The 115,343-nt window shown below is 64.8% G+C and carries 97 protein-coding genes (1 of these 97 cut by a window edge); 54 read left to right on the forward strand and 43 right to left on the reverse strand.

Features of this window, described 5'->3' with window-relative positions; all coding sequences use genetic code 11:
* Positions 1–37 precede the first annotated feature (37 nt).
* Together GJ700_RS18070 and GJ700_RS18075 are read left to right on the forward strand one after the other, a co-directional pair.
* The gene (locus GJ700_RS18070) at positions 38–910 is read left to right on the forward strand and encodes a c-type cytochrome (RefSeq protein ID WP_154376388.1); all 873 of its coding nucleotides are present in this window, start codon (positions 38–40) and stop codon (positions 908–910) included.
* Positions 911–967: 57 nt separating this feature from the next.
* Positions 968–2,071 carry an AI-2E family transporter gene (locus GJ700_RS18075; protein ID WP_154376390.1) on the forward strand — a complete coding sequence of 368 codons (1,104 nt, stop codon included), beginning with the start codon at positions 968–970 and terminating at the stop codon, positions 2,069–2,071.
* A gap of 11 nt (positions 2,072–2,082) precedes the next feature.
* Here GJ700_RS18075 and msbA read toward each other — a convergent pair whose 3' ends face one another.
* On the reverse strand, positions 2,083–3,918 hold the full coding sequence (gene msbA, locus GJ700_RS18080) for a lipid A export permease/ATP-binding protein MsbA (protein WP_371868022.1): 1,836 nt from the start codon (positions 3,916–3,918) through the stop codon (positions 2,083–2,085).
* Positions 3,919–4,044: 126 nt separating this feature from the next.
* Between msbA and GJ700_RS18085 the strand changes: the two genes are divergently transcribed.
* The 3 genes from GJ700_RS18085 to GJ700_RS18095 all read left to right on the forward strand — a co-directional run bounded on the left by GJ700_RS18085 (position 4,045) and on the right by GJ700_RS18095 (position 6,482).
* Positions 4,045–4,857, forward strand: coding sequence for a substrate-binding periplasmic protein (locus GJ700_RS18085; RefSeq protein WP_195763929.1), 813 nt, complete (start codon positions 4,045–4,047; stop codon positions 4,855–4,857).
* Positions 4,858–4,873: 16 nt separating this feature from the next.
* A complete protein-coding gene (locus tag GJ700_RS18090; RefSeq protein WP_154376393.1) occupies positions 4,874–5,752 on the forward strand; it encodes a DMT family transporter in 879 nt (292 codons plus the stop codon).
* Positions 5,753–5,837: 85 nt separating this feature from the next.
* Complete coding sequence (locus tag GJ700_RS18095) at positions 5,838–6,482, forward strand: hypothetical protein (protein ID WP_154376395.1); 645 nt, start codon at positions 5,838–5,840, stop codon at positions 6,480–6,482.
* Between the two features lie 14 nt (positions 6,483–6,496).
* Here GJ700_RS18095 and GJ700_RS18100 read toward each other — a convergent pair whose 3' ends face one another.
* On the reverse strand, positions 6,497–8,431 hold the full coding sequence (locus GJ700_RS18100) for a phage tail sheath family protein (protein WP_154376397.1): 1,935 nt from the start codon (positions 8,429–8,431) through the stop codon (positions 6,497–6,499).
* Positions 8,432–8,719: 288 nt separating this feature from the next.
* On the opposite strand from GJ700_RS18100, the gene GJ700_RS18105 reads away from it, so the two are divergent.
* The 3 genes from GJ700_RS18105 (at position 8,720) to GJ700_RS18115 (ending at position 15,443) form a co-directional block, all read left to right on the forward strand.
* On the forward strand, positions 8,720–9,643 hold the full coding sequence (locus GJ700_RS18105) for an ABC transporter substrate-binding protein (protein ID WP_154376399.1): 924 nt from the start codon (positions 8,720–8,722) through the stop codon (positions 9,641–9,643).
* Between the two features lie 167 nt (positions 9,644–9,810).
* On the forward strand, positions 9,811–10,974 hold the full coding sequence (locus GJ700_RS18110) for an ABC transporter substrate-binding protein (RefSeq protein ID WP_229507084.1): 1,164 nt from the start codon (positions 9,811–9,813) through the stop codon (positions 10,972–10,974).
* 11 nt (positions 10,975–10,985) lie between these two features.
* A complete protein-coding gene (locus GJ700_RS18115; RefSeq protein ID WP_154376403.1) occupies positions 10,986–15,443 on the forward strand; it encodes an EAL domain-containing protein in 4,458 nt (1,485 codons plus the stop codon).
* A 66-nt stretch (positions 15,444–15,509) separates the two neighbouring features.
* On the opposite strand, the gene GJ700_RS18120 is transcribed toward GJ700_RS18115, so the two are convergent.
* A complete protein-coding gene (locus GJ700_RS18120) occupies positions 15,510–16,877 on the reverse strand; it encodes an FAD/NAD(P)-binding protein (protein ID WP_154376405.1) in 1,368 nt (455 codons plus the stop codon).
* Between the two features lie 127 nt (positions 16,878–17,004).
* Between GJ700_RS18120 and cysC the strand changes: the two genes are divergently transcribed.
* The 16 genes from cysC to GJ700_RS18200 all read left to right on the forward strand — a co-directional run bounded on the left by cysC (position 17,005) and on the right by GJ700_RS18200 (position 35,858).
* Positions 17,005–17,622: an adenylyl-sulfate kinase gene (gene cysC, locus GJ700_RS18125; protein ID WP_154376407.1), complete on the forward strand. Its 618-nt coding sequence runs from the start codon at positions 17,005–17,007 to the stop codon at positions 17,620–17,622.
* Positions 17,619–18,416 carry a 3'(2'),5'-bisphosphate nucleotidase CysQ gene (gene cysQ / locus GJ700_RS18130; protein WP_154376409.1) on the forward strand — a complete coding sequence of 266 codons (798 nt, stop codon included), beginning with the start codon at positions 17,619–17,621 and terminating at the stop codon, positions 18,414–18,416. The genes cysC and cysQ overlap by 4 nt, the downstream gene beginning before the upstream one ends.
* A 403-nt stretch (positions 18,417–18,819) precedes the next feature.
* The gene (locus tag GJ700_RS18135; protein WP_229507085.1) at positions 18,820–20,610 is read left to right on the forward strand and encodes a thiamine pyrophosphate-binding protein; all 1,791 of its coding nucleotides are present in this window, start codon (positions 18,820–18,822) and stop codon (positions 20,608–20,610) included.
* Positions 20,611–20,613: 3 nt separating this feature from the next.
* Positions 20,614–21,417: a citrate/2-methylcitrate synthase gene (locus tag GJ700_RS18140; RefSeq protein WP_154376411.1), complete on the forward strand. Its 804-nt coding sequence runs from the start codon at positions 20,614–20,616 to the stop codon at positions 21,415–21,417.
* On the forward strand, positions 21,414–22,217 hold the full coding sequence (locus tag GJ700_RS18145) for a citrate synthase family protein (protein WP_154376412.1): 804 nt from the start codon (positions 21,414–21,416) through the stop codon (positions 22,215–22,217). Before GJ700_RS18140 ends, GJ700_RS18145 begins: the two co-directional genes overlap by 4 nt.
* Positions 22,218–22,266: 49 nt before the next feature.
* Complete coding sequence (locus tag GJ700_RS18150) at positions 22,267–23,538, forward strand: sulfotransferase family protein (protein WP_195763930.1); 1,272 nt, start codon at positions 22,267–22,269, stop codon at positions 23,536–23,538.
* Between the two features lie 137 nt (positions 23,539–23,675).
* Positions 23,676–25,772: a TonB-dependent receptor plug domain-containing protein gene (locus GJ700_RS18155; RefSeq protein ID WP_195763931.1), complete on the forward strand. Its 2,097-nt coding sequence runs from the start codon at positions 23,676–23,678 to the stop codon at positions 25,770–25,772.
* 10 nt (positions 25,773–25,782) lie between these two features.
* Complete coding sequence (locus GJ700_RS18160; RefSeq protein ID WP_154376418.1) at positions 25,783–26,541, forward strand: SDR family oxidoreductase; 759 nt, start codon at positions 25,783–25,785, stop codon at positions 26,539–26,541.
* Positions 26,542–26,669: 128 nt separating this feature from the next.
* Entirely contained in the window at positions 26,670–28,772 is a 2,103-nt protein-coding gene (locus tag GJ700_RS18165; protein WP_154376420.1) for a TonB-dependent receptor plug domain-containing protein, read from the forward strand.
* Between the two features lie 107 nt (positions 28,773–28,879).
* Positions 28,880–29,716 (forward strand): SGNH/GDSL hydrolase family protein, encoded by an 837-nt coding sequence (locus GJ700_RS18170; RefSeq protein WP_154376422.1) that lies wholly within the window; start codon positions 28,880–28,882, stop codon positions 29,714–29,716.
* 157 nt (positions 29,717–29,873) lie between these two features.
* Complete coding sequence (locus GJ700_RS18175) at positions 29,874–30,737, forward strand: STAS domain-containing protein (protein WP_154376424.1); 864 nt, start codon at positions 29,874–29,876, stop codon at positions 30,735–30,737.
* 5 nt (positions 30,738–30,742) lie between these two features.
* On the forward strand, positions 30,743–31,099 hold the full coding sequence (locus GJ700_RS18180; protein ID WP_154376426.1) for an STAS domain-containing protein: 357 nt from the start codon (positions 30,743–30,745) through the stop codon (positions 31,097–31,099).
* Positions 31,096–31,512, forward strand: coding sequence for an anti-sigma regulatory factor (locus tag GJ700_RS18185; RefSeq protein WP_154376428.1), 417 nt, complete (start codon positions 31,096–31,098; stop codon positions 31,510–31,512). The genes GJ700_RS18180 and GJ700_RS18185 overlap by 4 nt, the downstream gene beginning before the upstream one ends.
* A 4-nt stretch (positions 31,513–31,516) precedes the next feature.
* Positions 31,517–32,551 (forward strand): ATP-binding SpoIIE family protein phosphatase, encoded by a 1,035-nt coding sequence (locus GJ700_RS18190; RefSeq protein ID WP_154376430.1) that lies wholly within the window; start codon positions 31,517–31,519, stop codon positions 32,549–32,551.
* Positions 32,548–34,341: an ATP-binding protein gene (locus GJ700_RS18195; protein WP_371868024.1), complete on the forward strand. Its 1,794-nt coding sequence runs from the start codon at positions 32,548–32,550 to the stop codon at positions 34,339–34,341. Before GJ700_RS18190 ends, GJ700_RS18195 begins: the two co-directional genes overlap by 4 nt.
* Positions 34,338–35,858, forward strand: coding sequence for an ATP-binding response regulator (locus GJ700_RS18200; RefSeq protein ID WP_154376432.1), 1,521 nt, complete (start codon positions 34,338–34,340; stop codon positions 35,856–35,858). The genes GJ700_RS18195 and GJ700_RS18200 overlap by 4 nt, the downstream gene beginning before the upstream one ends.
* A gap of 1 nt (position 35,859) precedes the next feature.
* On the opposite strand, the gene GJ700_RS18205 is transcribed toward GJ700_RS18200, so the two are convergent.
* The gene (locus GJ700_RS18205; RefSeq protein WP_154376434.1) at positions 35,860–36,696 is read right to left on the reverse strand and encodes an arylamine N-acetyltransferase family protein; all 837 of its coding nucleotides are present in this window, start codon (positions 36,694–36,696) and stop codon (positions 35,860–35,862) included.
* 86 nt (positions 36,697–36,782) lie between these two features.
* Entirely contained in the window at positions 36,783–37,232 is a 450-nt protein-coding gene (locus tag GJ700_RS18210; RefSeq protein WP_154376436.1) for an Hsp20/alpha crystallin family protein, read from the reverse strand.
* A gap of 188 nt (positions 37,233–37,420) precedes the next feature.
* Between GJ700_RS18210 and GJ700_RS18215 the strand changes: the two genes are divergently transcribed.
* Positions 37,421–38,221 carry a substrate-binding periplasmic protein gene (locus GJ700_RS18215; protein WP_154376438.1) on the forward strand — a complete coding sequence of 267 codons (801 nt, stop codon included), beginning with the start codon at positions 37,421–37,423 and terminating at the stop codon, positions 38,219–38,221.
* A gap of 10 nt (positions 38,222–38,231) precedes the next feature.
* On the opposite strand, the gene GJ700_RS18220 is transcribed toward GJ700_RS18215, so the two are convergent.
* From GJ700_RS18220 to cyoA, 7 genes are read right to left on the reverse strand one after another with little or no spacing between them, the layout of a single operon-like run.
* On the reverse strand, positions 38,232–38,774 hold the full coding sequence (locus GJ700_RS18220; protein ID WP_154376440.1) for a response regulator transcription factor: 543 nt from the start codon (positions 38,772–38,774) through the stop codon (positions 38,232–38,234).
* Positions 38,764–40,119 carry an ATP-binding protein gene (locus GJ700_RS18225; protein ID WP_154376442.1) on the reverse strand — a complete coding sequence of 452 codons (1,356 nt, stop codon included), beginning with the start codon at positions 40,117–40,119 and terminating at the stop codon, positions 38,764–38,766. The genes GJ700_RS18220 and GJ700_RS18225 overlap by 11 nt, the downstream gene beginning before the upstream one ends.
* 44 nt (positions 40,120–40,163) lie before the next feature.
* Positions 40,164–41,021, reverse strand: a complete 858-nt coding sequence (locus tag GJ700_RS18230) for an SURF1 family protein (RefSeq protein ID WP_154376444.1) — start codon at positions 41,019–41,021, stop codon at positions 40,164–40,166.
* Positions 41,022–41,034: 13 nt separating this feature from the next.
* A complete protein-coding gene (gene cyoD / locus GJ700_RS18235; RefSeq protein ID WP_154376446.1) occupies positions 41,035–41,442 on the reverse strand; it encodes a cytochrome o ubiquinol oxidase subunit IV in 408 nt (135 codons plus the stop codon).
* Positions 41,442–42,047, reverse strand: a complete 606-nt coding sequence (gene cyoC / locus GJ700_RS18240; protein WP_229507087.1) for a cytochrome o ubiquinol oxidase subunit III — start codon at positions 42,045–42,047, stop codon at positions 41,442–41,444. The genes cyoD and cyoC overlap by 1 nt, the downstream gene beginning before the upstream one ends.
* Positions 42,048–42,064: 17 nt before the next feature.
* Complete coding sequence (gene cyoB, locus GJ700_RS18245) at positions 42,065–44,071, reverse strand: cytochrome o ubiquinol oxidase subunit I (RefSeq protein ID WP_154376449.1); 2,007 nt, start codon at positions 44,069–44,071, stop codon at positions 42,065–42,067.
* Positions 44,071–45,051, reverse strand: a complete 981-nt coding sequence (gene cyoA / locus GJ700_RS18250) for a ubiquinol oxidase subunit II (protein WP_154376451.1) — start codon at positions 45,049–45,051, stop codon at positions 44,071–44,073. Before cyoA ends, cyoB begins: the two co-directional genes overlap by 1 nt.
* Positions 45,052–45,196: 145 nt before the next feature.
* Between cyoA and GJ700_RS18255 the strand changes: the two genes are divergently transcribed.
* Entirely contained in the window at positions 45,197–46,540 is a 1,344-nt protein-coding gene (locus tag GJ700_RS18255; protein WP_154376453.1) for an MFS transporter, read from the forward strand.
* Positions 46,541–46,602: 62 nt separating this feature from the next.
* On the opposite strand, the gene GJ700_RS18260 is transcribed toward GJ700_RS18255, so the two are convergent.
* The gene (locus GJ700_RS18260) at positions 46,603–47,571 is read right to left on the reverse strand and encodes an IS1595 family transposase (protein WP_154376455.1); all 969 of its coding nucleotides are present in this window, start codon (positions 47,569–47,571) and stop codon (positions 46,603–46,605) included.
* Between the two features lie 110 nt (positions 47,572–47,681).
* Complete coding sequence (locus GJ700_RS18265) at positions 47,682–48,518, reverse strand: type 1 glutamine amidotransferase domain-containing protein (protein WP_154376457.1); 837 nt, start codon at positions 48,516–48,518, stop codon at positions 47,682–47,684.
* Between the two features lie 102 nt (positions 48,519–48,620).
* Between GJ700_RS18265 and GJ700_RS18270 the strand changes: the two genes are divergently transcribed.
* The 5 genes from GJ700_RS18270 (at position 48,621) to GJ700_RS18290 (ending at position 55,929) form a co-directional block, all read left to right on the forward strand.
* Positions 48,621–49,517: a LysR family transcriptional regulator gene (locus GJ700_RS18270; RefSeq protein ID WP_154376459.1), complete on the forward strand. Its 897-nt coding sequence runs from the start codon at positions 48,621–48,623 to the stop codon at positions 49,515–49,517.
* Between the two features lie 114 nt (positions 49,518–49,631).
* Positions 49,632–54,284, forward strand: a complete 4,653-nt coding sequence (locus tag GJ700_RS18275) for a hybrid sensor histidine kinase/response regulator (protein ID WP_229507088.1) — start codon at positions 49,632–49,634, stop codon at positions 54,282–54,284.
* A 53-nt stretch (positions 54,285–54,337) separates the two neighbouring features.
* Entirely contained in the window at positions 54,338–54,592 is a 255-nt protein-coding gene (locus GJ700_RS18280) for an NHLP-related RiPP peptide (RefSeq protein WP_154376461.1), read from the forward strand.
* Positions 54,593–54,685: 93 nt separating this feature from the next.
* Positions 54,686–55,498, forward strand: a complete 813-nt coding sequence (locus tag GJ700_RS18285) for an isocitrate lyase/PEP mutase family protein (protein ID WP_154376463.1) — start codon at positions 54,686–54,688, stop codon at positions 55,496–55,498.
* Between the two features lie 56 nt (positions 55,499–55,554).
* On the forward strand, positions 55,555–55,929 hold the full coding sequence (locus GJ700_RS18290) for a hypothetical protein (protein ID WP_154376465.1): 375 nt from the start codon (positions 55,555–55,557) through the stop codon (positions 55,927–55,929).
* Between the two features lie 4 nt (positions 55,930–55,933).
* On the opposite strand, the gene GJ700_RS18295 is transcribed toward GJ700_RS18290, so the two are convergent.
* The 3 genes from GJ700_RS18295 to GJ700_RS18305 are packed head-to-tail and all read right to left on the reverse strand — an operon-like array spanning position 55,934 to position 61,079.
* On the reverse strand, positions 55,934–59,536 hold the full coding sequence (locus GJ700_RS18295; protein WP_154376467.1) for a CHASE domain-containing protein: 3,603 nt from the start codon (positions 59,534–59,536) through the stop codon (positions 55,934–55,936).
* Between the two features lie 5 nt (positions 59,537–59,541).
* Entirely contained in the window at positions 59,542–60,477 is a 936-nt protein-coding gene (locus GJ700_RS18300; RefSeq protein ID WP_154376469.1) for a GGDEF domain-containing response regulator, read from the reverse strand.
* On the reverse strand, positions 60,474–61,079 hold the full coding sequence (locus GJ700_RS18305) for an Hpt domain-containing protein (protein ID WP_154376471.1): 606 nt from the start codon (positions 61,077–61,079) through the stop codon (positions 60,474–60,476). The genes GJ700_RS18300 and GJ700_RS18305 overlap by 4 nt, the downstream gene beginning before the upstream one ends.
* 210 nt (positions 61,080–61,289) lie before the next feature.
* Here GJ700_RS18305 and GJ700_RS18310 point away from each other — a divergent pair, with 210 nt between their 5' ends.
* From GJ700_RS18310 to GJ700_RS18335, 6 genes are all read left to right on the forward strand, one after another.
* Entirely contained in the window at positions 61,290–61,664 is a 375-nt protein-coding gene (locus GJ700_RS18310) for a CidA/LrgA family protein (RefSeq protein WP_154376473.1), read from the forward strand.
* Positions 61,657–62,400, forward strand: a complete 744-nt coding sequence (locus GJ700_RS18315) for an LrgB family protein (protein WP_154376741.1) — start codon at positions 61,657–61,659, stop codon at positions 62,398–62,400. The genes GJ700_RS18310 and GJ700_RS18315 overlap by 8 nt, the downstream gene beginning before the upstream one ends.
* Before the next feature lie 93 nt (positions 62,401–62,493).
* Positions 62,494–65,379, forward strand: coding sequence for an insulinase family protein (locus GJ700_RS18320; RefSeq protein WP_154376475.1), 2,886 nt, complete (start codon positions 62,494–62,496; stop codon positions 65,377–65,379).
* Positions 65,380–65,468: 89 nt separating this feature from the next.
* Positions 65,469–65,858: a hypothetical protein gene (locus GJ700_RS18325; RefSeq protein WP_154376477.1), complete on the forward strand. Its 390-nt coding sequence runs from the start codon at positions 65,469–65,471 to the stop codon at positions 65,856–65,858.
* 11 nt (positions 65,859–65,869) lie between these two features.
* Positions 65,870–66,133 (forward strand): DUF5985 family protein, encoded by a 264-nt coding sequence (locus GJ700_RS18330; protein ID WP_154376479.1) that lies wholly within the window; start codon positions 65,870–65,872, stop codon positions 66,131–66,133.
* Positions 66,133–66,405, forward strand: coding sequence for a DUF5985 family protein (locus GJ700_RS18335; RefSeq protein WP_229507089.1), 273 nt, complete (start codon positions 66,133–66,135; stop codon positions 66,403–66,405). The genes GJ700_RS18330 and GJ700_RS18335 overlap by 1 nt, the downstream gene beginning before the upstream one ends.
* 17 nt (positions 66,406–66,422) lie before the next feature.
* Here GJ700_RS18335 and pcaF read toward each other — a convergent pair whose 3' ends face one another.
* From pcaF to GJ700_RS18350, 3 genes are all read right to left on the reverse strand, one after another.
* A complete protein-coding gene (gene pcaF / locus GJ700_RS18340; protein WP_154376481.1) occupies positions 66,423–67,625 on the reverse strand; it encodes a 3-oxoadipyl-CoA thiolase in 1,203 nt (400 codons plus the stop codon).
* 105 nt (positions 67,626–67,730) lie between these two features.
* On the reverse strand, positions 67,731–68,381 hold the full coding sequence (locus GJ700_RS18345; RefSeq protein ID WP_154376483.1) for a CoA transferase subunit B: 651 nt from the start codon (positions 68,379–68,381) through the stop codon (positions 67,731–67,733).
* Entirely contained in the window at positions 68,378–69,058 is a 681-nt protein-coding gene (locus GJ700_RS18350; protein ID WP_154376485.1) for a 3-oxoacid CoA-transferase subunit A, read from the reverse strand. The genes GJ700_RS18345 and GJ700_RS18350 overlap by 4 nt, the downstream gene beginning before the upstream one ends.
* 132 nt (positions 69,059–69,190) lie before the next feature.
* On the opposite strand from GJ700_RS18350, the gene GJ700_RS18355 reads away from it, so the two are divergent.
* Positions 69,191–70,021, forward strand: a complete 831-nt coding sequence (locus GJ700_RS18355) for an IclR family transcriptional regulator domain-containing protein (RefSeq protein WP_154376487.1) — start codon at positions 69,191–69,193, stop codon at positions 70,019–70,021.
* 11 nt (positions 70,022–70,032) lie between these two features.
* On the opposite strand, the gene xth is transcribed toward GJ700_RS18355, so the two are convergent.
* Together xth and GJ700_RS18365 are read right to left on the reverse strand one after the other, a co-directional pair.
* Positions 70,033–70,821 carry an exodeoxyribonuclease III gene (xth, locus tag GJ700_RS18360; RefSeq protein WP_154376489.1) on the reverse strand — a complete coding sequence of 263 codons (789 nt, stop codon included), beginning with the start codon at positions 70,819–70,821 and terminating at the stop codon, positions 70,033–70,035.
* A 58-nt stretch (positions 70,822–70,879) separates the two neighbouring features.
* Entirely contained in the window at positions 70,880–71,020 is a 141-nt protein-coding gene (locus tag GJ700_RS18365; protein WP_154376491.1) for a hypothetical protein, read from the reverse strand.
* A gap of 194 nt (positions 71,021–71,214) precedes the next feature.
* Between GJ700_RS18365 and GJ700_RS18370 the strand changes: the two genes are divergently transcribed.
* The 4 genes from GJ700_RS18370 (at position 71,215) to GJ700_RS18385 (ending at position 74,754) form a co-directional block, all read left to right on the forward strand.
* Positions 71,215–71,583: a hypothetical protein gene (locus tag GJ700_RS18370; RefSeq protein ID WP_154376493.1), complete on the forward strand. Its 369-nt coding sequence runs from the start codon at positions 71,215–71,217 to the stop codon at positions 71,581–71,583.
* A 69-nt stretch (positions 71,584–71,652) separates the two neighbouring features.
* Positions 71,653–71,997, forward strand: a complete 345-nt coding sequence (locus GJ700_RS18375; RefSeq protein WP_154376495.1) for a hypothetical protein — start codon at positions 71,653–71,655, stop codon at positions 71,995–71,997.
* Position 71,998: 1 nt separating this feature from the next.
* Entirely contained in the window at positions 71,999–73,351 is a 1,353-nt protein-coding gene (locus tag GJ700_RS18380) for a TolC family protein (RefSeq protein ID WP_154376497.1), read from the forward strand.
* Positions 73,348–74,754 (forward strand): multicopper oxidase family protein, encoded by a 1,407-nt coding sequence (locus tag GJ700_RS18385; protein ID WP_154376499.1) that lies wholly within the window; start codon positions 73,348–73,350, stop codon positions 74,752–74,754. The genes GJ700_RS18380 and GJ700_RS18385 overlap by 4 nt, the downstream gene beginning before the upstream one ends.
* Positions 74,755–74,888: 134 nt before the next feature.
* On the opposite strand, the gene GJ700_RS18390 is transcribed toward GJ700_RS18385, so the two are convergent.
* The gene (locus GJ700_RS18390) at positions 74,889–76,055 is read right to left on the reverse strand and encodes a 4-hydroxybenzoate 3-monooxygenase (protein WP_154376501.1); all 1,167 of its coding nucleotides are present in this window, start codon (positions 76,053–76,055) and stop codon (positions 74,889–74,891) included.
* Positions 76,056–76,199: 144 nt separating this feature from the next.
* Here GJ700_RS18390 and GJ700_RS18395 point away from each other — a divergent pair, with 144 nt between their 5' ends.
* Together GJ700_RS18395 and GJ700_RS18400 are read left to right on the forward strand one after the other, a co-directional pair.
* Positions 76,200–77,108 carry a helix-turn-helix domain-containing protein gene (locus GJ700_RS18395; RefSeq protein ID WP_154376503.1) on the forward strand — a complete coding sequence of 303 codons (909 nt, stop codon included), beginning with the start codon at positions 76,200–76,202 and terminating at the stop codon, positions 77,106–77,108.
* A 156-nt stretch (positions 77,109–77,264) separates the two neighbouring features.
* On the forward strand, positions 77,265–77,750 hold the full coding sequence (locus GJ700_RS18400) for a MarR family winged helix-turn-helix transcriptional regulator (protein WP_154376506.1): 486 nt from the start codon (positions 77,265–77,267) through the stop codon (positions 77,748–77,750).
* A 9-nt stretch (positions 77,751–77,759) separates the two neighbouring features.
* On the opposite strand, the gene GJ700_RS18405 is transcribed toward GJ700_RS18400, so the two are convergent.
* Both GJ700_RS18405 and GJ700_RS18410 read right to left on the reverse strand, forming a co-directional pair.
* Complete coding sequence (locus tag GJ700_RS18405; protein WP_154376508.1) at positions 77,760–78,668, reverse strand: delta(1)-pyrroline-2-carboxylate reductase family protein; 909 nt, start codon at positions 78,666–78,668, stop codon at positions 77,760–77,762.
* Positions 78,655–79,455 carry an AraC family transcriptional regulator gene (locus GJ700_RS18410; RefSeq protein ID WP_154376510.1) on the reverse strand — a complete coding sequence of 267 codons (801 nt, stop codon included), beginning with the start codon at positions 79,453–79,455 and terminating at the stop codon, positions 78,655–78,657. Before GJ700_RS18410 ends, GJ700_RS18405 begins: the two co-directional genes overlap by 14 nt.
* Before the next feature lie 109 nt (positions 79,456–79,564).
* On the opposite strand from GJ700_RS18410, the gene GJ700_RS18415 reads away from it, so the two are divergent.
* Both GJ700_RS18415 and GJ700_RS18420 read left to right on the forward strand, forming a co-directional pair.
* On the forward strand, positions 79,565–80,503 hold the full coding sequence (locus tag GJ700_RS18415; RefSeq protein ID WP_371868025.1) for a DMT family transporter: 939 nt from the start codon (positions 79,565–79,567) through the stop codon (positions 80,501–80,503).
* 67 nt (positions 80,504–80,570) lie between these two features.
* Positions 80,571–81,302, forward strand: a complete 732-nt coding sequence (locus GJ700_RS18420; RefSeq protein ID WP_154376512.1) for a hypothetical protein — start codon at positions 80,571–80,573, stop codon at positions 81,300–81,302.
* Between the two features lie 21 nt (positions 81,303–81,323).
* Here GJ700_RS18420 and GJ700_RS18425 read toward each other — a convergent pair whose 3' ends face one another.
* The 3 genes from GJ700_RS18425 to GJ700_RS18435 all read right to left on the reverse strand — a co-directional run bounded on the left by GJ700_RS18425 (position 81,324) and on the right by GJ700_RS18435 (position 85,537).
* Complete coding sequence (locus tag GJ700_RS18425; protein ID WP_154376514.1) at positions 81,324–82,778, reverse strand: SEL1-like repeat protein; 1,455 nt, start codon at positions 82,776–82,778, stop codon at positions 81,324–81,326.
* A 284-nt stretch (positions 82,779–83,062) separates the two neighbouring features.
* Positions 83,063–84,112 carry a LacI family DNA-binding transcriptional regulator gene (locus GJ700_RS18430; RefSeq protein WP_154376516.1) on the reverse strand — a complete coding sequence of 350 codons (1,050 nt, stop codon included), beginning with the start codon at positions 84,110–84,112 and terminating at the stop codon, positions 83,063–83,065.
* A 54-nt stretch (positions 84,113–84,166) separates the two neighbouring features.
* Positions 84,167–85,537 carry an MFS transporter gene (locus tag GJ700_RS18435; protein WP_154376518.1) on the reverse strand — a complete coding sequence of 457 codons (1,371 nt, stop codon included), beginning with the start codon at positions 85,535–85,537 and terminating at the stop codon, positions 84,167–84,169.
* Positions 85,538–85,810: 273 nt separating this feature from the next.
* Between GJ700_RS18435 and gudD the strand changes: the two genes are divergently transcribed.
* Positions 85,811–87,142, forward strand: coding sequence for a glucarate dehydratase (gene gudD / locus GJ700_RS18440; RefSeq protein WP_154376520.1), 1,332 nt, complete (start codon positions 85,811–85,813; stop codon positions 87,140–87,142).
* 6 nt (positions 87,143–87,148) lie between these two features.
* On the opposite strand, the gene GJ700_RS18445 is transcribed toward gudD, so the two are convergent.
* The 6 genes from GJ700_RS18445 to GJ700_RS18470 form a co-directional block, all read right to left on the reverse strand.
* Positions 87,149–87,361, reverse strand: coding sequence for a hypothetical protein (locus GJ700_RS18445; protein WP_154376522.1), 213 nt, complete (start codon positions 87,359–87,361; stop codon positions 87,149–87,151).
* A gap of 129 nt (positions 87,362–87,490) precedes the next feature.
* Positions 87,491–89,449 (reverse strand): diguanylate cyclase domain-containing protein, encoded by a 1,959-nt coding sequence (locus GJ700_RS18450; RefSeq protein ID WP_154376524.1) that lies wholly within the window; start codon positions 89,447–89,449, stop codon positions 87,491–87,493.
* Positions 89,450–89,620: 171 nt separating this feature from the next.
* A complete protein-coding gene (locus GJ700_RS18455) occupies positions 89,621–90,256 on the reverse strand; it encodes a response regulator (RefSeq protein ID WP_154376526.1) in 636 nt (211 codons plus the stop codon).
* Complete coding sequence (locus GJ700_RS18460; protein ID WP_154376747.1) at positions 90,253–91,323, reverse strand: hybrid sensor histidine kinase/response regulator; 1,071 nt, start codon at positions 91,321–91,323, stop codon at positions 90,253–90,255. The genes GJ700_RS18455 and GJ700_RS18460 overlap by 4 nt, the downstream gene beginning before the upstream one ends.
* 5 nt (positions 91,324–91,328) lie before the next feature.
* On the reverse strand, positions 91,329–91,742 hold the full coding sequence (locus GJ700_RS18465; RefSeq protein ID WP_154376528.1) for a response regulator: 414 nt from the start codon (positions 91,740–91,742) through the stop codon (positions 91,329–91,331).
* Positions 91,726–93,237: a sensor histidine kinase gene (locus tag GJ700_RS18470; RefSeq protein WP_229507090.1), complete on the reverse strand. Its 1,512-nt coding sequence runs from the start codon at positions 93,235–93,237 to the stop codon at positions 91,726–91,728. Before GJ700_RS18470 ends, GJ700_RS18465 begins: the two co-directional genes overlap by 17 nt.
* Positions 93,238–93,424: 187 nt before the next feature.
* Between GJ700_RS18470 and GJ700_RS18475 the strand changes: the two genes are divergently transcribed.
* A complete protein-coding gene (locus tag GJ700_RS18475; protein ID WP_195763932.1) occupies positions 93,425–96,421 on the forward strand; it encodes an EAL domain-containing protein in 2,997 nt (998 codons plus the stop codon).
* 33 nt (positions 96,422–96,454) lie between these two features.
* Here GJ700_RS18475 and GJ700_RS18480 read toward each other — a convergent pair whose 3' ends face one another.
* From GJ700_RS18480 to chrA, 4 genes are all read right to left on the reverse strand, one after another.
* Positions 96,455–97,138, reverse strand: a complete 684-nt coding sequence (locus GJ700_RS18480) for a helix-turn-helix domain-containing protein (RefSeq protein ID WP_154376532.1) — start codon at positions 97,136–97,138, stop codon at positions 96,455–96,457.
* Between the two features lie 191 nt (positions 97,139–97,329).
* Positions 97,330–98,130 (reverse strand): fumarate/nitrate reduction transcriptional regulator Fnr, encoded by an 801-nt coding sequence (fnr, locus tag GJ700_RS18485; protein ID WP_154376534.1) that lies wholly within the window; start codon positions 98,128–98,130, stop codon positions 97,330–97,332.
* A gap of 116 nt (positions 98,131–98,246) precedes the next feature.
* The gene (locus GJ700_RS18490) at positions 98,247–99,602 is read right to left on the reverse strand and encodes an MBL fold metallo-hydrolase RNA specificity domain-containing protein (RefSeq protein WP_154376536.1); all 1,356 of its coding nucleotides are present in this window, start codon (positions 99,600–99,602) and stop codon (positions 98,247–98,249) included.
* Positions 99,603–99,702: 100 nt separating this feature from the next.
* Complete coding sequence (gene chrA / locus GJ700_RS18495; protein ID WP_229507091.1) at positions 99,703–101,043, reverse strand: chromate efflux transporter; 1,341 nt, start codon at positions 101,041–101,043, stop codon at positions 99,703–99,705.
* Positions 101,044–101,363: 320 nt separating this feature from the next.
* Between chrA and GJ700_RS18500 the strand changes: the two genes are divergently transcribed.
* Complete coding sequence (locus tag GJ700_RS18500; protein ID WP_154376540.1) at positions 101,364–101,624, forward strand: hypothetical protein; 261 nt, start codon at positions 101,364–101,366, stop codon at positions 101,622–101,624.
* Positions 101,625–101,692: 68 nt separating this feature from the next.
* On the opposite strand, the gene GJ700_RS35900 is transcribed toward GJ700_RS18500, so the two are convergent.
* Together GJ700_RS35900 and GJ700_RS18510 are read right to left on the reverse strand one after the other, a co-directional pair.
* Complete coding sequence (locus GJ700_RS35900) at positions 101,693–102,796, reverse strand: DUF4214 domain-containing protein (protein WP_154376542.1); 1,104 nt, start codon at positions 102,794–102,796, stop codon at positions 101,693–101,695.
* A gap of 104 nt (positions 102,797–102,900) precedes the next feature.
* Entirely contained in the window at positions 102,901–104,484 is a 1,584-nt protein-coding gene (locus GJ700_RS18510; RefSeq protein WP_154376544.1) for an FAD-dependent oxidoreductase, read from the reverse strand.
* Positions 104,485–104,603: 119 nt separating this feature from the next.
* Between GJ700_RS18510 and GJ700_RS18515 the strand changes: the two genes are divergently transcribed.
* From GJ700_RS18515 to GJ700_RS18535, 5 genes are all read left to right on the forward strand, one after another.
* Positions 104,604–104,966: a cupin domain-containing protein gene (locus GJ700_RS18515; RefSeq protein WP_154376546.1), complete on the forward strand. Its 363-nt coding sequence runs from the start codon at positions 104,604–104,606 to the stop codon at positions 104,964–104,966.
* 144 nt (positions 104,967–105,110) lie between these two features.
* Complete coding sequence (locus GJ700_RS18520) at positions 105,111–105,998, forward strand: flagellin N-terminal helical domain-containing protein (protein WP_154376548.1); 888 nt, start codon at positions 105,111–105,113, stop codon at positions 105,996–105,998.
* Positions 105,999–106,154: 156 nt separating this feature from the next.
* Positions 106,155–107,129 carry a tripartite tricarboxylate transporter substrate binding protein BugD gene (locus GJ700_RS18525; protein WP_154376550.1) on the forward strand — a complete coding sequence of 325 codons (975 nt, stop codon included), beginning with the start codon at positions 106,155–106,157 and terminating at the stop codon, positions 107,127–107,129.
* A gap of 101 nt (positions 107,130–107,230) precedes the next feature.
* Complete coding sequence (locus tag GJ700_RS18530) at positions 107,231–107,692, forward strand: tripartite tricarboxylate transporter TctB family protein (RefSeq protein ID WP_371868026.1); 462 nt, start codon at positions 107,231–107,233, stop codon at positions 107,690–107,692.
* Position 107,693: 1 nt separating this feature from the next.
* Positions 107,694–109,199, forward strand: coding sequence for a tripartite tricarboxylate transporter permease (locus GJ700_RS18535; protein WP_154376552.1), 1,506 nt, complete (start codon positions 107,694–107,696; stop codon positions 109,197–109,199).
* Between the two features lie 134 nt (positions 109,200–109,333).
* On the opposite strand, the gene GJ700_RS18540 is transcribed toward GJ700_RS18535, so the two are convergent.
* The 3 genes from GJ700_RS18540 to GJ700_RS18550 all read right to left on the reverse strand — a co-directional run.
* The gene (locus GJ700_RS18540) at positions 109,334–111,340 is read right to left on the reverse strand and encodes a TonB-dependent receptor plug domain-containing protein (RefSeq protein ID WP_195763933.1); all 2,007 of its coding nucleotides are present in this window, start codon (positions 111,338–111,340) and stop codon (positions 109,334–109,336) included.
* A gap of 150 nt (positions 111,341–111,490) precedes the next feature.
* A complete protein-coding gene (locus tag GJ700_RS18545) occupies positions 111,491–112,750 on the reverse strand; it encodes a cyanophycinase (protein ID WP_371868027.1) in 1,260 nt (419 codons plus the stop codon).
* A gap of 10 nt (positions 112,751–112,760) precedes the next feature.
* Positions 112,761–115,343, reverse strand: the 3' portion of a protein-coding gene (locus GJ700_RS18550) for a TonB-dependent receptor (RefSeq protein WP_154376558.1). Its footprint extends 198 nt past the window's final position; only the last 2,583 of its 2,781 coding nucleotides appear in the window; its start codon lies beyond the right edge, outside the window — the gene reads right to left on this strand; it ends in the stop codon at positions 112,761–112,763.

Here is a 115,343-nt window from a genome sequence, read left to right on the forward strand (position 1 = left end):
ACAATGAATTCAAACTGGACAATTTTTCAATAGCGCGATGGCTGCATTCCCCCACCGGACTACCCTGCGCGGCGCCGCGATCGCCGCGGTGGCGCTGGGACTGGCCGCCGCCGCTGCCGGCGGCGCCATCGTCGGCTTCGGCCTGTATGACGTGGCGTCGACGGACCAGCACTTCCAGCCGACCCACAGCTTGCTGGAATACACGATGCGGGCATCCGTGCGCCGGCAGGCCGCAGGTATCCGGCCGCCCGCGCTGGACCACGTGCGCGCGCAACGGGGCGCCACCGTCTATGCCGCGCACTGTACCGCCTGCCACGGCGGCCCGGGCGTCGCCCCGCAACCATTTGCGCTGGGCATGCAACCGGTGCCCGGGGCGCTGATCGATGCCGCTCGGAACTGGCAATCGGCCGAGCTGTACTGGATAACCCGCCATGGCATCAAGATGAGCGGCATGCCCGCGTGGCAATACCGGCTCGACGAGTCCGCGTTATGGGACGTGGTGGCGTTCCTGCAGCGCCTGCCGCTGATGTCGCCTGCCGATTACGAGGAAGCATTGGCCGGGGCCGACGCGGCGCGCCGCGCCGCCAGCGACGCCGTCAATATGCCGGCGCCAACCGCCGATGCATCCCTGCCCGACGCGCACCGGGGCAAGCTGGCGCTGACCCAATACGGCTGTCACGCCTGCCACCTGATTCCCGGCATCACGGGCAGCCGCGTGCACATCGGCCCGCCGCTGGCGGGCCTTGCCAGCCGGACGCTCATCGCCGGCAAGTTGCGCAATACGCCGGACAACCTGGCGCGCTGGATCCGCACGCCGCAACTGTTCGATCCCCGCACCGCCATGCCCGCCATGGGCGTGACGGAGCGCGATGCGCGCGACATGGCCGCTTACCTGGGCCGCCTGGACTGAAGCAGAGGTCCCGGCTGAGCGTGCGTCGCGTCCGGCAAAATTGCGCAATCATGCGGGATGGACCAGCGAACCGACGATTCCAACGAAGGACAATCCGATGCGCCGCCGCGCAAGGATCGGGGCTTCCTGCACCGCGTGGTGCTGGTGGACGGTCTGGCCGCCCTGTTCCTGCTGACACTGGCGGGCCTGTGGTTCGCGTCGGACGCCCTGCTGCTGATCTTCGCCTGCATGCTGTTTGCCATCCTGCTGCACGCGTTGAGCAGTGCGCTGCAGCGCCGCCTGCATTTGCGCTCGCACATGGCGGCGCTGGTCATCGTGGTGACGCTGATGGCGGCGGTGCTGGGCGTCGGCGGCTGGCTGATGGCGCCGCAACTGTCCGAACAGGCCAGCCACCTGGCGCAGGTGGTGCCGACGTCGCTGGACCAGGTGCGCGCCGCGCTGGCGCGCTATCCCCGCCTGAAAACCCTGCTGGCGGAATTGCCTTCCAATGCGCAGATCAGCAAACAATTGGCGGCCATGGCGCCAAACGCGGGCCTGTTCTTTTCCGGGGTGCTGGGCGCGCTGGGCAACACACTGATCATCATGTTTGCCGGCGTCTACTTCGCCGCCCGTCCCCGCCTGTACATCAACGGCATCATCAGGCTGGTCCCGATCCGGCGCCGGCCCCGCGCACGCGCGGTGCTGGACGAACTGGGGACCACGCTGGCGAAATGGCTGATGGGGAAAGCGTGCTCGATGCTGGCGGCCGGCATCATGACGGCCGTCGGGCTGTCGCTGCTGGGGATTCCACTGGCGCTGATCCTCGGTATCATTGCCGGCCTGCTGGACTTTATCCCTTACCTCGGCCCGTTGATGGCGGGCGTGCCGGCGCTGCTGATCGCATTTTCCGCCAGTCCGGAACAGGCGCTGTACGTGGCGCTGCTGTTTGGCGGCATCCAGCTGGTGCAGGGCTACATGATGGAACCGATGATCGACCAGCACACGGTGTCGCTGCCGCCGGCGCTGACCATCGCCATGCAAGTGCTGTTCGGCGCGGTGTTCGGCATGGCGGGCGTGGCGCTGGCCACGCCGCTGACGGCGGTGCTGCTGGTGCTGGTGACGATGCTGTACGTGCAGGACATCCTGGGCGACGACGCCAGGCCGCCGGCGCAACAAAAATAGCTACGAAATAACTACGCCGTGACTTGCTTCTGCGTCTGGTACAGGCGCGCATAATGGCCGCCTTTGGCCAGCAGCGCGTCGTGCGAGCCCGATTCGGCAATGCGCCCCGACTCCATGACGACGATGCGGTCGGCCTTTTCAATGGTCGACAGGCGGTGCGCGATGACCACCGTGGTGCGGCCCCGCATCAGCACTTCCAGCGCGGCCTGCACCTGGCGCTCGGATTCCGTATCGAGCGCGCTGGTGGCTTCGTCGAAGATCAGGATCGGCGCGTCCTTGTACAGCGCGCGCGCAATGGCCAGGCGCTGGCGCTGGCCGCCCGACAGGCGCAGGCCGTTTTCCCCCACTTGCGTCGCGTAGCCTTGCGGCTGCTTCATGATGAAGTCGTGCGCATAGGCTGCGCGGGCCGCCGCCTCGATCCGCGCCGGATCCGGATTCGCATCGCCATAAGCGATGTTGGCCGACAGCGTATCGTTGAACAGCACCACGTCCTGGCTGACCAGCGCGATCTGCGCACGCAGGTCCGTCAATTTATAGTCGCGCAAATCGTGGCCGTCGAGCAGAATGCGGCCGTCACCCACGTCATAAAAGCGCGGCAGCAGGGCCGCCAAGGTGGTCTTGCCGCTGCCGGAGCCGCCCACCAGCGCCACGGTTTCACCGGCGGCGATATCGAGCGACACGTCGCGCAGCGCCGGCGCCGCGTCCGGGTCGTTGGCGTTATAGCGGAAACTGACCGCCTGCACGGCGATGCGGCCTTGTGCCCGTGGCAGCGGCAGTGTGCCTTCGTCGACTTCAGCCGGGGCATCGATCAGTCCATACACGGATTTCGCCGCGGCCAGGCCCCGTTGCAGCGGCTCGTTCAGCTTGGTCAGGTTTTTGATCGGCGACTGCATCGCCATCAGCGCCACCATGAACGCGACAAAGGCGCCCGGGCTCAGCGCGCCGGCCTGCGCCCGCAGCAGCGCAAAATAAATCACGGCCGACAGTGTGATCCCCACCAGCATCATGATGATGCCGGAGTTCAGCGCCGCCGTCGCCGAATGCTTCACGGCCAGCTGGCGGTTATGCTTGACGACCTGGTGGAAGCGCTGGTGTTCGAAGCGCTGGCCGCCAAAAACCTTGACGACGCGCTGGCCGCCGATGCTTTCATCGAGCACGCGCGTCAATTCGCCCATCGACGCCTGCGTGTCTTCGGCCAGCCGCCGCATGCGGCGGCCCGCCACCGTCACGACCGCCGCCACCAGCGGCAGTAAACCCATGCAAAAGCTCGCCAGTTGCCAGTCGGTGGTAAACAGCACGATCAGGTAGCCGATGGTCAGCACGGAATCGCGCACGAACACGTTGAACACCGACAGGCCGGCCTGCGCCACCTGGGTCGCATCGTACGCCACGCGCGACAGCGTGGTGCCGGTCGACGCCTGGTCGAAATACCGGTTCGGCAGGCGCAGGATGCGGGCAAACATGCTTTCGCGCAGGTTGGCCTGGACCCGGTTGCTGAGCCACGATGCGCCATAGTCGCCGGAAAAACTCGATACCATGCGCAGGCACGCCAGCGCCATGATCACCAGCGGAATGCTCCACAGCGCGGCCTGCGCCGGATCGCCCGGCAGCAAGCGGTCCATCCAGCCCTGCACGGTGGCCAGCAGCCCCGTTGCGGGACCGTCGGCGGCGCCGCCCAGCGCCGACGTCGTGCCGGGGCGCAGCGCATCGACCACGTTTTTCAACTGGCGGATCAGCATCACATCGGTGGCGGAGGCCACGCCGATCGCCGTCAGCGTGGCAATCATGGCGCCGAGGTAAGGACGGAATTCGCGCAGCAGGCGGAAATAGAGTTGGCGGGTTTGCACTGTGAATCTTGTTCAGAACGAAAGTGTGCATTGTACCCGCCTTCCCCGTGGCAGCACATGGGCAGGCGGGGATTGACCTTGCGCAAAAGGCATGTTTTACTTGGGCGAACCTTTCCTGGAGGCAGTTTGCGCCACCCGCTCCGCTTGTTCCGCCATTCCCACCCTCGCGCCCTGCTGGCCACCGCTGTGCTGGCGTTGGCATGCCAGTCCGCCATGGCGGCCGATACCCTGGTCTTCGCCTTTGAAGAATTGTTGCCATGGAAGACACGCACCCAGGGCGGTTATGGCGGCGCGTATACGGAAATCGTCCGTGAACTGGCGCGGCGCGCGGAGATGACGCTGGAATTCCGCAACTGCCCGCTGAAGCGCTGCCTGTACATGCTGGAACAGGGCCACGCCGACGTGGCCATCGGCTTGCGCGACACGCCGGAGCGGCGCCGCTACCTGAATTTCCTGAAAACGCCCTACCGCGAACACAGTTCCGACAAGGTGTTTTATATCCTGCGCGACCAGAGCCCGGACATCCGCAGCTATGAAGACCTGGCCAAATTGCGTATCGGCGTCACGTCCGGCGCCACGTATTTCGATCCGTTCGACCGCGACACGGCGCTGGCCAAGGAAGACGTCCCGCAGACGGAATCGAATTTCCGCAAGCTGGCGCTGGGGCGGCTCGACGCCGTGGTGGTGCCGGAAGACCAGGGCGAGGCCCACGTGGCCCGCCTGGCCTTGCGCAACAAGGTGACCAAGGCGGCCTATCGCGTGCCGGATCCCAGCCCCCGCTCTGTCGCCGTGTCGAAAAAGTCCGTCGACGCCGCCACCCTGGACAAGCTCGAACGGGCCATGGAGGGCATGGTGCGCGACGGCACGCTGGCCGCCCTGATCAAGCGCCACTATTATGAGGCGCTGAACGTCCCGCTCGATTCCGTGCGTATCCGCTGAGCAGGCGGCCCCGCTGATGGATACCACGCTGTCGCGCGCCAGCGCCCTGTTCCGCCTGCACCTGGCCGCCATCCTGTTCGGCAGCACGGCGCTGTTTGGCGAAGCCGTGCAGACCGGGCCCGTCGCCATCGTCTTCGGCCGCACCGTATTTGCCGTGCTGGCGCTGTCGGCGGTGGCCGCATGGGGACGGCGCGCGCCGTGGCGGGGACTGGCGCCGCGCGGCATCGTGGCGCTGTGCGTGCCGGGCGTGATGCTGGCGCTGCACTGGTTCACCTTCTTCCAGGCCGTGCAAGATGGCGGCGTGGCGCTGGCCACGCTGGGTTTTGCATCCTTTCCCGTGTTTGTCGCGCTGCTGGAAGCGGTGATCCTGCGCGCCCGGCCGCCGGCGCGCGACATGCTGGTGCTGTTGCTGGTCACGGCCGGCATGGCGCTGATCACGCCGCGCTTTTCGCTGGCGGACGCGGGTACGGCGGGCCTGCTGTGGGGCATCCTGTCCGGCGCGATTTATGCGGGCATCGCCGTGTTCAACCGCTACCGCGCCCCCGCCGCCACCAGTGCGCAATCGTGCTGGTGGCAATGCCTGGCCGCGTGCGTGGCGATTTCTCCGTTCAGCACGGGCGCGATGGCGGGACTGGCGCTGCGCGACTGGCTGCTGCTGGCGCTGCTGGGCGCGGTGTGCACGGGCCTGGCGTACACGATATTCCTGCAAGCGCTGGACGCCGTGAAAGCGCAAACCGTGGCGGTCGTCATCAGCATGGAACCCGTGTATGCCATCGCGCTGGCGTGGGTTGCCTTCGGCGCCATCCCCGCTCCGTCCGTGGTGCTGGGGGGCGCGCTGATCATCGGCGCGGTCTTGCTGGCCAGCCTGCAACCGGCCCGGCAACATGGCGCTTAACCTGCATACCGGCGCGCCTGTCCACGCTTGTCAGCAAATGTAACAACTTTCCATGTTGACAATTGTCAGTGCTACACTGAATCTCGTGAAAACCGAACCGTACCGCAGCCGGTCGCTCGCACCCGGCCTCGTTATTTCGCTGCTGATCCATGCAGGATTGGTGGTGCTGCTGGTCAACCAGAAGGCCACGCCACCGCATGCCCAACCCGCGCGCTGGCTGACGGTCAGCCTGCTGCCCACGCCCGTCCCCAAGGTCGCACCTGAACCGGTCCCGCAGCCGGTCGCGTCCCGGGTGCGTCCGCCCGAACAGCCGGCGCGCAGCGCAGCGATCGCCAAAGCCGCGCCGACGCGGCGCCGGCCGCACAAGCCTGACGAGCAGCGCGAAAGCACGGCCATCACGATGATTCCCGCCGCGCCGCGTGCACCGGCCGATCCGCCCGATCCGTTTGCCGCGCCGGGCAAGCCGGAAGGGACGTTCGACACCACGGCCGCGCTGAAATCCGCCCGCAAGCTGGCCGTGGCCAAGGCCGGCAAGGATGATCCCGCCGTGGCGCAACTGCGCGACAAGCCCATCAACGAGCTGGCCAGTGAAAATGAACTGGGTAAAGACATCAAGCGGGGCGCCCGCCCCGGCTGTTTGATGTCCAATGCCGGCCTCGGCATCCTGGCGCCGCTGGCCATCGCGGCCCAGGTGCTGACCGATAAAAAAGACCACGGCTGCAAGTGGTGACCGGCCCGGGGCTGTCAGCGCTCCAGCACCAGCGCCCCGTCGTCATGGCGGTGCAGGCACAGCACGACGAATTCCCGTGGCTCCGCCGGCGCCACGCCGATTTCCATCCGCAGTTCACCGCGCTCAGGCCCTGCCGGTTCCCGCTTGACGCGGACAAAATACGATTCCGCCGGGGTCGCGCCGGCGCAGGCGCCGGCCCGGAACAACCGTAACAGCAGGTTGTCGACTGCCTGCTGCGCTCCCTGCCACAACGACGGCTCCCCGGATTCGGCCACGGCCCACCGGGTTTCGCGCTGCAGCGTCCGCTCCAGCATCAGCATCAGCCGGCGCGCCGACAACTGCCGCCACGCGCGGTCCCGCGACAACGTGCGGGCCGACACCAGTTCGACGCCGTCCGGTCCCCGCACGAAACAGTTCAGCCCCAGCGGCTGGAAGGCGTCGGCGCGGCCGGCCGGCTGCGGCTCCGCCAGCCGGACAACGGCGCGCGCCACGGCCGGGCCTGCCCGGACACCTTCGGCGATGTCGTCGCGGGCGATGATGCCGGCCGCCACCGCCGATGGCGGCAGCGGCCGCACTTGCCCGGTCGGTTGGGCGCCCTGCAACTGGCGCGACGGCACCAGCCACGGGTGGTAAGCGGCGCCCCAGCTGCTGCAAAACTGCGCACGCCAGCGCGAGGCTTGCGCCTGCGACAGGCCGGGCGGCACATCGAGCAAGGCGATCATGGCGCGGCCCGATTCGCAGGCATCGAGCACTTTCTGCTGCAACGCCGCGATCGCGGTCAGGTCGGCGAAATCGCGCGGATCGAGGATCAGCTTGCGCAGCGCGGAAGGGGCGGCGCCGGCGCCACCTTCGATACCGGCATCGTCGCCGGCCCACTGGGCCGGCACATACAGGTCCGGCACCACCACGTGTGTCACTTCCGGGCAAGCCCCCAGCGCGGCCAGACCGGACCAGGGCGCGCCCGCATCAAAGAAATCTTCATGCTGCACATCGGCATAGCGGTCGCGCCCGCCGCTGAATGGCGCCGAGACGCCATGCACCGTTTCCACTGCGGCGCGGGCCGGCCACAATTCCTGCCCGGCCCACGACGGGTCGGGCCACAGCAGCCGTGATTCGTCGCACAGCACGCTGCCGATCCAGCGCGGATGGCGCGGCGTCAGCCCCAGCATTTCGTGCCGCTCCTGGCCGGCATGTCCGCCCTCCCCTTCTTCACGGATTGCCAGCCACGCTTGCACAACGTCGATGCGCACGGGAGCGAACTGCGGGGGCAGTGGCGGGTCCAGCGCCAGCGCCCAGGCCGGCAAAGCAAAGCCGGCCGCACGCAGCTCGCTGACGCCCCGGCAATACGCAAGCACTTGCGCGCCATCCGCCGCCTCCAGGCGCAGCAGCGTGCCGGCCGGCGATGCGCCGGCACGGTCCACGCAGACGGCGCCATCACGCCACGCAAAAGCCAGGGGCGCCGCCGTCAAGCCCCCTTCCACCTGCAAGCCATTGCCCCAGCTGCCTTCGTTACGGGCCAGGAACGTGAGCGGTCGTGACGCCAGCGAAGCCAGGCCGCCGCGCGCCCATGCCTCGTGCCACGGCGCCGGGGGGTCATATTCATGCACGATGCGCACGATATAGGCGCTGCGTCCGCCCTGTTCAAAAAACATTGCCACCGCATGCGGCAGGTAGCCCGGCCCCTCAAACCCACCGAACAGTGCACGGTACTCGTCGAAACTGTGCACCAGCACGGGGACGCTGCGGCGGCAGGGGCGCGCCGGATCGCTCATCAGCACGCTGCCGCGCTCACCGGGCCGCGCCGGTTCGGGCTGATATGCGGGCCCGCGCGGCGCCACGCCGATAAACGCGCACACATCCATCGGTTGCGGATGCAAGCGCGGCTGCGCCTGCGCATAGATGCCTGGCATGCCGTGTGGCGGATGGGCTGAGGTGAAAGACGGACGCATGGCTTGTGGCTACCACATGGCGTGAAGGGCAAGTTTGATGTCAGATTATAATTGTCAAAAAAACCCTAATTCTCTCGGATTGTCACCGTGGGCCCGCCAAGCCACAATTCCTGCGCGTCGGCGACACATTTGTCTGCAGCCTTCTGGCTAAAAAAGCAACAACACCAAGCCGGTTGCAGATATAGTTGGCACTTTTTTGTGTAAAACCAGCGCGGGCCGGATAAACTCTTTCCTGCAATTAATTAATATTTACCCCACCTCCCCGACTTGTGTAACCACCGTAGAAAGTTGCTGATCTCGCTGCCGGCCCTGTATGCCGTGACGGCGTACGGGTACGTGGCGGCGGCCGGGCCGGAAGCGCTGGCTGTCGTGTACCCGGACATCGGCCAGCCATACCGCAAGGTATTCACTGAAATCATCGAGGGTATCGAGGAGCAGGCGCGCGCGCGCGTCAAAGGCTATCCCGTGGCGTCCAGTGCGGATTTCAGCGAATTGCAGGCCACGTTGAAGAAAAACGGCGGCAAAGTGGTGATTGCCCTCGGGCGCCAGGGCTTGCAGGCGGCCGCCGCGTTCGATCCCTCGGTGAGCGTGGTGGTGGGCGGGGTCAGTTCCGTGCCCGATGCGGACAGGATGCGGGGCATCAGCCTGACGCCGGACCCCGCGCTGCTGTTTGCCCTGTTAAAAGGCCTGGTGCCGACGGTCAGGCGGGTGATCGTCGTCTACAGCCCCCAATACAGCCAAGCCATGCTGAAATCCGCCCGCGACGCGGCGCGCGGCCAGGGTCTGGAACTGGTGGCGCTGGAAGCAGCCGACCTGGCCGCCGCAGTACGCCGTTACGAAAGCGCGTTTGCCAGCGCTGACGGGCGCACCGATGCCCTGTGGCTGCCGCAAGATCCGGTGACGGTGGAAGACACCACGGTCATCCCGCTGGTCTTGAAGGAATCGTGGAACAAAAACGTTGCGATTTTTTCCAGCAGTGTGCTGCACGTGAAAAAAGGCGCGCTGTTTGCACTGATCCCCAATAATTTCGAGTTGGGCAAGGAACTGGCCAGCATGGCGCTGGGCATGCTCAACGGCGACGGCGGGCGCACCGGGGTTGCGCCACTACGCGCCGTGCGCACGGCGTTCAATACCCGTACCGCCGGTCACATTGGCATTAACGTTGCCAGCGGACAACAACGCACCTTCGACCTTGTCTTCCCGGAACCATAATGACGCGGTGGATACACAGATTGGGTTGCCCTGTGTAAATTAATGCCGTGTGGAAGTAAATTTCTTTCTAATAAGCCAAGTAACTAGCATATACTACTGGGTATGCTGGCCCATCGTTATTGTATGCAGGATATATGTCCGCTACCTGGGCCCCATCGGACAGTATAATGATTAATATGATAACGGATGTGGGCCGCCGGTTGCGTGCCTGCATCGCCTGTGTCCTGTCGCTGTCGCTGGCTGTGTCCCCCGCCGCGTCCGCACAAGGATTAAAACCCGCGATCGACTTGCCTGGCGCCGGCGCCGCAGCACGCAACAGCGTGGGCGCCATCATGGAGCGCATCGAGTCGGGCAATGCTTCGTCCGCCCCGCCTCCGATGCGGAGCGACTTCGTTCGTCCGGATTATGTCCGCCCCATCACGCTGGCGCAACTGGAAGACCAGTTGCGCCGGCCGGACGTCCAGGCATCGATCGGCAAGGGATCGATCGCCGTACTGTATCCAAACGTCGAAGCGCCATTCCGGGCCGCCTTCACCAGCATCATCCAGGGCATCGAAGAACGCACACGGCTGCGCGTGCGCAGCTATCCCGTTGACCCGAAAGTCGATACCGCGGAATTGAACGCCACCCTCAGGCACAACAATACCCGCGTGGTGATCGCGCTGGGCCGCCAGGGCCTGAATGCCACCAACGGGCTGGACCGTGAAATCACCGTACTGGCCGGCGGCGTGCTGTTGCTGTCGGATGCGGAAAACGTATCCGGGATCAGCCTGACGCCCGATCCCGCCCTGCTGTTTTCCCGCCTGCGCACCTTGCTGCCGGAATTGCGGCGTGTCATCGTCGTCTACGACCCGCAAAAAAGCGACTGGCTGATCCGCCTGGCGCGCGACGCGGCGCGCTCCCAGGGCCTGGAATTGCAAGCCCACGTGGCCACGGAGCTGGGCAAGGCCGCCCAGCTGTATCCGCAATTGTTTGCCAATGCCGACAGCCGGCGCGATGCGGTCTGGCTGCCGCACGACAGCACCACGGTGGAAGAAAGCATCATCCTGCCAATGGTGCTGCGCGAGTCGTGGAACAGCGGCGTACCGCTGTTTTCCAGCAACGTGCTGCACGTGAAAAAAGGCGCGCTGTTCGGCATGGGACCGAATAACCTGGAACTGGGACGGGCCCTGGCCAATTCCGCCATGGGCGTGATCAATGGCGACGGCAAGCGCCGTGGCCTGGTCCCGTTGCGGGATTTGCAGACCGCCATCAATTTGCGTACCGCTAACCACATGGGATTGAACTTGTCCCAGCAACATCGCTTCGATTATGTTTATCCGCAGCCCTGAATACGGTGATTATGTTTCGTAACTACTTGCGCCGCACCGGTTTCCGCCGCCAGCTGACTGTCATTGTCTCGACATCGATTCTCGGCCTGGCCCTGTTTTCCTCCCTGATGAACTCGTGGGAGGCGCGCGGCCGCATGCGCGACCACTTCACGGAACAGGGCCAGCGCATTGCCGACAACCTGGCGCGGCAGTCGACGCTCGCGCTGCTGTTCCATTCGGCGGAAAATGCGCGCGACGTGGTCAGCACCACGCTGGCCTTCCCGGACGTGACGGGCTTGCAGATCAGCGACGCCAAGCACCGCGTCCTGCTGTTGCAGGAACAGCACCGCGGCAGCAAGCTGGGCGAGATGCCCGGCGCGCAGGCCAGTCCGCAGCACGCCAGCCTGGTGGGCGAATCCAAGGATGCCTGGCTGTTTGCCGCGCCCGTGTTCGGCGGCCAGACCGAAGCTTCCCCGTTCGACATGCAGGAACAGCAGCCGCAATTGCTGGGCTACGTGCACGTGCAGGTCGGCAAGGATACGCTGGACCGACTGACCTGGTCGCTGTTGCTGGGCAACCTGGCGCTGACGCTGTCGTTTGCCGCAATCCTGCTGGGGCTGGTGCGGCTGGCGACACGCCACATGATCAATCCCCTCAACGCGCTGTCCGACCTGATGCGCCGCGCCGAAGCGGGCGAGTCCGGCATGCGCGCCGCGCCGGCCGGCCCGCGCGACCTGATCGACATGGCGCAAGCGTTCAACAAGATGATGAACGTGCTGGAGCAGCGCGAAGCGGAATTGAAGGAATCGCGCGACGCCGCCGTCAACATGGCGGAAATGAAGGCGCAATTCGCCGCCACCGTCAGCCACGAAGTACGCACGCCGCTGAACGGCGTGGTCGGCATGCTGGACATGCTGAAGGAAATGCGGCTGACCCAGCGCCAGCAGGAATGCGTCGACGTGGCGTGGAATTCGTCGCGCACGCTGATCGACCTGATCAACAACGTGCTGGACTTTTCCAAGATGGAAGCGGGCAAGCTGACCCTGGAAGAGACCGACTTCGACTTGCGCAAGCTGGTGGAAGAAGTGCTGGAACTGGTGGCCCGCCCGGCCCAGCAAAAGAGCCTGGAATTGTCGTACCACCTGGCCGAGGGCGTGCCGGAGCGCGTGACGGGCGATGCGCTGCGGCTGCGCCAGATTCTCATCAACCTGCTTGGCAACGCCGTGAAATTCACGGACAAGGGCGAAGTGTCGCTGCGCGTGGAATTGCTGGACGGCCAGCAGTTCGGCCTGCGCTTCATCGTACGCGATACCGGCATCGGCATGACGGCCGACGTGCAAAGCCATTTGTTCGAATCGTACGTGCAACCGGATCCGTCGACCACGCGCCGCTATGGCGGCACCGGCCTGGGCCTGGCGATCTGCCGCCAGCTGGTCGGCCTGATGAGTGGCGAAATCAGCGTCTCCAGTACGCCCGGCGCGGGCACCACGTTTGAATTCACCGCCCTGTGCCGGCCGTCAGCGACCCAGCTGACGCTCGACGCCGACCCGCTGCTGGCGCAGGTGCGCATCCTGGCCATCGATGCCAGCGCCACCGTGCGCGCCCTGCTGGGCCAGGTATTTACCCAGCATGCGATGCCGCACTTCCTCGCCGATGGCGGCAACAAGGCCATGACCGAGCTGAAAGCCGCAGCCGACGCGGGCCAGCCGTACCGCATCGTGATGATGGATGTGAACCTGGTGGATGAACACGGCATCGACATCGCCAACCGCATATCCGCCGCCGGCCTGGCGCCGCAATTGCTGCTGATGGACCGCCATGGCGGCGGCAACATGGCCGGCGCAGCCACCCACGCCACCGTGCCCAAGCCGCTGCGCGTCAGCCGCCTGCTGAACGCGCTGCACGAAATGCTGGCTGGCCGCGCACAGGAGCCGGAACTCACGCTCAAGCCTGCCCTGCCGGGCCAGGTGCCGACCCTGCCGGCGCCGTCGTCGCGCCAATTCCGTGTACTGGTGGCGGAAGACAACCGCACCAACCAGATGGTGGCCGCTGGCATGCTGGCCATGAACAATTGCGTCTGCGAATTCGCGTCAAACGGCCTGGAAGCCGTGGAAGCGGCCAAGCGTTCCCGCTTCGACATGATCCTGATGGATTGCAGCATGCCGGAAATGGATGGCTATGAAGCCACCGCCCATATCCGCACCCACGAGGAATCGCTGGGCATCCGCACGCCGCTGGTGGCGATGACGGCCAATACCCAGCGTGGCGATGCGGAAAAATGCATGGCGGCCGGCATGGACGATTACCTGGCCAAGCCGATCACGTTGCTGGAACTGCGCCACAAGCTGCACCGCTGGCTGCCCGGCCAGGGAGGCGCGTTGCCGATCCCGACGGAAACCCCGCAGGAACGCCACGGCGACAGCCCGCAGGGCAGCCCGCTGGACCGCGCCGTGTTCGACAAATTGCGCGAAATCCTGGGTACCGCGCTGCCGCACGCGGTGTCGCCTTTCCTGGAGGATTCGCCGGTCTACCTCAACGAACTGGAACAGGCGGTCTACGCCAACGATGCGGAAACCGCACGTGCCCGTGCCCACGCGCTGAAAGGATCGTCCGGCAACCTGGGTGCGACCGACCTGTCGGCGCTGGCGCAAAAAATTGAAGAGCTGGCCATCGCGCGCCGCCTCGACCAGGTGCCGCCGCTGCTCCCCGCGCTGCGCGCCGAATACAACCAGGTCGCCACCTTCCTCGATGCGGAAGTCAATGCGGGCGGCAACGACAGCCACACGCCGCAGGAAGAACTGGCGCAGGTGCTGGTGGTCGACGACGACCGCAGCACGCGCAGCACGTTGCGCTACACGCTGCAGCGCGACGGCTTCCAGGTGGAAGAAGCGTCCGATGGCGAAGAAGCGCTGGCCATGCTGAAACGCTTCCAGCCGGACGTGATCCTGATGGACGCCGTGATGCCGCACATGGATGGCTTCACGGCCTGCGCCCGCCTGCAGGAAATGCCGGGCGGCAGTTCGATTCCCGTGTTGATGATCACGGCGCTGCAAGACAATTCGTCGGTGGAACGCGCCTTTGCGGCCGGCGCTTCGGACTATATTCCGAAGCCGATCCACTACGCGGTGCTGTCGCAGCGCGTGCGCCGCATCATCGAAGCGAACCGCGCGGAAAAACGCATCCGCCACCTGGCGTACAACGATATCCTGACCGGCCTGCCGAACCGCACGCTGTTCTTCGAATTGCTGGGCCAAGGCATCGAACAGGCCAAGAGCAACGCCAACCTGCTGGCCGTGCTGTTCATGGACCTGGACCGCTTCAAGTACGTCAACGACAACCTGGGCCACGACGTCGGCGACCGCCTGCTGGTGGCCGTGGCGCAGCGCGTGCGCCACAGCGTGCGCAATGTCGACACGGTGGCGCGCCTGGGCGGCGACGAATTCACCGTGGTGCTGGGCGAACTGGACAGCCCGGCCGCCGCGGCCAGCGCGGCCCACAATATCTGCCGTGTGCTGTCGGCGCCGTTCCAGATCGATGGCCACGACATCTTTGTCACCAGCAGTGTCGGTATCGCCATGTACCCGCACGATGGCGACGACGTCGCCACCCTGGTCAAGCATGCGGACAGCGCGATGTACCGCGCCAAGAAAACCAATACCGGCTTCCAGTTCTACGAAGCGTCGATGGAACATTCGATTTCCGAGCACGTGCGCCTGGAAAGCGATTTGCGCCGCGCGCTGGAACAACAGCAGCTGGAAGTGTTCTACCAGCCGCAGGCCACGCTGGAAGATGGCCGCGTGATCGGCATGGAAGCGCTGGTGCGCTGGCGGCATCCGGTGCGCGGCATGGTGTCCCCGGCGGAATTCATCCCGCTGGCCGAGGAAACCGGCCTGATCATCCCGCTGGGCGACTGGGTGCTGCGCACCGCCTGCGCCCAGCTGAAAACCTGGATGATGCAGGGTCTGCCGCAGTTGCGCGTGGCGGTCAACCTGTCCGTGCGCCAGTTGCTGCAAAAAGATTTCACGGCGTCGGTCGAGACGGTGCTGGCCGACACCGGCCTGCCGCCGCACCTGCTGGAACTGGAAATCACGGAAAGCACGCTGATGGAAAACGCGCAGGATACGCTGACCGCCCTGCACCGCCTGCGCGCGCTGGGCGTGCGCCTGTCGATCGACGACTTCGGCACCGGCTATTCGTCGCTCTCGTACCTGAAGCGCTTCCCGGTCGACATCATCAAGATCGACCGCTCGTTCGTGCGCGACGTGCCGCAGGATTCCGACGATGCGGCCATCGTCACCGCCATTATCGCGCTGGCGCACAGCCTGCGCCTGGAAGTGGTGGCCGAGGGCGTGGAAACGGAAGCGCAGCTGCACTTCCTGAAAGCGCGCCGCTGCGATTTGCTGCAGGGATACCACCTGAGTCCGGCCGTGCCGCCGGACCAGTTTGCACAGCTGATACGGCAACGGGAAGCGGCGCTGACGCGCGACTGAGCCACCGGGCAGTGTCCGGCAAAGGAAATGCCGGCCACTGCGGCTCGCCAGGCCAGTCCGATCGGATTATTCGATCAACTTGTCCGCCAGCAATCGCGCATAGCGCCGCAAATCCGGCACGGCGGTCGCTTCCCAGTAATTCGCCTTGAGCCACGGTCCGATGTAATACATCACGTCCGACGCCCGCCCCGCAGCGTCGATCACCGCGCAATCGGTACCGATATCCAGTCCCAGGCCCAGGCTGTCCGTGCGGACCAGACCATCATCGAGCAGCTGGCTGACCAGCGCATTGCGCGCCTGCCGCGGATCGGCGCACGGCCCGGTGCAATTGATGACCCACGCCGCCAGTATGGTGGCGTCCCGCTCCGCCCCGCGCAATTGCACGGTGGCCGCGACGCCGGCCCCGCACTTGTCAAAACCACGCACGCGTCCCGCCACCGCGCGCACCACGCCGTCCTTCAGCGCCGCATCAAGCCGGTCAGCCACGGCGGGAGCCAGCCGGTGGCGATGGGTATCCCAATAGGGCTGCACATGGCGCAAAAACCGTTGACGTTCGCGCTCGGAATACGCCAGCCAGATGTCCGCCGTCACCGGGCGCAGCAACGCCATTCCTTCGCGCCAGTCGCGGCCTTCCGCCGCCAGTCGCAGAGCGTAGCGGCGAAAGCCGCGCAACTGCTCACGCACGGTCGACGCGTCACCCCAAATCATATCCGGCGTCTGGCCCGCCGAAGGCGCATGGCTGCCATGCCGGTGGTACTGCGGCAGCAAGCCGCGCCGCGACACGGCCGTGATCTGCCGCTGCGGATTACGGTTCAACAGCGTGATGGCCATGTCGACCGCGGTCAATCCCGTGCCCAGCAATAACACCGGATCGTCCGGGCCTATGCCGTTGACCCTGCTTTCATCCCATGGATCCCGCAGATAGCAGCCACTGTCATAAAACCCCATGTCGGCCACACGCACGTCCCGCGCGGCAAAGTGCCCCAGCGCCAGCACGACCTTATCCACCCGGCGAATCGCGCCCGATTCCAGGGTCGCCAGCGCGCCGCCCTGCTCCGGCGCCACGCGCGTCACCTGTTGATACAACCGCTCCAGTGTGGCGCCGGGGTGCGCTTGCAGCTCCGCCTGCGCCAACAACCATTCGAGATAGTCGCCGTACAACTTGCGGGAAACAAAGCTGCCGGAGTCGATCCCGGGCACGCGGGCGCGCGCGAATTCCAGGAAGTGGCCGGGAGCGTCATCGAACGCACTCATATTTCCAGCCGGTACATTTAACGTGTGGTCGGGACTTTGCGTGCCATACGCCATGCCGCGCGCCGCGTGACCGCTGCCGTTGGCAAGGATGACGTGGACCGGGCCGCCCGGCCGGCGTAGCAGGCGCACCGCTGTCACTGCGCCGGAAAAACCGCCGCCGACAATCAGGATTGTTTTCATTATTCCCTTTTCGCATATGGTTATTACTTTTACGAATTATAGCGTTGCAAACGGCGGAAAAACTTGGCTACTGGAACGCAGTTGCTACGGTATGATTTGAATACCCCCGCCCACACCTCTTAAAAATATGAAATCAAGCAATACCGTATGGCATCACGCAACGGTCACGCGCGCACGGCGCGAACAACTCAACGGGCATAAAGGCGTGCTGGTCTGGTTTACCGGCCTGTCCGGGTCCGGCAAATCCACGCTGGCGCACGCGGTAGAAGAACGGTTGCACCAGGCAGGCTGCCATACATTCGTGCTCGATGGCGACAACGTGCGCCACGGCCTGTGCGCCGACCTGGGCTTTTCCGACGTGGCGCGCAAGGAAAACATCCGGCGTATCGGTGAAGCGGCGAAGTTGTTTGTCGAGACCGGCGTTATCGTGCTGACCGCGTTCATTTCTCCGTTCGAAGCGGACCGGGAACGCGTGCGCAAGCTGGCAGGCAACGACGATTTCATTGAAATCTATTGCCGCTGCCCCGTGGAAGTGTGCGAGAGCCGTGACGTGAAAGGTTTGTACAAGCGCGCGCGGGCCGGTGAAATTGCCCATTTCACGGGGATTTCGTCACCGTATGAACCACCACGCGCGCCGGAACTGGAGCTGGAAACGTCCGTGTTGTCGCTGGAGGCATCCGTCGATTCGGTGCTGGCGCTGCTCCGGTCCCGCAAAGTGATCGGTTCGCTGGGACCTGCGGCATGAACGTCACCACCGAACTGCTTGACACCCTGTGCGCGATTGCCGGCGAAGCCGGGCACGCCATCATGGAAGTCTATGAGGGCGACATCGCCGTCATCGACAAGGCCGACCAGTCGCCACTGACCGTGGCCGACATGCGGGCCGACGCCATCATCCGGGCGCGCCTGGAGGCTGCCTTCCCCGGCATCTACATCCTGTCGGAAGAATCGCGCTCGCCGGAACAGGCCGGCGCGGACCACGCGCCGTTCTTCCTGGTCGATCCGCTCGATGGCACCAAGGAATTCGTCAAGCGCAATGGCGAATTCACCGTCAATATCGCGCTGATCGCCGATGGCGTCCCCGTTGCCGGGGTTGTCTACGCGCCGGCGCTGTCGACACTGTATTACGGCGGCGCGGGGCTGGGCGCGTGGTGCCGCGACGCCGGCGGACTGCGCCCGTTGCAGGCGGTGCGGTGGGACCCGTCCACGCCGCTGCAAGTGATCGGCAGCCGTTCGCATGGCGCGGAAGAATTGAATGCCTGGCTGCAAAAGCTGCCGTGCGCCCATGAATTCGTCGCGGCAGGCAGTTCGCTGAAGTTTTGCCGGATTGCCGAAGGCGCCGCGCACGCCTATCCCCGGTTCGGCCTGACCAGCCAGTGGGATACGGCGGCCGCCCATTGTGTTTTGAACAATGCCGGCGGCGCCGTGCTGGCGCTGGATGGGCAACCGCTGCGCTATGGCATGGGGCTGCCGATCCTCAACAGCCATTTTCTGGCCTGCCATGCCGCCGATGCCAACTGGCTGCTGAATCTGCCCTGACCGGCCCGCGCCGGCGCCAACAACAATCCCGCTGCGGCGGGATTTTTTATTGCCCGGAGATTATCACTGCGGCGTATCCCAGCTATCACTGGAACAGATGTCCCAACTGATTCGTTTATACCATCATAAAAGTCGTAAGCTATTGATTTATTTCTAGAAATCAATTTCCATTGCGCAATAGAATATTTTCACTAATTCTCACAAATTGTCACAACTTGCCTCAAATTTAGGCTATTATTTCGCGCTGCAACATTCATTACTCTAAAACAATCAATGTTGCACATATGCCATACAATTTGAGGAGCTTTGCATGTTAGAGAACGCCGAGTTTTTGCAGCACGAGCAGTCCCTTCGAACCGGCAGGCAGCCAGCGGTTGCCGCAACCGACACTTCAGAAATGTCCATGGACATGGCCGACCTGCTGGTCGCCTACCTGGAACAGCTGCAAATCGACTTCGTGTTCGGCGTGCCTGGCGGCGCAATCGAACCCCTGTATGACGCCATCGCCCGCAACCAGCGCCGTGGCGGCAACCTCACCCACATTCTCGCGCGCCACGAAGCCGGCGCAGCTTTCATGGCGGACGGCTATGCCCGTGAAACCGGCAAGATTGGCGTCTGCATTTCCACTTCCGGTCCCGGCGCCACCAACATGCTGACCGCGGTCGCCACCGCCTATGGCAACAACGTGCCAATGCTGGTGATCACGGGCCAGCCGGCCTTGCCATCGTTCGGCAAGCATACGCTGCAGGAATCGGCCTGCACCGGCATCGACGTGCTGGGCATGTTCCGTCACTGCACCCGCTACAACTCGCTGGTCTCGCATCCGCAACAGCTCGAGTGGAAATTGATCACCGCGCTCCAGCACGCCACGCGTGCCCCGGTCGGTCCCGTGCACCTGTCGGTGCCGGTCGACGTGTTCCGCGCCCCCAGCACGCACCGCAAGCCCAATTACGACATGACCGCACTGCTGCGCCCGGCCTCGCTGATTGACAGCGGCGCAATCGAGACGCTGCGGGGCATGCTGGCCAATGCCCGCAATGTCGTGATCCTGGCCGGCGGCGGCTGCGGGGACTCGATTCATTCGATTCTGCAGTTTGCACAGTTGAAAGGCGCGACCTTTGTCACCACGCCAGACGGCAAGGGCCTGGTCAGTCCGCAGCACCCGCTCTACCGGGGCGTGTTCGGCTTTGGCGGCCACAACTCGGCCGAAGCGGCGCTGAACGATCCGTCCGTGGACCTGATCCTGGCGGTCGGCACCAGCATGGGCGAATGGAATACCGGCGGCTGGAATTCCAGCCTGCTCAACGACCGCCTGGTGCACATCGACGAGTCGGAAGAACACCTGGCCCGTACGCCAATGGCGCGCTACCACCTGCGCGGCAGCCTGCGCGCCATCTTCGATCGCTTGGTCGAGCGCATGCACGAACTGGGGCAGCATACCGACCCGGTGGTCGAGCGCCGCCGCGCGGGCGTCAAAGCTGCCGCCATGAAGTGGAAGCCCGCCGACATGCTCGATGCGCCAGAGGCCTTCACCAGCGATGCGGTACCGATCAAGCCGCAACGCCTGATGAAAGAACTGGGGGAGATGTTCCCGCGCAGCACCCGCTTCCTGGCAGACACCGGCAACAGCATGGCGTGGGCCACGCATTACCTACAGGCGCGCGACCGCCGCATGGGCGAACGCCGCTTCGGCGGCGGCGACCGTCCGCGCGACCTCGGCAAGCGCCAGAGCACCGGCGGCTGGCTGCGCCTGATCACGCACTTCGCCCCGATGGGCTGGGCCATCGGCGCCGCCATCGGCACCGCGGCCGGCAACCCGGACGCGCCCGTCGTGTGCATCACCGGCGACGGCGCCATGCTGATGAGCGGCCAGGAATTGTCGGTCGCCGTAGCTGAGCAGCAATGCGTGATTTTCGTCGTGCTGAACGACGCCGCGCTCGGCATGATCAAGCACGGCCAGCGTCTGGCCGGCGCCGAACGCATCGGCTACGACATGCCGCGCACGGATTTCGCCGCCATCTCGCGTGCCCAAGGTGGCCGTGGCTATACAATCCGTTCGGCGGCCGATTTGCAGGCGCTGGACATCAAGTCCATTTGCAACTATCCGGGTCCGACCCTGCTGGATGTCTATATCGATCCGGAAGAAGTTCCGCCGATGAGCAGTCGCATGCGCGTGCTGATGGACGGGGTTTGAAGCATGAGCGACAACTTCAGCGAGGTGATCAGCACTGCCATCTGGCACGAGCAAGCCGAGCCGGACAATCCGTTCGCGGCAGCCGTGGCGCGTTGCCACGGTTACGACGTGTACGGACAATTGATCGCCAAAGCCGGGTACATCGAATACCTGTACCTGCTGTTAAAAGGCGAGCGCCCTGATGCCGCCGCCACGTCTGCGTTGAACATACTGGCAGTGGCACTGGCCAACCCGGGCCCGCGCGACCCGTCCGTGCATGCTGCCATGGCGGCAGGTGCTACTGGTGCACCCGCAGCCTCGGCACTGATGGCCGCGATCGCTGCTGGCGCCGGCAGCGCTGGCGGCGCGCGCGAAGTGCTGCTGGCCATGCAAACCTTCTCTGATTGCGGCACAGACCTCGCGGCGTGGCAGGCTCGCATCGCCGCACCGGCCGAGACGCGGCCCAAGTACTGGCCGCAACTTGAACACGTGCCTGGTTTCGATCCCCACGGTGTACGCTGCGCCACCCCGGTACTGCAACTTTTGGTGGCACTTCAATCCGCATTGCCGAACGGCAGCACCGCCTGGCTCGCGCGTAATCGCGCCCTGCTTGAACAAGCCGCAGGTATCCCGTTGGCGCAGAACGGCGTCGTCGCTGCTGCGCTTACCGATCTCGGACTGAGCGGCGACGAAGCTGAAATGTTGACCCTGCTGTTGCGCTTGCCCGGTGCCGCAGTTCATTCGCTGGAGCAAAAGCAGCGAGGCTACCGCCAGTTCCCATTCCTGGAACTGGCGCTGGAAAATGATCCCGGAAAGGCGCAGGCATGAGCTTATTGCTGGAACAATTCGAAGGACCGCTGCGCACCCGCGCCGGCCAGGTTTTCCCCGGCGAACGCGCGGTTTTTGGTGGACTGGACTTGCACCAGGCCTTTACGCACGCCCCGTGGCTCGAAGTCTACTTGTACGGAATCAGTGGCAAACGCCTGTCCCAAGCCCAGATTAATGTGCTGCAGAGCATGTGGGTATACACCAGCTACCCGGACGCCCGCCTTTGGTGCAATCGTATCGGAGCACTGACCGGGAGCACCCGCGGCACCGGCGCCCAGGCGCTGGCGGCGGGCATCGTGGCGTCCGAGGCGGCACTGTACGGGTTTGGCCCGGAAACTGCGATTGCCGACTTCCTGGTGCGCGCCATGGAAGCGACCCGCAACGGCGCCGATCTCGACGAACTGGTGCGCACCGAGCTGGCGCAGCAGCGTCACCTGATGGGCTTCGGCCGCCCGGTTGCGGCAGCCTTTGTCGACGAGCGCATCCCCGTGACGATGGCCAAGCTCGGGCATGAAGGCATTGCTGTGGGGCCGTACGTCAAACTGGCGTTCGAAGTCGAAGCTGCGCTGGCCCGGGTCACCGGCAAGCGCCTGCCCATGACGTACGCCACCATGCTCGTGGCCGTTCCGCTCGACTTCGGCCTGACCGCGCGCGAAGCATATCTGTATCTGCTGCCCTCGTTTGTAGCCGGCATGCTGCCATGTTACGTCGAAGCGCTCGAGCGACCGCCCGGTGCAACGTTCGTGCAACGCTGCGAAAGCGTCGCCTATGACGGCGCAGCCCCGCGCGACTGGGCATAACGCACTCTGGCCTGCGCCTACCCCACAATTAATTTTTAGAACCGCTTATATGGACACCAAGCCAAGTACCTTCTATCACCCTCAGCAAGTCAAAGACATCAATGCCGCCGAATCCGGCGTGCAAAATTCCGATCTGACGCCAGAGGCGCTGATGGCTGCCGCGCGCGCCGAGACCGGCCTCGAACGCTTTGGCGACGAATGTTTCCTGCCGGGCCTGCAGGCGCTCTGTGAATCCCTGGTCAATGACGCGCCACTCAATGCCTTCGGACGCTTGCACATGCAACAAAACGCCATCGGTTTCCTGAAAAACCGCCTGCTGGCAAACGCCTGTTTTGAGGCGCATCCGGAAATCCTGGAACGCAAGCTTGTCGCTCCCGTCATCATCGTTGGTCCGCACCGATCCGGCACGACGCGCATGCAGCGCATGATGTCGGCAGACCCGCAGCTGTCGCATCTGCGTACCTGGGAAGGCTTCAATTTCGGCCCCCGTCCTGAATTGCCGAATCTGGGCGCCGCAGAACGCCGCGAAGAAGTCAAAGGTTTCCTGACCGCCGTGGATGCGCTGTATCCGGGGGCATTGGTTGGCCATCCGATGGACGCCGACTGGGCGGAAGAAGAACTTCACCTGCTCGACAGTTCGTGGTGCGGCTTCTCCCCGCTGGGATTATACAGTGGCATCGACAGTTATTACCAATGGTTCATGAACAGCGACAAGACTGCCGCCTATGAATACATGGCCAAGCTGTTAAAATTGATTTCATGGTCGCGCGGCGAACCGGAACACAAACGCTGGGTACTCAAAAACCCACAACACATGCTGAATCTCGACGTGCTGTTAAAAGTATTCCCTGACGCGAAAATCGTATTCACCCATCGCGATCCGCTCAAGACCGTGGCATCCGTGATGTCGCTGATGTGGCACTTTGCGGTCCAGCATACGAATGACAATTGCCGCGCGCCAGTGCGCGACCTGTGGCTTGACTTCTGCGAACAGGCGGCGCGCCGTTGCATCGACGCCCGAACGCACATCGCCGCCGACCAGCAATTGGATGTGTATTACGAGGAAATGAACGCCGACTGGCGTGCCGCCATGCGCCGCGTGTACGAGTTCGCCGGCCTCGAATGGAATGCGCACACCGAACAGGCGATGGACAGCTGGTTGACTCAGAGCGAAAAAGAAAATCACCACGGTGGCCACCGCTATTCGCTGAGCGATTTTGGCTTGACTGAGCAGCAAGTCGACGCACGGATGATGTTTGCGCGTGAACGCTACAAGATACCGTATGAACGCAAAACCGCCTCCCTGCCTCTGGCTGCGTAGGAGGAAGGGGACAAGGATGTTGTTTTGACACAGTTTCCCCTATGCATCAACATCCTTGTATGCGAGAATCCATGAGCCTCCCCTGCGGGAGCAATGTCCCTTCGTGCCGGCTAAAGCATAAAAATAGGAGCAGCTCTATGCGATTCTCACGTTACGTCCCCTTCCTTGTCGCCTCCGCGCTTTCCCTGCAGTCCGGTCTCGCGTGCGCAGGGGATCCAAACGATGAAGAAGAGCTGGCACTGATCTACGGCGATAAGACGTCGGTCAGTATCGCCACAGGCAGCGCGCAATCGCTGCGCCGCGCGCCAGCCGTAGCCACCGTCATCACGGCCGAAGATATCGCGATCATGCGCGCGACAGACCTGGACCAAGTCCTGGAAACTGTCCCGGGACTGCATGTCTCACGCGCTGCCATTGATTACGAGCCGCTTTACACAATGCGCGGCATCTACTCGGCAAGCAATCCTCAAATCCTGATGCTTCTGAACGGCATGCCAATGACCACCTTGCTGACCGGCAGCCGCGGAACCGCGTGGGCCGGTTATCCGGTCGAACATATAGCACGTATCGAAGTCATTCGCGGCCCCGGTTCAGCCCTGTACGGTGCGGACGCATACAGTGGTGTCATTAACATCATTACCAAAGGTCCTGCGAACGCAACCGGTACGCACATCGGCGTTGGCGGCGGCTCCTTCAAAACACGCGATGCATGGGTCCAGCACACCGGGAAGCTTGGTCCGCTTGACCTCGCAGCCTATTTACGTATCGGCGACACCGACGGACAGCGGTCGGTCATCACCGCCGATGCGCAGACCGCACGGGACAAGATATTCGGGACCCACGCTTCGCTGGCCCCCGGGCCGGTCAATACCGGCTACGAGTCCAGAGATGCCAACCTCGAACTGTCGTACGATAAGTGGCGGCTCCGCGGCGGTTACGTCCTGCGTGACAATATTGGTACTGGCGCGGGCGTCGCATCGGCCCTTGACCCTGTCGGCAAGCTGAAAAGCGAGCGCACCTCATTGGATTTATCGTGGACCGCGCCCCTGTTCACGTCGGATTGGGGCGTCGGCTTCGACGTCAGCGCCATGGAGTACAAACAGCGCATCCCGGAACATCTGCGTTTATCGCCTCCTGGCACACGCTTCCCAACCGGGCTGTTCCCCGACGGCTTCATCGGCCATCCGGATACGTCGGAGCGGCAAATACGCACGTCGGTATTTGCCACGTATAACGGGTTCGAGTCGCACAAATTGCGCTTCGGCGCCGGTCACGACAACCTGAACATGTATCACGTCGCGACCATTAAGAATTACCTGTTTAACGCTGCGGGTGTGCCGGTTCCGGCCGGTCCGGTCGCCGACTATTCGACCATCCAGCCGTTCCTGCTGCCGCATCGCCGCAAGATCAGCTACTACAATATCCAGGACGAAGTGCAGTTGGCCCGGGACTGGGCACTCACCGCGGGCGTGCGGCATGACCGTTATTCTGATTTCGGCACGACGACCAATCCGCGCATGGCGCTGGTGTGGGACGCCGCGCTGGACGTCACGGCCAAACTCCTGTACGGCCGCGCGTTCCGGGCGCCTTCATTCAATGAATCGTATGGCATTAATAATCCGGTACAACGGGGCAATCCTGATCTGCGCCCGGAGACTATCGGAACCCTTGAAGCGGCCGTTTCGTGGCAGGTACGCAAGGATATGCAGGTCAACGTCAACCTGTTCAGGACGAGGCTAAACGACCTGATCCGCGCGGTGGCGAATGCCAACGGCGCCACGTTCCAGAACATTGGCAACCAGAACGGCAAAGGCGGGGAACTGGAGGTGGCATGGGACGCCAGCCGCACCCTGCGCATTTCGGGCAACTACGGTTATCAGCGCAGTACCGATCCTGCCACCGGAAAGGATACCGGCTATGCGCCGCACCAGCACCTCAATGGCCGACTCGACTGGCAGGCACATGGTTATGGTGTCGTCAGCGCACAAATCAATCACGTAGCCGACCGCCGCCGCGCAGCAGGCGACCCCCGGCCGAAAGTGCCGGACTACACGACCTTTGACCTATCGCTCAGCACCGACCGTGGCCTCGGAAATTGGGATATCTCGATAGCCCTCCGCAATCTTTTCAACGCCGACGTACGTGAGCCTAGCCTGGCGCCGGGTACTGCGATCCCCAACGATTTGCCAATGGCGCCGCGTAGCATTTACCTGCGCGCCACTTATCAGCTGTGAGAAAGTAGACATGAATAAACTGGAAGGCAAGATTGCTCTTATTACCGGCGGCACTAGCGGCATCGGCCTGGCCACTGCCCGCCTGTTCCGCGAACAAGGCGCTCAACTGGTGCTGACCGGCCGCGACGCAGGCCGGATCGCCGCCACGGCCGCGGAATTCGGCGAGCACGCGTTGGTGCTGCGCAGCGAAGCAGGCAATCTGGCCGATATCGATGCGCTGGTCGCGCAAACCAAGGCGCGCTATGGCCGTCTGGACGTCCTGTTCCTGAACGCTGCCGTCACGAATCCCGCGCCAATCGGCCACGTAACCGAAGCCATGTTTGACGAAGTGTTCAATGTGAACGTCAAGGGTGAATTTTTCACAATCCAAAAAGCGCTGCCATTGATGGGCGAAGGCGGTGCGATTGTCGTCACGACCTCGATCACCAACCGCACCGGCTCGCCGAACTTCCCGATTTACGGCGCCAGCAAGGCGGCGCTGCGCTCGCTGGTGCAATCGCTGTCGCTGGCACTGATCCCGCAAGGCATCCGCATCAATTCGATATGCCCCGGCCCGGTCGACACCGGCGGCTTCCAGCGCCTGCCGCTGCCGCCGGAAGTGCACAGCGCCGTCAAGGCCGACATCAGCGGACGTTCGCCCATCAAGCGTTTCGCCACCCCGGAAGAAATCGCCAAGGTCGCGCTGTTCCTGGCCAGCGACGATTCAGCCTACGTGGTCGGCGAGGAAATCGTCGTTGACGGCGGCATCACCCACGTCTGCCTGCCATAATAGTTGACTAAAAAGCACGCATCCGTATCATTTCGACTACACCCATCCGGCCTGCACCAATGATAATTTAACAATTTCCAGTAAGCAGTGTTGCCAACCGTGTTACATTGGCTCCACTGTTTTTGGAGATGGTTTTGAAGTCAGCGCCACATTGCCTCGCGGCCCTGCTGGTCTTGCCGATGGCAATGGCGGCAGCGGAACCAGCCGCGGATGAAGAAGATTTGACCTTGTTGTATGGCGAAGCCGCGCAAGTCAGCATTGCCACCGGTAACTTGCAAATCCTGCGCCGCGCCCCGGCCATCGCTTCCGTCATCACGGCAGCCGAGATTGCCGCCATGGGCGCAACCGACCTCGACCAGGTGCTGGAAACCGTCGCCGGCATCCACATCGGCCGCAGCGCCAACAGTTACGCGCCGCTGTATATCGTGCGCGGCGTCTACAGCCAGCAATTGCCGCAAGTGCTCGTCATGCAAAACGGCGTGCCCGTCACCACCCTGTTCCAAAGCAATAAGGGCAATTTATGGGGAACGTTCGCCGTCGAATCCATATCCCGCATTGAAGTCATTCGCGGCCCCGGTTCAGCGCTGTACGGTTCCGACGCCTTTGCCGGCGTCATCAACATCATTACCAAAGGTCCGGGCGAAGCGCCCGGCACTGAAGTCGGCGTGCGCGCCGGTTCGTTAGCCACCCGCGATGCGTGGCTGCAGCATGATGGCCAGTGGGGCCCTGCCGGCATTGCCTTCTATCTTCACAGCGGTTCCACGGGTGGCATCCGCAAGACCATCGCTGCCGACGCGCAAACCCGCAACGATACCCTGTTCGGCACCCGCGCCAGCCTGGCGCCGGGCGCCGTCAACGCGGGCAGCGACGCGTTCGATGCCAATCTCGACCTGGTGTATGGCCGCTGGCGCGCCCGCGCCAATGTGAAATTGCGTGACCACGTGCAAAGCGGCGCCGGCATTGCGTCGGCGCTGGATCCGGCCGGCAATGGCAGGAGCACGCGCGTGATCGGCAACCTGGCCTGGGCCGAACCGCACCTGGCCCCCGGCTGGGGCGTGGGTTTCGCCGTCAACAGCCAGCAATATGCGCAGGAAGTGGCGTCGCCCTACGTCCTGTTGCCGGCCGGTGCGCGGCTGCCCACCGGCGTGTTCGCGAACGGCATGGTGGGTGCGCCAGAGACGTGGGAACGCAACGTGCGCGTGTCCGCCTTTGCCGACTACAGCGGGATGGCGGGCCACCAGGTCCGTATCGGCGGAGGGCATGACGACTTGCACCTGTACCGCACCACCGAATGGCGCAATTTCACATATGCCGCCAACGGCACGCCGATCCCGCTGCCGGGGCTGGCCGATTACGGTCCAATCGACCCCTTCCTGCGGCCACAGCGCCGGCGTATCGATTACCTGTATGTGCAGGACGAATGGCGCATGGCGCAGGACTGGAACCTGACGGCGGGCGTACGCCACGATAAATATTCGGACTTCGGCGGCACCACCAACCCGCGCATCGCGATGGTGTGGGACGCATCCTTCGACGTGACGGCAAAACTGCTGTACGGCCGCGCGTTCCGGGCACCGTCGTTCAATGAAGCCTACGGCGCTTCCAACCCCGTCACCACCGGCAATCCGGATTTACAGCCTGAAACCAACGGCACGCTGGAAGCTGCGCTGTCCTGGCAGGCGGCGACGGACGTGCAATTGAACGCCACGCTGTACCGCTATTCCATGGGCAATATCATCCGGCTGGTCCCGCGTCCCGTGGCCGGCACGGGCCAGTTATACCGGAACACCGGCAACCAGACCGGCCATGGCATCGAGCTGGAATCGGCATGGCTGGTGCGCAGCGGACTGCGCGTGAAGGGCAACTATGCGTGGCAGCGTTCCATTGACCAGGCGACAGGTAAAGACGCGGGCTATGCGCCGCGCCATCATCTGTCGGGCAGGGCCGACTGGCAATGGACACCCGCTTATATGCTGAGCCCGCAGGTGAACTGCGTGGCCGGCCGCCAGCGTCCGGCCGGCGACGTGCGTACCCCGGTCGCCAATTACTGCACGGTGGACCTGGCGCTGTCGGCGCGGCCGGGCACCAACGGCTGGCTTGCGGCGCTCGCGGTGCGCAACCTGTTCAATGCCGATGTACGTGAACCGAGCTTTGCTCCGGGCCTGCAAATCCCCAATGACTTGCCGATGGCGCCGCGCGCCTTGACCCTGTCCCTCTCCCGCAAACTGTAGAGGATCGTTGCGCAGTTGCCACAAAACAACTTGCTAGTTGATTTCAATCAACTTTAGTTTCCCTTGTGTTAGCATTTATTACCGATTCACAAAGGGAGATAATGAAAATGCAATTGAAAAAATGGTCCATCGCTACCCTTAGTCTGCTGGCAATGCACGGCGCAATTGCGGGACACGCGCAAGAAACAAAGCTGTCGGAATTGCCTTTGCTGGTGATCGGTGCATCGTATTCCGAAGCCAAAACTCCGTTCAATAACGGCATCGCGCCGCAGGGTGGCCGCGCCGTCAACTTCGGCAATTACCTGAGCCTGGGCGCCGCGCTAACGCGCGACCACCAATTGCCGGGCTACGTCATCAATGAAGCGCAAGCCGGCGCCGGCACGTTTACGCGCTTCCAGTGCCCGCCCGGCGCCGCCACGTGCAGCGCCGCCGTCTGGGACAGCTTCCAGGTGCAGTTGCAGCGCGCCCTGACGCGCGTGGCGCTGCCGCCGCCGGCCGCCGCAGGCACCTACAACGCCAAATATGTGGTGATCACGATTGCCAACGATTGCCTGCACGCGGGCGGCATGGGCGTCCCGCAGCCCACGTCCGTGCCCTGCACGCTGGCCGACATGAACGCCACCGCCGACCGCCTGGTGGCGCTGGGCAATTTCGCCCTCTCCAAGGGCCTGATCCCGATTTTCACATCGTATCCAAAATACGAAGACCTGGACTTCCCGCTGTTCAAGACCAGCTCCAATGTGGCCTGGGTGATTGACGAGCAGGGCTACCAGACGCTGCGCGATCTGGTGGAAAGCCGCCTGGAAGCGGAATTGCCGGGCGCGATCCTGCTCGATATCTGGAAAGAGTTCACCCACATCGGCGACGGCCTGCACCCGGACCCGGACAGCACCCGCAAGGCTGCGCACGAAATCGCCAAGCACCTGCGCCAGCTGGACCACTGATCCCCTTCCCCGCCTCCCTGATGGCTGCCGGCGAATCCGCCGGCAGCCATCGGTTCAAATAACAACAGCCTGTCACGCACGTTTCAATCAAACCGGCCTAAATTCCCTTCCCTGCTAGACTCGTCTTTCCATTTTTTCATCGTCTAGCGGAGCCAGCATGAGCAATCAGTCCACCGGCCATCTGGCCCACATCCTGAATAACAACAACGATGCACTATTGGAAGGCTGGATCAGCGGGATGCTGTCGCGCACGGTGCGGCGCGACAAGACCAGTGAATCGGAAATCCGCAACCATGCCGAGCGCCTGTTGCCATTGCTGGCGCAGGCCACCGCAAAGGGCCAGAGCCTGGACACCGACACGCCCGGATGGGCCGACGTTCGCCAGTTGCTGACGGATCTGTCTGCCAGCCGCGTACGCCAGGGATACACGCCCACGGAAACCGCGATATTCGTGTTTGCCCTGAAAGAACCCCTGTTTGCATTGCTGCGGCGCGAGCTGGAGGGCGACACCCATGCGCTGACCACGGAATTGCTGGAAACGGGCGCCTTGTTCGACCGCCTCGGCCTGTTCACCATCGAGCAATACCAGAAATCCCGCGAAGGCGTGATCCTGCGCCAGCAGCAGGAATTAATGGAACTGTCGACACCCGTGGTGCAACTATGGCGCGACATCCTGGCTCTGCCGCTGATCGGCACGCTGGACAGCGCCCGCACCCAGGTGGTGATGGAAAGCCTGCTGCAAAAGATCATCGACACCGGCGCCTCGATCGCCATCATCGACATCACCGGCGTGCCGACCGTCGACACGCTGGTAGCGCAGCACTTGCTCAAAACCGTGGCGGCGGCGCGCCTGATGGGCGCCGATTGCATCATCAGCGGCATCCGTCCGCAAATCGCCCAAACCATCGTGCACCTGGGGGTCAACCTGGAAGACGTGGTCACCAAGGCGTCGCTGGCCGACGCCTTCCAGACCGCGATGAAGCGCCTGGGCGCGTCGGTGGTCTACCAGCAGGCGGCCTGAGAACGATGGACCGTATCCCGATCTTGAAAATGGGCCAGCTGTTGCTGGTGACGATACAGGTCGACATGCACGACCGCCTTGCCATGGCGCTGCAGGACGACCTGACGGAGCGCATCGTGCGCGAAAAGGCGCGCGGCGTGCTGATCGACATTTCCACGCTGGACATCGTGGATTCCTTCATCGGCCGCATGATCAGCAACACCGCCGCGATGGCGCGCATCCTGGATGCCCACACCGTGCTGGTTGGCATGCAGCCGGCCGTCGCCATCACACTGGTGGAGCTGGGCCTGGCCCTGCATGGCGTGCAGACGGCGCTGAACGTGGAAAAAGGCATTCAGCTGCTGAACCGGCAAATCGCATGAACCATGTGGACACCGGCCTGGCCATCCTGCCCCTGCGCAACGACGAAGATGTCGTGCGGCTGCGCCAGCAAGTCCGCGAAAAGCTGGTGACGCTGGGCTTTTCACTGATCGACCAGACCAAGATGGTGACGGCGGCCAGCGAACTGGCGCGCAACACGCTGCGCTATGGCGGCGGCGGCGAAGCCCACGTGCGGCAGGTGCAGCACGGCATGCGCAACGGCATGCAACTGGTGTTCATCGACCAGGGTCCCGGCATAGCCGATATCGCGCAGGCGCTGGCCGAGGGTTTTACCACGGGCGGCGGCATGGGCCTGGGCCTGCCGGGCGCGAAACGGCTTGCCGACGAATTCGACATCCAATCCACGCCGGGCGCCGGCACCACCGTCAGCATCACCAAATGGAAGCCGTACTAAGCCAATGAACCGCCTCGACCATGCGCCAGGAGGCCAGCTGTGCTGCCCTGTCATCGACAGCAGCCATGTCGCCTCCGTGCGCCGCGCTGCCGCCGACCTTGCTTCGCAACAGGGTTTCGACGCCACCCGCTGTGGCGAAGCCGCCATCGTCGCGACGGAAGCGGCCACCAATATCCTCAAGCATGCAGGCCACGGCGAAATCCTGTTGCGTCCCCTGCTGTGCGACGGCGAAGCGGGCATGGAACTGCTGGCGATCGACAACGGTCCCGGCATGGCCAGCCTGCCGGCCAGCATGGAAGACGGCCGCTCGACCGCCGGCAGCTACGGCGTCGGCCTGGGCGCCATGGTGCGGCTGTCCGCTTCGCTGGACGCGTGGAGCGCACCCGGCAAGGGCGCCGTGTTCGTGATGGCGCTGTGGCGCAGCGGCGCCCTCCCCCCGCACAGTCCGCTGGAACTCGGTGTTGTCTGCCAGCCACTGCCCGGTGAGACGGAATGCGGCGACAGCTGGGCCGTGGCATACGACGCCACCTCCGTCACGGCACTGGTGGCCGATGGCCTGGGGCATGGCTTCGATGCGGCCGTCGCGTCGCTGGCCGCCGTCAGGGCGGTCATGGCGCGGCCGGAGCAGCCGCCCGCGGTGTTGCTGGAGGATGCGCACCGGGCGCTGCGCGGCACACGCGGCGCCGCCGCGGCCGTGGTGCGCATCGACATGCTGCACGACCGGCTGGTGCTGGCCGGGGTCGGCAACATCGCGTGCCACGCGTGGCTGGGCGCTGCGCGGCGACAGCTGGTATCGCATAACGGTATCGTGGGCAGCAATATGCGCAAAATCCAGGAATTCGATGCGCCGTGGGGCGCGGAAGGCATGCTGATCCTGCTCAGCGACGGCGTCGGCACGCGCTGGAACCTGGACGATTATCCTGGCCTTGCCCTGCGCCATCCCGCCCTGATTGCCGCCGTGCTGTACCGCGATTATTGCCGCAAGCGGGACGATGTCACCGTGCTGGTGTTGCGCGATGCGCGGAGGGCCGTGCCGTGATCCTGCGCATCCTGACACTGCATGTTTCAGCCGAGGTCGACGTTGTCGCGTCACGCCAGCGTACACGGCAAGTGGCCATGCTGTGCGGCTTTGGCAGCCAGGACCAGGCCAGGATTGCCACCGCCGTCTCGGAACTCGCGCGCAACGTCTACAACTACGCGCGCAGCGGCAAGATCGAGTTTTCCATCGAAGGCAGCACCGCACCGCAACTGCTGGTGATCCGCGTGGAAGACCGGGGCCCCGGCATCGCCGACCTGGCGCTGATCTTGTCGGGACGCTACCAGTCACCCACCGGCATGGGCCTGGGCTTGCTGGGTGCGCGGCGCCTGGTCGACCAGTGCGACGTCGTGACAGCGCCCGGCCAGGGCACGACGATCACGCTGAAAAAACTGTTGCCGCCGGACGCGCCGCTGCTGGCCGCTGCCGATATCGGCGCCATGGGCGCGCAGATGCAGGCGGAGCCCGGCGCGCTGCCGAGCTCCATCGCGCTGTCTGAAATGCAGCAGCAAAACCGCGAATTGCTGGCCACGCTGGCGGAATTGAAGGCGCGCCAGGATGAGCTGGTGCTGCTGACGCGGGAACTGGAAGATACCAACCGGGGCGTGGTGGCGCTGTATGCGGAACTGGACCAGCAAGCGGACCACTTGCGCCACGCCGACGACATGAAGACGCGCTTCCTGTCGAACATGAGCCATGAATTCCGCACGCCGCTCAGTTCCATCCGCGCGCTGGCGAAATTGCTGCTGTCGCGCGCGGACGGCGAGCTGGAAGCCGAACAGGAAAAGCAGGTCGGCTATATCCTGAAAAGCGCGGATGCGCTGGCGGAACTGGTCGACGACTTGCTGGACCTGGCAAAAATCCAGGCCGGCAAGATCGACGTGCAAGCCGCGCCGTTCGACGTGGCCGACATGTTCAGCGCGCTGCGCGGCATGCTGCGTCCCTTGCTGGTGGGACAGCGCGTGGAACTGGTGTTCGACATGCCGGACCCGGCGCTGGAAATGGTGGGCGACGACGCCAAGCTGTCGCAAATCCTGCGCAATTTCATTTCCAACGCGTTGAAGTTTACCGAACAGGGCCAGGTCCGCGTTTGGGCGGAACCCTCTGCCGAGGGAAACAACCTGCGCTTTGCGGTGCAGGATACCGGCATCGGCATTGCCCCCGAATACCAGCACATCATTTTCGAGGAATTTTCCCAGGTGCCCAGCCACTTGCAGCGCCATGTCAAAGGCACCGGCCTGGGCTTGCCGCTGTGCCGGCGCCTGGCCGCGCTGCTGGGCGGTACCGTGGGGCTGGACAGCACGCCTGGCGCGGGCTCCACCTTTCACGTCACGCTGCCGCGCGTGTACGTGCCGCCGCCGCAAGCGGCGCAAGACACGCCCGCCGGCGACCATGCCGCCGCGCCGCGCAAGGCCGGCATCCCTGTGCTGGTGATCGAGGACGACCGCAGCACGCTGGTGCTGTACCGTAGCTTCCTGCGTGACACGCCGTTCCGCATGGTGCCCGCCGCCAGCCTGTGGGAAGCGGAACAGGCGTGGAATGCGGAAGCGCCGGCCGCCGTCATTCTCGACCTGTACCTGAACGGCAGCGACACGTGGCGCTGGCTGACGCAGACCAAGAATGACGAACTGCGCCGCCACGTACCCGTCATCATTGCCTCGGCTGTCGCCGACCGCCAGAAAGCGTACACGCTCGGGGCCGACGCGTATTTCGTCAAGCCGCTCCAGCGCGATGCCCTGCTGGCGCAACTGCACGCGCTGTGCCCCAGCCAACCTGCGCGCGAGGTCCTATGACACCGGACGACGACCTGATCCTCAATGTGGACGATACCGAGGCGGCGCGCTACGCCAAGACCCGCATCCTGCGGCGCGCAGGCTTTCGCGTGATCGAAGCGGCCAGCGGCGCCGAAGCGCTGGCGCAGGCAACCGCGCACCGTCCGACACTGGTGCTGCTCGACACCAAGCTGCCCGACATCAGCGGCTTCGACGTGTGCGCGCAACTCAAGCGCGATCCCCACACGGCCATGGTGCTGGTGCTGCAAACGTCGGCATCGTACCTGGCCAAGCCGGACAAGGTGCGCGCACTCGATATCGGCGCCGACAATTACCTGTTCGAACCGATCGAGCCGGAAGAGCTGGTGGCCAACGTGCGCGCCTTGCTGCGGCTGTCCCACGCGGAAAAGGCGTTGCGCGACATGAACCGGCGCAAGGATGAATTCCTGGCCATCCTTGCGCACGAATTGCGCAACCCGCTGGGACCGATACGCAACGCGGTGGAACTGTTGCGCCACCTGGCGCCATCCGCGCCACCGGAGGTGGAAAACGCCCGGCAAATGATCGTGCGCCAGACCGACCACATGGTGCGGCTGGTGGATGACTTGCTGGACGTGTCGCGCATTTCGCAGGGAAAAATCACGTTGCGCCTGGCCCCGGTGGAACTGGGCGAGCTGGCGCGCGCCACGCTCGATTCCACCCGGGCGGCGCTGGAGCGGCGCAGGCACACGGTGACGGCGTCCTTGCCGGAGGATCCGCTGTGGGTCCTGGGCGACGGTGTCCGGCTGGCCCAGATCATCGGCAACCTGCTCAACAATGCAGGCAAGTTCACGCCGCCCGGCGGCCGCATTGCGCTGCTGGTGGCGCGCGATGCCGGCCCGGATGGCGCGGATGGCGCCGCCGTGATCCGCGTGACCGACAACGGCATCGGCATCGCGCCGGAACAGGTCGACGTGATTTTCCAGCTGTTTGCACAGGCCGGGCACGCGCCCGACCGCGTGCAGGACGGGCTGGGGATCGGACTGTCGCTGGTGCGCACCATGGTGGACTTGCACGGCGGGCAAGTCAGCGCCAGCAGCCCGGGCATCGGCCACGGCAGCACATTCGAAGTGCGGCTGCCGCTGGGCGAAACACTGGGCATCGCGATACCGGAGTCCGCACCGCGCGGCCCCGGCGCCGCCCGCCGCATCCTGGTCGTGGACGACAGCACCGATGCGGCGGAAATGGTGGCGTCGCTGCTCGAATTTTCCGGCCACCGCGTCAGCACGGCCCACAGCGGCGCGGAAGCGATTGCACAGGCGCGGGCGGCGCCGCCCGATATCGTGTTCCTCGATATCGGCTTGCCCGACATGAGCGGCATGCAGGCGGCCAGCGCCATGCGCCGCCTGCCGGAACTGGCTGGCACGCGGCTGGTGGCGCTGTCCGGCTATGGGCAGGACAGCGACCGGGAAAATGCGCTGGCGGCGGGGTTCGACCACCACCTGACCAAGCCCGCCACCCTGGAAACGCTGCGCGCCGCGATTACCGAGCTGACCTGATTTACTGGGCCGTCTCGTCCCACTGCGTGGCGGCGGCCCGCTCCAGCACCGGGCGCCAGGCCGGCTGCACGGGCAATCCGAAGACTTCCCGCAACACCCGTTCCAGGTCATCCGCCGTCAGGTAGCGCCGCTCGCTTTGGCCGTCCGGGCTGCGTATCGTCAGGCGGTTGCGCAGCAAGCCGTAGCGGGCGTCGGGCGTGGTGCGGGCCACGATCAAATCGTGGCGGAAATGCGATTGCGGGAACGTCGCCGTATAGTAATTGGCCATCGTGTAATCGCCCGGACGGCATGGCGCCGGCGAAATCATGTAGACGCTGTGCCACTCGCTTGTTCCGTTATTGCCGAGTTCGGCTTCCAGTAAATGTTCATTGCCCACCGGCGTCAGGCGCAGCCGTTCATGCGGCGTCGGTTGCGCTGCCGTGCTGTCGAAGCGGATTGGTGCGGTCGGCACGCAGCTGCCGAAACCCACGTCGCACAGCCACCGTTCGCCGTCGAGCGTGACGCGCAACACCATGTGCGAACGGGGCCGCTGTTCCGCTTCCGGCCCCGATTGCCAGCGCACTTGCGCGATCAGCGGCTCAACGTCGAAACCCAGCGCTTCCAGCACGCGCTGGAATAACTGGTTTTGTTCGAAACAATAGCCGCCGCGCCCGCCAGTGATCAGCTTGGCGTCGATGTCGCCCGGTTCCAGTGAAATGCCGCGGTCGAGCAATACGTCGATCGCTTCGAACGGGATGGCCGCCGGGTGCAGTTGCTGCAGCGCGCGCAAGGTGTCCAGGGTTGGCGTACGCGCACCGGCATAGCCGATACGCGCACAGTAGGCGTCCAGTAAATCCATCGCAGTCCTTTCTTCAACATTGCTGAAAGAACCACGAGCTTACCGGAAAGTTTGCCGGCTGGCAGAACGCCTGCCGGCCAATCCGCTTAGCTGATCTGCACCTTGCGGCCGGCCTTGGTTTGCGCCTTCGGCAAGTGCAGTTGCAACACGCCGTTTTCATACTTCGCCGTCACGTGGGCATCGTCCACATCCTGGTCCAGCGTGAAGCTGCGGTACAGCTGCCCCGTGTAGCGTTCGCAGCGCAGCACGGTGGTGCCTTCCTTCTGTTCCTGCTCGCGTTTGACCTCGGCGGCAATGCTGACGCGCTTACCGTCGATGTCGACCTTGATGTCTTCCTTTTTCAGCCCCGGCATCTCTGCCTTGACTTCATACGACTGGTCGGTTTCGTCGACGTCGAGCCGGATGGTCGGCTGTGCGGCGAATTCACGCGTGCCCGGCTGCAAGCCGAATTCGCGGAAGAAGTCTTCCACGCCGCGCAGGGGGTCGTAGCGGGACAGGCTGGTGAAGGGATCGTAATGGGATAAGCGATTAGCCATGATGAAACTCCTTTGCATCAGAAAAGGCCGGAAAGAAAGCGTTCCGGCATCCGCTGCCGCATTGGGCTACCGGTATTGTGCGCCGCCGGTCACCGTACCGGCGCGCGGATGCCACGAGGCAGTTTATGCTTGACTGTCGAATTTCCCCTCAGTAGCATCCATTACAAACATCAACATCCGGGCGCGCCATGCCGCAAGCTGTGCCAGCACCGCCGTCGCAAAGGCGCTCCTGCGCAGGCGCCCTGCTGTGCCTGCTGCTGGCCGCACCGCTCGCCTCCTCTGCGCAAACCCGATATGTTGCATCCGGCCATCCGGACTGGCCGCCGTATTCATGGCAGCAAGGCGACCGGATTATCGGCGCGGGTGCGGAACTGGCGGAGATGATTTTCCGCAGCCTCGGCATCACACTGGAATTCAAACCGCAGGGCAACTGGAAACGCACGTTGGCCGAAGCCGAGCACGGCAAGGTCGACGTGATCGTCGGTGCCTACCGCACCGCCGACCGCCAGTCTTACCTGGGCTACCACGACACGCCGTTTGCCGACGATGCCAATGTGGTGTGGGTCGTGCGCGGCAAGGAATTTCCCTACAAGGGTTGGGAGGATTTGATCGGCAGGCACGGCACCGCCATGCTGGGCGAAAGCTACGGCGAACAATTCGACCGCTATATCGTGGAACGCCTGACCGTCAGCCGTGTGTCGTCCGCGCTGCTGAACCTGAAGAAACTGATGGCGGGCCACGCGGATTATTATCCATTCAGCCAGCATGGCGGCGAAATCCAGTTGCGCCGCTTCGGTTACCAGGACCAGGTGGTCCGGCTGCCTGGCGTGATTTCCACCGAAGGGGTGTATATCGCCATCGCCCGTAAATCGCCATTGATCCGCTACCTGCCCCAGCTCGAACAGGCCGTGCGCCAGCGACGCGCGGATGGCACGGTGGAGCGCCTGCTGCGCAGCTACGTGGAGCGGGCTGCACAGCAAAATCCCTAGCGCACCGCCCTTATTTGACGCGCTGCTTTTCCAGCTTGCGCGCCAGGGTCCGTCGATGCATGCCCAGGCGGCGCGCCGCTTCCGAGATATTGAAGTCGGTTTCCGCCAGCACTTCGTGGATGCGTTCCCATTCCAGCGTCTTGATCGACGTCGCGCGGCCCGTCAACTCCACGTCGGCGCTGCCCGCCACGTGGTTGAAGGCCGCTTCGATATCGTCGGTATTCGATGGTTTCGCCAGGTACTGGCAGGCCCCCAGCTTGATGGCCTCCACCGCCGTGTTGATACTGGCGTAGCCGGTCAGCACGACAATCAGCATGTCCGGATCGAACTTGTGCAGCATTTGCACGCACAGCAGGCCGGACGAATTGTTGTTCAGCTTGAGGTCGACCACGGCAAAGCCGGGCGAATGCTCTTCCAGCAGCGCTTCGGCCCGTTCCTGGTCCGGCGCGTGCAGCACCGTGTAGCCACGGCGCGTAAACGATTTGCTCAACGTGCGCGCGAACGCTTCATCGTCTTCGATGATCAGCAGTACGCGTTCTTCTTCAATGGTCATGCTCTTCCTTTAACTCATCGGCACTGTCGTCCGGGACTGCGATGGCCGCCAGCGGCAACGTCAGCAGCACGGCCGCGCCGCCCTGCACCAGGTTGCTGGCGTCCACCGTGCCGCCCAAGGTGCGGGCCACGTTCACCACCAGGAACAGGCCCAGGCCATGGCCCGGCTGGTCCTTGGTGGAATTGTACGGCTTGCCCAGCTGTTCCAGCACGGCGGGCTGGAAGCCGGGGCCACGGTCCGTCACCAGCATTTTCAGCAACTCCCCTTCGCGCGACACCTCGAAGCGGACAAAATGCGGCGACGCTTCCAGCGCATTGTCCAGCAGGTTGCAAATGGTTTGCTTCAGCGTGGAATCAAACGCCACCGGCACATCCTGCGCCAGGTGGTTTTCATATTCAAATACTTGCACGGGACGGCTGCCGCGCCACTCGTCGGCCAGTTCGTCGAGGAAGGTGTTGATCGTGGTCCGGGTCGACGATTCGCCGCGCGCCTCGCCGGCCGACAACAAAATGCCGCTGACGATGGCCTTGCAGCGCGCCAGCTGCGTCTGCATTTCCTGCAACTCTTCCAGCATGTCCGGGTCGTTCTTGAAGGCGGGCATGCGCTTCCAGTCCCCGAGGATCACGGACAACGTCGCCAGCGGCGTGCCCAGCTCATGGGCCGCGCCGGACGCCAGCAAGCCCATGCGGACAATGTGCTCTTCTTCCGCCGCGCGCTGGCGCATTTCCGCCAGCTTGCCGTCGCGCGCGCGCAAGTTCGTCATGATGCGGGTGATGAACACCACCAGCAGCGACGCATTGATGGCAAAGCAGATCAGCATGCCCTGGATATACAGGCTGAAATAGCCACGCTCGTGGAACAGCGGCAATGCCAGGGGTTTCGACACCAGCGCCAGGCCCGCCAGGCACCCGCTGGTGATGGCGACGATGGTCCACGTCGACCACGCTTCCAGCAGCACGGCCGACAGGATCACTTGCAGCAGGTACAGGAACACAAACGGGTTCGACGTGCCGCCGCTGAGATACAGCTGGGCCGTCAGGCTGGCCACGTCGACCAGCATCGATAAAAACAGTTCGCCGTTGGTGACGGTCCATTTTTCGTGCCAGCGCAACTGGCTGGCCACATTGAATGCGATCAGGCACGCCAGCACTTCCAGCATGTACGCCAGCGGCAGCTGGATGCCCAGGCCCCACGCGATGACGGCAATGGTGGAAATCTGGCCGACCACGGCAATCCAGCGCAGCTGGATCAGTTGCTGCATGTTCTGGTGGCCGGCGGCCTGTCCCAGCGCCGTCACGGCGGCAGGATCTTTCAGTACGGCGAAAATATCTGTGGTCCCCGACATGGCTCCCGGCCCGGCATGTTCACTCCCGGCGCTGGGGCCGGTGATTAAATGTTGTGCTTGCGACGCTGACGCTGGCGAATATCGTCGCGCGCCACCCAGATGAAGGCGCCGGCCGCCATGGCCGCCAGCGCATACCAGGTGAGAGCATATACCAGATGGTTGTTGGTGAACGAAATCACCGTGAGGCCGCCCACGGGGCGCAAGCCGTCGTCCGCCGCGGGCGGTTCCTGGTCCTTGCCGGCGTCGACGAAGAATGGCGCCACCATGGCGGCATCGAAGCCGCGCGCCTGGCCGATGGCGGCGACGTCGCGCGCATACCAGCGGTGGTTGGCGGGATCGTTCAGGCGCAGGAAGGCGCGGCCGGTTTCCGGCATGCGCAGCAGGCCGCTGATGGTCACGGGGGAGCGGTCGGCCACCGTGGCGCAGACCGCCTTGCCGGCCGGCGTGGCGGCAGGCAAAGGCAGGCGCTTGGCCGCTTCCTGCCCGATAAAGCCGCGGTTGACGATCACGACGTGGTCCGCAGCATCCTGGCCCGCACCGGGCGCGCCGCGCAGGCACAGCGGCGTCAGCAGCCAGTAACCGCTGCCCAGGTCCGTGGTGGCCTGCACGCGGGTGGTGTATTCGGGGAGGTAGACGCCCGTCAGGACGACGTGGCGGTATTCATCATTGGCCGCGTTGACCTGCGCCCACTGGGCGGGTCCCGGCACGGCCACCGGCGCCGCGTGGACACGGGTGTCCACTTTGGCGATCAAATCCAGCTTCCACTGCAGGCGGTACACCTGCCAGGTGCCCAGCGCCAGCAGCAGACAAACGGCAACGGCCGCGCAGACCGCCAGCACCCGCCGCAAGGCGGATGAATGCAGGCGTGGCGCCTGCTCCCGGCTGTCGCGCGGCCGTTCCATCCCCGGCTGTCGCTTACGGACGGATGCGCATGTCGTGCGCGTCAGGCATGCCCGGCATCATGTTGTGGTTCATGTGGTACATGACCCAGATCGAGCCGGACAGTACGATGACCACCAGGATCGCCGAGAAGATCAGCGCCAGCATGTTCCAGCCGCCTTCCGACTTCGCGTTCATGTGCAGGAAGTACACCATGTGCACGACGATCTGCACCGCACCCAGGCCCAGCAGGATCAGGGCGGTGTTGCTTGGATTGTCCAGCACCTTGCCCATCACCAGCCAGAACGGGATGGCGGTCAGGATCACCGACAGGATGAAGCCGATGGTGTAGGTCTTCAGGCTGCCGTGGTCGTGGCCGTCATCGTGGCCGTGGTGGCCATGGCCGTGGTCGTCGTGACCGTGATTGTGATCGTGGTGTGCCATTACATCACTCCCATCAGGTAAACAAAGGTGAACACGCCGATCCAGACCACGTCCAGGAAGTGCCAGAACATCGACAGGCACATCATGCGGCGCTTGTTTTCATGGGTCAGGCCATGCTTTTTCAGCTGGAACAGCAGCGTCACCAGCCACACGATACCGAAGGTCACGTGCAGGCCGTGGGTGCCAACCAGCGCGAAGAACGAGGTCAGGAACGCGGAGCGGTCAGGACCCGCGCCTTCGTGGATCAGGTGGTGGAACTCGTACAGTTCCAGCGACAGGAACGCCAGGCCGAACAGGCCCGTGACCACCAGCCAGAACATCGTCAGGCCCAGTTTCTTCTTTTGCGATTCCAGCATCGCGAAGCCGTACGTGATCGACGACAGCAGCAGGAAGGCCGTGTTGACGGCCACCAGCGGCAGGTCGAACAGTTCGGCGCCGGTCGGGCCGCCCGCATAGTTGCGGCCCAGGATGGCATAAGCCGAGAACAGGCAAGCGAACAGCAGGCAGTCGCTCATCAGGTAGATCCAGAAGCCCAGCAGGGTGCCGTTCTCCGGGTGGTGTTCGCGCACGAAGTAGCGTGCGCTGATATTGGTCGTGTCTTTCATGGTCGCAGTACTCATTGTCAAGCGTGGGCTTCGAGCTTTTGCGTGAAGGCTTCTTCCGTCTCGGTCACTTGGCTGACCGGGATGTAGTAATCACGCTTGTAGTTGAACGTATGGACAATGATGGTGCCCAGCATCGCGGCGAACGCCACGCCGGCCAGCAGCCACATTTGCCAGATCAGGCAGAAGCCCACGCCACCGGCCAGCGCGGAGATCACGAAACCAGCCCAGGTATTGGCAGGCATGTGGATTTCCACGAAGTCCGTCAACGGACGCTGGTAGCCGTTTTTCTTCATGTCGGCCCAGGCGTCGTTGTCATGCACGACCGGGGTGAACGCGAAGTTGTAGTCCGGCGGTGGCGACGACGTCGACCATTCCAGCGTACGGCCGCCCCATGGGTCGCCCGTCACGTCGCGCAGCTTGGCGCGGTCGCGGAACGACACGTAGAACTGCAGCAGCATGGCGCCGATACCACCGGCAATCATCACGGCGCCGACAGCGGCGATCTGGAACCAGATTTGCAGCGACATGTCATCGAAGTGGCTCATGCGGCGGGTCACGCCCATCAGGCCCAATACGTACAGTGGCATGAAGGCGAAGTAGAAGCCGATGGTCCACAGCCAGAACGACCATTTGCCCCAGTACGTGTTCAGCTTGTAGCCGAACGCTTTTGGCCACCAGTAGTTGATCGCGGCGAATACGCCGAACACCACGCCGCCAATGATCACGTTGTGGAAGTGGGCGATCAGGAACAGCGAGTTGTGCAGCACGAAGTCGGCAGGTGGCACGGCCAGCAGCACGCCGGTCATACCGCCGATCACGAAGGTGATCATGAAGCTGATGGTCCACATCATCGGCAGTTCGAAGCGGATACGGCCGCGGTACATGGTGAACAGCCAGTTGAAGATCTTGGCGCCGGTCGGGATCGAAATGATCATCGTCGTGATGCCGAAGAACGAGTTCACCGACGCGCCGGAGCCCATCGTGAAGAAGTGGTGCAGCCATACCAGGTACGACAGGATGGTGATCACGACGGTCGCATAGACCATCGACGAGTAGCCGAACAGGCGCTTGCCCGAGTAGGTCGACACGATTTCGGAGAAGATACCGAAGATCGGCAGCACCAGGATGTACACCTCAGGGTGGCCCCAGATCCAGATCAGGTTCACGTACAGCATCGGGTTGCCGCCGCCGTCGTTGGTGAAGAAGTGGGTGCCGAAGGTACGGTCCAGCGACAGCATCGCCAGCACGGCGGTCAGTACCGGGAACACGGCAACGATCAGCACGTTGGTGCACAGTGCGGTCCAGGTGAACACCGGCATCTTCATCATGTCCATGCCTGGCGCGCGCATCTTGACGATGGTGGCGATCAGGTTAACGCCGGACAGCAGTGTGCCGACCCCGGCCACCTGCAACGCCCAGATGTAGTAGTCGACCCCGACGTCGGGGCTGGCCAGGATGCCGGACAGCGGCGGATACGCCAGCCAGCCGGTTTTCGCGAATTCACCGATGAACAGCGACGCCATGATCAGCGCGGCGCCAAAGGTGGTCATCCAGAACGAGAAGTTGTTCAGGAACGGGAACGCCACGTCGCGCGCGCCGATCTGCAGCGGCACCACGTAGTTCATCAGGCCCGTGACGAATGGCATCGCCACGAAGAAAATCATGATGACGCCGTGCGCCGTAAACACCTGGTCATAGTGGTGCGGCGGCAGGAAACCGGCGTTGTCGCCGAACGAGATGGCTTGCTGGGCGCGCATCATCAGCGCGTCGGCGAAGCCGCGCAGCAGCATCACCAGGCCCAGGATCATGTACATGATGCCGATTTTCTTGTGGTCGATACTGGTGATCCAGTTGCGCCACAGCGGGCCCCACATGCGGAAATAGGTCAGCGCGCCGAGCAGGCCGGCGCCGCCCAGCAGCACGCCGGCAAAGGTAGCGATCAGGATCGGCTCATGGAATGGGATCGCGTCCCAGTTGAGCCGACCGAGAATCAGGTCGTGTTGGACTTCGGAATGGGCTTGCATTATTCGTTCTTCATCGAAAGTTTAGGCTGGGCTTTGTTCTGTGGGGTGAAGCACAGTTCAGCCGCGGTACGGGCGCGCACGATGTCGTCCGCCACCATCTTGTTGATGCAGGTCTGGCCGTCGCCGACGCAGCGATTCAGGATCGCGTCGTACAGGCCGTCGGTCACGCCGGCGAAGTAGCGCACAGGCTCTTTTTCGCTTGGCTTTTCCAGCGCCTGGTAACCGGTGCGGTCCAGCGTATTGCCGGCAGCCTTGACTTTGGCGACCCAGGCGTCGAAGTCCGCCTGCGACAGGCCGTGGTACTTGAAGCGCATGCCGGAGAAGCCCGCGCCGGAGTAGTTGGCCGAGAAGCCGTCGTACACGCCGGCCTTGTTGATGACGGCGTTCAGTTCCGTCTGCATGCCTGGCATCGCGTAAATCATGCCGGCTTTCGCAGGAATATAGAACGCATTCATCACGGTCGACGCGGTGATCTTGTAGCGCACCGGCATGTCCACTGGCGTGGCCAATTCATTGACGGTGGCGATACCCAGGTCCGGATAGATGAACAGCCACTTCCAGTCCAGCGCCACCACTTGCACTTCCAGCGGTTTCACGCCGGGGGCAATCGCACGGGTTTCGTCGATGCGGTCCAGCGGACGATACGGATCCAGTTTGTGGGTGCTGATCCAGGTCAGCAGGCCCAGCACGATGATGATGAGCAGCGGAGCGCCCCAGATCACCAGTTCGAGCTTGGTGGAGTGATCCCAGTCGGGTTCGTATTTGGCGGAAGTATTGCTGGCACGATAGCGCCATGCAAAGAACAAGGTCAGTGCAATGACGGGCACGATAATCAGCATCATCAGCAAGGTGGACACAACAACAAGGTTGGCCTGCTGAGCAGCGATATCTCCGGACGGCTTCATTACTACCGTGTTGCAGCCAGCCAGCCACAAAACGGAGGAAAGAGCAAGTCCGCGTCGGATCAACGTTGGATTCATGCGGTAATGTACGTTACATAAAATGAATAACATGCTACTGTAACGTCTAACAGTGCTCTCTGGAAATTGGACACTTTGTCCTACCCCCGTCCAATTCCCGGGGGAGCTGTTGAATAATTATTCAGAAGAGACAAAGGAGTTGGCCATGACAGTTTCCTACCACGGCGATTACCCAGCCGAATATCCTCAACGCGGCCACGCTCACGGTGCACGCAACATCAACGCGCGCGACGGTGAAATCCACCCTGAAGACATCGCAGTCGGGGTGGTGATCGGACGAGCATCCGAATATTTCGATTTCTTTGTCTATGCCATCGCTTCGGTGCTGGTATTCCCGCAAGTGTTCTTCCCGTTCGAGAGTCGCCTGGACGGCACGCTGTATTCGTTCATCATCTTCGCGTTCGCCTTCATCGCGCGTCCGATCGGTTCCGTGCTGTTTATGGAATTGCAACGCCGCTTCGGGCGTGAAACCAAATTGACGGTGGCGCTGTTCCTGATGGGCATGTCGACCGCCGGTATCGCATTCCTGCCGGAATACGCACACCTGGGCGCCGCGTCGATCGTGATCCTGTCACTGCTGCGCGTCGGCCAGGGCCTGGCGCAGGGTGGCGCCTCCGACGGCTTGCCGTCGCTGCTGGCGCTGTCCGCGCCGAAGCACAAGCGCGGCTGGTACGCGATGCTGGGCCAGCTGGGCGCGCCGGTCGGCTTCATCATTGCCGCGGGCCTGTTCTCTTTCCTGCTGGCGCAACTGTCGACGCTGGACTTCCTGGACTGGGGCTGGCGCTATCCGTTCTATGTGGCGTTCGCGATCAACGTGGTGGCGCTGTTTGCCCGCCTGCGTCTGGTCTCGACCACGGAATATTCCCGCCTGCTGGACGACCACCAGCTCGACCCGGTGAATGTCGTGGAACTGGCGCAATCGCAGGGCCGCAACGTGCTGATCGGCGCGCTGGCCGCACTGGCGTCGTATGCGCTGTTCCACCTGGTGACGGTATTCCCGCTGTCGTGGATTAACATTTATTCCACCCGCTCCATCAGCGACTTCCTGGAATTGCAGATGCTGGGCGCGGCGCTGGCCGGTGTCGGCATCGTGGTGTCCGGCCTGCTGGCGGACCGCTTCGGCCGCCGCACCACCTTGGGCACGGCGGCAGTCCTGATCGGCGTGTTCTCCGGCTTCGTGCCGATGCTGATGGATGGCGGCGACCTGGGCCAGAACGTGTTCCTGCTGGTGGGCTTTGTGCTGCTGGGCCTGTCGTACGGCCAGGCTGCCGGCGCCGTGACGGCAAACTTCGAGCCGCACTTCCGCTACACGGGCGCCACCCTGACGTCCGACCTGGCATGGCTGGTCGGTGCGGCATTCGCCCCGCTGATCGCGCTGGGCCTGTCGGCCAACTTCGGCCTGGCCTATGTCAGCCTGTACCTGCTGTCCGGCGCTGCCGGGTCGCTGGCGGCGCTGAGCCTGAACCGGGCGCTGGAAATCAAGGACTAGTTCCCGCTCTCTATATAAGAGGGAACAATCAGCCCGGCCTTTGCGCCGGGCTTTTTCTTTGGCTATGTCCCCGCAAACCGTGGAAAGTGTCCAATTGCCGCTTTAAGCAGAGATTCCGCGGTATCGATGCGATGTGCATCAAGGATGCACCGCCAGCCCAGGTAGTTCGGCAGATAGCGCGTGGCGACGCCGTGGAAACGGTGCAGCCAGGCCCGGAAACGGCTGTGGTAGGCGTTGACGTTTTGGACATGCAGCGCGCCGCGCGTGCGCACACCGGCGCGCAAGTTGACCGCTTCATGGGTGATCCCGCTCTCGCGGGCAAAGGCGCGGTAAGCCGCGTTGGCATCGGTCACCAACAGGATGTCGGGATCGAGCGCCGGCCGCAGGCACTGGTGCAGGGCGGTGCTGGTGAGCGCGCCGCGTCCTGTGACGAAGTCGAGCGTGCGGCCATTGCGGTCGCGCGCCACCAGGATGCACACCTGCTCGTGCGAAATGCCGCGCCGGCGAGCGTGCCCGCCCCGGCGGCGCGGCGGCCGGTCCAGGTGGCGTGATCCTTTCTGCGATTCCAGCAAGAACATTTCGTCGGCCTCGGCAATGCCATGCAGCAGCGGTGCGCGGTCGGTGCGCGGCAGCGCCAGGAAGCGGTGGCGCCAGCGGAACGTGGTATTGCGGTGCACGCCGAGGCGGCTGGCGGCATGGCGCAACGAGTGCGACGCCAGCATGCCGTCGAGGTAGGCCAGCCAGCGCTCCTTATGGTGGAGCCGGGCCAGCGGCGTGCCGGTCAGCGTATTGAAGGTTTTGCCGCACGTGCGGCAGCGGTAGCGCTGCAGGCCGCTTTCGCGGCCGTGCCGGTACCAGCGGGTGCCGGCGCAGCGCGGACAGCACAGTTTTTCCTGCGCCGCCTGGTCCAGCAGCCTGCCCACATGCTGCCTGGCGTCGGCCTGCCCCAGCCGCACCTGCAGCTGGGCGCATTGCCGTGAAGTCAGTAACGCCAGTTGCGCCAACAGCGATGCGAATGCCTGCGTTTCCATGATCTGTCTCCAGTCCCGGGATGATATTGCTTGGACCGGGAACAAAAAGCAGAGTTCCACGAAGGTTGCAGACAGCGCCTTTTCTTTGGTGCTGCCGGCTTGCCCCGGCGTTATTTCAGTTTTGCCAACAATGCGTCCGCCACGCCCACGGCGGACGCTGGGTTCTGGCCCGTGATCAATTCGCGGTCCGTCACCACGTAGGGGGCCCATGCCGCGCCACTACTGTAGATGGCGCCGGCCTGTTGCAGCGCGGCTTGCGGCGTGACTTTCATTTCACCGCCCAGCATGCCCTTCGCCATGTCTTCTTCCGCGTTGCTCAATACCGTCATCCTGTAACCGGCGTAGGCCCACTGCTGCGCCTTGGCCGGTGCGCCCTGCTCCAGCGTCCCGACAAATTGCGCCGGATGCAACATGGCCGCCACCAGCGCGGCGGGGCCGTGGCACACCAGCGCGGTCGGCTTGCCCGCCGCGTGGAAATGCGCCAGCAATTGCCCGACCTGCGGACTGCGCACCAGGTCTTGCATCGGCGCGTGGCCGCCCGGCACGAACACCGCGTCATATTTCGCATACCCTTGCTGTGCCACCCGCGCCAGGCTGATCACCGGCGATGCATCGGCCGACGTCACTTTCAATTGCTCCAGCAGCGCCACGTGCGCCCGCATCGCCGCCTCGTCATTACCAAAATGCATCTTGTCCAGCGACAGCCGGTCGACCGCCGGCGCCTTGCCCAGCGGCGTGGAAAACGTCACCGCGTGGCCCGCATCGACCAGTTTTTTTACCGGCTGCATCAATTCATTCGCATAAAACCCGGTGGCAAACTGTTTGCCGTCCTTAAGATCCAGCACGGCCTCGTCCGACAGCAGCACCAGCACATTGGCGGCCTGCGCGCCGGCCGCAACGAGACCCAATGCCGCGGCCGCGGCTGCCTGTTTGATTACTTGTTTCATCGTGTATTCCTTGTGGGGGTTGGACATAACCGCTACTCTATTCATGCCAATCGAAACAATAAACAACCCCACAACCAAATCATTTGTTCTCCAGAAGATAAAATGCCCCGCCAATTCGATTACCTGGCCGACGTCGAAGTGTTCACCACCATCGCCGACAAAGGCACCATCAGCGCCGCCGCCATCGCGCTGGGCACGACGCCATCCGTACTGAGCCGCGCCGTGGCCCGGCTGGAAACCAGGCTGGGGACGCAGCTGATGCGCCGCACCACCCGCCGTCTCAGCCTGACGGAAGCCGGCCAGGCTTACCTGGACCAGGCCCGCACCGCCTTTGCCGTGCTGGCCGACGCGGAGCGCACCGTGCAGGGCGCCGATGGCGAACTGGCCGGCACCATCCGGATCAGTGCACCGACCACCTACGCCCACTACCGGCTGCCGGCACTGCTGCAACCCTTCATGGACCAGCACCCCAATGTCATGATCGAGCTGAGCATTGCCAACCGCAATGTCGACCTGGTTTCCGAGGGGTACGACATGGCGATCCGCCTGGGCGCATTGCCGGACAGCGGCCTGGCGGCGCGCAAGCTGGGCGATGAAGAACTGGTGCTGGCGGCGGCGCCCGCCTACCTGGCGCGGGCCGGCACGCCCCGGACCATCGCCGACCTGGCCGATCACAGTTGCCTGGCGTTCGTCATGCCCAGCACGGGCAAAATCCCGCCGTGGCAACTGACCGAAGCCGGCGCCGCGGTCGAATGGCAGGCGCCGCCCCGGCTGCGCGTGACCGACGACGTGCTGGGCGTGGTGTCGCTGGCGCAGCAGGGGCTGGGGATCTGCCAGACCTACCGCTTCGTGGCGGCCGGCCCGCTGCAGCGGGGCGAACTGGTGCAGGTACTGCCCGACAACGGCGGCCGCACCCGGCCGTTCTCGCTGATTTACCCACCCCATAAACGCTTGTCCAGCGCCAGCCGCGCGCTGATCGCCGCGCTGGCGCCCGCCTGACCCCACCGGGCACCGGCAGCCGATGTACTTTTAAACACTGTTGTTTTTATTTCGCAAGAAAATCCGACACTGCCGGGGACGCTCCCGCATGGCTGCCGCACGCTTGCGGGCAACATGGACTTTCACAAAGCAATTGCGTATCCTCAAACGGTGACCACGCCTGCCCTGTCCGCCTTTCCCCGCACCACCGCCGTCCACCCGGCCCAGCCATCCGCTGTATCCGGCGCGGCGCTATGGCGGCGCGCGTGCGCATTGCTGGTGCTGGCGATAGCGATGGCGCTGCATGCGCCCCCGGCCGGCGCCGATACTACGGGTACAGCCGACCGCTGGAACAAACTCGCCACGCCGCTGTTCGAGCACCTGGGCCTGGAACAAGGCTTGCCGCACCCCACCGCCATGGCGCTGGCGCAGGACAGCGACGGCTTCATCTGGATGGGTACGCAGCGGGGACTGGCGCGCTGGGACGGTTACCGCATGCGCACCTTCCTGAACAGCCCGGCCGACGCCACCTCGCTGCCGGGTGACTTTATCCAGGTACTGCACGTCGACCCGCTGGGCCGGCTGTGGATCGGCACCACGCTGGCCGGCCTGGGCATGTACGACAAGACATCGAACCGCTTCATCCGCTACCCGCCCGGCGCCAACGGCTTGAGCCACGGTTCCGTGACAGCCATCGCCAGCGATGCGCATGGCGGCATCTGGGCCGGCACGCTGGAAGGCCTCGATTACCTGGCGCCGACCACGGGCCGTGTCACACATTACCGTCAAAGCAAGGATGGCTTGCCCGACCACCAGGTCCGCGCCCTGTTGACGGACCGCGACGGCGACCTGTGGATCGGCACCGCCACCGGGCTGATCCGGCGCGACGGCAAATCCGGCACATTCCGCGCGGCAACCATGACCGACGCCGCAGGCGCCGCCGTGCAGGACACCGTGCTGTCGCTGCACCAGGACAGCAGCGGCCACCTCTATTTCGGCACCTTGAAAAGCGGCATCGGCCGCATCGAGCCCGGGGCCGCCCCCACCGCCCGCCTGCTGCCGCTGCACGGCGTACCGGACGCCAAGGCCAACATGGTGCTGGCGCTGACGGAAACCGAACCGGGCGTGCTGTGGGCCGCCACCTATGGCGGCGGCGTCATTGAATATGACACGGCCACCGGCGCGGCGCGGCGCATCCTGCACCAGGCCGCCGTGCGCGACAGCCTGGCCAGCGACCGCACGGCGGCATTGCTGCGCGACCGCAGCGGGCTGGTCTGGGTCAGCAACGAACGGGCCGTCGACATGTATGCGCCGCACAGCCGCGCCATCAGCGCCGTGTTCGGCGGCGAAGGCGTGCAGGAATCGTCGGTGACCGCCGTCATGGCCGACAGCGCCCGCCGGGTCTGGATCGGCCTGGCCGACCAGGGCGTGGACCTGGTGCGGCCCGATGGCGTGCGCGTGGCGGCGCTGCGCCCCGATCCCGAACATCCGGCCAGCGCGCTGCCGAACCGCGTGATCCTCGCCATGGCGCCGGCCCCGGACAACGAAGCGTGGATCGGCACCCAGCTTGGCCTGTACCGCACCAGCGCGGGGGGCATGCAAGTGCAGCGCATCACGCTGCCCATGGCGAACCCCACGCCGCGCGTCGGCACCATCCTGTCGCGCGGCGACGACCTGTGGCTGGGCACCTATGACGGCTTGCTGCGCTACGGTCTCCACACCGGCGCCGCGCGCACCTACACCCAGGGCCCCGCCAGCGCCGGCGGCCTGACTGACAACCGCATCCACGCGGTGCTGGACGATGGCAACGGCACGCTGTGGATCGGTACCCGCAATGGCCTGAACCGTCTCCACATCGACAGTGGTACGATGGAACACATCCCCGGCCTGCCCGACCCGCTGATTACCGCGCTGGCGTTCGACAGCCAGGGCCGACTGTGGGTCGGCATGCATGGCGGCGGCATCGCCGTCATGACGCGGCAGGCCAACGGCGCGCCCGCGTTCCACCGCATCACCGTGCAGGAAGGCATGCCCAGCGATGTCGTGGTGGCGCTGGTGTCCGATGACAAAGGCCGCATGTGGGCGTCGACCACGGATGGCATCGCCATCGCCGATCCCGCCACGCTGAAAGCCCGCGCCCTGGTGCGGGCCGACGGCGTGCCCTTCCGCACGTATTTCATCAACGCGGCGGCGCGCACGGATGAATCGGACTTGCTGTTCGGCGCCTTTGGCGGCCTGGCTGTCGTCCGTCCGGACGCGGTGCAACCGTGGCGATTCCGCCCGCCGCTGGCTGTCACCGCGGTGGCGCTGGATGGGCGGCCGCAGCCGCCATCGTCGCGCCTGACGGTGGCGCCCGGCATCAAGTCCTTTGAAATCGAAATGGCGGCGCTGGATTATTCCGCGCCCCAGCGCAACCGCTATGCGTGGCGGCTGGAGGGATACGACCGCCACTGGCACGAAGGCGACGCCAGCCGCCGCGCCATCGCCTACACCAACCTGCCGCCCGGCACGTACGTGCTGCGGCTGCGCGGCGCCAACCGCGCGGGCCTGTGGAGCGACGCGGAACTGGCGCTGTCGGTGCACGTGCAGCCCGCGTGGCACCAGACCGGCTGGGCCTACGGCGCACTGGCGCTGGCGCTGCTGGGCGCGGCGTGGGGCGTTCTGCGCTGGCGCACGCTGTACTTCCAGCGCGACCAGGCGCGCCTGCAATCGCTGGTGTATTCCCGTACGCGCCACCTGGAAAAACTCAACGCCATCGTCAAATCCATCAACGAACAACTGGACTTCGATTCCGTCCTGCACACCATCCTGCATGAAACCACCGTCATCAGCGGCGTCGACGCCGCGCTGGCGCTGGTGCGCAAGACCGGCACCGACCAGCTGACCTTGCGCGCCGCCTGGGGCAACGCCGCCATCACGGAAGCGCGCCAGCGCATGGCGCTGGAGGTGGCCGAAGCGCGGTATGCGCAACCGTCCGACCGCATCGCCGACGACATCTACCTGGTGCGGGCGGGCGCCGCCCAGGACCTGGCGGGTGCGCACGCCGTGCTGGCCGTGCGCATCCGCATCGATGGGCAGACCGAAGGCTTGCTGCTGTTTGAAAACCAGCGCACCGCGCGCGCATTCGACGCCAGCGACCTGGACTTGCTGATCGCGCTGAAGGAACCGTTCGTGACAGCCTTCCAGAAAGCCCGCACCATGCGCCAGCTGGAAGTGGCACGCGCCAACGCGGAAGCGGCCACCCGCGCCAAGACCGAATTCCTCGCCAATATCAGCCATGAAATCCGCACCCCGATGAACGCCATCCTCGGCTTCGCGGGACTGGGCAATCAAATGGGCCTGGACGGCAAACCGGGCGACTACTTCCGCAAGATCGGCCGCGCCGGGCAAAGCCTGATGCGCATCATTAATGACGTGCTGGATTTTTCCAAGATCGAATCGGGCCGCCTGGAACTGGAAGCCGTGCCGTTCGACCTCAATGAATCGCTGACGCAACTGCACGACCTGTTTTCATGGCAGGCTGCCGACAAGGGCCTGGAGCTGGTGGTATGGGCCGCGCCGGACGTGCCGCCGCATTTGATGGGCGATCCGCTGCGGCTGGGCCAGGTATTGACCAACCTGGTGGGCAATGCCTTGAAATTCACCACCCGCGGCCATATCCGCCTGCGCGTGGAACTGGACGACGCGCCCCACGGCAGCGATGACAACAGTCTCGTGCACCTGCGCTTCCTGGTCGAAGACACCGGCATGGGCATCAGTCCGGAACAGCAGACCCGCCTGTTCCAGGCTTTCGCGCAGGCCGACGCCAGCACCACGCGCCTGTATGGGGGCACCGGCCTGGGCCTGGCGATTTCCCAGCAACTGGTGCGCAAGATGGGCGGGACCATTGCCGTGCAGTCCGAACCGGACAAGGGCAGCCGGTTCACTTTCGTCGTCGCGCTGCGGGTGGCCTCGCCCAGCGCGCTGCGGGCCGCGCAGGAAGTCCACGCGGCAGCCCGCGCCACCCCGCCGAAACTGGGCGGACTGCGCATCCTGGTGGTCGACGACAACACCATCAACCAGCAGGTGTGCGGCGAAATCCTGCAACGGGCCGGCGTCCTGGTGGACCTGGCCGACAGCGGCCGCGACGCGCTGCGCATGGTGGAACAGCAAACCTATGACGCCGTGCTGATGGATATCCAGATGCCGGACATGGACGGCTACCACGCGACAGAACGCATCCGCGCCATGCCGGGCCGCGCGCAGTTGCCCGTGATCGCCATTACCGCGCACGCGGTGGCGGGCTACCGCGACTATTGCCTGTCGCGGGGCATGAACGATTACCTGGCCAAGCCGATCGACCCGGCGGCGCTGTACGCGGTCCTGGAAGCGCATACCAGCGGCGGCCGCGAGCATATGGCCGACGCCCCGGCCAAGCGGCTGGAATTGCCGCCGATGCCGGGACTGGATTTGCCCAACGCGCTGAACCGGCTGGGCGGCAACGCGGCACTGCTGTCGCGGCTGCTGACGGTGTTCATCAACGAGTTCGACACCCTGTTGCCGCAATTGCGCCAAGCCATCGCCGCCGGCGAATACGACAAGGCCGCCAGGCTGGTCCACCGGGTCAAGGGCGCGGCCGGCAACCTGTCCGCGCACCAGTTGCAAGCGGCCGCCGGCGCGCTGGAACAGGGCTTGCTGGCATCCGGTGCGGAAATGCCACAACCGTTACTGGATGCTTTCCTCCAGGCGCTGGCAGTCGCCGGCGACAGCGCCCAGTATTACCTTGAGAAATCCGCCGCCTTGACCTAGATTGGTTGTGACTGCTACAACTTTGCAATCCTTGCCAATTGAAAGGAGTCTGTATGGAAACTGTGATGAACCGTGACCTCGATAAGATTCTCGATAAGTTGTCGCGCGACGATGCTTTCCGCGCCTGGGTCGCCGACGACCCGATAGCCGCCATGGCCAGCATCGGCGTCGCCATCGACGCGCAACAGTTGCCTGGTAAAGTCGTCCTGCCATCGAAGGAAGTCATGATGTCCGCCCGCCTGGCCATCAGGGCGAAACTCGACAGCGCCGCCGGCGCCATCCCGTTCTTCCTGTCCGGTAAACTCTGAATTTCCGTCATCCGGCCGCCCGCATCGCGGCGGCCGCCACGCTCCCCGAAAATTGTGTCAACATGGTGATTTTTACAATGACCGGGAGACGCCATGACTGCACGCCACGATCAACAGTTCCACGCCCTGCACAGTGAAGGTTTGCTGTTGCTGGCCAATTGCTGGGATGCGGGAACGGCCCGCCTGGCCATCCACGCCGGCAGCAAGGCGCTGGCCACCAGCAGCGCCGCCGTCGCATGGTCGCATGGCTATCCCGATGGCGGGCCATTGCCGCCGGAACTGCTGGTGTCCACCGTGCGCGCCATTGCGCGCGTGGCCACGGTGCCGCTGACGGCCGATATCGAAGACGGCTATGCCAGCGATCCCGCCCGGGTCGCGGCGCTGGCCCGCGACGTCATGCGCGCGGGCGCGGTCGGCATCAATATTGAAGACGGGGCCGGCGCGCCGGAAGTGCTGTGCGAGAAAATTGCCGCCATCCGCCGCGCCGCCGCCGAAGAAGGCGTGAATTTGTTCATCAATGCCCGCACCGATCCCTACCTGCGTCCGCTGGTGGCGCCGGACGCCCGCATGGCCGAAGTGCTGCGCCGCGCAGCGCTGTACCGCGAAGCGGGCGCCAGCGGCTTGTTTGTTCCCGGCGTGCGCGAGGCGGGCGAGATAGCCGCCATCGCGGCCGGCTGCGGCCTGCCACTCAATGTGCTGGTGCGGCCCGGGTTTCCGCCGCTGGAACAATTGCGGGCGCTGGGCGTGCGCCGGCTGTCCGCCGGGTCCGACATCGCGGAAATGGCGGACAGCTATATCGTGCATGCAATGGGCGAATTCCTGCGCAGCGGCCAGGTGGCGGCCCCTGACGCGCCGCCGCTGGCCTACCCGCAACTGAACGCATTGATGGCAGGTAACGGCGGCTGACGCAGGCGGCGGCATGCCGTATCATGGCGGCATGCCCATCCTGTACGGAGCCGTCCATGATCGAAGGAAAATCCCTGCGCAGCGACCTGCATCACCTGGACCGCGCGCTGCAAGCCCTGCAGCGCGCCCTGCTCGGCGCGGCCAATGGCGGCGCCACCGACTGGATGGCGCCGTTGCCGCGCCTGATTGCGGAAGTGGATGAATACCTGGACGACGAAGAAGCGCCCGCGCTGGCCGTCGAACGGGATTTGCACGCGCAGGCCGAACGCCTGATGGGACCACTGCCGCCGTCGGACCTGGCGTTCCGCGCCCGTTACGATGCGCTGCGCGCAGCCAGCCCGGCCGTCGCCACCGCCCATGCGGCGCTGCTGCACGTGATGGCGGAATTGCCGTCGCATCCCCTGCCCTGCCCCCTCGGCACGACACGATGACACTTTATTTGTAGCGCGCGATGGTGGCGATCATGTCGTCACACTCGACCGGCTTGGCGATGAAATCATCCATGCCCGCCGCCAGGCACTCGGCCCGTTCCGCCTGCGTGACGCCCGCCGTCATCGCAATGATGGTGGTGTGCAGTCCCAATTCCCTGCGGATCGCGCGTGTCGCCGTAAAGCCATCCATCACCGGCATTTGCACGTCCATCAGCACCACGTGATAACGGTCGCCGTGGCTGCGCATGGCTTCCACCGCTTCGCGGCCGTTGGACGCGATATCGACCGTGGCGCCCGCACCCTGCAGCATGGTCGACGCCACCACCTGGTTCAATGCATTGTCTTCCGCCAGCAGCAACGCCATGCCGGCAAGCTCCCCGCCGGACTGGAGACCGGCCGCGCCGGCGGCCGCCTGCGTCCCTTGCGCGCTCTCAGCCGCGTCCAGCACGGCCGCCAGCAAGCCGCGCCGCGTGACAGGACAATGCAGCACCGCGGCATGTTCGGCGCCACCCGGCAGTGGCTGCGCCAGCGCGCTGAAACCGGACACCATGCGCACCACGAACGGCGCGTGATGCGAGGTGTGCGCCATCTTCTTCAATAACGGCAGCATCGCCGCCGCATCGAACGACGGTCCCGCCACCAATCCCGCATACTGCACGCCCGCCGTACTGTCCAACAGCCGCAACGCTTCATCGACACCGGCAGCGCGCCCGAACCGCCAGTCCCACGGTCCGGCGGCGTGCACCAGCGAGCGGGCCGTGTCGTCGTCTTCTTCCAGCAGCAGTACCGCAATGCCGCGCAACGCAGGCGGCGGCATGACAGGTGGCGCCGGCGCCATGGCGGGCGCATAGGGCACGGTCAGTGAAAACGTGCTGCCCTGGCCTTGTACACTGTCGACCATGACTTCCCCTCCCATCAGGTGCGCCAGCCGCTGGGCAATCGCCAGTCCCAGGCCGGTGCCGCCAAAGCGCCGTGTCATCGATGAATCGGCCTGCACGAACGGCGAAAACAGGCGCGGCATCAGATCCGGCGGGACGCCCGGACCTGTGTCGCTGACCGTGACACGCAACGCCGGACGCCCGCCGTCAGGGGAACCCGCGCCGATCCGCAATACCACTTTGCCTTGCGACGTGAATTTCAGCGCATTGCCGGTCAGGTTGATGAGGATTTGTTCCAGGCGCATGCCGTCGAGCCGCACGCAGGCCGGTACACCCGGTTCCACATCGATCAGCGTCCGGATCGGTTTGTCGCCCACGTTGACCGCCATCAGCGCGCCGATCGCCTGCGCCACATCGTCGATGCAGGCATCGGTTTCCTCCAGTTCCAGCCGTCCCGCCTCCACCTTGGAAAAATCCAGGATATCGTTCAGCACCGTCAGCAGCGTGCGGCCGGATGCCGCGATCATGCCCAGGTAATTCTGCTGTTCCGCCGTCAGTTCCGTGCGGCCGAGCAACTGCGCAATGCCCAGCACCGCATTCATCGGCGTGCGCAACTCGTGGCTCATGTTGGCGACAAACGCGCTCTTGGCCAGGCTGGCCGACTCCGCCCGTTCCTTGGCGCCCCGCAATTCCTCGGCCGCCTGGCGCGCCTCGGTTTCCGAACGGGCCAGCACGGCATTTTTTTCATGCAATTCGCGCGTCATGCGCTCGGCCAGCGCCAGCGCCTCGAGCCGCGTCGACGACAGCGAGCGCACCATTTCAAACACCAGGACGCTGACCAGCGCACCCAGCACCAGCACGATCAGCGCCTTTTCGCGGTCGATGCCGCGTTCAAAGCGGGGGGTGGACAGCACCTGCACCCGCCAGTAGCGGCCAGTCTGGCCCACCATGATGGCTTTTTCCAGCTTGTAGCGGCGGGCGAAGGTGGCCTCGGCCTTGTCCGGCGGCACACTGCTGCGGTACAGCAGCCGGCCGTCCGCACCTTCATGCGCCTCGATGTGCATTTCCGGCAAAGCGCCCAGCGCCATGCTGTCAAACAGTTCCGTGATCCGGAAAGCCGCGTAAATAAATCCCATCAATTCATGCAGGCGGCCCGCTTCCGTGCCGGGATCCACGCCGCCCCGGTACACGGGGTGGTACATGACAAAGCCCGGCGGCGGCGCCTTGTCCTGCTCGCTGATCAGGATCAGGCTGGCCGTGGCGGAAATCCTGCCGCTGCGCGCCGCTTCCATCAGCGCCGCGCGGCGCACCGGTTCCGACAGCACGTTATAACCCCAGACGCGCCGGTTACTGCTGTTGAACGGTTCCAGGTATTGCGCGACTGCCAGGTGCCCGTCCACGCTGGTTTTCGGCCACAGGCGGAAGCCGGGGTCTTCGCCCCGCATCCCCTGTTCATACGGTTCCACCATGTCTTCATCGAGCCAGGCGACGTAACCGACGCTGGCCGAGCCGGGGAAACTTTGCTCGATTTCCAGGCCCGATACGAAACGCGACCATTCCTTGCGCTCGACCGAATGCGACGCGGCAAAATACGTGGCGCCGATTTTCAGCAGGCGCTCATAGTCGGTCAGGCGGCTTTCCACGCGCTGCCATACGTTTTGCGCCACCCGGGTGAAATTCTCTTCAGCACGGCGCTCCGTGTAGTCGGCCACCATTTGCCACGACACCGCCGTTACGCCCAGCCCTCCGTACAGCACGCACAACGGCAGCAATGGCGGCCAGCGCACCGCCGGGCGGCCGGCGCCCGCGTGGCGTTCGGCATCGGCGCCCGCCATCAGCGCCGACAACGCCGCCAGGCCGATATAGATCCCCAATGTCAGCAGCGTACCCAGTTGCGTCCCGACGGCAAACGTGGCAGCGCCGCGCGCTGACGACAGCCACGCGGCCAGTACGATCAGCAATACCAGCACCCCGCTGCAACGGGCGCCGAACCGCCATGCCGCCCACCCCGCGCACGGCAGCAACAGGAACGGCGCGCACGGCAGCGGCGCATGGCCCGCCAGCGGCCACGCGAATGCCGCCACCAGTAATGCCAGCGTGACGGCCGCATGCAGGACCGCCTCGCTCCGGCCACCGACGGGCAGCATGGCGCCCCGGTCGGCGTCTGCGAAGGCCAGCAGCGGCGGCGTCACCACCAGGAAACCCAGCACATCGCTCATCCACCACACCGTCGCCACCGGCATGGATTCGCCCGCCGCCACATTGCCGGCCACGACCAATGCCAGTGTGCCGGCCAGCGCCACCGGCACGGAGGCCGCCGCCGAAGCCGCCACGAACAGGTAGACTTGCCGCAACTGCTGGAAGCGCAAAACACCGCCAAAGATGCGCCCCATCCACGCCGCCGCCAGCATCACGGTCACCACATTGGCCGCCGCGATCACCACCGATACGGCCACGCCGGACAGCGACATGGGGCCGTGGCCCGACTGGATTTGCAGGTTGGCCAGCAGTGACCCCAGCAGCACGGCCCAGCCCATGCGGCGGCCGCACAGCAGCATCGCCGCCAGCCCCAGGCCGGTCGGCAGCCAGACCGGGACGCCATTGCCCCTGGCGATGGCCAGCATCTGGCCCGCTGCGGCCAGCGCCGCGTACAACAGCGCGCAGGCGGCAATGGCCGCCATCTGCCGCATCCGCGGCTGGCCTGCCAGGTTCCAGTCGCGCGGCGCCATGCTGGTCAGGATCCGTGGCTGCCGGCGCCCTCGGCCGCGACGCGGTAACAGTTGCGGCCCTGCTGTTTGGCCAGGTACAGCGCACGGTCCGCCTGGCCCAGCAGCATTTCAATCGACGTGTCCGGGTCCGGCAGCATGGCGCTCAGGCCCACGCTGATGCTGACGTGCGGCGCGGTCAGCGACGCCGCATGGGGCAGGTTCAGCGCGGCCACGCGGCCGCAGATCCACGCGCCATAATGTTCCAGCGCCGCCCAGTCGGAATTGGGCAGCAGCACGACAAATTCCTCACCGCCATAGCGCGCGACGACTTCGGCGGGCCGGCGTGTGCCGCTGCCGATGGCTTCGGCCACTGCCTTCAGGCAGGAATCGCCCATCTGGTGGCCGTAGTGATCGTTATACAGCTTGAAGTGGTCGACATCGATCAGCGCCACGCCCATCAAATCGCGCTGGCGCTGGTGGCGCGCGTATTCCTCCGCCATCCGTTCGTCAAAGAAGCGGCGGTTGTACAGGCCGGTCAGGCCATCGCGGCTGGCCTGCCCCTGCAAGCTTTGCAGCGCGGCCTGCAGGCGCAGGTGGGTCCGCACGCGCGCCTGGACCACGGGTGCGATCAATGGTTTCGTGATGAAATCGACCGCCCCGGCCGCCAGTCCCGCCAGCTCGCTTTCCGTGGTGGAGTGGGCGGTGACGAAGATCACGGGACTGTGCGGCAAGTCGGGGTCGGCGGCAATGCGGCGGCACACTTCGAAGCCATCCATATGGTGCATTTCCACGTCCAGCAAGATCAGCTGGGGGCGCTGGCGGCGCGCCATTTCCAGGCCCGTGATCCCGTCCGTGGCGAAGATCACCTTGCCCTGGTCGCGCACCATGGCGGCCAGCAACTGGATGGTTTCCGCATTGTCGTCAATGATGAGGATGGTGCTGGTGTCCGATTGCGCGCTCATGGCCGCTCTCCCAGCACGATCAGCACTGCCGCGAAATCGAGCCGCGCCATGGCTTGCTCGATGGCGGCGGCACGGGCCGCGCCCAGCGCCGCCAGTGCGGGACGCACCTGCTGGTAGTGCCTGACGGCGTCGATATCGCGTTCGGCCAGCAATGTCTTCCAGCGCGCGATGGCGGCGTCGTTGGCGGCGTCGTTGCCGGACGCTGCCGCCACGCGCGGCTGGTGCGCCAGCCACGCCAGCGCGGCATCGACGGACGCCTGCAATTCGCCCCGGGCCCGGTCGAACAGCGGGTCCGCCACCCGGCCTTCCCGCACGGCGCTTTCCAGTTCGCGCGACGTGGCGGAGAATACGCTGGCGCCCAGGGTGCCGATGCTGCCGCGCAGCCCGTGGATCAGCCTGGCAGCCTCTTGCGGCTGGCCGGCGCGCCATGCATCGAACGCTTCGTCCATATCGGACCGGGCCGAACCGCACACCTTGTCCATCAGCGCCAGCAGCGCCTCACGCTGGCCCGGCTGCGCCGCCGCTGCCGCCATCAGGCGCGCCACGTCGAACACGCCGGGAATAAATTCCTGTCCATTTTCTTGTACACCACTAGTCGTCATTATTGGTCGCTCTCCGTCATTTGCCGGGACGCACTTATCATGCTAGCGATCATACCCGCATTCTCCACAGCCGCGCAGCAGGCGTCACACCGTCACCACATAAAATCGCGTGGGGCCGGTGGCGGGGCGCCCCTGGCGCAACAGCGCTAGAATTGCACAATTGCACAATTGCACGCCTCCCCCCACCCTGTCCCCACCTTGCGACCCGCCATGCTCACCACGTTTTCCATTTTGCTGCTGTTCCAGTGCCTGGGCGAAGGGCTGGCGTATGCGTTCGGGTTGCCGGTGCCGGGGCCGGTGATCGGGATGCTGTTGCTGCTCGCTACGTTGGCGGCGTCGCCGCGGCTGCTCGACGCGATGGAAGCCACCGCCACGGAATTGCTGCGCCACCTGTCGCTGCTGTTCGTGCCGGCCGGCGTCGGCATCATGGTATCGGCCTCGGTGCTGCGCGGACACTGGTTGGCCGTCGGGCTGTCCGTCATTGCCAGCACCATGCTGACCCTGGCCGTGACGGCGCTGGTAATGCGCGCGGTGGCCGGCAAGGCCGGGGAAACCGCCAAGCAGGGGGACCGCGATGATGCCTGACAGCGCCCTGCCCGAACTGACCCGCATCTGGGTCTACCTGGCCGCCACCCCGCTGCTGGGCCTGACCCTGACGCTGTGCGCCTACGCGCTGGCCCATCATCTTTACACCCGCTGCAAGTTCTCGCCGCTGGCCAACCCCGTCGCCATCGCCGTGGCGCTGATCTGCGCCGCGCTGGCCATCAGCGGCATGCCGTACCGCGATTACTTTGCCGGCGCCCAGTTCGTGCACTTCCTGCTGGGTCCCGCCACGGTGGCGCTGGCCGTGCCGCTGGCGCGCGCCCTGCCCCGCGTGCGCCAGGCGTTCATCCCGATGGCTTGCGCGCTGCTGGCCGGCTGCGTGACGGCCATCGTGTCCGCCGTGGGACTGGTGCTGGCGCTGGGCGGCACGCACCAGCTGGCCGCCAGCATCGGGCCGAAATCCGCCACGTCGCCGATCGCCATGGCCGTCTCCGACAAGCTGGGCGGACTGCCCGCCCTCACCGCCGTGCTGGTGATTACCACCGGCATCTTTGGCGCCGTTGCGGGCCGCGCGCTGTTCAATGCGCTGCGCATCGACCGGCCCGAATGGCGTGGCTTCGCGCTGGGCGTGGCGTCGCATGGCATCGGCACCGCCCGGGCGTTCCAGGTCAGCGCGGAAATGGGCGCCTTTGCCGGCCTCGGCATGGGCTTGAACGGGGTGATGACGGCGCTGCTGGCGCCCCAGCTGGTACCCTGGCTGGTGCGGATATGGGGCTGAATCCGGGCTGATTTGTCGGCCCGGCGCTACAGTCCGCATGGAAACACGGATTGCGCTTACACTGGAGTCCTGCCTGACCATAGGGGGACGACAATGATACAGTTCAATAAAATCCGCAGCCATACCATCCCCACCCTGCAGGCCACTGTCGACGAATACGTGGAACCGGGCTCCGGCGCGGTGCACATCCACGTCGCCACGACGCAGCCGGACCTGGCTTTCCTCGTGGGTTTCCCCACCGTCCCGGACACCAGCGACGGCCGCGCCCACATCCTCGAACACCTGGCGCTGTGCGGTTCCGGCCGCTATCCCGTGCGCGACCCGTTCTTTTCCATGCTGCGCCGCTCCACCGCGACGTTCATGAATGCCATGACGTATGCGGACCGCACGGTTTATCCGTTCGCTTCCACGTCCCGCACCGATTTCTTCAACCTGCTGGACGTCTACCTCGACGCCGCCTTCTTCCCCAACCTCGACTACCTGAACTTCCTGCAGGAAGGCTGGCGCCACACGCTGGAAGACGGCAAGCTGGGTTACCAGGGCGTGGTGTTCAATGAAATGAAAGGCGCCTTCGCCGACCCGATGCGCGCGCTGTACAACGGCATCGGCGCCGCGCTGTTGCCGGAAACGACGTACCAGGTGGTGTCCGGAGGCGACCCGCTGGCCATCCCCGAGCTGACGCACCAGATGCTGAAGGATTTCCACGCCAGCCACTACCACCCGTCGCAAGCCGTGTTCATGACGGCCGGCCCGGTCGATCCGCAGGATATCCAGCGCCATATCGCCGACAAGGTGCTGGCGCGCCTGCCGGGCGGCACGCCGCGCCGGGTGCCGCAGCTGGCCAAGCCGTTCGCGGCGCCGCGCGACCATGCGATCCGCATCCCGTCGCAGTCCGGCAAGCCGGACGAATACGGCTTCCAGCTGACCTGGCTGATGGGCGAGTCGGCCGACGCCTTCGTGCACTACCACGCCAACCTGCTGTCGGCCGGCCTGCTGGGCGATGCGTCCGCACCGCTGAAAAAAGCCATGGAATCGGCCGGCTTCGGCCGTCCGTCGCGCCTGAACGGGCATGACCCCAGCGCGCGCCAGATGCTGTTCCACGTCGGCATGGAAGGCTTGACGGAGGAACAGGTTGGCGCCGCCCGCGCCCGCATGTGGGATGCGCTGAAATATGCGGCCGAACATGGCGTGCCGCACGATATGCTGTCGGCCGCGCTGCGCGATATCCGCTACAGCCAGCGCGACACGTCCAGCGGCCGCATGCCCAACGTGCTGGGCCGCATGCTGCACGCCCTGCCCGTGGCCATGCGCGGCGGCGACGTCATCACCGCATTCGACAGCGATGCCGTGCTGGCGCAGCTGGAAAAGGACATCACCGATCCGGACTTCTTCAAGGGCCTGGTGCGCACCATGCTTGATTCGCCCGCGCGCCTCGACGTCACCGTGGTGCCGGACCCGGCTTATTTCTCATCCCGCGCCGCGCAGGAGGAAGCCGCGCTGGCCGTGCGCCAGGCCGCGCTGACCGAAAAGGAACGCAGCCGCATCCGGGATGATGCGGCCGCCCTCGATGCGCACCAGCGCCGCGTGGTCGACAATGGCGTGCTGCCCCGCATCCTGCCATCCGACGTGGGCCGGGAACCGCGTCTGCTGCCGGACATCCCCGCGCCTGTCGACGGCGCCTACCGCTTCGACATCGCATCGAACGGCATTTCGTATGCCCGCGTGCATTACGACGTGTCCGATGCGGCGGCCGAAGAATGGCCGTGGCTGCAACTGTATACCGATGTGCAGCGCGACCTGGGCGTGGCCGGCATGGGCTATGAAGAGGCAGGCGCGTGGCGCCAGCGCATGGCCGCCACCTTCAGCGTCAACTTCGACGCCATCATGCGCGAAGACGGTTCCATGCTGCTCGACGTCAGCTTTGCCGCCAGCGGCTTGCGCGAAGAACACCAGAACCTGGGCGACGTGCTGGCGGCACAGATCGCCAGCCCCCGCTTCGACGAGCACGAGCGGATTGCCTTCCTGATTGAACGCATGGTGCGCAACCGCATCAATGGCCTGTCGCAATCGGGCAACCGCTATGCGGCGCTGACGGCCGCCGCGCCCTTGTCCGCGTTGCGCCATATCGAAGACGTGGCCAGCGGCACGTCCGTGCTGCCGTTCATGGCGCAGTTGCAGCGCATGGCGCATACACCGGAAGGCGTCGCGGCCATCGCGCAGCGCCTGTCGGCGCTGCATGAACGGATCGTTGCCGGCGCCGCCACCACCTTGTGCGCGGGCGCCGGCAACGACGCCGATGCGCTGGCCGCCGCGATCCGGTTGCCGGCCGCCAGGGCGCAGGCTTCCGGCAACGCCCCCCGCGCAGCCTCGGGCGCAACAGCTTCCGCCACGCAGCCATTGGCCAACGCGGCGCTGTATGCTCCCGGACAGGTCAACCACTGCAGCATTGCCTGGCCCGCCCCGCGCCAGGCGCACGCGGATGCGGCGGCGCTGGCCGTCGCGGCCGAATTGCTGACGCACCAGATCCTGCACCAGGCGCTGCGCGAACACGGTGGCGCGTATGGCGGATCGGCAGGCTATGCCGGTAATGCCGGCGTATTTTCCATGATGTCGTACCGCGACCCGCGCCTGGCCGCCACCTATGCCGACTTCAATGCGGCGATCGACAAGGTGCTGGCCACCGATTTCACGCAGGAACAGATCGAGGAAGCCATCATTTGCGTGGTGCGGGGCCTGGACCGGCCGGATTCGCCGTACGACGCCGTGCTGGCCGCCTGGACCCTGCACCGGCGCGGCATCACGATGGACGTGCGGCGCAGCTTCCGCCATGGCGTGCTCCATTGCACACAGGATGCCATCAAGGCCGCTGTGCGCACCTGGCTGAAGAATGGCACACCAAGCCGGGCCGCGTTCGTCGGCAATACCACGCAAGACCTGGCCGGGCTGGAGGTGGTGGATATGCTGGCGCTGGCGTCATAAAACTGGCGAGCTCTTCGTTTCCAATCGTACACACCCGTTGTCGCGTTTCGTGGGAACATGACGGCAAGAAAGCTTTCAGCCTTGCCGTCATGCTACCAAGCCCGATCCCCGACGATATCCGGCGCTTCATCCTGCTCCGGATACCGTCGGTTCCCTACCTGGAAGCCCTGCTGCTGATGCGGGATAACCCCGCGCAGGCCTGGAATTGTCACGGCCTGGCGCAGCGCCTGTACCTCGATGGCCCCGCCTGCGATACGCTGTTGCGGCAATTGCACACGGCTGGCATCGCCGCGCCCGCTCCCGGCATGGCGGGCAGTTACCGCTACGCGCCGGAGACGCCGCCGCTGGCGCAGATGCTGGACCGCCTGGCGCTGCTCTATGCGCGCCACCTGGTCGACGTCACCACGCTGATTCACTCGAAAGCCAACAAGAAGGCGCACGTGTTCGCGGATGCCTTTGTCTGGCGCAAGGACAAGTGAAAGGAACCCTCATGGCCAGCATTATTTACCTGCTCTGCGCCGCCACCGCCTTTGCGTGCGCGTGGCTGCTGCTGCGCAGTTACCGCCGCACACGCCATCGCCTGCTGTTGTGGAGCGGCCTGTGTTTTTCAGGCCTGGTCGTCAACAATATCCTGTTGATCCTGGACCGTATCGTCATTCCCGATCCGGAGGTGGACTTGACCACGTGGCGCCTGGCGTCCGCGCTGGTGGCGCTGCTGCCGCTGCTGTACGGCCTGATATGGGAGGATGACTGATGCCGCTGAACGCCATCCTGGTCGGCGCCATCGTCATGGCGGCGTCCGTCATTGCGCTGTTTTTCCTGCGCTACTGGCGCCAGACGCGCGACCGCTTCTTCCTGTACTTCGCGCTGGCGTTCATGCTGGAAGCCGTGCAACGGCTGCCGGGCGCCATGCAGCCGCCCGGCGCGCCGGACGCGCCGCTGTATTACCTGATCCGGCTGGCCGCCTACGGCCTGATCCTGCTGGCGATCATCGGCAAGAACCGACGGCCGCCGCCGGGCGGCTAGCCCGCCGGGTACGATGCCTATACGCGCTCGATGGCGATCGCGATGCCCTGCCCCACGCCCACGCACATAGTGCACAGCGCATAGCGGCCGCCGCTGCGCTGCAACTGGTACATCGCCGTGGTCACCAGCCGCGCGCCGCTCATGCCCAGCGGATGGCCCAGCGCAATCGCGCCGCCCTGCGGATTGACACGGGCATCGTCGTCCGCGATCCCCAGCCCGCGCAGCACGGCCAGGCCCTGCGACGCGAACGCTTCGTTCAATTCGATCAGGTCGAACTGGCCGATGGTCATGTCGAGCTGGCGCAGCAGCTTTTGCACAGCCGGCACCGGGCCGATCCCCATCACGCGGGGCGCCACGCCGGCCGCCGCCATGCCGAGGATGCGGGCGCGCGGCGTCAAGCCATATTGCGCGACCGCTTCTGCGCTGGCCAGCAACAGCGCGCACGCGCCGTCATTGACGCCGGACGCGTTGCCCGCCGTGACGCTGCCGCCCGCATGCACCACGCCCTTGAGTTTCGCCAGGGCTTCGGCCGTGGTGGCGCGCGGGTGTTCATCCTGCGCGAAGACGACAGGATCGCCCTTCTTTTGCGGAATCGTCACCGCCACGATTTCATCGTTGAACAGGCCGTCACGCTGGGCGCGGGCCGTCTTGTCCTGGCTGCGCAAGGCGAACGCATCCTGGTCGGCGCGGCTGACGCTGTAGTCGACCGCCACGTTTTCCGCAGTTTCCGGCATGGCGTCGGTGCCGTACAGTTCCTTCATGGCCTTGTTCGGAAAGCGCCAGCCGATGGTGGTGTCGTAGATCGTGGCGCTGCGGGAAAACGCGCTGTCGGCCTTGCCCATGACGAACGGTGCGCGCGTCATGGATTCCACGCCGCCCGCCAGCATCAGGTGCGCCGCGCCGGACTGGATCGCGCGCGCCGCCTGGCCCACCGCGTCCATGCCCGAACCGCACAGGCGGTTGACGGTGGTGCCGGACACTTCAAGCGGCAAACCCGCCAGCAGCGCGGACATGCGCGCCACGTTGCGGTTGTCCTCGCCCGCCTGGTTGGCGCAGCCATACACCACGTCGTCGACGGCTTTCCAGTCCACTTGCGGATTGCGCCGCATCAGTTCGCGCAGCGGGACCGCGCCCAGGTCGTCGGCCCGCATGTCTTTCAGCGTACCGCCGTAACGGCCGATGGGGGTGCGGATGGCGTCGCAGATAAATGCATCTTTCATGTGATTCATTCCTCAAGTTGGCGTTGAATCCGTAGGTCGGTTTCCGCAGCGCGGAAGCCGACATGGCGGCTTTGCTGCGCAAAACCGCCCTACGGGTTTGATGGTTCAGGCACGCAGCAACGGCGCGGCCGTCACGGTTTGCAGTTGGTCGAAATCCAGTCCGTCGGCCATTTCCCGCACCACCAGCCCGCGCGGCGTCACGTCCAGCACCGCCAGGTCCGTATAGATGCGGTTGACGCAGGCGATTCCCGTCACCGGATACGTGCATTTGCCGACGATCTTGGATTCGCCGCCCTTGGTCTGGTGTTCCATCATGACGAACACCTGCTTGGCGCCGATCGCCAGGTCCATGGCGCCGCCCACGGCGGGGATCGCGTCGGGCGCGCCCGTGTGCCAGTTGGCCAGGTCGCCTTCGGACGACACCTGGAACGCCCCGAGCACGCAAATATCGAGGTGGCCGCCGCGCATCATCGCGAACGAGTCGCTGTGATGGAAATAAGCGCCGCCCGTCAGCAACGTCACCGGCTGCTTGCCCGCGTTGATCAAGTCTTCGTCTTCCTCGCCTTCGGCCGGCGCCGGGCCCATGCCCAGCAAGCCGTTTTCACTGTGCAGGAACACTTCGCGCTCCGGCGGCAGGTAATTGGCGACCTTGGTCGGCAGGCCAATGCCGAGGTTCACATAGGCGCCTTCGGCAATGTCCTGTGCGACACGGGCCGCCATCTGTTCGCGGCTGTAGCGTTTCACTTCGCTGCTCATTGCACATTTCCTTTCAAGTCGGATTTCACTACGCGTTGCACGAAGATGCCGGGCGTGACGATCACTTCCGGATCCAGTTCGCCCAGCGCCACCACGTCCTGCACCTGGGCGATCGTGACCTTGGCCGCCATCGCCATGATCGGGCCGAAGTTGCGGGCCGTCTTGCGGTACACGAGGTTGCCCCAGCGGTCGCCTTTGAGCGCCTTGATCAACGCAAAGTCCGCGTGGATGGGCGACTCCAGCACGTAGTTGCGGCCATTGATGACGCGGGTTTCCTTGCCTTCGGCCAGCAAGGTGCCAAAGCCGGTCGGCGTGAAAAAGCCGCCGATGCCGGCGCCCGCCGCGCGGATACGCTCGGCCAGGTTGCCCTGCGGCGTCAGTTCCAGTTCGATCTCGCCGGCACGGTACAACGCGTCGAACACGTAGGAATCGGACTGGCGGGGAAACGAGCAAATGATTTTTTTCACGCGCTTGGCCTTCAGCAGCGCGGCCAGGCCAGTATCGCCATTGCCCGCGTTGTTGTTGACGATGGTGAGGTCGCGCGCGCCCTGCGCGATCAGTGCATCGATCAGCGCGGACGGCATGCCCGCATTGCCGAAGCCGCCGATCATCACGGTGGCGCCATCGTGGATGTCGCCAACGGCGCTTTCCAGGGAGTCAAATGTCTTGTCGATCATGATTCATCCAAGTTAGAGTGTTCGATTACCGCACAAATGTTTGTTTATCGCACACACAGTGTATCGACATCGTGGCGCCGAGGTCAAGAAAAAATCTCCTATCGGATTGGGCACTCCGGATAAAATTCCGCCATGCCAAAGAAAACCGCCCCGGAAATACCAAGCGCCGACGAGCGCGAACCCACGATCGCCGAGCAGATCGACGCGATGACCGACCCCAGTTTCATGACGTCGCTGGCGCGCGGCCTGGCCGTGGTGCGCGCGTTCAGCGACTCGCGCAAGCCGCAAACCATTGCGCAAATCAGTACCAAAACAGGGATTCCCCGCGCCGCCGTGCGGCGCTGCCTGTACACGCTGCAGCAGTTGGGCTATGTGGACGCGGAGCTGAACAATTTCTCGCTGCGGCCGAAAGTGCTGACGCTCGGGTATTCGTACCTGTCGTCGACGCCGCTGACGGTGTCGGCGCAGCCTTGCCTGAATGCCATTTCGCGCGAGCTGAACGAATCCAGTTCGCTGGCCGTGCTCGATGAAGGGGAAATCCTGTACGTGGCGCGCGCCGCCACGTCGCGCGTGATGTCGGTGGCGCTGAACACGGGCAGCCGGTTGCCCGCGTATTGCACGTCGCTGGGCCGCGTGATGCTGGCGCACTTGCCGCCCGACCAGCTGGATGCGTATTTTGAAAAGACCAGACTGCGGCCAATGACGGACCGCACCGTGGTCGACGAAGCGCGTTTGCGGGAAATCCTGCGCGGCGTGCGCCAGGCCGGCTACGCCGTCAACGATGAAGAACTGGAAGTGGGCTTGCGCTCGATCGCCGTGCCGGTACGGGGTGCATCCGGACAGGTGCTGGCGGCGCTGAACGTGGGCGCACAAGCGGCCCGGGTTCCGGTGGAAAAGCTGGAACAGGAATTTTTGCCCGTGCTGTTGCGGGGCGCGCAGGAATTATCGGTGCTGCTGCCTTGAGTTACGCGGCATCAGGCGGCCGCGCCATCCCAGTCCAGTTCGATCCACACGGGCGCGTGGTCGGACGGCTTTTCCCGCGCCCGCACGTCGCGGTCCACGCCCGCCGCCGTCAGTTTGCCGGCCAGTGAAGGGCTGAGCAGCAGGTGGTCGATGCGGATGCCGGCATCGCGCCCGAACGCATTGCGGAAATAATCCCAGAACGTATAGATGCGCTGCCCCGGATGGGTGGCGCGCAGCGCATCGGTCCAGCCCTGTTCCAGCAAGCGGTGAAACGCGGCCCGGCTCTCCGGCCGGAACAGCGCGTCATCGAGCCACCGCTCCGGCTTGTAGACATCGAGTTCGGTCGGCATCACGTTGTAGTCGCCGGCCATCACCACCGGCGCGCCAGTCGCCATCAGTTCCGCGCCACGCGCGATCAGCCGCTCGAACCAGCGCAATTTGTAATCGAATTTGGGACCCGGAGCGGGATTGCCGTTCGGCAGATACAGGCAAGCGATGACGATGCCGCCGACGATGGCTTCCAGGTAGCGGCTTTGCACGTCGTCGTCTTCGCCGGCCAGCGCGCGGCCGATTTCGTGCGGCGCTTCGCCGCGCGACAGGATCGCCACGCCATTCCAGCTTTTCTGGCCATGCCACAGCGCATGGTAGCCGGCCGCTTCAATGGCCGCGGCCGGGAATTTTTCGTGGGGAGCCTTGAGTTCCTGCAGGCAGGCGACATCGGGACGGGTCTCGTCCAGCCATTGCAGCAGCGCGCCCAGGCGCGCGTTGATACCATTGATATTGAAGGTGGCGATCCGCATACGCCATTGTGCCGCGGATTATCGCCATGCGCCGCACGGAACATGGCGGCGGCGCGCCTCAGTAACTGCGGCGGCGGCCCTGCCCCAGCACCCGCTCGATGACGGATTCCGGCACGTCGAAACTGCGCATGTAAGAGATTGCCAGCTGCCTGCCCATCGTATCGTTCAGCATCACGCCATGTTCAACGATCGCTGCCATGTGCGTATTTGTTCGTCTCTGCGACACAGAGTTACCGCCAACCATCCGCTCCCTCCAACTGTGACATATACAGTCCTAAAGTAACACACTTGCGGTAAATAAACTAGAAAATTTGCAATATTATTTACCTTATGGCAATCCTTCACAGGTGCGCTTGACCTTCCCCCCATGGCAAGGTTTATAGTGTCGGTCTGATGACACACTTCCTCGTTCGCTGCCTGCTGTGGTTATTGATGGCTGCCTTGCCGCTGCAAGGCAGCGCGGCGGTGTTCGCCACGTGCAAGTCCCAGGCGCCCTCAGCAAGCCACAGCTGCCACGAACAAGGCGACATGGCGATGCACGACGCGGCGCTGGCCGAGGACGGCGGCGACGGCAAAGCCGCCCTGAAAGCCCACGGCAAATGCAGCACCTGCGCCAGTTGCTGTACCGCCGCCACGGCGCCGCCGCTGGCGGTGCGGATGCCGGCGCCGTTTCCCCGCCCAGCCCGCGCATTGCCAACGGCGGAACCCTGCATTGCCGCCATTTTCCCGCCCGGACTGGAACGCCCGCCCCGGCCCATGTGACCTTGCTGCTTCGCGCACGGCGGCCGATGCCGCTCCCGCCGGATTCCGGCACGTCACAAGGATTTCACGATGAAAATGCTATACGCCCTGCTGCTGGCGGCAGCCGGCGCGCCGCCGGCCGTATCCGCACCGGCGGACCAGCCAGCGCCGCAACCCTACCGCTCAACTTTTGCCGCCTACCAGCGCCAGCCCGAACCCGGGCAAACGCCTGACCAGTACTGGCTCCAGGCCAACCGCACGGTGGCGGGCTCCGGCCACGCCATGGGCCACATGGGCCACACGGATCAGACCGGCCATGGCACGGCTGGCCACGACGCCATGAAACGCGACGCCATGGACCACAGCAAAATGCACCACGGCAAACAACCGGACGCGGCCCCGCCGCCCGCCCAGCACCAGCACAAGGAACATTGACATGGCAGCCAACGTGATCACCCGCATCGCCGGAGCAACGGCGCTGGCGGTACTGGCCGGCTGCGTGTCGGTGCCGGCCGATGGCGGCGCCGGCAAGGCAGCCGCCTACGCGGCCGACCGCCTCGGCCAACCGGCCCCGCTGGCGATGGCCGCGCCGGACAATGCCGCCACCACGGAAATCCAGTCGCTGCTGGCGCAGCCGCTGACGCCGGACGGCGCCGTCCGCATCGCGCTGCTCAACAGCCCCGCCTTGAAAGCATCGCTGGCTGAACTGGGCATGACGGCCGCGGACGTGGCGCAGGCGGGGCGCCTGCGCAATCCCGGCATCGGCTTTGGCCGCGTGCGGGGCGGCGGCGAGACGGAAATCGACCGCAGCGTCACGTTCGATATCGCCGGCTTGCTGACCCTGCCCGCCCGCACCGGGATTGCCGGGCGCCAGCTGGAACGCGCCCAACTGGCCGCGGCCGGCCAGGCCGTGCAATTGGCCCACGACACGCGCCGCGCGTGGTACACGGCCGTCGCGGCGGCGCAGAGCGCCGCCTTTGCCGGGCAAGTGCGCGAGGCGGCCGAAGCGGGCGCCCTGCTGGCCGACCGCATGCGCAAGAGCGGCAACTGGTCGCGCCTGGACCAGGCCCGCGAACGCGCATTCTATGACGACGCCATCACGCGCCAGGCCCGCACCAGCCACGAGGCGCTGGCCGCCCGCGAACAGCTGGCGCGCCTGCTGGGCCTGGAGCGCAGCGACGGCATCCGCCTGCCGGAGCGTTTGCCGGATTTGCCCGCCACGCCGGTGGAACCGCAACAGGCGGAACGCGAGGCACTGGAACGCCGTCTCGACGTGCTGGCCGCGCGGCGCGAAACGGAAAGCGCCGCCGCCGACCGGGACCTGACACGGGTCACCCGCTTCGTCAACGTGTTCGACGCCGGCTACGTCAACAAGAGCGCGACCGGCATGCCGCGCCAGAATGGCTACGAAGTGTCGCTGGAGTTGCCGCTGTTCGACTGGGGCGATGCGCGCGTGGCGCGCGCCGAAGCGCAGTACCTGCAAGCCGTGCACCGCGCCACGGACGCCGCCATCCGCGCCCGCTCCGACGTGCGGGTCGCGTATTCCGGCTACCGCACCGCGCATGACATCGCCCTGCACTACCGCGACCACGTGGTCCCGCAGCGCAAGAAGATTTCCGAGGAAGTGCTGTTGCGCTACAACGGCATGCTGGCCTCGGTCTTCGAATTGCTGGCCGACGCGCGCGAACAACTGAACAGCGTTAACGAATCCATCGAAGCCCAGCGCGATTTCTGGATCGCCGACACCCAATTACAGGCCGCGCAACACGGCGCGGGAGTACAGCCATGACGACACGCCGACATTTCCTTCTCAACGCGGGCGCCACCGCCGTCGCCGCCGCTGCCGTCACCAAGGCCGGCGCGGCCACCTTGCCGGAAGCGCCGACGATGTCCAATGCGGACACCCACGTGCCGCCACCGCCGCCCAACGGCCGTCCGTTCAACCCGGTGGTGACCTTGAACGGCTGGTCGCTGCCATGGCGCATGCGCAATGGCGTCAAGGAATTCCACCTGGTGGCCGAGCCCGTCGTACGCGAACTGGCGCCCGGCATGAAGGCCAACCTGTGGGGCTACAACGGCCAGTCGCCCGGCCCCACCATCGAAGTGGTGGAAGGCGACAAGGTGCGCATCTTCGTCACCAACAAGCTGCCGGAAATCACCAGCATCCACTGGCACGGCCAGCGCCTGCCCAACGGCATGGATGGCGTCACGGGCCTGACGCAGCCCGCCATCGCACCGGGCAAGACGTTCGTCTATGAATTCGTGGCGCGCCGCCCGGGCACCTTCATGTACCACCCGCATGCCGATGAAATGACGCAGATGGCGATGGGGATGATGGGTTTCTGGGTCACGCATCCGAAAGACCCGGCGCTGCACGCGGTGGACCGCGATTTCGTGTTCCTGCTCAACGCCTACGATATCGAACCGGGCAGCTACACGCCGAAGACCAACACCATGCTGGACTTCAACCTGTGGACCTTCAACAGCCGCGTGTTCCCCGGTATCGAGTCGCTGAACGTGCGGCAAAACGACAAGGTCCGCATCCGCGTCGGCAACCTGACGATGACCAACCACCCGATCCATATCCATGGCCACGAATTCGTCGTGGCGGGCACGGACGGCGGCTGGGTGCCGCCGTCGGCGCGCTGGCCGGAAGTCACCACCGATATCGCCGTGGGCCAGATGCGCGCCATCGAATTCACCGCCAGCGAACCGGGCGACTGGGCCTTCCACTGCCATAAATCGCACCACACGATGAATGCCATGGGGCACAACGTGCCGAACCTGATCGGCGTCGACCACAGCGGCATTGCGGAAAAGATCAACCGCATCGTGCCGGACTACATGGTAATGGGCGACAAGGGTGGATCGATGGGCGGCATGGAAATGCCGCTGCCGGAAAACACGTTGCCGATGATGACGGGCGAAGGCCCGTTCGGCGGCGTGGAAATGGGCGGCATGTTCACGGTCATGAAGGTGCGCAAGGACCAGAAACGGGGCGATTATTCGGACCCGGGCTGGTACCGGCATCCGGCCGGGTCGCTGGCGTATGAATGGACCGGGGAGCTGGCCGAACCCGCGCGCTCGGGCGACGCGGGCAAGGCGCTGATCGCATCACCGCACGGGCAGCATGGCGCGGAGGTGGAACTTACGGTGCGCAAGCCATCCGGCAACGCCCACTCGGGACATTGAACCTGTAGGGCGGTTTCCGCTTTGCGGAAGCCGCCATGCCGGCACCGCCACCGAGGCGCGCGATCGTGGTAATGCACGCATGGCGGCTTGATGAAACCAAACCGCCCTACGGAATTTAACGGCGCGGGCCGCGATCAAAACGCCCCGACGTAATTCTCCGCCAGCGCCGTCGCCAACTGCCGCGACGCCACGATGTTGTCCAGTTCCGCGCGCTGCATCTGGCGTTCGAACGGCGTGGCGTCGGCAAACGTGTGCATCAGGCGCGTCATCCACCACGAGAAATATTCCGCGCGCCAGATCCGTTTCAGCGCATCGGCCGTGTAGGACTGCAGCAAGTCCTGCCTGTTTTGACGGTAAAACTGTTCCAGCCCCCGCGACAGCAGGCGCACGTCGGAAATCGCCAGGTTCATGCCCTTGGCGCCGGTCGGCGGCACGATGTGGGCCGAGTCGCCGGCCAGGAACAGGCGGCCCGACTGCATCGGCGTCGACACGAAGCTGCGCATGCCGATGATGCCCTTCTGGAAAATCCTGCCTTCCTTGACTTTCCAGCCATCGTTGTGTTCGAGCCGCGCATGCAGTTCGGCCCAGATGCGGTCGTCGGACCAGTTCTCCACCTTATCGCTTGGATCGCACTGGAAATACAGCCGCTGCACCGTCGGCGTGCGGGTGCTGACCAGCGCAAAGCCCCGCTCGTGCTGCGCATAAATCAATTCGTCGGATGACGGCGCCGATTCCACGAGGATGCCGAACCAGCCAAACGGATAAATGCGCTGGCAATCTTCGCGTCCCGCAGCCGGCATGGCCGGGCGCGACACGCCGTGGAAGCCGTCGCATCCGATGACGAAATCCGCATCGATACGGGCGGCTTCGCCGTTGTGCACGAACGTGACGTAAGGGTTGGCGCCGTCGACACCGCCCGGCACCACGTCCGTCACCTGGAACAGCAACTGGCCGCCAGCGGCCACCCGCGCCGCCACCAGGTCCTTGATGACTTCATGCTGCGGATACACGGTGATGGCCTTGCCGGTCAGGCCCGTCAAATCGATGCGGTGGCGCCGGCCGTCGAATTGCAGGTCGAAACCATGATGCAGCGCACCTTCCTTCTTCATCCGCTCGCCGACACCGGCTTCCGTCAAAATATCCATGCTGCCCTGTTCCAGCACGCCGGCGCGGATGGTGGCCTCGATGTCTTCGCGGGAGCGCGATTCCAGCACGATGGACTCGATGCCTTGCAAATGCAGCAGGTGGGACAGCAGCAGGCCGGCAGGACCGGCGCCGATGATGGCGACTTGGGTACGCATGGTGATCTCCTTGATTGATGGTGTTGTTCGTTGCGTGGAACGATGGAGCTATCGTAGAGGCGCGCGGCGCGGAAAAGAATGGATGGTTTCGCGAATTACTTGTACTATTTTCACACCAGCAACCCGTGATGAAGGTAATCCGCCATGGCACGCCAGCCACGCACACCGCAGCAAGACGTCCCCCAGTTCGCGCTATACGGCGAGCAGCAGCGGGCGGAAGGTGCGGAACTGGTGCACATCGAAACCATCCAGGCGCGCAGCCGCCTGCATGACTGGCACATCGGACGCCACACGCACAAGGGATTGTTTCAGGTACTTTTTTTAATGAAGGGACATGTCCGCGCGGCGGTGGGCGACGCCGTGTGGCTGCGCAGCGGCCCCGCCGTCATCACGATCCATCCGGCACTGGAACACGGTTTCGACTTTTCCGAGGAAGCGCAGGGTTACGTGCTGACCATCGATGAACAACTGGTCTATTCGGCGGGCCGCGACCGCGGCGATTTATTCGCGCCGCTCTTTATCCAGCCGCTGGCCATGTCGCTGGAAACCATGCCGGAGCTGCACGCGCGCATTGCCGCGCTGCTGGAGAGCCTGATGGCGGAAGCCGCGTGGCCCCATTACGGCCACGCCCACCTGCTGGAATGGCTGGCGTGCAGCGTGCTGGTGCTGTTGACGCGGGCGTTGGCGGAACACCAGTTCGCCCAGCAGTCCGGCCGTGGCGACTTCGAACTGTTCAGCCGTTTCCGCGCCGTGGTCGAGCAGCGCTACAAGGAACAGTGGCAAGTGGGCCAGTACGCCGACGCCCTGCACATCTCGCCGATACGGCTGAACCGCCTGTGTTTGAAGGTCGCGGGCCAGACCGCGTTCGATATCGCGCAAGACCGCCTGATGCTGGAAGCGTGCCGCAAGCTGACCTATGCGCCGTCGCCGGTGGCCAGCATTTGCTATGAGCTGGGGTTCCAGGATCCGGCGTATTTCAGCCGGCTGTTCAAGAAGCGCATCGGCCTGACGCCGAAGCAATTCCGCCAGCAAAGCCAGGCCGGCGAAGCGTGAGCGACCGCTTCAGCCGGCCGGTTCGCCGATTCTTCGTCATCGGCTTTGAACAGGGCGGAAACACTGCCCATGGATAGCTTCTGCATGGAACATACTTCTTAAACATAAGCAATTTGACTTATAATGAAGCGTTAACCAATCCGTTATGTTGTCGCCATGCCCATCAGGAAACAAAAAGAATTCATCGAAGCCGTACAGGAAGCCGCGGAGCAGCCGCTGAAGCAAGACCACCTGCTCAGCCTGGTCGGCTACAACTGCCGCCGCGCCTACCTGACCATCGTGCCGCTGTTCGACGAGCGAATGGCCCAGTACAACCTGAAGCCGGCGGAATTCTCGGTGCTGAGTTTGCTGAAGGCGAATCCCAACATCACGCAGAAGCGCCTGTCGGCCGCCGTGAACGTATCGCCGCCGAACCTGGCGATCATGCTGGACAAGCTGGAACAACGTGGCCTGGTGCTGCGCCAGCGCAACCCGCTCGATAAACGGTCGCAAACCCTGATCCTGACGGAAGCAGGGACCGAACTGTGCATGCAGTCGGAACGGACCACGGGGGAACTGGAAGCGGAAGCGACGGCGATGTTGACGGACCAGGAGCGGGCGCAGTTGCTGGGGTTGTTGCAGAAGATCTTTGTGCGGGAGTGACGCGCAGGATCACCAACCCCGCGTCGCCACCCGCGCCGCCGCCAGGTCCCACGCCGCCTGCCCCACCGTCTTGAACACCGGCGTCCGCCCGGGACGAACAACATTGCCGGCCAGGATATCGCCCAGCGCGTGCACGCCGGCCCAGTCGACGCCAGCCTGGATCAAGTCGCCCGCCTCATGCCGCGCGCCATCCACGTCGTCCACCACGATCCCGCGCGCATGCAGCAAGGACGGCGGCAACTCCGCCATGCTCTTCCTGAACGCGCCGACGCCGATGGCCAGCGTATCGTCGGACAGTTGCGCGGGAATCACGGGTACGGTCGACGTGGTCAAAGCAATCACCACATCCGTTGCGGGCGCGGCGTCCGGCACCGCATGCGCGCGCGCCTCGATACCCGGATACCGGGCAGTCAGTCCGGCGGCAAACGCTTCCGCCCGCGCCTCCGACGTGCCCGTCACATGGAATTCGCCCACGCCAAAGTAGGCAATCAGGGCGTCCGCGTGGGCCAGCGCCTGTGCCCCGGTACCGATCAACAGCACGGACGAGGGCCGGCGCGGCGCCAGCGTTTCAATGCCCAGCAATGTCATGGCGGCCGTCCGTCGCGCCGTCACCGTCGGGCCGTCCAGCAGCGCCAAGCGGCGCCCGGTGGCGGTATCGAACACGATGACTTCGCCCTGGATCGCCGGCAAGCCATGCCGCGCATTGCGGCCATGCACGGTAACGAGCTTGGTGACGCTGATGTCAGCCGCCACCGCCGGCATGCACAGCAGCACGCTGTCCGCATCGATGGTGACGACCTTGCGCTCCGGTGCGGCGATGTCGCCGCGCGCCAGGCCGATCGCGGCATGCGCCACGGCGGGCACCAACGCCGAGTAGGGTAATGCTTCGGCCGTGCGGCCAGCGTCAAGTATGTGCATGGGTAGCCCGTTTTCGGTATTCGTCCGGCGTTTCACTGGTCAGGCGGCGGAACATGGCGATAAAAGCCGACGCGCTGGCATAGCCGAGGTCCAGCGCCACCGCTTCCACCGTCTGCCCGGTTTCCAGCAGCGCCATCGCGCGCACCACGCGCAGGCGCTGGCGCCAGTCCGCCAGGGTCATGCCCAGTTCGCGCTGGCAGCGCCGCATCAGCGTGCGCTCGGTGGTGTTGGCTGCCTGCGCCAGCTCTGCCACGGAACGGTTGTCGGCGGGATCCGCTTCCAGCATGCCCAGCACGGCCGCCAGCAACGGATCGTCCGACATCGGCAAATAACTGCCGACACACTGCGCCGTGGCCAGTTGATCCACCAGCACGCGCAGCAGCCGCTCGTCGCTGGCGCTGCGGGGGTGGCCGGGGGGATGCTGGCGCAAGTGTTCCAGCATGGCGCGCACCAGCGGACTGACCGCCAGCGCGCATGTGGTTTTCGGCAGCGCGCCACACAATTCTTCAGCGATATAGAGAGAACTGTGTTCCGCCGCCAGCCGGTTCTGGCCGATATGTTCGACCCGCGCCGGCAGCCAGATGCCGTACTGGGGCGGCGCCAGGTAATGGCTGTCCGCCAGTTTCACTTCCATCACGCCGCTGAACGAATACACGAATTCGCCCCACTGGTGGCAATGCCACGGGTAGATCGTGTCGGCCGGCACCTGCACGGCGCGGAAATAAATCGGCGCGGGCAAGGTATCGGTAAAGGGCGGCATCCGTACGTGCCGGGGCGGCGTGGCCATAATTTTCCTGGTGCTTGGCGGGCTGGCGCTATAGCTTGTCGGATTTAAACTATATCAAGCAAAGCTGCCAGGCGCATAATAAACTTAGTTTATTGATGAAGGAATCGCCGTGGACACGCGCAAAACACTGGACGGGCAGGCCATCGGCATGATGGCGCTGCTGTGCCTGACCTGGAGCCTGCAGCAAATTGCGCTGAAAGCCACGGCGCCGGACGTCGCCCCGCTGTTGCAGATCGCACTACGCTCGGGCATCGCCGCCGTGCTGGTGGCGCTGCTGATGGCTTACCGGCGCGAGCGCTTCACGGCGGGCGCACTGCGTCCCGGCATGCTGGCCGGCTTCCTGTTTGCCTTTGAATACCTGTTGCTGGGCGAAGGGCTGCGCCATACGACGGCCGGCCACGCGGTGGTTCTGCTGTATACGGGCCCCATCTTTGCGGCGCTCGGCCTGCACTGGAAGCTGCCGTCGGAGCGGCTGGCGCCGGGCCAGTGGATCGGCATTGCGCTGGCGTTTGGCGGCATCGCCGTGACGTTCATCGGCCGCCAGGGATCGCCGCGCGACATGGCCGACATGCTGGCCGGCGACTTGCTGTGCGTGGCGGCGGGCGCCGCCTGGGGGGCCACCACGGTGGTGATCCGCTGTACGAAACTGTCGTCCGCGCCGGCCACGGAAACCCTGCTGTACCAGTTGCTGGCCGCACCCGTCATGCTGTTGCCGGCTGCCGCCGCGCTGGGCCAGTTGTCGTTCAACGCCACGCCGCTGGCCATCGGCAGCCTGGCCTTCCAGTCCGTGGTGGTGTCGTTCGCCAGCTTCCTCGCGTGGTTTGCCATGCTGCGGCGCTACCTGGCGTCCCGCCTCGGTGTGTTTTCCTTCCTGACGCCCCTGTTTGCCGTGGCGCTGGGCGGCTACCTGCTGGGCGAGCATATCGAGCCGAACTTCATTGCGGGCGCGCTGCTGGTGCTGGCCGGTATCGTGCTGGTCAGCGGCTACGGCTGGATCGTGCAAGGCATCCACGCACTGCGCAGGCCCGTGCCCGATCCGGAAGTGTGACAATGCGCGTACTTTCGGGCCCCAGCTTGCGGCGATAATGCTGGCTTTTACCTGTACCAGCCACATCATGCCTATCTTTGGTCTCGGACTTCACATCCTCGTCGCGCTGCTGTTTGCCGTGCACGCGGTACGCACCCACCAGCAACTGTACTGGCTGCTGATCCTGTTCTCCTTCCCGATGCTGGGCAGCGTCGTGTATTTTTTTGCCATTTATCTGCCCGATTCCCGCCTCGAGCATGGCGCACGCAAGGCCGTCGCCGCGGCGGCCCGCACGCTGGACCCGGGCCGCGAATTGCGGGAAGCGCAAGCCGCGTTTGAATTCACGCCCACCGCGCAAAACCAGATGCGCCTCGCCTACGCACAGCTCGACGCAGGCAATGCTCCGGAAGCCGCCAGTACCTTTGAATCGTGCCTGAGCGGCGTGTTCGGCGCGGACCTGGAAGTGCGCCGTGGCGCGGCCCGCGCCAGCCTCGCTTGCGGCAGGACCGACGCGGCCATCGCGCACCTGGACTTCATTCGCCGCGCCGATCCGGGATTCCGCGCGGAAGAAACCGCCATCCTGCGCGCCCAGGCGCTCGGTGCGGCGGGACGCGCCGCCGACGCCAGCGCCGCGTTCGCGGAGGCGCTGGAGCGCTTCAACAGTTTCACTGCGCGTGCCGAATACCTCATCTGGGCGCGCTCCGTTGGCGACCAGGCGCTGGCGGACAACCTGCGCCAGGAACTGGAGCGCACCATGCAGCACTGGAACCGGCATACGCGGGAAATGCATGCCGACATGCTGAAGCGCCTCGGTATGTAATCCGGTGCGGTTGCCGGCCGCTTAACGCGGCGCGGCAGGCTTCAAAATTGCATCCGCGCGGGCTTTATCCTGCGCGGTCAATCCCGGCGCCAGCTCCTTCAATGCCGCCCCCGCGGACGCATGGCCGGACGATTTCGCCAGGTTCAGCCACACATACGCCATGGCCACGTCTTTCGTCCCGCCCTGTCCTTCCGCCAGCATCACGGCCAGGTTGAACATGGCGTCGGCCTGGCCCTGCGTGGCCGCCGCGTTGAACAACTGACGGGCCGTCGCGTAATCCTGTTTCACCAGTTGCCCTTCATAAAAATACGTGGCCAGCGCGCTTTCCGCATCCGGCTGCCCCTTGACCGCCGCCTGTTTGTACAGCGCCAGCGCACGCTGCGGATCGGCCGCCACGCCGTGGCCCAGGTCAACCATCCGCGCCGCGCCATACAGTGCACCCGCATGGCCCGCTTTCGCGGCCGCCGTGAACCAGGCGCCGGCCTGCCGGTAATCCTGCGCGATGCCGGGAGCGCCGTCGTTGTACAGCTGGCCCAGCTGGTATTGGGCGGGAACGTAGCCCGCCTCGGCTGCTTCCCGGAACAGGTCGCGCGCCCTGGCGGCGTTTTTCGGGCCGCCGAATCCGGACAGCGCCGCCATGCCCAGCATAGTGGTGGCGGGAACAAAGCCATAATCGGCGGCTTTGCCATACCACCGCGCTGCCTCGCCGGCGCTGCGCGGGCCGCCGATCCCCGCCATGGCCATTTTCGCCAGCAGCATGGCCGCCTCCACCCGCGCATTCATCAGTTCCGGATACGCGGGATCGAACACGAGACGGTCTTCGACCGGGTGATAGCGCATGTCGATGATTTTCAGCAGCCATGTCCGCGCCTGCGCGGGATCTTTTGGCGTGCCCAGTCCATGCAGGTGCATTTTACCCAGCATCAGCGCCGCTTCATCCGTGCCCAGCTTGGTGTACGCCGTGTTGAACAGCGCCAGCGCCGCCGTGTAATCTTCCCTGTCCAGCGCGGCCAGCGCCTGCGCCATGGATTTATCCTTGCGCTCGATGCGGTTGCGGCCCGCCGCGAAGTTCAAATCGTTGTTGCCGCACTTGACGGCTGGCGCCATCGCATCCGTCGCGGGCGCCGGGTCTTCCACCGACGTGGCGTCCGTTATCTTCGCCACATTGCCCAGCGGGCTGGCTTCATCGATGCGTTCGGACGGGTTGGACATGCTGTCGTCCAGGTTAAAGTCGCGCATGTAACGCAACGTGACGTCATCGTCGTTCGCACTGTAGCTGCTCATGAAGTTGCACGATGACCCCAGTTTGCGCGACAGCACGCGGCTGCGGGCCGTGACGATATTGCGCGGATCGTCGGCGATGGCTTTTTTGCCGTTCACGGTGATCTGTGCGGTGGAGGTATCCTGCTGCGCCATTACCGGCAATGCCAGCAGGGCCAGCAGCGGCGCATAGCGCCGCGGTGCATTGGGCATCATGGGTCCTTTTCAATAATCGTGGACCATGGTAATACCGGGGTTCAGAGGGAAATGTGCATCGGGGTGATTATTTGAACGCCTCGCGTGGGCCGGTGCAGCTCCCCCCGCGGCAGCGGCCTCGTTCGTACTCGTGGCGCCTCGTTTTGCCTCGCCGACTGGCAGCAACCTGCAAGAAACGGCCCGTTGCTTGCTAGGGGCGCCGCCAGGGCCACGAGGCAAAACGAGGCATGGAGAGTACGAACGAGGCATTCACCGCGAGGAGACAACGCCCCCGGGTGAACAGCTCAGGTGCTGCCCCGTTCGATCAACTCAAACCCCGTATCGATGACTTGCGGCCCGGCCACGGTGGCGCCGGCCGGCAGCGCCAGCCGCTGCAACAGCATATCGGCGGCCAGGCGGCCAATCGCGTGGCCATCCACCCGCACGCTGGACAACGACGGATACGTATGGGCGGCAAAATTCAAGTCGCCAAAGCCGAGGATCGCCAATTGGTCCGGCACCTTGATGCCCCGGCTGGCCGCCTCCGTCAGCGCACCCTGCGCCAGCGTGTCGGAACTGCACACCACCAGTTCCATGTCCGGCGCGGATGACAGCAAGCGGGCGCACCCTTCGCGGCCCAGTTGCAGGCTGGCCGGCACCGCCACGGTTTCCGTCGCCACCACGCTGACGCCCTGGCGCGCCAGCGCCGCCTGCATGCCCTGGTTGCGGCGCGCGGCGCGGGGATCGTTGGCCGTCAACAGCGCGATGCGGCGGTAACCCCGGTCCAGCATGCGCTGCGCCACCGTCTTGCCGACTTCCTCGTGTGAAAAGCCCACCAGCATGTCGATCGGCGACGGCGTCAAGTCCCACGTTTCCACCACGGGAATGCCGGCTTCGGCCAGATGCTTGCGGGTGTTGTCCGAATGCAGCGTGCCCGTCAAAATAATGCCGTCCGGCCTGCGGCTCAACACGGTTTCGACGAGGATTTCTTCGCGCCACAATTCATAGCCGGCCAAGCCCAGCATCAACTGGTAGCCGCCATCGGTCAGCTTGTCGCTGGCCGCCTGCACCATGTCGGTAAAGATCGGGTTCGACACCGTGGGCAGGATCAGCGCCACCAGCTTGCTGCGCCCGCCTTTCACGGCAGGCGCGCCGGTCGGCGCGGGATTCTTTGCATAACCGGTCTCGCGCACGGCCGCCTGGATGCGGGCCAGCGTACCGGGCCGCACCAGTTGCGGCTGGTTCAGTGCGCGCGACACGGTGATCGGCGACACCCCGGCCACCCGCGCCACATCGATCAGCGTGGCGCTGGTGATATGGCGTGGTTCGTTATCGTCCGGGGTGATGGTTTCCATGGGGCGCTCGTCAATAAAGACGCAATTTTACCCGCTGCGCCATGATCGGCAAGCTCAGGCCGCCCGCTCGGGTTGCCCGTTATGTGCATTTGCCACCGAAGTGCCTTTCAGCTCGAAGCGGCGGATCTCGCCCACCACCAGCAGGTAGCACAGGATGGCGACCAGCGCATTGGCGCCGACAAACACCAGCGCGCCTGCAAACGACCCCGTGGCCTGCAGGATGTAGCCGATGACGATCGGCGTCGTGATGCCCGCCGTATTGCCGAAGGTATTGAACAGGCCGCCGCTGAGGCCACCCGCTTCCTTGGGCGACGTGTCGGACACGACAGCCCAGCCCAGCGCGCCAATGCCCTTGCCGAAGAACGCCAGCGACATCACCGCCACCACGACCCAGTCCTGTTCCACGTAGTTACAGACGATCATGCTCATGGCCAGCAGCATGCCCGCCACGATCGGCGTCTTGCGGGCAGCCGACAGCGAATAGCCCGCCTTGATCATGCGGTCGGAAATCACGCCGCCCAGGATGCCGCCGAGGAAACCGGCGATCGCCGGCAAGGCCGCCACAAAGCCCGCCTTGAGGATCGTCATGTGGCGTTCCTGCACCAGGTACACGGGGAACCACGTCAGGAAGAAATACGTCAGGGTCGTGATGCAGTACTGGCCGATGTACACACCCAGCAGCATGCGACTGGCCAGCAATTGCCTGATGGTCCCGGCCGTATCGATTTTCACCGCCACGCGCTGCGCGGATTCCAGGTCCACCAGGCCGCCGCCCTGCTCGATGTACGCCAGTTCGGCGGCATTGGTGCGCGGGTGATCGCGCGGGCCGTAAATGGTTTTCAGCCATACCGCGGACATCAGGATGCCCAGCGCGCCCATCACATAAAACACGCTTTGCCAGCCCAGGCTGTGCACCAGCCAGCCCATCAGCGGAGCAAACAACACGGTGGCGAAATACTGGGCGGAATTGAAGATCGCGGCCGCCTTGCCCCGTTCCGCCGTGGGGAACCAGGCCGACGCGATGCGGCTGTTGCCGGGGAACGAAGGTGCTTCCGCCGCCCCCACCAGCAGCCGCAACGCAAACAGCGCCGCCACGGCGGTGCCCCCGGTCAGGAAACCGACCCCGCCCATCATCAGCGTAAACAGCGACCACAGGAAAATACTGAAGAAATATGTGATTTTCGAACCGAACCGGTCCAGCAGCCAGCCGCCCGGCAATTGCGCCAGCACATACGACCAGGCAAACGCCGAGAACACAAAGCCCATCTGCACCGGCGTCAGGTGCAAGGTTTTGCTCAGTTCAGGCCCGGCAATCGAGACCGTGGCGCGGTCCGCGTAGTTGATGGTGGTGATGAGAAATAGCATCGCGAGGATGCCCCATCGGGTACGGGTGGCCTGCCGGCCGGTCTGGTGTTGCGCTTCCATGCTGTCTCCTCAATGATTTGCAGTAAAACGAGTGAATATCATTTTCAATCATTTTCTGTCATACAGTATAGGCACAGCTCCGTGGAAAACGCAAATCCGGCCATTTTCGTACTTAACCGTTTTTATTCAATTACTTAAGCACAATCCACTGGACCGGAGACGAAAAAATATTTGATAGCCCTTGCCAAATGATGGCGCGCAAATTACGATTGAAAATGAAATTTGACGCAACAACCACTGAAACACATCATTTTCAATCATTCGAGACAGAACATGACCACGATCACCCCCGTTATCAGCGCCATGCGCGTTATCCCCGTCGCCGGCCGCGACAGCATGCTGCTCAACCTGTCCGGCGCCCACGGCCCCTACTTTACGCGCAACCTGGTGATCCTGACCGACAGTTCAGGCAACACCGGCGTTGGCGAAGTGCCGGGCGGCGAAGGCATCCGCCAGACCCTGGAAGATGCGCGTGACCTCGTGATCGGCCAGCCGATCGGCCAATACCAGGCCATCCTGAACCGCGCCCGCACCGTCTTTGCCGACCGCGACAAGGGCGGCCGCGGCTTGCAAACCTTTGACTTGCGCATTGCCGTACACGCCGTGACGGCGCTGGAAGCGGCCCTGCTGGACCTGGTGGGCAAATTCATGGGCGTACCGGTGGCGGCCCTGCTGGGCGAAGGCCAGCAGCGCACCGAAGTGGAAATGCTGGGTTACCTGTTCTATGTGGCCGACCGCAACAAGACCGACCTGCCCTATGACGCTGATCCGGACGCGGCCGACGACTGGCTGCGCCTGCGCCACGAGGAAGCCGTGACGCCGGACGCCGTGGTGCGCCTGGCCGAAGCGGCCTATGCGCGCTATGGTTTCAAGGACTTCAAGCTCAAGGGCGGCGTGTTCCGCGGCGAAGAGGAAATTGCCGCCGTCACGGCGTTGGCCGAACGCTTCCCGGATGCCCGCGTGACACTCGACCCGAACGGCGGCTGGCTGCTGAAAGATGCGATCCGCCTGTGCCGCGACCAGCACCACGTGCTGGCATATGCGGAAGATCCGTGCGGCGCGGAAGACGGCTATTCGGGCCGTGAAACCATGGCCGAGTTCCGCCGCGCCACCGGCTTGCCGACCGCCACCAACATGATCGCCACCGACTGGCGCCAGATGGGCCACGCGATCCAGCTGCAATCGGTCGACATCCCGCTGGCCGACCCGCACTTCTGGACCATGCAAGGTTCCGTGCGCGTGGCGCAACTGTGCGACGCCTGGGGCCTGACGTGGGGTTCGCATTCCAACAACCACTTCGACGTGTCGCTGGCCATGTTCACCCACGTGGCGGCCGCCGCGCCCGGCAAGATCACGGCCATCGATACGCACTGGATCTGGCAGGATGGCCAGTACCTGACCAGCAACCCGCTGCAAATTACCGGCGGCAAGGTGCAGGTGCCGACCACGCCGGGGCTGGGCGTGGAACTGGACATGGACGCCGTCGAGAAAGCCCATCAGCTGTATCGCGGCATGGGCCTGGGCGCGCGCAACGATGCCGTGCAAATGCAATATTTCATTCCCGGCTGGAGCTTCGATCCGAAGCGCCCCGCCTTCGTCCGCTGAGCACACCTAGCGGTGCATCAGGCGCCGCGGCCCGCCGTCCAGCAGGCGGCGGATCAGTTCCGGGCTCGCCCGGTGCTGCCGCAAATAGCGCTCCGCCTCCGCTTCGCCCACCAGCGCCAGCAAGGCCAGCGCGCGCTGGACCCGCTCGGCCATATGCCGGTTGGCGCGCTGTTCATCGGGGGGCGCGCCATCCCCGCTTTGCTCATCCTGTTTCCCCACTAGCGGCTCCTTCACTGCAAGCGGCCAGTATGGACCGATGCGGGTTGCGCACCATCCGATTTCCCTATCGGGCGCGGCGGACGCCTAAAGGAAGGCTATGCACGCCGTACCGGTGTTCCGGCATGCCGGTCACACCGTTCGCATATGCATGACGTACTGGTTGCGGCCCCGGTGCTTGGCCTCGTACATGGCGGCATCGCTGAGGCGCAGCAACTCGTTGGCGTCTTGCGCATCGCCCGGGTAGTAGGCAATACCGATGCTGGCCGACACCCTTGCCGGACTGCCGCGCGACAGCGGTATCGGGACGCAAATGGACAGCAGCGCCCGCGCGGCCACGTCTTCCGCTTCGCCCATGTCATGCAAATCGGCCAGCAACAGCACGAATTCGTCGCCGCCCAGGCGCGCCACCGTATCGTTGGCGCGCACCGACTGCTGCAAGCGCCCGGCCACGGCCAGCAACACTTCATCGCCCGCCTCATGACCGTACTCGTCATTGACAGCCTTGAAACCGTCCAGGTCCAGGGAACAGACCGCCAGCGGCGCAGAGGTCCGTTTGCTGGCGACGATCGCCTGGCTGAGCCGGTCATGCAGCAGGCGCCGGTTGGGCAGGTGCGTCAACGGATCGCGGAACGCCAGCATCTCTATTTCATCCTGGCGCATGCGCTGTTCGGTGATATCGGTAAACAACGACACATAATGGCTGACTTTGCCATCAGCGCTGTCAACCCGGCTGACCGACAGGTAGGCGGCGAACAGCGTGCCGTCCCTGCGCCGGTCCCAGACCTGCCCGTCCCAATTGCCGGTACTGTTCAATGCCGCCCACATGCGCTGGTAAAACGCGTCGTCATGCCGTCCGGACTGCAGCATGCGCGGGTTCCTCCCCAATAATTCGTTGCGGCCATATCCGCTCATGGACTGGAACGCGCGATTCGCTTCGATAATGCGCAAGTCCGCGTCGACGATCAGGATCCCTTCGGACGTGGCGTCAAACACGCTGGCCGCCAGTTCCAGCCCGCGCTTGCTGGCTTCACCGGCTGCCTGCATGCGGTTGAATTGCAGCGCCAGCCGGGCTATCTCGCGCGGGCCGCCAACGACGGCCCGCGCGCCGGCAATGCCCTGCTCCGCCTGCTCGGCAGCCAGTTGCAATCCCCGCAGCGCCTGCACCGCTTCCCGGTGCAGCCACCACGCCGCAACGACGCCGGCCGCCAGCACCACGCCGATTGCCGCAGCCGCAACGGCCAGCCGCCCCGCCATGCCGGCCATCAACGATTGCTCTGTCACGCCGGTGATGGATGTCCACCCCGTCGTCGGCGAGTAATGATGCGCCAGTTGCGCCGGCGCACCTGACAACGAGCGCGCGGCAAACACGCCTTCCGACGCCGCCCCGATCGCGGCCCGAACTTCCGGCGCGGCTTCGCGCCCGCGCATAGCCCCGCCGGCGCTATGCGCGATCACCCTGCCGTTCCGGTCCACCAGCGCGGCTTCCCGGCCGCTTTCCGACACCTGCCGGGAAAAATAACTGTCCAGCGCCGCTGCGGGGATGCCATAGACCAGTCCCCATCCGGGCCGGCCATAACGGGCCAGTGGCAGGAATACCGCCACATACGGCTGTTTTGACACGGCGCCGATGAACAAGGGGGAGACGGCCGGCTGGCCGGCAGCGAGTGCCGGTCCCAGCGCATCGGCCACACCGCCGCGCGGCAGCGGAGAGCCATAGGGCAACAAGGTATTCATCAATTGCCGCCCATCCCGGTCCAGCAGGACGATGGCGCCGCCTTTGCCTGCCGCACTGGTTTCCGTGGCCTGGCGCTGGAACGCGGCCAGGTCGCCATCAGCCAGCAGCGGCGACGTCGCCAGCGCCTGCAGGCGCGCCAGGCTTGCTTCGGCGACACCATCAAACACCTGGGCCAGCGCACGCGCTGAATTCAGCGTTTCCTCTTCGGCATCCACATACGCTTGCCACTGCAGGAACACGATGAATACAGCGCCGGTGACCAGTCCCGGCACCAGCACCAGGCACAACAGCCATCCCAGGCGGCTGTACCGGGCCAGCGCGCCATTGCCTCGCCCAACCTTCCATCGCAACATCTGAATTTCTCCCGTGCGGACCACCACGGCATCCAGTGTGCGCTGCCGTTCTGCCTTGCGAAAGGGAGCAGTTGCTTAGTTGTTGCAAGCTGAAATGAAATTTTTGCCGGACCGGGCAAATTTGATCGAGGTCAAGGTAATTTGCGCCGGAAGCGCGCAAACTGTCCTATTTCAGATCAATCCATTCTCCAGCGCATAGCGCGTCAGCTCGGCATTGCTGGCCATGCCCATTTTTTCCAGGATACGGCTGCGGTAAGTGGTCACGGTATTCGGGCTCAGGTGCAAGGTCTCGCCGATCTTCACCAGCGATTCGCCCGCCGCGATCAGCTTGAATACTTCCAGTTCGCGGTTCGACAGCGCTTCCACGCCTTCCGCCCCGGCGCCGCCGATCAGGCTGGCCAGTTTTTCCAGCAGGGCCGGGCTGACGTGCTTGCCGCCCGCCGCGGCCTTGCGCACCGCCATCACCAGGGTCGACGTCGGCGCATCCTTGGTCAGGTAGCCGGCGGCGCCGGCCTTCAGTGCCCGCACCGCATAAATGTCTTCCGAATACGTGCTCAGCATCAGCACCGCCATGCGCGGATAGTCCGAACGCAACTGGCGCAGCAAGTCCAACCCGTTCTTGCCCGGCATCTGGATATCGACCAGCGCCACGTCGAACTCCGCCGCCGCCAGCAACTGCAATGCTTCGGCCGCATTGCCGGCTTCGCCGTCGACGCTGATGCCGTCGGCCGTCCCCAGCATCAGGCGCACGCCATTGCGCGCAATCGCATGGTCGTCGACCAGCAGCACGCGGATAGGCGCGCTCATTGTTGTTCCTCCAGCGGCAATTGCACGCGCAACAGCGTACCGCCCTGTGTTCCGGGCGCAATCTGTAACTCGCCGCCAAAATGACGTACACGTTCCTGCATTCCAATAATCCCCCAGGATGCGCCATTGCGCAGCCGTTCTTCCGTAATACCGACACCGTCATCGGCCACCGTCAGCAGCAGGCGGCCCCCTTCGCGGCGCGCGTCGACCCTGACCGTGCGGGCATGCGCATGCCGCACCACATTGGTCAATCCTTCCTGCACCACGCGGAACAGCATGGTGCTGCAGCCCGCGTCCAGCTCCACTTCCGACACGTCCGGCTCGATGCGGCACGCATGGCGCAGGCCGGAACGCTGGGCCACCTGTTCGGTATGCCATTCCAGCGCCGCCCACAAGCCCAGCTGGTCCAGCACGCTGGGCCGCAAATCCGTGATGACGCGGCGCACCGTGGCGATCGCATCCTGCGCCAGTCCCGACGCTTCCGCCAGCAGCGGGTCGGCGCCGGCGCCGGCGCGCTCGATGGCGACACCGATATACGCCTTGATCCCCGTCAGCAAGCCGCCCAGCTCATCGTGGATCTCCTGCGCAATACGCTTGCGCTCGTCCTCGCGGATCGATTCCTGGTGCGCCGCCAGCGTGCGCAATTCCGCTTCGGCGCGGCGCTTGCCGTCGAGCAGCCGCTGTTCGCGCAGCATGCGCAGGATCGACGCAGGTAATTGCGCCAGGTAACGCCCTTCGCCATCCTTGACCAGATAGTCGCGCGCGCCGCGCCGCATGGCTTCGGCCGCCACCATGGCGCTGTCTGCGCCGGTCAGCATCATGACGGGCGGCCCGTCCGGCGGCAAGCGGGACAGGAATTCCAGCCCGCTCATGTCCGGCAAACCGTAATCGAGCAGGATGCAGTCGGCCTGCCCGCTCCGCGCCAGGCCGAGTCCGTGTTCACCATTGTCGGCCTCCACCAGCGTAAACGCCGCTTCCGGCGCCGCGGCAAAGGTGCGGCGGCACGCCATGCGGTCGACCAGGTCGTCTTCCACGATCAGCACATTGAGGGCGGGACGTTCCGTCATGGCAGTCACGGCATTTCGCTCAGCGTCCAGTACATGTCGATCGAGCGCATCATCTCGACGAAGCGCCGGTAATCGACCGGCTTGGCCATATAGCCGGCCACGCCCAGGTCGAAGCTGCGCACCTTGTCTTCCTGCTCCTCGGACGTCGTCAAGACCACCACCGGGATCCGGCGCAAGCGGTCGTGCTGCTTGGCCTGGCGCAGGAATTCAATGCCGCTCATGATCGGCATGTTCAAGTCGAGCAGGATAATGCACGGCAGATCCGTCTCCGGACGCGACAGCCACTCCAGCGCCGCTTCGCCATTTTCCATGCTGACGACGGGATTGCAGACGTGAATTTCTTTCAGCGCCCGCAAGATGGTCATGATGTCGACCTGGTCGTCCTCGACCAGCAAGATCGATTTATTCGGTTGTTTCATGCTGCTTTCCGGTTTGGCCAGGGGCGCCGCCGGCGGGCAGGGTGAACCAGAACGTACTGCCCTGCCCGATCACCGATTCCACGCCGACACTTCCCTGGTACATTTCCACAATTTTCTTCACCAGCGCCAGTCCAACCCCGGTGCTTTCCACGCGGTCGCGCGGCGCCAGGGTCTGGAACAGCTGGAAGATCCGTTCAAAATGGCGCGCTTCGATCCCCGGGCCGTTATCAGCCACGAAAAAGCGCCAATGGCCGTCCTGCTCCGTACAACCCACGGTGACCTGCCCGTCCGGCTTGTCCATATACTTGATCGCGTTGGAAATCAGGTTATGGAACACTTGCTGCAGGCGTGTCGGTTCCAGCACCAGGGTCGGCATGTCCGGCTGCACCGTCACCTGGATGTTGTGCGGCGGCGCCAGCAAGTCCACCACGTCGGCCAGCATGCGGCTCAACGCAACCGGCACCCGCGCTTCCTTCACCCGGCCCACGCGCGAATACTGAAGGATACCGTCGATCAGCGCCCCCATGCGGTGCACACGGTTGATCAGCAGCCGCATGTGCTCACGGCCTTCTTCGTTGAAATGCTGTGCGTAATCCGTCGCCAGCCAGTCCGCCAGCGAACCGATGCCGCGCAGCGGCGCCTTCAGGTCGTGCGACACCACGTAGGCGAAGTTGGTCAACTCTTCATTGGCGCTGGTCAGCTCCTGCATCAGTTGCCGGTTTTCCTGTTCAGCCTGCTTACGCTGCGAGATATCGCGCACCACGCCGGTAAACATGCGGCGCGTGCCGAGCCACATTTCCGTCACCGTCAACTCCATCGGGAAGATGCTGCCATCCTTGCGCAGGCCTTCCACTTCGCGGCCGATGCCGATGATCTTGCGTTCGCCCGTGGCACGGTAGTGGGCCAGGTAGCCATCGTGGCGTTCACGGTGTCCCGCCGGCATCAGCAGCGAGACATTACGTCCTGCGGCTTCCGCTTCCGGATAGCCGAACAGCGATTCGGCCGCCGGATTGAGGCGCTCGATGATGCCGGCTTCGTCGATGGTGATGATGGCGTCGGCCACCGAGTCGAACACGGCGCGCATGCGCGCCTCGCTTTCCTGCAGCGCTGCTTCGGCCAGCTTGCGGCGCGTGATGTCGTGCACGATGGCCAGCACCAGTGGCGGATCGGCGGACAGCGGCGACAGGCTCACTTCGACGGGAAATTCGCGTCCGTCGCGGTGCACGCCGCTCAGTTCCATGCCCGCGCCCATGGCGCGCGGCCGCGGCTGCTCCACATACGTGTTGCGCAGCGCCGCGTGATGGCCGCGCAGGCTGGTCGGCACCAGCACTTCCACCGGCTGTCCCGGCAGCGTACCGTCGTCATAGCCAAACAGGGTACACAGCGCGGGATTGGCCAGCAATATCTTGCCGGTATGGTCGGCAATCAGCATGGCGTCGCTGGCGGCAGCCAGCAGCCACTCCAGGTTGCGCCCTTCCATGACGAAATTGTCCAACAGTGCTCCTTTGCAATGCGCTTTTTCGCAGAATAGCATGGGGAGCCCCCGACAGTTAAGGACGTATGCGTTAGCAGCCCTTGAAATTGCGTTTTTTGATCTGTATCAATTTTTTTTGAGAGCAACTCCCATAAACTTCCTTCGCATTGCCAATTCGCAACTTCATTCGCGCCCGCGAAGGTCTCTCATGGAAAGCCGAAACCGCTTCATCAAAACCGCCACCATGGCGTACAGCATCGGCGCCAGCGCCTGGATCCTGTTGTCAGACAGCCTGGCCAACACCATCGCCGGTCCCGACGCCGCCGCGACACTGGCCACCATCAAGGGGCTGTTCTTTGTCTGCGCCACCAGCGCGGGGTTCTATTTCGCGCTGCGTGCCGTTCCGCACCACCAGGCGACGGCGCCGATGCTGGGTGTCGCAGGCGCCGCTCTGCATCCGCTGGCCGGCCGCAAGTGGATGCCGTTCGCGTTTGCCGCCATCATCACGCTGGCGGCCGTCCCGCTGCAGCGGTACCTGCCCACGGCTCACCTGATGCTGTTCGTCCCAGGCATTATTGCCAGCGCGGCATTCGGCGGACTGGCTCCCGGCCTGCTCTCCACCGGCCTGGCGACCTTGGCCGCCCTGTACCTGGCGCCGGCGCCCGATCATCCATTGCATATCGGCTTGCTGGTGTTGAGCGGCATGCTGATCAGCCTGTTATGCGGCATCCTGCGCACGTCGCTGCGCGATGCCGAATTGGGACGCCGCTTGCTCGACGGCGTCCTATCCGGCACCACGGACGCTGTCTACATCAAGGATTTGCAAGGTAACTACGTGTATGCAAACCACGCGGCCGCAAGCTTCCTGTCACTGGCGCCCGAACAAATACTGGGCCGCGGCGACGAGGCGCTGTTCCCGGCCCGCGCAGCGGCCTTGCTGCGCGCCCGCGACGCGGCGGTCATGGCCGGCGCCTCCATCCAGAATGCCGAGGAAAGCCTGGCCACACCGCACCAGGGCACGCAGGTTTTCCTGACCACGTGCGGCCCGCTGACCGACACCGAAGGCAACATCCACGGCCTGTTCGGCATCTCCCGCAACATTACCCAGCGCAAGCAGGCGGAAAGCGCGCTGCGCATCAGTGAAGAGCGGCTGCAATCGGTCGTCAACGCCACCAGCGATGGCCTGTGGGACTGGGACCTGGTTGCAGGGACACTGTATTGCACGGAAGGCATATCGCGCCTGTGCGGGCTGGACAAGGCGCCGCTGACATTGCGCCGCCTGCTGCGCGTGATCCACCGCGACGATGCGCCCGCCGTCGTGGCGCAGTTGCGCCAGCACCGCAGCGGCCAGCGCCTGGCCATCGAACTGAATTTCCGGCTGCAACGCGGCGCCGGTGGCGTGGCATGGGTGCGCGCGACCGGACGCGTGGTGGATCAGGTCCAGGATGGCGCCGCGCGCCGCATGGTCGGCACGCTGTCCGATATGACGCAACGGCGCGAACTGGAGCAGATGCAGCGCGACGCCGACACGGTCTTTGCCGGCACCCATGAGGGCATCATGGTGGTCGACGCCAACTTGCGCATCGAGCGGGTCAATCCCGCATTCGAACGCATCACCGGCTACAGCGCGGACGAGGTCATCGGCCACACGCCGGCCCTGCTGGCGTCCGGCCGCCATGGTAAGGCGTTTTACCGGGAACTGTGGAACACACTGCTGCGTGCAGGCTTCTGGCGCGGCGAAATCTGGAATGCGCGGAAAAGCGGCGAAGTGTACCCGGAACTGTTGACCATTTCCGCCGTCATGGATGAACGGGGCAAACCCGACCATTACATCGGCGTCTTTTCCGACATCAGCCATATCAAGGCGCACGCAGCCGAACTGGACCGCGCGGCCAATTTTGATGCGTTGACGGGCCTGCCCAACCGCAGGCTGTTGACGGACCGCTTCGAACACGCGATCCAGCGCGCCAACCGCACGGGCAAGCCGTTGACGGTCTGCGTGCTGGACCTGGATAATTTCAAGGACATCAACCTGTGCTACGGCAAACAGGCGGGCGACCGCCTGCTGGAGACAGTGGCCAATGCGCTGGCCGGCGTGGTGCGCGGCGACGACACGCTGGCGCGCATCGGCGGCGACGAATTCGTCCTGCTGATGTCCGGCATCGGCTCGCCAGAAGAATGCGCGCAGGCGCTCGACCGCGTGATGGCTGCGGCCGCAACGCCGCTGCAGGCCGGACCGGAGCGCATCCAGGTCACCGCCAGCGTGGGTGTGTGCCGCTATCCCGACGACGATGGCGACGCCGACACGCTGCTGCGGCATGCCGAGCAGGCGATGTACCAGGCCAAGGAGGAAGGCCGCGGCTGCTACCAGTTATCCGACCCGGCCAGCGACCGCCTGGCGCAGGCGCACCGGCAAGCGCTGCACCGCCTGCGCCAGGCGCTGGACCAGGAGGAATTCCGCCTGCACTACCAGCCCAAGGTGGACTTGCGCAGCGGCGCCCTGCTGGGGGTCGAAGCGCTGATCCGCTGGCAGCATCCGGAACGGGGATTGCTGGCGCCCGGCGAGTTCCTGCCGCATGTCACCGGCACACCGCTGGAAACCGATATCGGCAACTGGGTGATCCGCACCGCGCTGGCGCAAAGCCATGCGTGGCGCGCCGCCGGCCTGCACCTGCAGGTTGCCGTCAACGTTGGCGCGGCCCAGTTGCTGGCGCCCGGCTTTTGCGACAGCCTGGCCGCCGCGCTGGCCGCCCAGCCGGGCGCCGCACCCGGTGACCTGGAACTGGAAGTCCTGGAAACCGCCGCCATTGCCGACATGGACCTGGCCATGGACGTGCTGGGCGGCTGCCACGCGCTGGGCGTGCATTTTGCGCTGGACGACTTCGGTACGGGCTATTCGTCGCTGACGTATTTGCGCAAGCTACCCGTCGATACGCTCAAGGTGGACCAGAGTTTCGTCCGCAACATGCTGGCCGATCCGGCCGACCACGGCATCGTGGAAGGCGTGGTGCGGCTGGCCCACGCCATGGGCCTGCAAGTGGTGGCGGAAGGCGCGGAAACCGCCGAACATTGCGCGGCGCTGGCCGCGATCGGATGCGAAGTGGCGCAAGGCTATGGTATCGCCCGGCCGATGGCGCCGGAATTGCTGCCGGCATGGGCCGCGGCGCGTGGCAGCGGCGCAATCAATCCGGCGCAAGCCGCCTGAGCTGCGTGGCCGGGCAAGCACCCGGCCGACGCGCTAAACCAGTGGTTCCGCGCACACGCCTTCGGCCAGCGCCGCCAGCCGGGCGCCGTCCTGGATCGTCAGGTGGCGCCCCGTGACGCTGATCCAGCCGGCCTTGCGGAAGCGCGCCAGCAGGCGGCAAATACACTCCATCGTCAACCCCAGGTAGGCGCCGATATCTTCCCGTGACATGCGCAGCTGTAACTGCGCGGCCGGCAAGCCGCGCGCCGCATAGCGCGCACTGAGGCCGACCAGGAACAGCGCCAGCCGCTGCTCGGCGCGCGCATTCCCTAACAGGAACAATGAGGCTTGCTGGCGCTGGATTTCACGGCTGAGCGCACGGTGAAATTGTTCCAGCAGCGACGGCATGGCCGTGACCAGCGCGTGGAAGCGGTCAAAGGGGATTTCGCACACGTCGCACGGCTCCAACGCCACGGCGTCGCACACGTGGCGCCCTTCGGCGATGGCGTCCAGGCCCAGCAAGTCGCCGGCCATGGGAAACCCCGTTACCTGGTTGACGCCGTGCGCGTGGCACAAGGTTTTCAGGTGACCGCTGCGCACCGCATACAGTTGCTGAAAACGGTCCCCGGTGCGGTGCAGGTATTCGCCGCGCGCCAGCCTGCGGCGTCCGCCGACGATTTGTTCGATGCGTGCCATGTCGCACGGCGCCAGGCCTGCGGGCAGGCACAGGCCGTTCATACCGCAATGCGCACATAAAGTGTCGAGAGGGACTTGCGCTGTGGCCGGTTCAACTTGCATGAAAACTGTCCTTTACCAATGCGCCGCCCGTGCGGCGCCACGGTGCCAGTATCGCGCCGCAAGGACCGATGCGCTATCGGTGAAGCCGGGCAGAGTGCTGTAGGGCTTCCCCTACTCCGCTGCCATGCCGATCAGGCGGCGCAGCGTTCGGCGCCTTCGCCGTCGGCGCCGGGGTCGCGGCCCGTGGACAGCGCTTCCAGGCTGTCGCGGTCGACGATGTGGAAGTCGCGGTTGTCGACCTTGATCCAGCCTTGCTTGCGGAAGCGGGCCAGCAGGCGGCTCACGCTTTCGATCGTCAAGCCCAGGTAGCCGCCGATATCCTCGCGCGACATGCGCAGCTGATAGCTGGCCGCCGAGTAGCCGCGCGCCGCATAGCGCGCGCCCAGGTTCAGCAGGAACAGCGCCATGCGCTGGTCGGCGCGCATGCTGCCGCGGAACAGCATGATGGCCTGTTCGCGCTGGATTTCGCGGCCCAGCACGCGGTGGAATTGCTGCATCAGGGCCGGGGTCTGCATCACCAGTTCCTGCAGGCGGCTGAACGGGATTTCGCACACTTCGCTGTCTTCCAGCGCGGTGGCGCTGCAACTGTGCGATCCGGAACCGATGGCGTCCATGCCCAGCAAGTCGCCCGCCATGTGGAAGCCGGTCACCTGCTGTTCGCCGTGGATGTTGACTTGTGCCGTCTTGAAGTGCCCAAGGCGCACCGCATACAGGCTGCCGAACGAGGCGCCCATGCTGAACAATTGTTCGTCGCGGGCCACGCGGCGGCGGCGCGCAATGATCTGGTCAAGGCGCGCCACCTCGCTGTCGGCCAGGCCTTGCGGCAGGCAGAAGCGGTTAAAGCTGCACAAAGTGCAATTGACTTTGGCGGATTTGGCGGACGTTGCGGCGGCGGGGGCAGTCGCGCTGGCGATGGGGATCACGGTGTTCATCTGAAGCTCCTTTATGGCGTGCGTTCACGTCCTCGATGAACGACAGTATCGCCCTCCCCGCCTTGTCACGGTATCGGGCATTGCCAGGAGTTGCTGTAGGGGATCCGTGACATACCCTACCCCAGCTCCACGACGGCCCCGTGCTGCGGCACGTCCACGCTCCAGCCCAGCGTCTCGGCAATGCGCCGCCGCAGCGTGTCGGATGCTTCCGGTTCGCCGTGCGTGACGAACACGCGCCGTGGCTTGCCGCACGCCCCCAGCCAGGCCAGCAATTCGCCCTGGTCCGCGTGGGCCGACAGGTTATCGATTTGCACCACGCGGGCCCGCACCGGCACATATTCGCCATGGATTTTCACTTCCTGCGCGCCGTCCACCAGCGCGGCGCCCCGCGTGCCGCCGGCCTGGAAGCCGGCAAACAGGATCGTATTGCGGCGGTCCGGCGCAAACGCCTTGATGTGGTGCAGCACGCGTCCGCCCGTCGCCATGCCGCTGGCCGCGATGATCACCATCGGCACACGGCGCTGGTTCAGCGCGATGGATTCCGCCGGGGTGTTGACAAACGTGACGGCGCGGCACATGGCGTTGACTTGTTCCGGCGTCAGGCGGTGGTCGTGGCGGTGCTTGCGGTACAGCGCCGTCACGTCGGCCGCCATCGGGCTGTTCAGGTAGATCGGCACCGGCGGAATGTCGCCATGGACTTTCATCCGGTGCAAATAATGCATCAATGCCTGTGCGCGGCCCACTGCAAACGACGGAATCACCGTCACGCCGCCGCGGGCCGCCGTCTCGCAAATGGTGCGTCCCAGCAGCCGGGCGGGATCGGCCGGATCGTGCAGCTTGTCGCCATAGGTCGATTCCACCACGATGTAATCCGCATCGGTGGCGGGTTCGGGCGGGGCCAGCAATGGATCGTTGGGCCGGCCCAGGTCGCCGGAAAAGTGCAGGCGCCGCCCTTCCGCGTCGACCGTCACCCCGGCGGCGCCCAGGATATGGCCGGCGCGCGTCAAATGCACATGGAAGCGCTCGCCGACGGTGAAGCGCTGGTGGAAATCCACCGGCACCAGGTATTCCAGCGCATCGAGCGCATCGGCTTCCGTGTACAGCGGCAGCGCGGGCGCGTGCTTGCTGTAGCCATGGCGGTTGGCGTAGGCCGCCTCTTCTTCCAGCAGGCGTCCGCTATCCGGCAACAGGATGTGGCACAGGTCGCGCGTGGCGGCGCTGCAATAAATGGGACCGCGAAAACCGTCGCGCACCAGCAGCGGCAACGCGCCCGCGTGGTCCAGGTGGGCATGCGTCAGCACCACGGCCGACAAGGTCGCCGGATCGACCGGCTGCGCTTCGCGGTTGCGCAGGCGCAGCGCCTTGTAGCCCTGGAACAGGCCACAGTCGACCAGGATCCGTTCGCCGCCGCTTTCCACCAGGTAGCGCGAACCCGTCACCGTCCCCGCCGCGCCTAAAAATGTGAGTTTCATAGGACCTCCCGTTCCATGGCGCCCACGATAGCGTGATGGAAGCGGCGGGTCACGGGTACGGCTTGACCTGAATCAAATTCCCGCTAAATATTGCGGCAAATCAACGCAGCACCAGCTGGATGGCCAGTCCCGCCGCGGCGCAGCCGGCAATCACGTGGATCACGTTGCGTTTATAACGCAGCAGGGCCACGGCGGCCCCGGCGGCAATCACGGCGGACCACGGGTCGAACCGGCCGCCAAAACCCTGCGGCCACAGCACGTGGTAGCCAAAGAACAGCGCCAGGTTCAGGATCACGCCCACCACGGCGGCGGTAATGGCCGACAGCGGCGCCGTGAACTTGATGTCGCCGTGCGTCGATTCCACCAGCGGGCCACCGGCCAGGATGAACAGGAATGATGGCAGGAACGTGAACCACGTGACCAGCGCGGCGGCCGTGGCGCCGGCGGCAAATTGCGCGTCCGGCCCGAACACGGCCTTCACGTAGCCGCCGACGAAGCCGACGAACGCCACCACCATGATCAGCGGGCCCGGCGTGGTCTCGCCCAGCGCCAGGCCATCGATCATCTGGCGCGGCGTCAGCCAGCCATAGTGTTCGACGGCGCCCTGGTACACGTACGGCAGCACGGCATAGGCGCCGCCAAACGTCAGCAGCGCGGCCTTGGTGAAGAACCAGCCCATTTGCGTCAACGTATGGTTCCAGCCGAACACCGCCGTCAGCGCGCCCATCGGCAACGCCCACAGCGCGGCGCCAGCCGCCAGGATCAGCGCCAGCGTGCGCCAGCGGAAGCGCGCATGGGCCGGCGGCGGCGTGTCGTCATCGATCAGCGCCGCGCCATACGATTTATCGGCGCCGCCATGGCCGCCGCCAATGGCAAACGTGGCGGGCGCCACGCGTCCGCCCACGTAGCCGGCCAGCGCGGCGGCCAGCACGATCAGGGGAAACGGGACGTCGAACGCAAAGATGGCGACAAACGATGCGGCGGCCATCGCCCACAGCGTATTGTTTTTCAGTGCGCGCGAACCGATGCGGTGCGCCGCCTGCACGACGATGGCGGTGACGGCCGGCTTGATGCCGTAAAACAGCCCCGCCACCACGGACACGTCGCCAAACGCGATATACACCCACGACAGCGCGATCAGGATCAGCAGCGACGGCAGCACGAACAGTGCCCCGGCCGCCAAGCCGCCCCACGTGCGGTGCATCAGCCAGCCGATATAGGTGGCCAGTTGCTGCGCCTCGGGGCCCGGCAACACCATGCAGTAATTCAGCGCGTGCAAAAACCGCCGCTCGGAAATCCAGCGCCGGTTTTCCACCAATTCCTGGTGCATGATGGAAATTTGACCGGCCGGACCGCCAAAACTGATGAATCCCAGTTTCAGCCAGAAGGCAAAGGCTTGCCAAAAACTGACCGGCGCGGGCTTGACGTGGGAGGGTTGCATGGAATCCATGTTGAAATCGGGCTGTATTAATCGAAGCGACTGCGCGATTTTACGAAGCGGCCCGCTTGCCGCATAGAATAATTTCAACGTTGCTTATGCGACGAATGCCTTATGAATAGTCATCGACATAACCTTTCCAAAACCACATTATTAATGGCATTGAATCGCTTCCTCCAAGCAACGTACTGCAAGCACCACAAATCACAAAAAAATAGCGCTATCCTGCTTAAAACAGTGGCACACGATTGAATCAAGGCTTTTCGCGGCGCGCAAGAACGCTTACGATGGAGGACTGCCCTCCTTTAACCTGGTGAATAGCTATGCAGCAACAAGAACATTTTCATATCTATGTCCGCACCATGACCGGCGAGCGCCTGGCCTGGACGGAAACCACGACGTCGGATCTGGCGATGGCGGATGAAGCTTATTTGAACCTGATGATGCAACCTGATTTCGAAGGCAGCGATTTTGTCCTGGTGGCCGCATTCGATGAACGGGTATTCTGCGTCTACGATTTTTCTGGAGAACAAGACCAGACTGGCTGGTCGGTGGACTGGCTGCGCAACCGTCCGCTCCATTAACGCACGATCAAAAACAAAGGGCCGGCAATGATTGCCGGCCCTTTGTGCTTTACGCGGTCGACGATGGTTCAGCCCCAGTGCTGGAACTCCACGCCATTGCTCATGACACCCACCAGTTGCGCATAGTTTTCCTTGCTCTCGCTGAAATTGGCCAGCACATTGGCCAGCGAGTCGGCGTGCGAATTGAGGATGTTGACCCAGTAATCATAGCCCGCCTTTTCCGGCGCCCGGTGCAGCACGTTCCAGTACAGGTTGTTGACGAGGTTTTCGTTGGTCGCATTGGCGCCATATTGCGTCTTGAATTCCGCGGAATTGATGAACGCCTGCGACACTTCCGTCAGGCTGGCGCCACGGTCCAGCTGCGCGATCCAGTAGCCCAACCCGCCCTTGTCCGGCACGCGGTTGAATGCCGCCTGGTACAGCCGGTACGCCTGGCCGCCCGCGCCATCGATATCGAGCGCGACGTCGACATCGCCGAAATCCAGCCGCTCCACGTTGACCAGCAAATCGCTGCCTTCCGTGCCCACCTTGTCCGTCACGCGGAAACCGCCACCATCCTTGGCCACCGTATATTCATTACGGTTGCCCAGGTAATACGCGGCATCCGTGCCCCAGCCGCCATCGAGGAAATCATTGCCCCGGCCGCCGAACAGCGAATCGTCGCCGCTCATGCCATACATGTCGTCGTCGCCCGACGTGCCATCCAGCTGGTCGCCACGGGGCGTGCCGCCAAGCACCGCCACCTTGCTGCTGCCCAGGTCTTCCAGGATGCCCAGCGATACTTTTTGCTCGCCGCTGAGCGTCCCCTGCAGCCACGATGCATCGACGTAATAGGTGCCGGAATACGGCGCGACAAAACTGACATGGTCACTGCCGGCCACGCCGCCGCCATCGTCTTCGGCAATGGCCTTGCCATTGGCGTCGAATACCAGCAATAGCGTGGGGTCGAAATAACTGCCGGCCGTCACGGAATAAACGGCGCCCGCTTCGCCATGCCAGCTGAACACGGCATTCTTTGCCGCGCCCGCGTAATCGGCCTGGTACAGCGCCGCATTGTCGAACACCGATGTGACGCCACCGCCGGGGTTATACACGGACAGCGGCAGGCGCGTTGCCGTATTCATTTCATAGTTGGTCAAGCCTGCATACTGTGTCAGGGTGCTGTAGCTCACTGCGCGCCTCCGGTAAAATCAATGTGATGATTGATCTTAATCAGCACCCTGATTTGTGACGGAAACAATTACATTTTGTTTCCGGGGTTACAGAGCCTGACGCTTCACGGCCGCCGCACATGTTCCGTATCGCCAGGCCCGGCAGGCGGCGCCCCTGGCGGCGGTTCCAGCGTGGCGGCGGCCAGCGCCGACGAGGCCGGACCGTGCAGCACGGCGCCCTGCGTGTCGAAACGCGAGCCGTGACACGGGCAATCCCAGCTGCACTCGCCCGCGTTCCAGTGCACCACGCAACCCAGGTGCGTGCAGCGCGCGGACAGCGCGTGCAGTTCGCCGTGCGGATCGCGGTAGACGGCCAGCTTGTGCATGCCCTGCCGCACGATGGCGCCCTGCCCCGGCGCAATTTCCGCGACGGACTCCACTTCGCCCGCCGTTGCCCACTCGCCGTAATACGACAGCGTATTGGCCTGCTCCGCCACGAATTCCGGCAAGCCATGCATGACCTTGCGCGCCGGGTCGTACAAGTCCGCCCAGGCGTGGCGGCGTCCCATGATGAGTTCAGAGACAATCATCGCGCCGATCGTGCCGTGGGTCATGCCGTTGCCGGAATCGCCCGTGATGACGTAGACATTGTCCTGGTCCATGGGATTGCGGCCCAGGTAGGCCGCGCCATCGGCCGGTTCCATGACTTCGCCGGACCAGCGGTACGCCACCTGCTGCGCCATCGGGAAGCGCTGGCGCGCCCACTGTTCGATTTCATCGTAACGGTGCTGCGGATGGTCATCCTGCCCCACCTTGTGGTCGGCGCCGCCCACCAGCAGCAAGTCGTGGTCGGCGCCGGCCGGGGATTCCACGCGCACGTAGTAATACGGGTCGCCCGTGTCCCACAGCAGCACGCGCGGCACCGAACCGCGCGGGATGCGCAACCCCAGCGCGTAGGTGCGGTACGCGGCCTGCTTGGTGTGCATCACGACCACGTTATTGAACGGCGTATTGGTGGCCACCACCACGGCTTCCGCGTAAATGTCGCCCCGGTCGGTGCGCACCACCTGGATATGGCGGTCGCCGTCGACGCCATGGGCCCGCACGCCGCAGTAAATGCGACCGCCGTGCCGCACCAGCGCACTGGCCAGTCCTTCCAGGTAGCGCAACGGGTGGCATTGGGCCTGGTTGTGGTAGCACACGCACGGGCCCGTATCGAAGCTGAGGCCCGGCGCCCGCTCCAGCAATGTCACGTCGGCGCCGGCCCGCTGCGCCGCCTGGTATTCGCGGCCCAGGTCCTGGAAACCTTGTTCCGGCAACGCGTACAGGTAACCATCGACGCGCTCGAACGCGCAATCGATGTGTTCGCTGCGGGCAATCGATTCCACCAGGTTGACCGCTTGTTTGAAACTGTCGGCCACCAGTTTGGCATGGTCCGCGTCGAAGGCGGCCTCGACACCACGGTACCATTCGTCCGGCGGGAAAAAGTGCGCCGTGCTGCGGCCGGTTTCACCGGCGCCAATGCCCAGCGCATCGATCAGCACCACGTGCTTGCCCTCGCGCGCCAGCAAGTACGCCGTCGTGAGCCCGGCGATGCCGGCGCCGATCACGCACACTTGCGTATGCACGTCACCGGAGATCGGCGCGAATTCAGGGATACGGACTGTCGCCAGCCACGGCGACAGCGATACGCCATTGCTTGTGTTCATGGTATCCCCCTCCTGCACATCTGAATGTCCCAGTGTAGGCACATGGCCCGAATTAACGCGCGGAATAGCGGCCGGGCGCGGGTACAATCTCGTCCTTTCAACCTTTGCATCATCGCCTCATGCCCGCCATTACCGATTTCGCCGCCCAGTCGCCCGCCCCTGTCCTTGACCATCCGCGCGCGGAGCGCCGCCAGTCCGGCAACCCGCAGCGCACCACGTGGAACCATTTCACCAACGCCAGCGGCGAAGTCGATGCCGGCATCTGGGCCTGCGAAGTGGGCAGCTGGCGCATCGCCTTCCCCGCCAACAAGGATGAATTCTTTTTCGTCACGGAAGGCCGCTGCCGCCTGATCGACGAACAGGGCCATGCGGTCGAAGCGGGTCCGGGCAATGCGCTGGTGATCCCGGGCGGCTTCCAGGGGGTGTTTGAAGTGCTGGAACCCGTGAAAAAACATTACGTTATCGTCGAACGGAAGGTCTGATAGGAATTTCCCTATCGAGAAATCCATCCAAATTGAATTTATTTATGTTTGACTCAGCCGTTTAATGGCCCCGCAGCCACGGTCGTCTTGTGAGATTGAAAGGTACTCAAACAGAACCTCAAATCGACAACAGGAGCTTTCACCATGCTGAGCCTTCATACCAACTCTGCCACGCTGTCCGCACAAAACTCGATTTCGCGCACCAACAGCCGCCTGTCCAATTCGATGACCCGCCTGGGCACCGGATACCGCGTGAATTCCGCGATGGACGACGCTGCCGGCCTGCAAATCGCGACGCGGCTGCGCGCCCAGACCAGCGGTATGTCGATGGCGATGCGCAATACGCAAAACTCGATTTCCATGATCCAGACAGCCGACGGCGCGCTGGATGAAACCACGGCGATCCTGGTGCGCATGAAAGACCTGGCCACGCAGGCGGCCGACGGTTCCGCCACCGATCCTGACCGCACCGCGATGCAGTCGGAATACGATGCGCTGACGGACGAACTGACCAACATCGTCAGCAACACGTCGTTTGGCGGCACCACCCTGCTGTCCAGCAAAGCCGACAGCAAATTCCTGGTCGCCATCAACTTCCAGATCGGCTCGGCGGAAACCGAAGTCATGACGCAAGACTTGTCGGCCCAGCTGGCCACCATGCACACCAACCTGACCGCCACCAACAGCGGCCACGTGTTCTCGGCGGACGGCACCGTCGGCGCCGGTGCCGGCACGGCGATCGCCACGGCCGACAGCGCCAACGACATGATCACCGCCCTCAACACCGGCATCGAATCCGTGTCGAACGTGCGCTCATCGCTGGGCGCCGCCGCCAACCGCCTGGACCACGTGTACCAAAACTTGTCCAACATGGTCAACAACACGAAAAACGCATCCGGCCGCATCATGGATGTCGACTTCGCCGACGAGAGCGCAACCATGATGTCGAGCCAGATGTTGCTGCAAGCCGGGACGGCCATGCTCAAGCAGAGCAACAGCCAGTCGTCGCTGGTGCTGTCGCTGCTGCAATAAGGTCTGCTTTCCCCTCAATGACGGGCGCACGGGTTGCGCCCGTTTTTTATTGGCAAAAAACCCACAAAAATCCGCGCAATCGTGCGATGCTCACGCTATGGCGTACTCTACAGTAGCGCCACCTGTTTTAATAAAACCCATAGAGGCAGACACCGAATGAAAACCACTCTCTTGCGCAGCGCCGCGATGCTGATGCTGCTGGGCGGCGCCGTGGCGCACGCACAGGACTATCCAACCAAGACCATCACCATGGTGGTGCCGTTCGCGGCCGGCGGCCCGACCGATACCGTGGCGCGCCTGGTCGCGCAATCGATGAGCGCAAAACTCAAGCAGACCATCATCGTGGAAAACGTCGGCGGCGCTGGCGGCACGATCGGCGCGGCGCGCGTGGCCAAGGCCGCGCCGGACGGCTACACGGTGCTGCTGCACCACATCGGCCACTCGACCGCCCCGGCGCTGTACCGCAAGCTCACCTATAACGCCATCGACAGTTTCGAGCCGGTCGGCCTGGTGACCGACGTGCCGATGACCCTGGTTGCCCGCAAGGATTTCCCCGCCAAGGACTTCAAGGAATTCCTGGCCTACGTGAAAGCCAACAAGGCCAAGGTGACGTATGCGAATGCCGGCATCGGTTCCGCGTCCCACCTGTGCGGCATGCTGTTCATGACGGCGATTGCCACGGACCTGACCACCGTGCCATACAAGGGCACGGGCCCGGCCATGAACGATTTGCTGGGCGGCCAGGTCGACTTCATGTGCGACCAGACCACCAACACCACCAGCCAGATCAAGGGCGGCAAGATCAAGGCCTATGGCGTGACCACCAAGGCCCGCCTGCCGAACATGCCGGATTTGCCGACCCTGAATGAAGCGGGTTTGCCGAACTTTGAAGTGGCCGTGTGGCACGGGCTGTATGCGCCGAAGGGCACGCCGAAGCCGGTGATCGATGCGCTGTCCGGCGCGTTGCAGGTGGCGCTGAAAGACCCGGCCGTGAAACAGCGCTTTGCCGACCTGGGCACGGAACCGGTGGCCGAAGCCCGCGCCAAACCGGAAGCGCTGCGCGCGCACCTGAAGTCGGAAATCGACCGCTGGGGCCCGATCATCGCCAAGGCCGGCGCTTATGCAGATTAAATACGCAGACTGAATACGCCAGCTGAACAACGCGGTAAGCGACGGCGGGCGCGACTGTCAAGCCCGTCGCCGGTTTATAACAATAACGGGGAGACAGTATCGTGCCGACATTCATCCGCCACCCCAAGGACTTTTGGGCGGGCATTATTTTCATTTTCTTTGGCCTGGCCGCCGTCGTGATCGGCCAGGACTATCCAATGGGAACCGCCGGACGCATGGGACCGGCCTACTTCCCCACCATCCTGGGCGGGCTGCTGGCGCTGATCGGCGTGGCGTCCGTGGTCCGTTCACTGCTGCGGGCCGGCGAAGCCATCGGCACTTTTCACTTGAAAAGCCTGCTGCTGATCCTGGCGGCCGTCGTGCTGTTCGGCGTCCTGATGCGGGGCGCGGGGCTGGCGCCGGCCATCGTCGTGCTGGTGGTCTTGAGCGCCTATGCCAGCCCCAGCTTCAAACTGGGGCACAGCTTGCTGATCGCCGTGGGACTGGCCGCGTTCAGCGCGCTGCTGTTCGTCAAACTGCTGGGCTTGCCAATGCCCATCTTCGGCCCATGGCTGGGAGGCTGACATGGAAATCTTTGCCAATCTCGCGCTGGGCCTGGACACGGCTTTCACGCTGACCAATCTGATGTATTGCCTGATCGGCGTGTTTGTCGGCACGGCGGTCGGCGTGCTGCCCGGCCTCGGTCCGGTCGCCACGATCGCCATGCTGCTGCCCGCCACGTTCGGGCTGCCGCCCATCTCGTCGCTGATCATGCTGGCGGGAATTTATTACGGCGCCCAGTACGGCGGTTCCACCACGGCCATCCTCGTCAACTTGCCGGGCGAATCATCGTCGGTGGTGACGGCCATCGATGGCTACCAGATGGCGCGCCAGGGTCATGCCGGCAAGGCCCTGGCGACGGCCGCGCTGGGTTCGTTCTTTGCGGGCACGGTGGCCACCATCCTGCTGGCGCTGTTTGCGCCGCCGCTGGCGGAACTGGCGCTGAAATTCGGCCCGGCCGAATATTTCTCGCTGATGGTGCTGGGGCTGGTGGCGTCCGTCGTGCTGGCCAGCGGCTCGCTGCTGAAAGCCATCGGCATGGTGATCCTGGGCCTGCTGCTGGGACTGGTCGGCACCGACGTGAATTCCGGCGCCGCCCGCTACACGTTCGACATGCCGCAACTGGCGGACGGCATCAACTTCGTCATTGTCGCCATGGGCATGTTCGGCATCGGCGAAATCATCCGTAACCTGGAACACGACGAATCGCGCAGCCTGATCATGAAAAAAGTGTCGGGGCTGATGCTGACCAGGGAAGACTTCAAGCGCATCATCGCGCCGGTGCTGCGCGGCACGCTGCTGGGGTCGGCGCTGGGCATCCTGCCGGGCGGCGGCGCCATGCTGGCGTCGTTCGCGTCGTATTCGGTGGAGAAAAAAGTCTCGAAGAACGCGGCGCAATTCGGCAAGGGTGCAATTGAAGGCGTGGCGGCGCCGGAATCGGCCAACAATGCCGGCGCGCAAACGTCGTTCATTCCCATGCTGACGCTCGGCATCCCGTCGAACCCCGTGATGGCGCTGATGATCGGCGCCATGATCATCCAGGGCATCCAGCCGGGTCCGGCCGTGATGACGGAGCAGCCCGCGCTGTTCTGGGGCTTGATCGTGTCGATGTGGATCGGCAACCTGTTCCTCGTGATCCTGAACTTGCCGATGATCGGCCTGTGGGTGCGGATGATCATGGTGCCCTACCACTTGCTGTACCCGGGCATCCTGATGTTTTGCGCGATCGGCGTGTTCAGCCTGAACAATGCGGAATTCGACGTGTGGCTGATGGCGCTGTTCGGCCTGTTCGGCTATGCCTGCGCCAAGCTGGACCTGGAACCGGCCCCCATGCTGCTGGGCTTTATCATCGGCCCGATGATGGAGGAATACCTGCGCCGCGCCCTGCTGCTGTCGCACAGCGACCCGACCGTGTTCGTCACCCGCCCCATCAGCGCCACCATGCTGGTGCTGGCGGCCGCGGCGCTGTGCGTGGTGCTGTCGCCTTCACTGCGCAAAAAGCGCGAAGAAGCGTTCCACGAGGACGACTAACCGCAACCGGACGGGCTTTCACAACACCGGCTTGCCTGCATTGCGTTGCCGTGTGGGCTTGCGGTGACGCACGTAGGGCGGCTTTTACAAAGCCGCCTGCCTGCATTGCGTTGCCGTATGAGCTTGTGGTGAACTCAAAAGCGGTAGGAAGCCCGCAACGTCGCGTTGATGCGCTCGTCCGGTATCCCGCCCACCGATCCCAGCGGCGACGGTTGCCGGTTATCGCGGTTGAACAGGTTGCGCACCACGAACGTCAGCGCCAGCTGTTTCGAATACTGGTGGCTGTACGTCACGTCGGTGCGCGCATAGCGCGGCAAGTGCGTGGGTTTAAATATATCGCCAGAAGGGATGTCGTCAAACCCGGCCATCCAGCGCTGCGCAATGCTGATCTGCCCCGCCCCGTCCGCCACGCTGCGGGCCAGCGACGCCGTGGCCGACGTGCGCGGGAAAATGTTGTAGTGCGCGCCGCTGACGGCGTTGCGGCTGCTGACCCAGGCGCCGCCCAGCCCGAACTGCCACGGCCCTTCGCGCAGCGTGAAATCGCCGCTGGCGCCATGGGCACGGTTGCTCTCGACATTCTGGAACTGGTTGATGCGCAAATCCTGCCGGAACACGATGGCAATCCCCTCTTTCCACGAGGAGCGGAACAGGCTGCCCTGCCACAACGCATTGCCCTGCTGGTGCTGCGCCACCAGCTCCGTGGTATCGATGGTTTCCGGCTTCAGGTTGGAATTGCCCAGCACGGTATTGATATTGCCGTTGCGCTCGGCCGCGGACGGCGCGCGGAACGCCTGGCCATACAGCAGCTTGATAGCGCTGGCCTCGGCCGGCTGGTAAATCAGGCCGGCGCGGGGCGATGTATGGCGCCCGAAGTCGGAATAGTCGTCCAACCGCGCGCCGTACACGGCGCGCCACGATTGCGCCAGCCGCGAATTGAATTCCAGCGTCGCGCTCCGTACATCGCGCACGCTGCCGGACGACAAATTGGGCGTCGTGCTGATGAACGCGCCGGCCAGGCTGTGCACGGTGGTGTGCACGTCGCGCACATTGAGGCGTTCGGCGCCCAGCGCCAGCGCCCAGCCGGTACGCCACGCGGGCAGGTTGTCGCGGTAGATCGCCTGCAAGCCGATGCGGTCCTGGCGGCTGGCCAGGTCGCGCTGCACGGTCGTGCCGCCCGACTGCAACCGGTTCGCCAGCGAATTATCGATCCACCAGCCATAGGCTTTGACTTCCAGCGACGCATCTTCTCCCAGTTGCCGCGTGCCGCCCGCCTGCAGCATGGCGAAGCGGGTATCGACGCCGCCCAGGTCTTGCGCCCCGGCCAGCCGCGAGCCCAGTCCCTGGAAATTGTCCGAACCGTAGCGGTGCAGGTACAGGCCGCCCTGCCACGTCCAGCCGCCCAGGCGCGCCAGCGACGCCTTCACCACGGCGGTCTGCGCCATGAAACTGTTGTCGCGTTCCACCACGATCGGAGCGCCGCCCGCCGGATTCGGGCGCGTGGCGCTCATGTGCTGGTCGCCCTGCCCGTTGGCGGCGAACGCCATGCTCCAGTGGCCGTCCGGTCCCAGCGGTTGCGTATTGCGCAGCGCCGCCTCGTAATAGCCGCCATTGCCCAGGGTCGCGCTGCCTTCCGTGCCCGTCTCATCGGCCCCATGCGTGCGCAGCGCCAGCACGCCGTGGAACGCATCGCTGCCATACAGGGCCGAACCCGGCCCCTGGATCAACTGCATTTGCGACAGCACACCCAGGTTAATGGCGGGCATGCTGTATTGCGGCGACGAGCGGTACAGGTCCGTCAACGGCACGCCATCGAGCATCACGGCCGCACCGGTGAACGACGTCAGGCGCGCATAGCCGCGGATCGCCAGCATGGCGTTGCCATTGGTATGCGGCATCACGAACACGCCCGGGATATCGCCCAGCGCATCATAAGTGCGGCGCGCGCCGCTGCGCTCCCAGTCGCGCGGCGAGCGCACCGTGACGGTGGACGCCGTGGACAGCCAGGTGGCCGGCAGCAACGACGTGGCACTGACATCGAGCTTGCCCAGGTCTTCGAACGACATCGACGTCAGGTCGACGTCCGGCTGTTCCGCATGGGCGCACGGCCCGAACATCAGCGGGATGGCGATCAGCCTGCGCATGGGAATACCTTGTGACGAGTCATGGGGAACAGAAACATTGTCGTTCCCGCAGTTTACTATGATGCATTGAGTTAAACCAATGCCAACATTGTAGTTCTGCTGTAGAAGCAACAAATGTGCCATCCTGTCTTGGACAGATCGCAGGCTGGATCAGCGGGCCCTCTCCGGCTCCGCCGCCGGCAGCACCACGCTCGACACCGCTGGCGCGATATCGAGGCGCACGTCCCGGATCGACCACGCCCGCGTGGCGCCCGACGGCCAGGCCATCGTGCCGGCACTGCGCCGGAAACGGAACGCAAAGCCGGGCTGCGGCCCCGGCAGGCGCGGATCGCCACTGGCGATGCCGATCGCTTCCCGCTGGTCGCTGTCGACCAGTTTTTCCATCACGTCCAGCACCGCATTGTTGCCCAGGATATCGTTGCTGTAGACCGGGCTCCGGTGTCCGGCCGTGTCTGGCGCCTGCGCAGCGCCCTTGTCGGGACCGGGAACGTGCCGGCCCGTCGCCAGGTCATAGCGGTCGCCATGGTCGAGGTAGCTCAGCGCCACGTCGGTGATGCTGAGCGGCTGGCCGGCGCCGCCCGGGCCAGTGTGCGCTTGCGCCAGGTCGACCAGCAAGGCGCCCTTGTAACCGAGTACTTCCACGTGGCGCTGCCGGCGCACCACGATGGCACTGTCTTCATCGATGCCGATGCCGGTACGGTAGCCCGTGCCCAGCATGGCCGGTATCATGCGCGCGAAGCGGCCCCGCACCAGAAAATGCTGGTCAATGAATACGTCGTTGCCGATAAAGCCCAGGCCGGGCGCCACGGTCCTGCCAGGCTCCAGGCCCTGCCGCAGCAACGCCAGCGTAGCGGGCGGGTCAGCGAACATCGTGCTGCTCATGATGGCGGCGCCGGCGCTGGTACCGGCCACCACGCCGCCGCGCCGGTAGAGGTCCCAGATGGCTTGCAACACGGCCGACCGGGAGCCGTCGTCGCGCAGCAGCGCCTGCGTGATGCGCAGCTGCTCTCCGCCAACGAAGTAGACGCCGCCCGCGGCGCGGACCTGCCGCGCCACGGCCGCATCGTCCGCAACCTTGCGGTAGTCGCTGCCGTCCAGGCGCGGCGCCAGCGGCACGACGAACGGCGTGGCGCCGTAGCGTTTCAACAGCGCCGCCGTGGTGGCGCCGGCGAGTGCCGGATTGCCGGCCGCGGCAGGCAGCACGGCAATACGCGCGCCCGGGCCGCCCGCCAGCGCCACCACACGGCGCCAGACGGCGGCGTTATCGGGGCGCAGCGCGCCGCCGATGATCACCAGCGCGCCAGCCGGCACGCCGGCCCCGGCCGGGATCTCCGGCAATGCGGCAGCGTGCGCCAGTGCCGCCAGCAGCGCGCCGCCGACCAGCGCCACCGCCGCCAGCGGCCGGGTCACGCGGGAGTGCTTACCTGAACGCATAGCTGACGCTGGCAAAGGCGCTGCGTCCGCGCGGGTCGGTATAGGTCGGGTCGTAGCCGGCCAGGAAGTAATAGGCCTGGTTCGAGTACGGCGGCGCGGTGTCGGCCAGGTTCAGCACACCGGCCCGCAGTTTCAATTGCTTGCTGATGGCCCAACTGCCCGTCAGGTCCCACAGCGAATACGCTTTCACGCGGCGCGCCGGCAGCAGCTTGTCGGCGGACGGATCGTAGGTCGTATTCTGGTCGGTATAGCCGGAGGAAAACTGGTTCGCCAGCGTCAGGCTGTACGGTCCCTGGTCCCAGCCGAAGCTGATACGGTGGCGCCAGCGCTGGATCACCTGGTCGTTGAGGAACAGCCCCAGGTTGCTGCGCGTGGCTTCCAGCGGACCGAACTGGCGGTCATATTTCAGGATCACGGTGCCGCTCAAATTGCTGCTGAAGCGGCCATAGTCCGTCGCGGCGCCCTTGTAGTCATAGCCGAGGTCCAGGCCCGACGTGTTCAACTTGCCCTGGTTTTCCTTGCGCAGCAGGATGTTGGTAATAAAACCATCGGCGTCGCGCTGGATGTATTTGCCGTTGTATTTGGATGGGTTGTCGACAATGATTTGCTCGCCGAGGGTGCTGATCACGTCGGACTTGCGGATGTTCCAGTAGTCCGCCGTCAACGTCAGCTGCCTGGTGGCTTCCCATACCGCGCCCAGCGAGAACTGGCGCGACTTTTCCGGTTTCAAATCCGGGTTGGAGCGGCGCTCCACCGGCCATTGGTCGGTGCAGCCATCGATACTGTCCAGGCCGCTGTTGACGCATTGCGGATCGGTCAGGAAACTCGATGCACTGCCATACGTGGTGGGCCGCTTCAAGTCCGACAGCGACGGCGCGCGGAAGCCCGTGCCGGCCGAACCGCGCAACACCAGTTGCTGCACCGGTTGCCAGCGCACGCCCAGCTTGGGATTGGTGGTGCTGCCGACTTCGCTGTAGCGGTCATGGCGCAGCGCCACTTGCACTTCCAGCGTTTTGGAGAGGGGCGCATTAAGCTCACCGTATACCGACGCCACGCGGCGGCGGTCGTCCGTGGCTTTTAAATCCGTGGTGGAGCCGGCGGCCAGGCCGGAATCGCGGTCGCCCGCGATATTATTCGACAGCAACAGGGCCGACGGGGCAAACGTCATGTGTTCGCGCCGCAGCTCGGCGCCCAGCGCCACGGCCAGGTCGCCGCCCGCCAGCGCCATCAGCGGCCGGGACATCTTACCGTCCAGCGCGGTGGACACCCCCTTGGAGCGGCGCGCCGCGTCATTGACCTTGATGCTGTCGATCAAGTCCCGTCCCGCCTGCGTGGACGGACCGAACGGATTGACAGTGCCGGCGCGCACCGCCGCATCGAACTTGTCGTAGAGGACGTAGCCGTCCACGTAGTGGTCGACCGCCTTGTTTTGCGCACGCGACAGGCCCACGTCATAGTCCCAGCCCGCCGCCGCGCCGGTGGCGCCCAACACCAGGCGCTGCGCGTCGCTGGTGACTTCGTTGGTGCGGTTGCCCGCCTCGGTCATGCGGTAGCGTACGCCGCTGAAGGTGGCTGGCAGTCCGGCGCCGGTCAGCGCGGCGCGGTACGCCGCCGGCAAAATGCCAACCGGCAGGTTGCGGATCCGCTGTGGATTCGGGCTCAGCACATAGCGGCTCTCGGCCTGCGATTGCACCAGCTCGGCAAACAGCTGGGTATCGCTGTTGACCTGGAACGTGGCGCGGCCGACAAAACCGATCTTGCTTGCTTCCGGATACAGCTCCGTATCCTCCATGTAATCGTAGCTGCAGCCGGCCTTGCCGCCCGGACCGCTGGGCGCATACACGGTGGCCGGCGGCGCACAGCCTGGCGCGCTGGGGTTGACGCGGCTGGCGGTGGAACCGGCCGGCAGCAGGCCGGCACGGATCAGCGCGGCGCGCTGCGCCGACGAGATGTCGATGTTGGCCGGATAGGTATTGCTGGACATCAGCGCCGGCAAATTCGCCGCCAGCGGACGCTCCCTGATGAAATCGCGCTGACTCGATCGCAGCGCCCCCAGTTGCTGCACATCGAGCACGCCGAACACGTTGAAACGATCGTCCGTCAGGCTACCGTAGCCGGCGCTGATGCTGGCGGTCCGCTTGTCCGCGCCGCCATGCTGGGTGCCGGCCATCGACGCGTTCAGGTCCACGCCGGTGTAGTCCTTGCGGGTAATGAAGTTGATCACGCCGCCGATGGCGTCGGTACCGTAGATGGCGGAGGCGCCGTCTTTCAGTACTTCCACCCGCTGCACCGCGCCGGCCGGAATGTTGTTCAGGTCGACGCCGGCATTGTCACCGGGCGAGGCGAAATTGGCCAGGCGGCGGCCGTTGAGCAGCACCAGCGTGGACGACACGCCGATACCGCGCAGGTTGGCGCCGTTGAAGCCGCGCTGGCCGGACGTGCCGTCGGTGATGCTGGCGCCATCCGACAGCGGCGCGGTATTGGCGCTGATGTTTTTCAGCAGTTCCGCCGCCGTGGTGACGCCGGACTTGTCGATATCCTCGCGCCGGATGACTTGCACCGGCAACGC

The organism is Pseudoduganella rivuli (assembly GCF_009674485.1).
Classification (GTDB): domain Bacteria; phylum Pseudomonadota; class Gammaproteobacteria; order Burkholderiales; family Burkholderiaceae_D; genus Rugamonas; species Rugamonas rivuli_B.

Coding starts and splice junctions, on each gene's coding strand:
- GJ700_RS18110 (WP_229507084.1), top strand. CDS start 9,811: ATGATTAATATGATAACGGATGTGGGCCGCCGGTTGCGTGCCTGCATC.
- GJ700_RS18315 (WP_154376741.1), top strand. CDS start 61,657: ATGCCTGACAGCGCCCTGCCCGAACTGACCCGCATCTGGGTCTACCTG.
- GJ700_RS18450 (WP_154376524.1), bottom strand. CDS start 89,449: ATGTTGCGATGGAAGGTTGGGCGAGGCAATGGCGCGCTGGCCCGGTAC.
- GJ700_RS18305 (WP_154376471.1), bottom strand. CDS start 61,079: ATGACGACTAGTGGTGTACAAGAAAATGGACAGGAATTTATTCCCGGC.
- GJ700_RS18475 (WP_195763932.1), top strand. CDS start 93,425: ATGGAAAGCCGAAACCGCTTCATCAAAACCGCCACCATGGCGTACAGC.
- pcaF (WP_154376481.1), bottom strand. CDS start 67,625: ATGAAAGATGCATTTATCTGCGACGCCATCCGCACCCCCATCGGCCGT.
- cyoB (WP_154376449.1), bottom strand. CDS start 44,071: ATGCAAGCCCATTCCGAAGTCCAACACGACCTGATTCTCGGTCGGCTC.
- GJ700_RS18295 (WP_154376467.1), bottom strand. CDS start 59,536: ATGGCGCCGCGCGACTGGAACCTGGCAGGCCAGCCGCGGATGCGGCAG.
- GJ700_RS18400 (WP_154376506.1), top strand. CDS start 77,265: ATGCCCATCAGGAAACAAAAAGAATTCATCGAAGCCGTACAGGAAGCC.
- GJ700_RS18310 (WP_154376473.1), top strand. CDS start 61,290: ATGCTCACCACGTTTTCCATTTTGCTGCTGTTCCAGTGCCTGGGCGAA.
- GJ700_RS18280 (WP_154376461.1), top strand. CDS start 54,338: ATGGAAACTGTGATGAACCGTGACCTCGATAAGATTCTCGATAAGTTG.
- GJ700_RS18535 (WP_154376552.1), top strand. CDS start 107,694: ATGGAAATCTTTGCCAATCTCGCGCTGGGCCTGGACACGGCTTTCACG.
- GJ700_RS18350 (WP_154376485.1), bottom strand. CDS start 69,058: ATGATCGACAAGACATTTGACTCCCTGGAAAGCGCCGTTGGCGACATC.
- GJ700_RS18260 (WP_154376455.1), bottom strand. CDS start 47,571: ATGGAAACGCAGGCATTCGCATCGCTGTTGGCGCAACTGGCGTTACTG.
- GJ700_RS18070 (WP_154376388.1), top strand. CDS start 38: ATGGCTGCATTCCCCCACCGGACTACCCTGCGCGGCGCCGCGATCGCC.
- GJ700_RS18165 (WP_154376420.1), top strand. CDS start 26,670: ATGGTTTTGAAGTCAGCGCCACATTGCCTCGCGGCCCTGCTGGTCTTG.
- GJ700_RS18190 (WP_154376430.1), top strand. CDS start 31,517: ATGAACCGCCTCGACCATGCGCCAGGAGGCCAGCTGTGCTGCCCTGTC.
- GJ700_RS18225 (WP_154376442.1), bottom strand. CDS start 40,119: ATGTCGGGGACCACAGATATTTTCGCCGTACTGAAAGATCCTGCCGCC.
- GJ700_RS18140 (WP_154376411.1), top strand. CDS start 20,614: ATGAGCGACAACTTCAGCGAGGTGATCAGCACTGCCATCTGGCACGAG.
- GJ700_RS18325 (WP_154376477.1), top strand. CDS start 65,469: ATGCTACCAAGCCCGATCCCCGACGATATCCGGCGCTTCATCCTGCTC.
- GJ700_RS18210 (WP_154376436.1), bottom strand. CDS start 37,232: ATGGCTAATCGCTTATCCCATTACGATCCCTTCACCAGCCTGTCCCGC.
- GJ700_RS18455 (WP_154376526.1), bottom strand. CDS start 90,256: ATGAGCGCGCCTATCCGCGTGCTGCTGGTCGACGACCATGCGATTGCG.
- GJ700_RS18540 (WP_195763933.1), bottom strand. CDS start 111,340: ATGCGCAGGCTGATCGCCATCCCGCTGATGTTCGGGCCGTGCGCCCAT.
- cysQ (WP_154376409.1), top strand. CDS start 17,619: ATGAACGTCACCACCGAACTGCTTGACACCCTGTGCGCGATTGCCGGC.
- GJ700_RS18230 (WP_154376444.1), bottom strand. CDS start 41,021: ATGGAACGGCCGCGCGACAGCCGGGAGCAGGCGCCACGCCTGCATTCA.
- GJ700_RS18510 (WP_154376544.1), bottom strand. CDS start 104,484: ATGAACACAAGCAATGGCGTATCGCTGTCGCCGTGGCTGGCGACAGTC.
- GJ700_RS18160 (WP_154376418.1), top strand. CDS start 25,783: ATGAATAAACTGGAAGGCAAGATTGCTCTTATTACCGGCGGCACTAGC.
- GJ700_RS18520 (WP_154376548.1), top strand. CDS start 105,111: ATGCTGAGCCTTCATACCAACTCTGCCACGCTGTCCGCACAAAACTCG.
- GJ700_RS18155 (WP_195763931.1), top strand. CDS start 23,676: ATGCGATTCTCACGTTACGTCCCCTTCCTTGTCGCCTCCGCGCTTTCC.
- GJ700_RS18090 (WP_154376393.1), top strand. CDS start 4,874: ATGGATACCACGCTGTCGCGCGCCAGCGCCCTGTTCCGCCTGCACCTG.
- cyoC (WP_229507087.1), bottom strand. CDS start 42,047: ATGAAAGACACGACCAATATCAGCGCACGCTACTTCGTGCGCGAACAC.
- GJ700_RS18290 (WP_154376465.1), top strand. CDS start 55,555: ATGATCGAAGGAAAATCCCTGCGCAGCGACCTGCATCACCTGGACCGC.
- GJ700_RS18525 (WP_154376550.1), top strand. CDS start 106,155: ATGAAAACCACTCTCTTGCGCAGCGCCGCGATGCTGATGCTGCTGGGC.
- GJ700_RS18335 (WP_229507089.1), top strand. CDS start 66,133: ATGCCGCTGAACGCCATCCTGGTCGGCGCCATCGTCATGGCGGCGTCC.
- GJ700_RS18145 (WP_154376412.1), top strand. CDS start 21,414: ATGAGCTTATTGCTGGAACAATTCGAAGGACCGCTGCGCACCCGCGCC.
- GJ700_RS18175 (WP_154376424.1), top strand. CDS start 29,874: ATGAGCAATCAGTCCACCGGCCATCTGGCCCACATCCTGAATAACAAC.
- GJ700_RS18135 (WP_229507085.1), top strand. CDS start 18,820: ATGGACATGGCCGACCTGCTGGTCGCCTACCTGGAACAGCTGCAAATC.
- GJ700_RS18370 (WP_154376493.1), top strand. CDS start 71,215: ATGACACACTTCCTCGTTCGCTGCCTGCTGTGGTTATTGATGGCTGCC.
- xth (WP_154376489.1), bottom strand. CDS start 70,821: ATGCGGATCGCCACCTTCAATATCAATGGTATCAACGCGCGCCTGGGC.
- GJ700_RS18345 (WP_154376483.1), bottom strand. CDS start 68,381: ATGAGCAGCGAAGTGAAACGCTACAGCCGCGAACAGATGGCGGCCCGT.
- GJ700_RS18185 (WP_154376428.1), top strand. CDS start 31,096: ATGAACCATGTGGACACCGGCCTGGCCATCCTGCCCCTGCGCAACGAC.
- GJ700_RS18365 (WP_154376491.1), bottom strand. CDS start 71,020: ATGGCAGCGATCGTTGAACATGGCGTGATGCTGAACGATACGATGGGC.
- GJ700_RS18375 (WP_154376495.1), top strand. CDS start 71,653: ATGAAAATGCTATACGCCCTGCTGCTGGCGGCAGCCGGCGCGCCGCCG.
- GJ700_RS18285 (WP_154376463.1), top strand. CDS start 54,686: ATGACTGCACGCCACGATCAACAGTTCCACGCCCTGCACAGTGAAGGT.
- GJ700_RS18385 (WP_154376499.1), top strand. CDS start 73,348: ATGACGACACGCCGACATTTCCTTCTCAACGCGGGCGCCACCGCCGTC.
- GJ700_RS18480 (WP_154376532.1), bottom strand. CDS start 97,138: ATGAACGGCCTGTGCCTGCCCGCAGGCCTGGCGCCGTGCGACATGGCA.
- GJ700_RS18180 (WP_154376426.1), top strand. CDS start 30,743: ATGGACCGTATCCCGATCTTGAAAATGGGCCAGCTGTTGCTGGTGACG.
- GJ700_RS18390 (WP_154376501.1), bottom strand. CDS start 76,055: ATGCGTACCCAAGTCGCCATCATCGGCGCCGGTCCTGCCGGCCTGCTG.
- GJ700_RS18460 (WP_154376747.1), bottom strand. CDS start 91,323: ATGACGGAACGTCCCGCCCTCAATGTGCTGATCGTGGAAGACGACCTG.
- GJ700_RS18405 (WP_154376508.1), bottom strand. CDS start 78,668: ATGCACATACTTGACGCTGGCCGCACGGCCGAAGCATTACCCTACTCG.
- GJ700_RS18395 (WP_154376503.1), top strand. CDS start 76,200: ATGGCACGCCAGCCACGCACACCGCAGCAAGACGTCCCCCAGTTCGCG.
- GJ700_RS18425 (WP_154376514.1), bottom strand. CDS start 82,778: ATGATGCCCAATGCACCGCGGCGCTATGCGCCGCTGCTGGCCCTGCTG.
- GJ700_RS18500 (WP_154376540.1), top strand. CDS start 101,364: ATGCAGCAACAAGAACATTTTCATATCTATGTCCGCACCATGACCGGC.
- GJ700_RS18205 (WP_154376434.1), bottom strand. CDS start 36,696: ATGGATTTACTGGACGCCTACTGTGCGCGTATCGGCTATGCCGGTGCG.
- GJ700_RS18120 (WP_154376405.1), bottom strand. CDS start 16,877: ATGAAAACAATCCTGATTGTCGGCGGCGGTTTTTCCGGCGCAGTGACA.
- GJ700_RS18355 (WP_154376487.1), top strand. CDS start 69,191: ATGCCAAAGAAAACCGCCCCGGAAATACCAAGCGCCGACGAGCGCGAA.
- GJ700_RS18200 (WP_154376432.1), top strand. CDS start 34,338: ATGACACCGGACGACGACCTGATCCTCAATGTGGACGATACCGAGGCG.
- GJ700_RS18255 (WP_154376453.1), top strand. CDS start 45,197: ATGACAGTTTCCTACCACGGCGATTACCCAGCCGAATATCCTCAACGC.
- GJ700_RS18265 (WP_154376457.1), bottom strand. CDS start 48,518: ATGAAACAAGTAATCAAACAGGCAGCCGCGGCCGCGGCATTGGGTCTC.
- GJ700_RS18150 (WP_195763930.1), top strand. CDS start 22,267: ATGGACACCAAGCCAAGTACCTTCTATCACCCTCAGCAAGTCAAAGAC.
- GJ700_RS18380 (WP_154376497.1), top strand. CDS start 71,999: ATGGCAGCCAACGTGATCACCCGCATCGCCGGAGCAACGGCGCTGGCG.
- GJ700_RS18465 (WP_154376528.1), bottom strand. CDS start 91,742: ATGAAACAACCGAATAAATCGATCTTGCTGGTCGAGGACGACCAGGTC.
- GJ700_RS18270 (WP_154376459.1), top strand. CDS start 48,621: ATGCCCCGCCAATTCGATTACCTGGCCGACGTCGAAGTGTTCACCACC.
- GJ700_RS18275 (WP_229507088.1), top strand. CDS start 49,632: ATGGACTTTCACAAAGCAATTGCGTATCCTCAAACGGTGACCACGCCT.
- GJ700_RS18115 (WP_154376403.1), top strand. CDS start 10,986: ATGTTTCGTAACTACTTGCGCCGCACCGGTTTCCGCCGCCAGCTGACT.
- GJ700_RS18490 (WP_154376536.1), bottom strand. CDS start 99,602: ATGAAACTCACATTTTTAGGCGCGGCGGGGACGGTGACGGGTTCGCGC.
- GJ700_RS18075 (WP_154376390.1), top strand. CDS start 968: ATGGACCAGCGAACCGACGATTCCAACGAAGGACAATCCGATGCGCCG.
- GJ700_RS18430 (WP_154376516.1), bottom strand. CDS start 84,112: ATGGAAACCATCACCCCGGACGATAACGAACCACGCCATATCACCAGC.
- cyoD (WP_154376446.1), bottom strand. CDS start 41,442: ATGGCACACCACGATCACAATCACGGTCACGACGACCACGGCCATGGC.
- GJ700_RS18100 (WP_154376397.1), bottom strand. CDS start 8,431: ATGCGTCCGTCTTTCACCTCAGCCCATCCGCCACACGGCATGCCAGGC.
- GJ700_RS18320 (WP_154376475.1), top strand. CDS start 62,494: ATGATACAGTTCAATAAAATCCGCAGCCATACCATCCCCACCCTGCAG.
- fnr (WP_154376534.1), bottom strand. CDS start 98,130: ATGAACACCGTGATCCCCATCGCCAGCGCGACTGCCCCCGCCGCCGCA.
- cysC (WP_154376407.1), top strand. CDS start 17,005: ATGAAATCAAGCAATACCGTATGGCATCACGCAACGGTCACGCGCGCA.
- GJ700_RS18420 (WP_154376512.1), top strand. CDS start 80,571: ATGCCTATCTTTGGTCTCGGACTTCACATCCTCGTCGCGCTGCTGTTT.
- GJ700_RS18215 (WP_154376438.1), top strand. CDS start 37,421: ATGCCGCAAGCTGTGCCAGCACCGCCGTCGCAAAGGCGCTCCTGCGCA.
- chrA (WP_229507091.1), bottom strand. CDS start 101,043: ATGCAACCCTCCCACGTCAAGCCCGCGCCGGTCAGTTTTTGGCAAGCC.
- cyoA (WP_154376451.1), bottom strand. CDS start 45,051: ATGAATCCAACGTTGATCCGACGCGGACTTGCTCTTTCCTCCGTTTTG.
- GJ700_RS18170 (WP_154376422.1), top strand. CDS start 28,880: ATGCAATTGAAAAAATGGTCCATCGCTACCCTTAGTCTGCTGGCAATG.
- GJ700_RS18330 (WP_154376479.1), top strand. CDS start 65,870: ATGGCCAGCATTATTTACCTGCTCTGCGCCGCCACCGCCTTTGCGTGC.
- GJ700_RS18410 (WP_154376510.1), bottom strand. CDS start 79,455: ATGGCCACGCCGCCCCGGCACGTACGGATGCCGCCCTTTACCGATACC.
- gudD (WP_154376520.1), top strand. CDS start 85,811: ATGACCACGATCACCCCCGTTATCAGCGCCATGCGCGTTATCCCCGTC.
- GJ700_RS18300 (WP_154376469.1), bottom strand. CDS start 60,477: ATGAGCGCGCAATCGGACACCAGCACCATCCTCATCATTGACGACAAT.
- GJ700_RS18435 (WP_154376518.1), bottom strand. CDS start 85,537: ATGGAAGCGCAACACCAGACCGGCCGGCAGGCCACCCGTACCCGATGG.
- GJ700_RS18220 (WP_154376440.1), bottom strand. CDS start 38,774: ATGACCATTGAAGAAGAACGCGTACTGCTGATCATCGAAGACGATGAA.
- GJ700_RS18515 (WP_154376546.1), top strand. CDS start 104,604: ATGCCCGCCATTACCGATTTCGCCGCCCAGTCGCCCGCCCCTGTCCTT.